General features: G+C 69.6%; 93 protein-coding genes and 1 pseudogene (1 of these 94 running past the window's edge). 46 read left to right on the top strand and 48 right to left on the bottom strand.

Features of this window, described 5'->3' with window-relative positions:
• Positions 1 to 443 precede the first annotated feature (443 nt).
• A complete protein-coding gene (locus tag ACIRA5_RS03405) occupies positions 444 to 2006 on the top strand; it encodes a sigma-70 family RNA polymerase sigma factor (RefSeq protein ID WP_403686694.1) in 1563 nt (520 codons plus the stop codon).
• 1114 nt (positions 2007 to 3120) lie between these two features.
• On the opposite strand, the gene ACIRA5_RS03410 is transcribed toward ACIRA5_RS03405, so the two are convergent.
• The 5 genes from ACIRA5_RS03410 to ACIRA5_RS03430 form a co-directional block, all read right to left on the bottom strand.
• A complete protein-coding gene (locus ACIRA5_RS03410; protein WP_403686695.1) occupies positions 3121 to 3942 on the bottom strand; it encodes a sugar phosphate isomerase/epimerase family protein in 822 nt (273 codons plus the stop codon).
• Between the two features lie 118 nt (positions 3943 to 4060).
• A complete protein-coding gene (locus ACIRA5_RS03415; RefSeq protein ID WP_403686696.1) occupies positions 4061 to 4840 on the bottom strand; it encodes an SDR family NAD(P)-dependent oxidoreductase in 780 nt (259 codons plus the stop codon).
• Positions 4837 to 5850 (bottom strand): sugar phosphate isomerase/epimerase family protein, encoded by a 1014-nt coding sequence (locus tag ACIRA5_RS03420; RefSeq protein ID WP_403686699.1) that lies wholly within the window; start codon positions 5848 to 5850, stop codon positions 4837 to 4839. Before ACIRA5_RS03420 ends, ACIRA5_RS03415 begins: the two co-directional genes overlap by 4 nt.
• A gap of 11 nt (positions 5851 to 5861) precedes the next feature.
• Entirely contained in the window at positions 5862 to 6014 is a 153-nt protein-coding gene (locus ACIRA5_RS03425) for a hypothetical protein (RefSeq protein WP_403686700.1), read from the bottom strand.
• Between the two features lie 55 nt (positions 6015 to 6069).
• On the bottom strand, positions 6070 to 7251 hold the full coding sequence (locus ACIRA5_RS03430; RefSeq protein WP_403686702.1) for a Gfo/Idh/MocA family protein: 1182 nt from the start codon (positions 7249 to 7251) through the stop codon (positions 6070 to 6072).
• Positions 7252 to 7468: 217 nt separating this feature from the next.
• Between ACIRA5_RS03430 and ACIRA5_RS03435 the strand changes: the two genes are divergently transcribed.
• The 4 genes from ACIRA5_RS03435 (at position 7469) to ACIRA5_RS03450 (ending at position 12045) form a co-directional block, all read left to right on the top strand.
• Positions 7469 to 8506, top strand: a complete 1038-nt coding sequence (locus tag ACIRA5_RS03435; RefSeq protein ID WP_403686705.1) for a LacI family DNA-binding transcriptional regulator — start codon at positions 7469 to 7471, stop codon at positions 8504 to 8506.
• A gap of 498 nt (positions 8507 to 9004) precedes the next feature.
• A complete protein-coding gene (locus tag ACIRA5_RS03440) occupies positions 9005 to 10096 on the top strand; it encodes a sugar ABC transporter substrate-binding protein (RefSeq protein ID WP_403686707.1) in 1092 nt (363 codons plus the stop codon).
• Positions 10097 to 10189: 93 nt separating this feature from the next.
• Positions 10190 to 11251, top strand: coding sequence for an ABC transporter permease (locus ACIRA5_RS03445; protein WP_403686709.1), 1062 nt, complete (start codon positions 10190 to 10192; stop codon positions 11249 to 11251).
• Positions 11252 to 11253: 2 nt separating this feature from the next.
• Entirely contained in the window at positions 11254 to 12045 is a 792-nt protein-coding gene (locus tag ACIRA5_RS03450) for an ATP-binding cassette domain-containing protein (RefSeq protein WP_403686712.1), read from the top strand.
• 656 nt (positions 12046 to 12701) lie between these two features.
• On the opposite strand, the gene ACIRA5_RS03455 is transcribed toward ACIRA5_RS03450, so the two are convergent.
• The 9 genes from ACIRA5_RS03455 to ACIRA5_RS03495 form a co-directional block, all read right to left on the bottom strand.
• Positions 12702 to 13718, bottom strand: a complete 1017-nt coding sequence (locus ACIRA5_RS03455) for a Gfo/Idh/MocA family protein (RefSeq protein ID WP_403686714.1) — start codon at positions 13716 to 13718, stop codon at positions 12702 to 12704.
• A 61-nt stretch (positions 13719 to 13779) separates the two neighbouring features.
• Complete coding sequence (locus ACIRA5_RS03460) at positions 13780 to 15210, bottom strand: sugar porter family MFS transporter (protein ID WP_403686716.1); 1431 nt, start codon at positions 15208 to 15210, stop codon at positions 13780 to 13782.
• Positions 15211 to 15332: 122 nt separating this feature from the next.
• Complete coding sequence (locus ACIRA5_RS03465; RefSeq protein ID WP_403686718.1) at positions 15333 to 16823, bottom strand: CoA-acylating methylmalonate-semialdehyde dehydrogenase; 1491 nt, start codon at positions 16821 to 16823, stop codon at positions 15333 to 15335.
• Between the two features lie 13 nt (positions 16824 to 16836).
• Positions 16837 to 18720, bottom strand: a complete 1884-nt coding sequence (iolD, locus tag ACIRA5_RS03470) for a 3D-(3,5/4)-trihydroxycyclohexane-1,2-dione acylhydrolase (decyclizing) (protein ID WP_403686719.1) — start codon at positions 18718 to 18720, stop codon at positions 16837 to 16839.
• Positions 18720 to 19616, bottom strand: coding sequence for a 5-deoxy-glucuronate isomerase (iolB, locus tag ACIRA5_RS03475; protein WP_403686720.1), 897 nt, complete (start codon positions 19614 to 19616; stop codon positions 18720 to 18722). The genes iolD and iolB overlap by 1 nt, the downstream gene beginning before the upstream one ends.
• Positions 19613 to 20485, bottom strand: a complete 873-nt coding sequence (locus ACIRA5_RS03480; protein WP_403686723.1) for an aldolase — start codon at positions 20483 to 20485, stop codon at positions 19613 to 19615. The genes iolB and ACIRA5_RS03480 overlap by 4 nt, the downstream gene beginning before the upstream one ends.
• Before the next feature lie 4 nt (positions 20486 to 20489).
• Positions 20490 to 21458 carry a 5-dehydro-2-deoxygluconokinase gene (gene iolC, locus ACIRA5_RS03485; RefSeq protein WP_403686724.1) on the bottom strand — a complete coding sequence of 323 codons (969 nt, stop codon included), beginning with the start codon at positions 21456 to 21458 and terminating at the stop codon, positions 20490 to 20492.
• Positions 21459 to 21927: 469 nt separating this feature from the next.
• Positions 21928 to 22734 (bottom strand): IclR family transcriptional regulator, encoded by an 807-nt coding sequence (locus ACIRA5_RS03490; RefSeq protein WP_403686725.1) that lies wholly within the window; start codon positions 22732 to 22734, stop codon positions 21928 to 21930.
• Between the two features lie 5 nt (positions 22735 to 22739).
• Complete coding sequence (locus ACIRA5_RS03495; protein WP_403686727.1) at positions 22740 to 23561, bottom strand: fumarylacetoacetate hydrolase family protein; 822 nt, start codon at positions 23559 to 23561, stop codon at positions 22740 to 22742.
• Between the two features lie 103 nt (positions 23562 to 23664).
• Between ACIRA5_RS03495 and ACIRA5_RS03500 the strand changes: the two genes are divergently transcribed.
• From ACIRA5_RS03500 to ACIRA5_RS03545, 10 genes are all read left to right on the top strand, one after another.
• Positions 23665 to 24429 carry a ribonuclease activity regulator RraA gene (locus ACIRA5_RS03500; protein ID WP_403686729.1) on the top strand — a complete coding sequence of 255 codons (765 nt, stop codon included), beginning with the start codon at positions 23665 to 23667 and terminating at the stop codon, positions 24427 to 24429.
• On the top strand, positions 24426 to 24947 hold the full coding sequence (locus ACIRA5_RS03505; RefSeq protein WP_403686731.1) for a nuclear transport factor 2 family protein: 522 nt from the start codon (positions 24426 to 24428) through the stop codon (positions 24945 to 24947). Before ACIRA5_RS03500 ends, ACIRA5_RS03505 begins: the two co-directional genes overlap by 4 nt.
• On the top strand, positions 24944 to 25516 hold the full coding sequence (locus tag ACIRA5_RS03510) for a hypothetical protein (RefSeq protein ID WP_403686732.1): 573 nt from the start codon (positions 24944 to 24946) through the stop codon (positions 25514 to 25516). The genes ACIRA5_RS03505 and ACIRA5_RS03510 overlap by 4 nt, the downstream gene beginning before the upstream one ends.
• Complete coding sequence (locus ACIRA5_RS03515; RefSeq protein ID WP_403686733.1) at positions 25509 to 26420, top strand: SDR family NAD(P)-dependent oxidoreductase; 912 nt, start codon at positions 25509 to 25511, stop codon at positions 26418 to 26420. Before ACIRA5_RS03510 ends, ACIRA5_RS03515 begins: the two co-directional genes overlap by 8 nt.
• Positions 26410 to 27189: an HpcH/HpaI aldolase/citrate lyase family protein gene (locus ACIRA5_RS03520; protein WP_403686735.1), complete on the top strand. Its 780-nt coding sequence runs from the start codon at positions 26410 to 26412 to the stop codon at positions 27187 to 27189. The genes ACIRA5_RS03515 and ACIRA5_RS03520 overlap by 11 nt, the downstream gene beginning before the upstream one ends.
• Positions 27176 to 28114, top strand: a complete 939-nt coding sequence (locus ACIRA5_RS03525; protein ID WP_403686737.1) for an alpha/beta hydrolase — start codon at positions 27176 to 27178, stop codon at positions 28112 to 28114. Before ACIRA5_RS03520 ends, ACIRA5_RS03525 begins: the two co-directional genes overlap by 14 nt.
• 116 nt (positions 28115 to 28230) lie before the next feature.
• Positions 28231 to 29658, top strand: coding sequence for a sugar porter family MFS transporter (locus ACIRA5_RS03530; protein WP_403686739.1), 1428 nt, complete (start codon positions 28231 to 28233; stop codon positions 29656 to 29658).
• Positions 29655 to 30866 (top strand): mandelate racemase/muconate lactonizing enzyme family protein, encoded by a 1212-nt coding sequence (locus tag ACIRA5_RS03535; protein WP_403686742.1) that lies wholly within the window; start codon positions 29655 to 29657, stop codon positions 30864 to 30866. The genes ACIRA5_RS03530 and ACIRA5_RS03535 overlap by 4 nt, the downstream gene beginning before the upstream one ends.
• 178 nt (positions 30867 to 31044) lie before the next feature.
• The gene (gene icmF / locus ACIRA5_RS03540) at positions 31045 to 34275 is read left to right on the top strand and encodes a fused isobutyryl-CoA mutase/GTPase IcmF (RefSeq protein ID WP_403686744.1); all 3231 of its coding nucleotides are present in this window, start codon (positions 31045 to 31047) and stop codon (positions 34273 to 34275) included.
• A gap of 46 nt (positions 34276 to 34321) precedes the next feature.
• Positions 34322 to 35182 carry a 3-hydroxybutyryl-CoA dehydrogenase gene (locus ACIRA5_RS03545; RefSeq protein WP_403686745.1) on the top strand — a complete coding sequence of 287 codons (861 nt, stop codon included), beginning with the start codon at positions 34322 to 34324 and terminating at the stop codon, positions 35180 to 35182.
• A gap of 78 nt (positions 35183 to 35260) precedes the next feature.
• Here ACIRA5_RS03545 and ACIRA5_RS03550 read toward each other — a convergent pair whose 3' ends face one another.
• Together ACIRA5_RS03550 and ACIRA5_RS03555 are read right to left on the bottom strand one after the other, a co-directional pair.
• Positions 35261 to 35608, bottom strand: a complete 348-nt coding sequence (locus tag ACIRA5_RS03550; RefSeq protein ID WP_403686746.1) for a hypothetical protein — start codon at positions 35606 to 35608, stop codon at positions 35261 to 35263.
• Positions 35524 to 37794, bottom strand: a complete 2271-nt coding sequence (locus ACIRA5_RS03555) for a S8 family serine peptidase (RefSeq protein WP_403687236.1) — start codon at positions 37792 to 37794, stop codon at positions 35524 to 35526. Before ACIRA5_RS03555 ends, ACIRA5_RS03550 begins: the two co-directional genes overlap by 85 nt.
• Positions 37795 to 38194: 400 nt before the next feature.
• Between ACIRA5_RS03555 and ACIRA5_RS03560 the strand changes: the two genes are divergently transcribed.
• Positions 38195 to 38695: a hypothetical protein gene (locus tag ACIRA5_RS03560; protein ID WP_403686748.1), complete on the top strand. Its 501-nt coding sequence runs from the start codon at positions 38195 to 38197 to the stop codon at positions 38693 to 38695.
• Between the two features lie 221 nt (positions 38696 to 38916).
• Here ACIRA5_RS03560 and ACIRA5_RS03565 read toward each other — a convergent pair whose 3' ends face one another.
• Positions 38917 to 39378 (bottom strand): MarR family winged helix-turn-helix transcriptional regulator, encoded by a 462-nt coding sequence (locus tag ACIRA5_RS03565; RefSeq protein WP_403686751.1) that lies wholly within the window; start codon positions 39376 to 39378, stop codon positions 38917 to 38919.
• A 122-nt stretch (positions 39379 to 39500) separates the two neighbouring features.
• Here ACIRA5_RS03565 and ACIRA5_RS03570 point away from each other — a divergent pair, with 122 nt between their 5' ends.
• Positions 39501 to 40985 carry an MFS transporter gene (locus ACIRA5_RS03570; RefSeq protein WP_403686754.1) on the top strand — a complete coding sequence of 495 codons (1485 nt, stop codon included), beginning with the start codon at positions 39501 to 39503 and terminating at the stop codon, positions 40983 to 40985.
• Positions 40986 to 41462: 477 nt separating this feature from the next.
• Here ACIRA5_RS03570 and ACIRA5_RS03575 read toward each other — a convergent pair whose 3' ends face one another.
• From ACIRA5_RS03575 to ACIRA5_RS03590, 4 genes are all read right to left on the bottom strand, one after another.
• Positions 41463 to 42257, bottom strand: coding sequence for a dioxygenase (locus tag ACIRA5_RS03575; RefSeq protein ID WP_403686756.1), 795 nt, complete (start codon positions 42255 to 42257; stop codon positions 41463 to 41465).
• A gap of 106 nt (positions 42258 to 42363) precedes the next feature.
• Complete coding sequence (locus ACIRA5_RS03580; protein WP_403686759.1) at positions 42364 to 42558, bottom strand: hypothetical protein; 195 nt, start codon at positions 42556 to 42558, stop codon at positions 42364 to 42366.
• A 182-nt stretch (positions 42559 to 42740) separates the two neighbouring features.
• A complete protein-coding gene (locus ACIRA5_RS03585; RefSeq protein ID WP_403686761.1) occupies positions 42741 to 43814 on the bottom strand; it encodes a LacI family DNA-binding transcriptional regulator in 1074 nt (357 codons plus the stop codon).
• Between the two features lie 163 nt (positions 43815 to 43977).
• Positions 43978 to 44991 (bottom strand): hydroxyacid dehydrogenase, encoded by a 1014-nt coding sequence (locus ACIRA5_RS03590; protein ID WP_403686764.1) that lies wholly within the window; start codon positions 44989 to 44991, stop codon positions 43978 to 43980.
• 355 nt (positions 44992 to 45346) lie between these two features.
• On the opposite strand from ACIRA5_RS03590, the gene ACIRA5_RS03595 reads away from it, so the two are divergent.
• The 6 genes from ACIRA5_RS03595 to ACIRA5_RS03620 all read left to right on the top strand — a co-directional run bounded on the left by ACIRA5_RS03595 (position 45347) and on the right by ACIRA5_RS03620 (position 52111).
• Positions 45347 to 46672 (top strand): ABC transporter substrate-binding protein, encoded by a 1326-nt coding sequence (locus ACIRA5_RS03595; protein WP_403686766.1) that lies wholly within the window; start codon positions 45347 to 45349, stop codon positions 46670 to 46672.
• Positions 46673 to 46704: 32 nt separating this feature from the next.
• A complete protein-coding gene (locus ACIRA5_RS03600; protein WP_403686768.1) occupies positions 46705 to 47655 on the top strand; it encodes a carbohydrate ABC transporter permease in 951 nt (316 codons plus the stop codon).
• Entirely contained in the window at positions 47652 to 48515 is an 864-nt protein-coding gene (locus ACIRA5_RS03605) for a carbohydrate ABC transporter permease (RefSeq protein WP_403686770.1), read from the top strand. The genes ACIRA5_RS03600 and ACIRA5_RS03605 overlap by 4 nt, the downstream gene beginning before the upstream one ends.
• Positions 48516 to 48525: 10 nt before the next feature.
• Positions 48526 to 49332: an alpha/beta fold hydrolase gene (locus ACIRA5_RS03610; RefSeq protein WP_403686772.1), complete on the top strand. Its 807-nt coding sequence runs from the start codon at positions 48526 to 48528 to the stop codon at positions 49330 to 49332.
• A complete protein-coding gene (locus tag ACIRA5_RS03615; protein ID WP_403686774.1) occupies positions 49329 to 50930 on the top strand; it encodes a beta-xylosidase in 1602 nt (533 codons plus the stop codon). Before ACIRA5_RS03610 ends, ACIRA5_RS03615 begins: the two co-directional genes overlap by 4 nt.
• 161 nt (positions 50931 to 51091) lie before the next feature.
• Positions 51092 to 52111: a LacI family DNA-binding transcriptional regulator gene (locus tag ACIRA5_RS03620; protein ID WP_403687238.1), complete on the top strand. Its 1020-nt coding sequence runs from the start codon at positions 51092 to 51094 to the stop codon at positions 52109 to 52111.
• A gap of 49 nt (positions 52112 to 52160) precedes the next feature.
• Here the strand turns inward: ACIRA5_RS03620 and ACIRA5_RS03625 are convergent, their stop codons facing one another.
• Positions 52161 to 53387, bottom strand: coding sequence for a hypothetical protein (locus ACIRA5_RS03625; RefSeq protein ID WP_403686776.1), 1227 nt, complete (start codon positions 53385 to 53387; stop codon positions 52161 to 52163).
• 369 nt (positions 53388 to 53756) lie between these two features.
• Here ACIRA5_RS03625 and ACIRA5_RS03630 point away from each other — a divergent pair, with 369 nt between their 5' ends.
• From ACIRA5_RS03630 to ACIRA5_RS03640, 3 genes are all read left to right on the top strand, one after another.
• Entirely contained in the window at positions 53757 to 56078 is a 2322-nt protein-coding gene (locus ACIRA5_RS03630; protein WP_403686778.1) for a glycosyl hydrolase family 95 catalytic domain-containing protein, read from the top strand.
• A gap of 186 nt (positions 56079 to 56264) precedes the next feature.
• On the top strand, positions 56265 to 59288 hold the full coding sequence (locus ACIRA5_RS03635; RefSeq protein WP_403686781.1) for a glycosyl hydrolase family 95 catalytic domain-containing protein: 3024 nt from the start codon (positions 56265 to 56267) through the stop codon (positions 59286 to 59288).
• A gap of 48 nt (positions 59289 to 59336) precedes the next feature.
• Positions 59337 to 62234, top strand: a complete 2898-nt coding sequence (locus ACIRA5_RS03640; protein ID WP_403686784.1) for a malectin domain-containing carbohydrate-binding protein — start codon at positions 59337 to 59339, stop codon at positions 62232 to 62234.
• 137 nt (positions 62235 to 62371) lie between these two features.
• Here ACIRA5_RS03640 and ACIRA5_RS03645 read toward each other — a convergent pair whose 3' ends face one another.
• Positions 62372 to 62773 carry a winged helix-turn-helix transcriptional regulator gene (locus ACIRA5_RS03645; protein WP_403686786.1) on the bottom strand — a complete coding sequence of 134 codons (402 nt, stop codon included), beginning with the start codon at positions 62771 to 62773 and terminating at the stop codon, positions 62372 to 62374.
• Between the two features lie 151 nt (positions 62774 to 62924).
• Between ACIRA5_RS03645 and ACIRA5_RS03650 the strand changes: the two genes are divergently transcribed.
• On the top strand, positions 62925 to 63491 hold the full coding sequence (locus ACIRA5_RS03650) for a YceI family protein (protein ID WP_403686788.1): 567 nt from the start codon (positions 62925 to 62927) through the stop codon (positions 63489 to 63491).
• Positions 63492 to 64119: 628 nt separating this feature from the next.
• Here ACIRA5_RS03650 and ACIRA5_RS03655 read toward each other — a convergent pair.
• The 4 genes from ACIRA5_RS03655 to ACIRA5_RS03670 form a co-directional block, all read right to left on the bottom strand.
• Positions 64120 to 65031 (bottom strand): hypothetical protein, encoded by a 912-nt coding sequence (locus ACIRA5_RS03655; RefSeq protein WP_403686790.1) that lies wholly within the window; start codon positions 65029 to 65031, stop codon positions 64120 to 64122.
• 82 nt (positions 65032 to 65113) lie between these two features.
• Positions 65114 to 65761: an FMN-dependent NADH-azoreductase gene (locus ACIRA5_RS03660; protein WP_403686793.1), complete on the bottom strand. Its 648-nt coding sequence runs from the start codon at positions 65759 to 65761 to the stop codon at positions 65114 to 65116.
• Between the two features lie 107 nt (positions 65762 to 65868).
• A complete protein-coding gene (locus ACIRA5_RS03665; RefSeq protein ID WP_403686794.1) occupies positions 65869 to 66606 on the bottom strand; it encodes a DsbA family oxidoreductase in 738 nt (245 codons plus the stop codon).
• Positions 66607 to 66752: 146 nt separating this feature from the next.
• Positions 66753 to 67424, bottom strand: coding sequence for an SDR family NAD(P)-dependent oxidoreductase (locus tag ACIRA5_RS03670; RefSeq protein ID WP_403686795.1), 672 nt, complete (start codon positions 67422 to 67424; stop codon positions 66753 to 66755).
• A 173-nt stretch (positions 67425 to 67597) separates the two neighbouring features.
• On the opposite strand from ACIRA5_RS03670, the gene ACIRA5_RS03675 reads away from it, so the two are divergent.
• Entirely contained in the window at positions 67598 to 68074 is a 477-nt protein-coding gene (locus tag ACIRA5_RS03675) for a MarR family winged helix-turn-helix transcriptional regulator (RefSeq protein WP_403686797.1), read from the top strand.
• A gap of 164 nt (positions 68075 to 68238) precedes the next feature.
• Here the strand turns inward: ACIRA5_RS03675 and ACIRA5_RS03680 are convergent, their stop codons facing one another.
• The 5 genes from ACIRA5_RS03680 to ACIRA5_RS03700 all read right to left on the bottom strand — a co-directional run bounded on the left by ACIRA5_RS03680 (position 68239) and on the right by ACIRA5_RS03700 (position 73665).
• The gene (locus tag ACIRA5_RS03680; protein WP_403686800.1) at positions 68239 to 68997 is read right to left on the bottom strand and encodes an SDR family NAD(P)-dependent oxidoreductase; all 759 of its coding nucleotides are present in this window, start codon (positions 68995 to 68997) and stop codon (positions 68239 to 68241) included.
• An 86-nt stretch (positions 68998 to 69083) separates the two neighbouring features.
• Positions 69084 to 70550, bottom strand: a complete 1467-nt coding sequence (locus ACIRA5_RS03685; RefSeq protein ID WP_403686803.1) for an aldehyde dehydrogenase — start codon at positions 70548 to 70550, stop codon at positions 69084 to 69086.
• Between the two features lie 8 nt (positions 70551 to 70558).
• Entirely contained in the window at positions 70559 to 71710 is a 1152-nt protein-coding gene (locus tag ACIRA5_RS03690; protein ID WP_403686806.1) for an acyl-CoA dehydrogenase family protein, read from the bottom strand.
• 12 nt (positions 71711 to 71722) lie between these two features.
• Complete coding sequence (locus ACIRA5_RS03695; RefSeq protein WP_403686808.1) at positions 71723 to 72907, bottom strand: CaiB/BaiF CoA transferase family protein; 1185 nt, start codon at positions 72905 to 72907, stop codon at positions 71723 to 71725.
• Positions 72904 to 73665, bottom strand: a complete 762-nt coding sequence (locus ACIRA5_RS03700; RefSeq protein ID WP_403686810.1) for an enoyl-CoA hydratase/isomerase family protein — start codon at positions 73663 to 73665, stop codon at positions 72904 to 72906. Before ACIRA5_RS03700 ends, ACIRA5_RS03695 begins: the two co-directional genes overlap by 4 nt.
• Before the next feature lie 287 nt (positions 73666 to 73952).
• On the opposite strand from ACIRA5_RS03700, the gene ACIRA5_RS03705 reads away from it, so the two are divergent.
• The 4 genes from ACIRA5_RS03705 (at position 73953) to ACIRA5_RS03720 (ending at position 78376) form a co-directional block, all read left to right on the top strand.
• Positions 73953 to 74825, top strand: a complete 873-nt coding sequence (locus tag ACIRA5_RS03705) for an alpha/beta fold hydrolase (RefSeq protein ID WP_403686813.1) — start codon at positions 73953 to 73955, stop codon at positions 74823 to 74825.
• A gap of 5 nt (positions 74826 to 74830) precedes the next feature.
• The gene (gene hpaH / locus ACIRA5_RS03710) at positions 74831 to 75643 is read left to right on the top strand and encodes a 2-oxo-hept-4-ene-1,7-dioate hydratase (protein WP_403686815.1); all 813 of its coding nucleotides are present in this window, start codon (positions 74831 to 74833) and stop codon (positions 75641 to 75643) included.
• Positions 75640 to 76371: an aldolase/citrate lyase family protein gene (locus ACIRA5_RS03715; protein WP_403686817.1), complete on the top strand. Its 732-nt coding sequence runs from the start codon at positions 75640 to 75642 to the stop codon at positions 76369 to 76371. Before hpaH ends, ACIRA5_RS03715 begins: the two co-directional genes overlap by 4 nt.
• Positions 76372 to 76822: 451 nt before the next feature.
• Complete coding sequence (locus ACIRA5_RS03720) at positions 76823 to 78376, top strand: class I adenylate-forming enzyme family protein (RefSeq protein WP_403686820.1); 1554 nt, start codon at positions 76823 to 76825, stop codon at positions 78374 to 78376.
• A 75-nt stretch (positions 78377 to 78451) separates the two neighbouring features.
• On the opposite strand, the gene ACIRA5_RS03725 is transcribed toward ACIRA5_RS03720, so the two are convergent.
• The gene (locus ACIRA5_RS03725; protein WP_403686822.1) at positions 78452 to 79477 is read right to left on the bottom strand and encodes a DUF2889 domain-containing protein; all 1026 of its coding nucleotides are present in this window, start codon (positions 79475 to 79477) and stop codon (positions 78452 to 78454) included.
• 426 nt (positions 79478 to 79903) lie between these two features.
• On the opposite strand from ACIRA5_RS03725, the gene ACIRA5_RS03730 reads away from it, so the two are divergent.
• From ACIRA5_RS03730 to ACIRA5_RS03750, 5 genes are all read left to right on the top strand, one after another.
• A complete protein-coding gene (locus ACIRA5_RS03730; protein WP_403686825.1) occupies positions 79904 to 80341 on the top strand; it encodes a MaoC family dehydratase N-terminal domain-containing protein in 438 nt (145 codons plus the stop codon).
• A complete protein-coding gene (locus ACIRA5_RS03735) occupies positions 80338 to 80757 on the top strand; it encodes a MaoC/PaaZ C-terminal domain-containing protein (protein WP_403686828.1) in 420 nt (139 codons plus the stop codon). Before ACIRA5_RS03730 ends, ACIRA5_RS03735 begins: the two co-directional genes overlap by 4 nt.
• A gap of 251 nt (positions 80758 to 81008) precedes the next feature.
• Positions 81009 to 81626, top strand: a complete 618-nt coding sequence (locus ACIRA5_RS03740; RefSeq protein WP_403686830.1) for a DoxX family protein — start codon at positions 81009 to 81011, stop codon at positions 81624 to 81626.
• Positions 81623 to 82822 carry an enoyl-CoA hydratase/isomerase family protein gene (locus tag ACIRA5_RS03745; protein ID WP_403686833.1) on the top strand — a complete coding sequence of 400 codons (1200 nt, stop codon included), beginning with the start codon at positions 81623 to 81625 and terminating at the stop codon, positions 82820 to 82822. Before ACIRA5_RS03740 ends, ACIRA5_RS03745 begins: the two co-directional genes overlap by 4 nt.
• Before the next feature lie 11 nt (positions 82823 to 82833).
• Positions 82834 to 84279, top strand: a complete 1446-nt coding sequence (locus ACIRA5_RS03750) for an amidohydrolase family protein (RefSeq protein ID WP_403686836.1) — start codon at positions 82834 to 82836, stop codon at positions 84277 to 84279.
• Between the two features lie 909 nt (positions 84280 to 85188).
• On the opposite strand, the gene ACIRA5_RS03755 is transcribed toward ACIRA5_RS03750, so the two are convergent.
• The 3 genes from ACIRA5_RS03755 to ACIRA5_RS03765 form a co-directional block, all read right to left on the bottom strand.
• Entirely contained in the window at positions 85189 to 86712 is a 1524-nt protein-coding gene (locus ACIRA5_RS03755) for a class I adenylate-forming enzyme family protein (RefSeq protein ID WP_403686838.1), read from the bottom strand.
• Between the two features lie 134 nt (positions 86713 to 86846).
• Positions 86847 to 87617, bottom strand: a complete 771-nt coding sequence (locus ACIRA5_RS03760; RefSeq protein WP_403686841.1) for an SDR family NAD(P)-dependent oxidoreductase — start codon at positions 87615 to 87617, stop codon at positions 86847 to 86849.
• A 743-nt stretch (positions 87618 to 88360) separates the two neighbouring features.
• Complete coding sequence (locus tag ACIRA5_RS03765; RefSeq protein ID WP_403686843.1) at positions 88361 to 88675, bottom strand: hypothetical protein; 315 nt, start codon at positions 88673 to 88675, stop codon at positions 88361 to 88363.
• 291 nt (positions 88676 to 88966) lie between these two features.
• On the opposite strand from ACIRA5_RS03765, the gene ACIRA5_RS03770 reads away from it, so the two are divergent.
• Positions 88967 to 90325 (top strand): CoA transferase, encoded by a 1359-nt coding sequence (locus tag ACIRA5_RS03770; protein WP_403686846.1) that lies wholly within the window; start codon positions 88967 to 88969, stop codon positions 90323 to 90325.
• A 602-nt stretch (positions 90326 to 90927) separates the two neighbouring features.
• Here ACIRA5_RS03770 and ACIRA5_RS03775 read toward each other — a convergent pair.
• From ACIRA5_RS03775 to ACIRA5_RS03790, 4 genes are all read right to left on the bottom strand, one after another.
• Entirely contained in the window at positions 90928 to 91677 is a 750-nt protein-coding gene (locus tag ACIRA5_RS03775; RefSeq protein ID WP_403686848.1) for an enoyl-CoA hydratase-related protein, read from the bottom strand.
• Positions 91678 to 91746: 69 nt separating this feature from the next.
• Positions 91747 to 92670: an SDR family NAD(P)-dependent oxidoreductase gene (locus ACIRA5_RS03780; protein ID WP_403686850.1), complete on the bottom strand. Its 924-nt coding sequence runs from the start codon at positions 92668 to 92670 to the stop codon at positions 91747 to 91749.
• A 152-nt stretch (positions 92671 to 92822) separates the two neighbouring features.
• Entirely contained in the window at positions 92823 to 93632 is an 810-nt protein-coding gene (locus tag ACIRA5_RS03785) for an enoyl-CoA hydratase/isomerase family protein (RefSeq protein ID WP_403686853.1), read from the bottom strand.
• Between the two features lie 38 nt (positions 93633 to 93670).
• Complete coding sequence (locus ACIRA5_RS03790) at positions 93671 to 94864, bottom strand: thiolase family protein (RefSeq protein ID WP_403686856.1); 1194 nt, start codon at positions 94862 to 94864, stop codon at positions 93671 to 93673.
• A 465-nt stretch (positions 94865 to 95329) separates the two neighbouring features.
• Here ACIRA5_RS03790 and ACIRA5_RS03795 point away from each other — a divergent pair, with 465 nt between their 5' ends.
• On the top strand, positions 95330 to 96655 hold the full coding sequence (locus tag ACIRA5_RS03795; RefSeq protein ID WP_403686858.1) for a TetR/AcrR family transcriptional regulator: 1326 nt from the start codon (positions 95330 to 95332) through the stop codon (positions 96653 to 96655).
• An 83-nt stretch (positions 96656 to 96738) separates the two neighbouring features.
• On the opposite strand, the gene ACIRA5_RS03800 is transcribed toward ACIRA5_RS03795, so the two are convergent.
• From ACIRA5_RS03800 to ACIRA5_RS03825, 6 genes are all read right to left on the bottom strand, one after another.
• Positions 96739 to 98880 (bottom strand): acyl-CoA dehydrogenase, encoded by a 2142-nt coding sequence (locus ACIRA5_RS03800; protein ID WP_403686860.1) that lies wholly within the window; start codon positions 98878 to 98880, stop codon positions 96739 to 96741.
• Positions 98881 to 99060: 180 nt separating this feature from the next.
• Entirely contained in the window at positions 99061 to 99507 is a 447-nt protein-coding gene (locus ACIRA5_RS03805) for a Zn-ribbon domain-containing OB-fold protein (protein ID WP_403686863.1), read from the bottom strand.
• The gene (locus ACIRA5_RS03810; RefSeq protein ID WP_403686864.1) at positions 99504 to 100760 is read right to left on the bottom strand and encodes a thiolase C-terminal domain-containing protein; all 1257 of its coding nucleotides are present in this window, start codon (positions 100758 to 100760) and stop codon (positions 99504 to 99506) included. Before ACIRA5_RS03810 ends, ACIRA5_RS03805 begins: the two co-directional genes overlap by 4 nt.
• 153 nt (positions 100761 to 100913) lie before the next feature.
• A complete protein-coding gene (locus tag ACIRA5_RS03815) occupies positions 100914 to 101120 on the bottom strand; it encodes a hypothetical protein (protein ID WP_403686866.1) in 207 nt (68 codons plus the stop codon).
• 6 nt (positions 101121 to 101126) lie between these two features.
• Positions 101127 to 102269 carry an amidohydrolase family protein gene (locus ACIRA5_RS03820; protein ID WP_403686869.1) on the bottom strand — a complete coding sequence of 381 codons (1143 nt, stop codon included), beginning with the start codon at positions 102267 to 102269 and terminating at the stop codon, positions 101127 to 101129.
• Positions 102270 to 102307: 38 nt separating this feature from the next.
• Positions 102308 to 104782 carry a CaiB/BaiF CoA transferase family protein gene (locus ACIRA5_RS03825; protein ID WP_403686871.1) on the bottom strand — a complete coding sequence of 825 codons (2475 nt, stop codon included), beginning with the start codon at positions 104780 to 104782 and terminating at the stop codon, positions 102308 to 102310.
• Between the two features lie 199 nt (positions 104783 to 104981).
• Between ACIRA5_RS03825 and ACIRA5_RS03830 the strand changes: the two genes are divergently transcribed.
• From ACIRA5_RS03830 to ACIRA5_RS03860, 7 genes and pseudogenes are all read left to right on the top strand, one after another.
• Positions 104982 to 105653, top strand: coding sequence for a TetR/AcrR family transcriptional regulator (locus ACIRA5_RS03830; RefSeq protein ID WP_403686874.1), 672 nt, complete (start codon positions 104982 to 104984; stop codon positions 105651 to 105653).
• A 707-nt stretch (positions 105654 to 106360) separates the two neighbouring features.
• Positions 106361 to 107980 carry an MFS transporter gene (locus ACIRA5_RS03835; RefSeq protein WP_403686877.1) on the top strand — a complete coding sequence of 540 codons (1620 nt, stop codon included), beginning with the start codon at positions 106361 to 106363 and terminating at the stop codon, positions 107978 to 107980.
• 122 nt (positions 107981 to 108102) lie between these two features.
• A complete protein-coding gene (locus ACIRA5_RS03840; RefSeq protein ID WP_403686879.1) occupies positions 108103 to 108645 on the top strand; it encodes a MarR family winged helix-turn-helix transcriptional regulator in 543 nt (180 codons plus the stop codon).
• A 30-nt stretch (positions 108646 to 108675) separates the two neighbouring features.
• Entirely contained in the window at positions 108676 to 109977 is a 1302-nt protein-coding gene (locus ACIRA5_RS03845) for an acyl-CoA dehydrogenase family protein (RefSeq protein ID WP_403686882.1), read from the top strand.
• Entirely contained in the window at positions 109974 to 110723 is a 750-nt protein-coding gene (locus ACIRA5_RS03850) for an SDR family NAD(P)-dependent oxidoreductase (RefSeq protein WP_403686884.1), read from the top strand. The genes ACIRA5_RS03845 and ACIRA5_RS03850 overlap by 4 nt, the downstream gene beginning before the upstream one ends.
• Entirely contained in the window at positions 110723 to 111742 is a 1020-nt protein-coding gene (locus tag ACIRA5_RS03855; protein ID WP_403686886.1) for a phosphotransferase family protein, read from the top strand. Before ACIRA5_RS03850 ends, ACIRA5_RS03855 begins: the two co-directional genes overlap by 1 nt.
• Before the next feature lie 251 nt (positions 111743 to 111993).
• Positions 111994 to 112565, top strand: a pseudogene (locus tag ACIRA5_RS03860) (transposase); the annotation flags it as partial.
• Positions 112566 to 112778: 213 nt separating this feature from the next.
• Here the strand turns inward: ACIRA5_RS03860 and ACIRA5_RS03865 are convergent.
• Both ACIRA5_RS03865 and ACIRA5_RS03870 read right to left on the bottom strand, forming a co-directional pair.
• Complete coding sequence (locus ACIRA5_RS03865; RefSeq protein ID WP_403686888.1) at positions 112779 to 113915, bottom strand: M24 family metallopeptidase; 1137 nt, start codon at positions 113913 to 113915, stop codon at positions 112779 to 112781.
• Positions 113916 to 114009: 94 nt separating this feature from the next.
• Positions 114010 to 115343 carry the 3' portion of an NtaA/DmoA family FMN-dependent monooxygenase gene (locus ACIRA5_RS03870; protein WP_403686891.1) on the bottom strand. The gene runs 10 nt beyond the window's last position, so only the last 1334 of its 1344 coding nucleotides appear in the window; its start codon lies off the right edge, out of view; it ends in the stop codon at positions 114010 to 114012.

Below are 115343 nucleotides of genomic sequence, written 5' to 3' on the forward strand. Positions count from 1 at the left end.
GGTTTGTTCCCCACCCGGGTGCCAACCCCTTTGGCGCCGTGTCCAAACTACGGCTGTTCGACCCGCGGCCCTACTGAAAGCGGGGGGGGGGGGGGGGGGCCCCCCCCCCCCCCCCGGGGCCCCCCCCCCTTCCCGGTACCCCCGGGACACACCCGGCAGGACAAACGTCGCTCCGAAGAGCGAGGACGAGGAGAGTGGCTCAGTCACGACGGCGGGACCGGCGGTCAGGCGGCCGCCGTGGCTGACTGACACTGGTTGGCTCCTGGCATCCATCGGATCGGGTCGTACAGGCAGGAGACGTGCGGGCAGATCGCGGACAGCCAAACCGCGCAACGAACTGCAACTGCCCTCTGCCCCTGCGAGCCGCCGGTCTCACTACTGGCACACTGACGACCCTCTACATCTACCTACATCCACATGTCGAAGGGTCAAAGGTGGGGCGGGTGCGCTCGCAGGACGTGCAGACACAGCCGGACATCGCCGTTGTCGTGGCTGCGCAGGCCGGAGACCGGCAGGCATCGGAACAGCTGATTCGGGACTGGCTGCCGCTGGTCTACAACATCGTCGGCCGGGCACTGGACGGGCACAGCGACGTCGACGACGTGGTCCAGGAGACGATGCTGCGAGTCCTGGATGGACTGCCCGGACTGGAACAACCGGATCGGTTCCGGTCCTGGCTGGTCGCCATCACCGTGCGACAGATCCGCGACCGGTGGCGCGGCGGACGGGCTCAGGCGATCACGGCGTCTCTGGATGAAGGCGCCCATGAGGCGGATCCGCAGGCCGACTTCGCCGATCTCGCTGTTCTCCGCCTGCAACTGTCGGGACAGCGACGTGAAGCGACGGAAGCGACCCGCTGGCTGGAGGACGAGGAACGCGAGGTGCTCGCGCTCTGGTGGATGGAGGCCGCCGGTGAACTGACCCGCGGCGAACTCGCGGCAGCCTGCGAGCTCACCCCGCAGCACGCCGCGGTACGCGTTCAGCGAGTCAAGGAACGGCTGGAGACAGCACGCGCCATCGTGCGCGCGATGACCGTCGCACCCCGCTGCACGGCACTGACCGCCGCGCTCACCTCCTGGGACGGACGGCCCTCCGCCCTGTGGCGCAAGCGGCTGGCACGCCATGTCCGCGAGTGCCCACAGTGTCTGTTCAACGCGTCCGACCTGGTACCGGCGGAGGCGCTGCTGGGCGGCTTCGCGCTGGTGCCCGTGCCGATCGGCCTGGTCGGGCTGGTGCTGGGCGGGGTTTCGGCCCTGGGCTCGACCGGGGGAACGACGGGTGCGGGCGCACACGCTGCGGGCGACGCGCGGCGGCTGGCTCGACTGCTCGGCAAACTGACTGCCAAGCCGGTGGCCGCGGCGACCGCCGGTACCGTTGTGCTCGCGGCTGCCGGTGTGGCCTGGTACGCGGTTACACCGGCACACGAGTCGGCTCGACGCCCCGCCGCCGCGGCCGGGCTGTCGCCCACCACGGCCCCGGCTCCAGGAATATCCGCTTCGCCGACCCTGTTGGTGTCCCCTTCGGTGACTCCAACCGCCTCGCCGCTCCGGACAACTGCGGCTGCCACGCGGCTTTCTGGGCCGCATGCCCTGCGGTCGGTCGACGAACCCGGCGACTATGTGAGCCAGTCGGGCCGCCTGGGCGTACTGGACGGGGTCGGTGCGGCCGGCTCCGAGGTTGACCGACGGGCCGCCACGTTCACGTTCGTTCCCGGCCTCGCCGACCCCGACTGCTACTCGCTCAGGGACGCTGCGGGCAGATATCTGCGGCACTACTTCTTCCGGCTCCGGCTGGACGCCAACGACGGATCCGCCGTCTTCCAGAAGGACGCCACCTTCTGCGTCCGCTCCGGCGCCGCCGACGGTTCGGTCTCCCTGGAGTCGTACAACTTCCCTGGCCGCTACCTCCGTCACCGGGCCGATCGCCAACTCTGGCTCGACCCCTCCGAGAACACGGCCGCGTATCGATCCAGCCGTTCCTTCGTCGTGGCCGCGCCGTGGGTCTGACGGGCACGCCGGGCAGCGGGGCCGTGGCCAACGGCCGACGCGCAATGACGCAGACGGGGCGAGCAGACCCGGTCCACGTTCCCCCTGTGGAACGCCAGACAGGTCGGTTCTCGCGCGTCCTTGCGACCTTGGTCGGCCCCGATCCCGCCCCGACGCCGTCGTGATCGACCGGCACGCCCACGACGTCGCCGTGGGGAAGGTGTAGGGGCAACGCGACCGCGGGTTGTCCAGCGCCGGACGCCACGCGCCGTCGGCCGACTGCTACCGCAAGGCAGTCCGCTCGCCTTCATCGCGTACGGTGACGGGCTGCGGCACCGACTGATCGATCCCGCCTGTCCTCTGACCCGTGCCACTCGCCGCGCCGGACTTCTCCTGTACGACCGTGGGGTGCTGTTGGTAGGTCCCACTCAACAGCCCGATGACCGTCTTTTTGGAGAAGGCCCGCATTATCGGCGCGGCACGGTCGAGGTCGCTTGCTGTGTTCGTCAGGGGCGATCGTGCCGCCGGTCAGGACAACAACGGACTACGTGGCGGAGTCGTCGCCACTGAGAACCAGGGCCGGTCGATGGGGCCGGTCCCGCCGCGGTCGGAGCCATCCAGGCGCCGTACGCGCGGAACGGCGTCTCGTCGTCGCAGCGCCGGGCCAGCACCAGGACGGCCGCCGGGAAGTCGATCACCAGCCCGTGCCGTGAGGTCTCGGCCAGGACGACGTTGCGGGAGACGTCCCGGTGGCCGCCATGAGAGCGGCGGCCAGTGTTTCCGCGGTCGCGTCCCGCGTGGTGGTGCGGGCGATCACGTGCTTCGTCGTCCGGCGCCCGGCTCGTGACGGTCCTTTCGCCGCCGCGGCACACGAAACGGCTCGGTGGGGCGCCAGGAGTGCCCCAGTCCGTCGAAGTGCCCGGCGTGGTCTGTGAGTTCCGGCCCGTGGATCGGCCGCACCACCCGGCGGGACGCCATCGTTTCCGCGAGTCGGCCGGTATACGCGCCGCTCCTGGAGGGCATGTGCGCCGACGGCTGTGTTGGTCCGCACAGACTCACGGCCTTACGGACTTGCTGTCTTGGGGTGGCCGAGCCCACCCGACCGGAGCCGCTGTGACGTGCCGGGGCGGCAGCGTCACTTCCAGGTGGCCAGGTATTCGTCGACCTTCTCCCGCATGAACAGGGAGGACTCCTTCGCTTGCTCCTCCCAGGCGAAGACGCAGGCGGTGAGGGTGCCGTCGAAGCCGTGTGCGCCCAGCTCGCGGAAGAGTTCGGCGAAGTCGACCTCGCCCTCACCGATGTTCAGGTGCTGGTGGATGCGAGCCGTGGTGCCGGGCGGGTTGAGGATGTAGCGGTTGCCGGAGGACGCGGTGTGGTCGAAGCAGTCCGCCAGGTGGACGTGGGTGAGCAGATCGCCGGCGTGCTCGATGATGCCGGGGGCGTCGTCGCCGATGTGGAAGGTGTGCGGGGCGCAGTACAGGAAGCTGATGTTGGGGTGGTTGATGATGAAGTCGTCCGGGTGCGGTTCGAGGGCGAGGTGGATGCCCTCGCGTTCGAACACCGGCAGCAGTTCGTCCATCGACTTCCAGAACTGGGCCTCGCTGCGGTCGGCGTCCTCCGGTCGGCCGTTGAACTCGGAGATCATGCTGGTGACTCCGAGGTCCGCGGTGATCTGGATGGCGCGCTTCCAGTACCGTACGGCGGCCTGGCGGGCGTCCTCGTCCGGGCCGGACCAGCGGAACAGCGGCAGGACGGAGGAGATGCCGACCCCGGCCGTCTCCAGGGCCTTGCGGAACTTCGCGACGGTGCCGTCGTCGACGCGCGGGTGGCGGAAGAACGGGATGAAGTCCTCGCGCGGCGAGAGCTCGATCCACTCGTAGCCCAGCTCGGCCACCACCGCAGGTAGTTCGAGCAGGGGAACGTTGCGGATCATGTACGGGTCGAGGGCGATCTTCATGATGGGTGCTCCTTGTTTTCATCGGCTCCGGCGGCGTGAGGGCCGTCGGAGCCGATCCCCTGTCCCCGGGGGGCTTGTGGGTCGGTGGGCGTGCTGGAGAGGTGGTCGATCGAGTTGCTCAGACTGGACGAGGCGTACCGCTGGAGGCGCTGGTGCCGCCGTCGACGGGGATCACGGTTCCGGTGATGTATCCGGCGTCGGGGCTTGCGAGGAAGAGCACGGTACGTGCGATGTCCTCGGGCTGGGCGACCCGGCCGAGCGCGACGCGATCGAGGAGCCGTTCGAAGAACACGGGGTCGTCGAGGCGCTCCTGGGTGAGCCGGGACGCAGTGAAGGCGGGCGCGACGGCGTTCACCCGTACTCCGTCGGGGCCGAGGTCCAGGGCGAGGCTCTGCACGAATGCGTTGACCGCTGCCTTGGTGGCGTTGTAGGCGAACTGGCCCCAATCGCCTCGCAGACCGGCGATGGAGGAGATGGCCACGAAGTTGCCGCGGGTGGTGCGCAGCAGCGGGACGGCCAGGCGGGCGAGACGGATGACCGCGTCGAGGTTCGCCGACCGCAGGCGCTCCCAGGCGGCGTCGTCGAAAGTGTCGATGTGGCTGGGCTCGCTCGTGCCGGCGTTGGCGACGACGACGTCGAGGCGGCCGAAGCGTTCGACGATCGCGGTCACCGCGGCCTCCATCGCGGCGGCATCCGTCACGTCGGCGCCGAGCACCTGCACGCGCTCAGTGTCAAAGCCGGCCACGGCCTCGTGCAGCGGCTCCGGACGGCGGCCGAGGACCGCGACGCTCGCTCCCTGTTCGAGGAACGCGCGTGCGGTCGCCCGGCCGATGCCGGTGCCGGCTCCGGTGACGAGGACGACCTGGCCCCGGTAGGGGTAGCTGGCCCAGGCGATCATGACCGCAGCGACGCGTGCAGCGCCGCGTCGGCCGCCTTCAGTACTTCGGCGGCCACGGCGACGCCCTCGACGGGACCGAGTTCGGTGTCCTCGTGCTCGATGTTGACCAGCATGTCCGGGTCGACCTCGTGGAGGGCGCGCAGGAACTCGGTCCAGTAGGCGACGTCGTGGCCCTTGCCGAGGGCGACGAAGTCCCACGCGGACTCCTTGGGCCATTCGTTGGCCCACTCGTCGCCGCCGAGGTTGGTGCGCGGCTCGTCGGGCGTGAGGCGCCGGAAGCTGTTGTCGAGGACGCCGTTGAGGGCGGCGTGCTCGGGGTTGATACGGACGTCCTTGGCGGCGGCGTGGAAGACGAGCTCGCCGAGGTGGCGGACGACCGCGACGGGGTCCATCTGCTGCCAGAACAGGTGTGAGGCGTCCAGTTCGACGCCCACGTGGGTCGCGCCGGTGAGGCCGATGAGCTTGTGTACGTCGGCGGAGTTGAACACGAGGTTCTGCGGGTGCAGTTCCAGGGCGACCTTGACGTCGTGGTCACGGGCGAGCCGGTCGGTCTCGCGCCAGAAGTCCGCGACGATCTTCCACTGGTGGTCCAGTACGTCCAGGGCCGCGGAGTTCCAGGCGTTGACGATCCAGTTGGGGCGGGAGGCGCCCTGCTCACCTCCGGGCAGGCCGGACATGGTCACGACGCGGTGCTGTCCGAGCCGTTCGGCGAGGCGGATGGAGCGGCGGACGTCTTCGGCGTGCTGCTCGCCGATGGCGGGGTTCGGGTGCAGCGGGTTGCCGTTGGCGTTCAGGCCGGCGATGGAGACGCCGGTGCCCTCGAAGAGGCCGAGGAAGTCGTCCCGGGCGGTGTTGCTGACGAGGATGTCGTCGAAGGTCGGCACATGCAGGGGCGGCAGGAAACCACCGGTGTTGATCTCGATGCCCGTCAGGCCCAGATCGGCGATGACTTTGATCGCTTCCGGCAGTGGCCGGTCGTGCAGGATCGCGTTGTAGAGTCCCAGCTTCATCTTGGGTTTCCTCAGTCCTTCTCGATGGTGAGGGTGGTGCCGCCGTCGAGGGCGGAGTGGGCGGCGCCATGGGGCAGGAGCACGTCGGGCAGCTCGCGCGGCACGGCGAGGGCCTCGGTCCGGGGCTTGTCGTGAAGGACGGCCGTGGAGGCACCGAGCTTCATGGGTGGTCGTTCCTTCTGCGGGAGAAACTGTGCGGGGAGTGGGATCCGGGTCGGGTCACCGGACGGTGACGGCCTTGCCACCGGCGTCGGCGGAGGCGACGATCGCGTCGATGACGCGCAGGTTGTGCAGTCCGTCGGCGAGGGTGGGGCAGGGCGGCAGCCGGTCCAGGCCCGCGATCTGCTCCAGGAAGGCCCGGGCCTGCCAGACGAAGAACTCGTGCTGGCCGTGGCCGACGCTGGGGAAGTCCATGGGCAGGCCGCCGGCGATGTAGGGGTGGCCGGGACCGACCACCACGCGCCGGTAGCCGTCCACAGGGTCTGCGGCCGCCGAGTCGGCGATGGTGAACTCCGCGGGACGCGACAGTTCGAAGGTCGCTGCGCCGCCCTTCGTGAACACCTCGAAGCCAAGGGAGTTGGCCAGCCCGCGGGCGATGCGCGAGACGGAGAAGGTCCCGACGGCGCCGGAGGCGAAGGCGGCGGTGAAGGTGGCGATGTCGTCGTTCTCGACGGGCTCGAGCTCCTGGCTCACCTGTACGTCGGCCGAGTGCCCCACCGCGGTGCCCAGCGGCACGGGCCGCTCGTGCACCTGGGTGGACAGGACGGCCCCCTGGACGCTCTGCACAGGACCGCAGAAGTACTCGCCGAGATCGATGAGGTGGCTGCCGATGTCGGACAGCGCCCCCGAGCCGGGACGTCCGCGGTAGCGCCAGCTGATGGGGGCGTCCGGGTTGTGCCCGTAGTCGCACCAGTAGTGCCCGTTGAAGTGCTGGACCGGCCCGAGCGAGCCGTCCTCCACCTGCTGCCGGATGGCGTTGACGGCGGGGGAGCGGCGGAAGGTGAACCCGGTCGCGGCCACCAGGCCGGTGCCTTCGGCAGCCTGCACCATGGCCTGCGCGTCGGTCACGCTCGGCGCGAGGGGCTTCTCGCACAGTACGTGCTTGTCGGCCGCCAGCAGGGCCTCGACGATCTCGCGGTGCAGGTGGTTGGCGACCACGACGCTGACCGCGTCGATGTCGTCTGCCTCGGCGATCGCCCGCCAGTCGGTCTCGGCCCGATTGAAGCCGTAGCGGCGGGCGGCGTCCAGGGCGAACGGTTCGTGCGCGTCCGCCACGGCGACCAGGTGCACGTCGGGCAGGCCGGGACCGTACAGGGTCGCGGCCTGCCGGTAGCCGTTGAGGTGCGCTCGGCCGGCCATGCCGGCCCCGATGACCGCCACCCCGATCGGCCTTGTGCTCATGGTGCTTCCTCTCCGGCGTACGGGGCGCCGTGACTAGGGGGCGTGGGACGGACCGGTCACCGCTCCCGGCCGGGAACGGGCCAACCGAGCGCTCGCGGACCCGGCCCTGGCCGGGTTGGCCAGTTGCGACGTCGATTAAAGCGCTTTAAGTGCTGGTACTATCGGCGGCGTCACGGACAGATGTCAAGGGTGTTGCCGGAAAACCACGGGAGGTCGTGTGGACGAGCTCGGCTCCGTTGCCCCCACGGGCGGCAACGGCTCCACTCCGCGTCCCCGGCTGGAGGACGTCGCCGCGCGCGTCGGCCTGTCCACCGCGTCGGTGTCGCTGGTTCTGCGCGGCGTGCCCGGTCCCAGTGAGCGCACCCGGCAGCGGGTTCTGAAGGCGGCCGCCGATCTCGGCTACCGCCCTGACCGTACGGCCAGTGCCCTGGCCAGCAGGCGCAGCCGGCTGCTCGGCGTCATGATCGACGTCCACAGCGCCTTCCAGGCCGAGCTGGTCGAGCACCTGCACACCGCCGCCGAGGAGGTCGGCTACGACCTCGTCCTGAGCACCCAGACCCGGACCCGCGACGAGAACACGGCCGTCGAGACGCTCCTGGCCTTCCGCTGTGAGGCCTTGATCCTCATCGGCCCGGTGGCCCCCGCTTCCGTCCTCGCCGACCTCGACCGCAAGGCGCCCGTCATCTCGCTGGGACGCCGGATCACCGGGGCCGACCTCGATGTCGTCCGCAGCGCCGACGACGACGGGGTCGGCCAGATCGTCGACCATCTGGCGGGTCTCGGCCATCGCGCGATCGCCTATGTCGACGGCGGCAAGGGGGTCATCGCGACCGACCGCCGCCGCGGCTACCGGGGCGCCATGCGCCGCCACGGTCTCGACGAGCAGATCAGGATCCTGCACGGGGATCTCACCGAGGAGGCCGGTGAGAAGGCAGGCCGGCACCTCCTCGACGGCGGCGACCTGCCGACCGCCGTAGTGGCGTTCAACGACCGGAGTGCGATCGGCCTGCTCACCGCTCTGCGGGGAGCCGGGGTAGATGTCCCCGGCACCGTCTCCGTCGTCGGCTACGACGACGACACCCTGTCCCGGCTGAGCTGCTTCAACCTCACCACTGTCAGCCAGAACGCCGAGGAACAGGCCCGCCAGGCCGTGGCCGCCGTCGTCGAACGCCTGGACCAGGGCCGCACGGCGCCTCGCGAGATCGTCCTCGCTCCCTCACTGGTCGTACGGGGAACGACGGCTCAGCCGCGCTGATCCGGTGGGGCCGCTCCGTGCGGAGCGGTCGTCGTGTCCCCCGCGAGCTATGACGCGCGGCCGCTCGGTCGGCAAATGAATGGCTCATGCACCTTTTTGTGGGCGGATCGCAGCGCGGCATGCATTTGTGAGCGGACTCTTGACACCTTCCCGAAACGCAAGCATGCTCTGGCCACTGCTTAAAGCGATTTAAAAGATCGCGGAACTTACTTACCGCTGAATTCGGCGTTGCTGTGATCGGTGCCGGGACACCCCCGCAACCAGCCGTTCCGGTGATCGCCGACGCCGACATACCCGCCCGGGGGAAAGCCGGTGCCACCGACGCGCTGCACTGGACCCAGCACCCCGCGCAGTTCTTCGCCGCGAATCCACAACCGCCCGCGAAAGCGCAGGCGCCACCCGATTCACGCGCCCTCCACCGTTGCACCACTTCCCCCGAGACATGCCTGGCCCCGCTCATGCCCCCGCCCGGCATCACACGAAGGAGCACCCCAGCACATGGAACGTACGCAGACCCGGCGGCCGTCCGGTCGTCGTCTCGCCAGAAGAGGCCTGACTGTGGCGAGCCTGCTCGCCATGGTGGCCACCGCGCTGACCGGGTGTGCCAGCGGCAAGGCCGGCGGCGACGCTGCGGGCCAGGCGACGGCGACGGCCGGGAGCGGATCGACGTCCGGCACGAAGAGCAACGGCAAGAACTCCATCTACATCATCGGCGGCAAGTCCGACGACCCGTTCTTCTCCGCGGTCAAGCGCGGCGTCGAGGACGCGGAGAAGCTGGTCAAGGCCGGTGGCGGCAAGGTCACCTACCTCGGCCCGGCGAACTACGACAACCTCGGCCCGGACGTCGCCAAGCTGACGCTGACCGCCATATCGCAGAACCCGTCGGCGATCCTGGTGCCGGACTGGGTGCCCGAGAACCAGGACTCCGCGATCAAGCAGGCCATCGCCAAGGGCATCCCGGTGTTCATCTACAACTCGGGTGGCTTCGACGCGGCCAAGCGGGTCGGCGCCATGAAGTACATCGGGTCGGACGACTACGAGGCGGGCAAGGCCGGCGGCGCCAAGTTCGCCGAAGAGGGCGCCAAGAACATCCTCTGCATCAACACGGTGCCCGGCTCCGCCAACCAGGAGGCCCGCTGCAAGGGCATCAAGGACGGTGCCACGAGCAAGGGTTCCTCCTCCAAGCAGCTCCCGCTGCCCTCCTCCAACTTCGGCAACCCGTCCGCCGTCACGCAGGCGATCAAGGCAGCGCTGCTGAAGGACAGCAGCATCGACGCCGTGGTGACGGTCGACACCGGGGACGCCGACAGCGCCGCCGCCGCGATCAAGCAGGCGGGCGTCGGAAGCAAGGTCAAGCTCGGCACCTTCGACCTCTCGCAGACCCAACTCGACCGGATCAAGGCCGGCAACCAGCTGTTCGCCATCGACCAACAGCCGTATCTGCAGGGCTTCTACGTCGTCTCCATCGCCAACCAGTACCTGTCCTACGGCGTGCTCCCGCCGCAGAACCCCATCCTGACCGGCCCCCTCCTGGTCACCAAGGACAACGTCGACGCGGCGATCGCCGGCACCAAGGCCGGCGTCCGCTGACCCACCCATGGGTGCCGGGCCCCGTCCGGGCCCGGCGCCCCTCCCCAGCCCGACTCGCACCACATCCGGAATCACGAAGGTGACACCACTCCGATGACAACCTCACTTCCCCACACGACGGCCGAGAAAGAGACCGCCGTCGCCCCACCGAAGCAGTCCGAGAGCCCACTGGGGCAACTGTGGCACCGCCCCGAGGCCGGCGCGCTCATCGGAACCATCAGCGTCTTCGTCTTCTTCGCGATTTTCGGCGGGGAGAAGTTCCTCGCCGCCGGGGGCGCGGCGAGCTGGCTGAACATCGCCGCCGAACTCGGCATCATCGCCATCCCCGTCGGGCTGCTGATGATCGCCGGAGAGCTGGATGTGTCCGTGGGTTCGGTGCTGGCCGGCAGCTCGATGACGCTGGCCATCGTCTCCGGGCACTGGGGTGCCCCGATGATCGTCGGTATCCTGTGCGCGCTCGGCCTCGGCGTGCTGACCGGCCTGCTCAACGGGATCATCGTCACGCGAACCAACGTCCCGTCCCTGGTCGTCACGCTGGCCACGCTGTCCGGCATGGCCGGTCTGACCCTGGGCCTGTCCCGTGTCACGACCGGCACCACGAGCGTTGCCATCAGCCCCGACCCGCTGTCCAAGGCGCTGTTCGGGAAGCTGATCGCCGGTCAGTTCGAGGTCGCGATCTTCTGGTGGCTGGGCATCGCGGTCGTGGTCACGGTGGTGTTGCAGATGATGAAGTACGGCAACTGGATCTTCGCCATCGGCGGGGACAAGGAGAGCGCCCGCGCCACCGGCATCCCCGTCAACCGCGTGAAGATCGCCCTGTATGTGGCCAGCGGATTCGGCGCCGCCCTGGTCGGCGTGATCCAGACCATCCTCTACAACGGCGCCCAGGTCGCCAACGGCCAGTCCTTCGTCTTCAACTCCATCATCGCCGTGGTCATCGGCGGCGTCCTGCTCACCGGCGGCTACGGCTCCGTCTTCGGCGTCGTCCTGGGCACGTTGACGTTCGCCATCGTCAACCAGGGCATCTACTACACCGGTTGGAACTCCGACTGGGCCAGCCTGATCCTCGGCATCCTCATCCTCACGGCGGTCCTCATGAACAACACCTTCCGCCGGCTCGCCCTGTCCTACAAGCCCCGAGCGAAGAAGGCCTGACCATGACCACACCCCTTCTCCGCCTGACCGGTGTCAGTAAGTCGTTCCTCGGCACCAACGCGCTGCAGGACATCTCCCTTGAGGTGGACGCCGGAAAGGTGCTCTGCCTGCTCGGTGACAACGGCGCCGGCAAGTCCACCCTCATCAAGATCATGTCCGGTTTCCACAAGCCGACCACCGGCACCATCGAGATCAACGGCGAACCGGTGGACTTCGAGAGCCCCCGCGACGCCAGTGACCAGGGCATCGCCACCGTGCACCAGTTCGGCGGCACCTTCCCGCTGATGGGCGTCGGGCGCTGCTTCTTCGTCGGCGCCGAACCCACCAAGGGCTGGGGCCCGTTCAAGCTGTTCGACAAGAAAGTGGCCGGTGATATCGCGGTCCGCGAGATGCAGTCCCTCGGCATCACCCGCGTCACCGACGGCGACCGCCTCGTCGGCAGCCTCTCCGGCGGCGAACGCCAGGCCCTCGCCATCGCGCGGGCCGTCTACTTCGGTGCCAACGTCCTCATCCTCGACGAACCCACCGCGGCCCTCGGCGTCAAGGAGGCCGCCCACGTCCTGCGGATCATCATGCAGGCCCGTGCCAAGGGCGTCGCGGTCATCCTCGTCACCCACAACGTCCGCCACGCCATGATGGTCGGCGACCACTTCGCCGTCCTCATCCGCGGCCAGAAGGCCGACGACTTCCGCAAGGGCGAGCGTACCCGGGAAGAGATCACCGACCTCATGGCCGGCGGCGAAGCCATGGCCGACCTTGAGGCCGAGCTGGCACAGTTGCAGGCCGACGCCTGACCGGCGCCGCGACCTTACGTCGGAGAGCCGCCCAGGGCTGGGAGCCCTGGGCGGCTCAGTCGTGCGGAAAACCGTGTGTGCGGCACGTACGACGGTCCGGCAGCGGGGCCGGCTCGTGGCTGGAGGGACCGGACGGCAGGGCATGACCGCGGGTTTCGCAGGGCCGTTCCGCCCGTCGGCTCGGCGCCTCTGGTGCGCATCCCGGCGATCTGAACGACGAGTCGGCGGACGTGCGGCACGCGCGATGAGGTTCGGCACCGCGTGCGTGGCGTGGTGCTGCGAGCGGCCGGGCCCGCATGCGCCACCGGACCGCGAGGCGCGAGGAGGGCATCACCGAGCAGTTCCGGCTCCGCCCGAGAGCGGGAGCCCAGGTGGACGAGGATGACCCGGGCCCCGCCAACGATTTCACGACCAGGTCGGCCCCCGACCCGAGAAGCCGAAGAACGACGCACCGCCCGGCGAGCCGTACGTCCGGCGGGAGGTGTGCTGAGGCACTCCTGGGGTGGGTCCGCATCGAGCAGGCACCCGACAGGCAACCCGCCGCGAGCCGAGCATCGAGCATCGAGCCGGTTCTCGCCCGACGCCAAAACGGAATGCGCCGGCCGTCCCCTTCCGGAAGGAGACGGCCGGCGGTGTTCGTTCCTGTCAGGCGACCGTCACGCGGTGCCTCCGTAGAACGCGGGCCGGGGCTTCATGTCCGTGGTGACGATGCGGCCCGACCGGCGTGCCTCGACGGTGGCGTTGGAGATGACGGTCGCGGCGTATCCGTCCCAGGCGGACGGGCCCGTGGCCGCGTTGCCGGTGGCGATGCCCGTGATCCACTCGCGGAACTCGGTGTCGAAGGCGTCCACGAAGCGGCCCACCCAGTCCGTGAGCACCTCCGTACTGTGCTGCCCCGCCGTGCGCACGCCGACCGCGGCGGGGTCGGGCAGTCGTACGAGGCCCTCCTCGCCGACGGTCTCGCACTGGATGTCGTAGCCGTACTGACAGTTGACGAAGACCTCGAGATCGATGCGGATGCCCTTCGCGGTCTCGAACAGCATGATCTGCGGGTCCTTCAGATGGGCGAACCGCTTGCTCGTGGAGCGCGGCAGGACCACCTGGGCGGAGACTATCTCGTCGTCCAGCAGCCAGCGCAGCACGTCGATCTCGTGGACCGCCGAGTCGAGTGCGGCCATGTCGGTGTGGTACGACTCGGGCACGGTCGGGTTGCGGTGGGCGCAGTGCACGATCAGCGGTTCGCCGATCCGGCCGGAGTCGATGACCTGCTTCATCTGCCGGTATCCGGCGTCGTAGCGGCGCATGAAGCCGACCTGGACCAGGCGTCGGCCGTGGGCCCGTTCGGCGTCGACGATGCGCAGACAGTCCTCCGCGGTCGTCGCGAGGGGCTTCTCGCAGAACACCGGTTTCCCGGCCGCCACGGCATTCAGGACATGTTCGGCGTGGGTGGGTCCCCAGGAGGTGACCAGCACCGCGTCCACCACGTCCGCCGCGATCAGCTCGGCCCCGTCCGCGAACACCCGGGCGCCGACCCGGGCCGCCGCCTCCCCGGCGCGCGCGGCGTCGATGTCGGTCACCGCGGTCACCTGGGCGCCGGTCACGGTCTCGGTGAGCCGGCGAATGTGCTCCTGACCGATCCAGCCGGCCCCGATCACTCCTACGCGCACTGTCATGGTCGTTCCCAATCCTTGAGTCGGCGCCCCCGGCCCCGGCGGGACGGCGGGCAGGGGGTGTTCAGGAGAAGCGGGCCTTGAGCGCGTGCTCCAGGTCCTCGAGGGTGCGTCCGCGCGTCTCGGGCACGTACCGCTTCACGAAGGCGACCGCGAGGAGGCCCACGGCGACGAACAGGAAGAACGTGTTGGACACGCCGACCGCGTCGACCAGGACGGGGAAGACGAGGCCGATGGTGAAGTTGGTGATCCACAGGGCGAAGGCCGCGATGCCCAGGCCGAAGCCGCGCATCTTCAGCGGGAAGATCTCGGACAGCATCAGCCAGGTCACGGGGGAGATCGCGCCCTGCTGGAAGGCGAGGAAGGTGATGGTCATGGCCAGGACCGCGAAGGCGCGGCCGTCACCGGCGGGCAGGACGAGGGAGAAGACACCGATCAGCAACTGGGCTGCGATGGTGCCGAGTTGACCGATCATGAGCATCGGCCGGCGGTCGACGCGGCCGAGCAGCCAGATGCCGACGAAGGTAGCCAGCACCGAGATCACACCGTTGGCGATGTTCGCGGTGAGCGCGCTGTCGGCGGCGAAGCCGGCGTCCGTGAGGATCTGGGTGCCGTAGTACATGATCGTGTTCACGCCAGTGATCTGCATGACGATCGCGATGCCGATGCCCACCAGGACCAGCTTGCGCACCCACGGCACACGCAGGTCGTCCCAACCGCCGAGCTTGGCCTTCTCGTCCTCGACGGCCATCGCGGAGACATCGCTGAGTTCCGCCTCGGCCCGCGCTTGCGAGCGAACCTGCTTCAGGACGGCCAGCGCCTCCGCGTACCGGCCCTGGGAGGCGAGCCAGCGCGGGCTTTCCGGCATGACCAGCATGCCGAACCACAGCGCGACCGCGGGCAGCGTCGCGACGACCAGCATCCAGCGCCAGATGCCCCCCGACTCGCCGCCGCCCCTGGCGATGACCGCGTTGAAGGTGAACGCGGCCAGCTGACCGCTCACGATCATCAGCTCGTTGCGGGTGACCAGTCGGCCGCGGCGCTCGGCCGGTGAGATCTCCGCCAGGTACACCGGCACGGTCACCGAGGCACCACCGACCGCGAGGCCGAGCACGAAGCGTGCCACGACCATCAGTTCGGTGTTCGGGGCCAGGGTGCAGCCGAGCGCTCCGAAGAAGAACACCACAGCGACGAGCAGGATGTTGCGCCGCCGGCCGCGCGCGTCGGACAGCCGGCCCCCGAAGAGCGAGCCGAACGCCGCACCGAGCAGCAGCGAACTGGTCACCATGCCCTCGGTGAAGGGGGTCAGTCCCAGGTCGTCGGTCATGTACGGCAGGGCGCCGTTGATGACGCCGGTGTCGTAGCCGAAGAGGAGTCCGCCGAAAGTGGCGATGACGGTGATGATACGCAGACGCCCTTGGACGGGCAGCGGAGCATCGTCGATGAGGGGGAGTGGCCTTCGGGCCTGGGTCACGTCGTCGTCCTTGACGTCCATGGCCGCCTCCTGTCGCTTGTGGTTCGGGGAGAGGTTCCGTCCGGGCCGCAGCAGAGCAGGTGCTCGGACCTGCATACGGCGATGGGGGCGGGGGCTTTTTGGTGCGGGGCGGTCGTCTGCCGTCAGCTGGAGGTGGGGAAGTTGAAGCCGGCGGTGACCTGCTGCTTGGGCTGGGGCCAGCGGGTGGTGACGACCTTGGGGCGGGTGTAGAAGCGGACGCCCTCGGGGCCGTGGATGGGGTGGTCGCCGATGAGGGAGTCCTTCCAGCCGCCGAAGGAGTAGTAGGACATCGGGACCGGGACGGGGACGTTGATGCCGATCATGCCGACCTTGATGCGGCGCTGGAAGCGGCGGGCGGCCTCGCCGGAGGCGGTGAACAGGGCGGTGCCGTTGCCGTAGGGGTTGGCGTTGATCAGGTCGATGGCCTGGTCGAGGGACTCGGCGCGGACGATCGCGAGGACCGGGCCGAAGAGCTCTTCCTTGTAGGCGTCCATCTCGGTGGTGACGTGGTCGAGGAGGGAGGGGCCGGTGAAGAAGCCGTCCTCGTGGCCCTCGATCTTCAGGCCACGGCCGTCGACGACGACGGTCGCGCCCTGGGTGTGGGCGGTGGTGACGGCGTTCTCGACGCGTTCCTGCGCGGCCTTGGTGACCAGGGGGCCCATCTCGATGCCGGGCTGGTCGCCGGGGCCGACCTTCACCTCGTTCGCCTTGCGCTCCAGGATCCCCAACAGGGCGTCGGCCGCGTCACCGACGGCGACGGCCACGGAGACGGCCATGCAGCGCTCGCCTGCGGAGCCGTAGGCGCCGGCGGTGATGTGGTTGGCGGCGAACTCCAGGTCCGCGTCCGGGAGGACGACGGCGTGGTTCTTGGCGCCGCCGAGGGCCTGGACGCGCTTGCCGTGCGCGGTGGCCTGCTCGTGCACGTACTTCGCGATCGGGGTCGAGCCGACGAAGGAGACGGCCTCGATGCCCGGGTGGGTGAGGATCGCGTCGACCGCGTCCTTGCCGCCGTGCACGACGTTGAACACGCCGTCCGGCAGGCCGGCCTTCTTGTACAGGCCGGCGACGAAGTTGGCGGCGGAGGGGTCGCGCTCGGACGGCTTGAGGATGAACGTGTTGCCGGTGGCGATCGCGACCGGGTGCATCCACAGCGGCACCATCGCCGGGAAGTTGAACGGGGTGATGCCCGCGACGACGCCGAGGGGCTGGCGGAAGTTGTGGACGTCCACGCCGCGCGAGACCTGGTCGGAGAAGCTGCCCTTGAGGACGTCGCCGAGGCCGCAGACGTACTCGACGACCTCGCGGCCGCGGGTGATCTCGCCGCGGGCGTCGTCGACGGTCTTGCCGTGCTCGGCGGAGATGATCCGGCCCAGCTCCTCCTCGTGCTCCAGGAGGAGCTGGCGGAAGTTGAACATGACCTGGACGCGCTGGGAGAGGGAGGAGTCCTGCCACGTCTCGAACGCGGTGGCGGCGGCCTGGACCGCGGCGTCCACCTCGGGGGCGGCGCCGAGGACGAGGCGGGCCTGTTCGGCGCCGGTGGCGGGGTTGAAGACGGGGGCGGTGGTCTCGGAGGTGACCTCGGCGCCGTTGATCCAGTGCGGGATGGTGTTCACGGGGTGGGTGTCCTTAGAGGTAGTGCCGCTGGGCGCGCTTGTGGGTGGCGTAGGTGTCGTGGGCGGCCTGGGTGGTGTCGAGGGCCGCGACCTCGCTGACGGGGACGTCCCACCATGCGTGGCCGGGCGGGTTGGGGCCGTAGAGGTCGGTTTCGACGTGCACGACGGTGGTGCGGGTGGCCGTCTTCGCCTTCTCCATCGCCGAGCGGAACTCCTCGACGGAGGTGGCGTGCAGGACGTCCGCGCCGAGGGAGGAGGCGTTGGCGGCGAGGTCGACGGGCAGCACGTCGCCGTCGAGCTGGCCGGAGTCGCCGTTGCGGTAGCGGTACCTGGTGCCGAACCGCTGCGAGCCGAGGGACTCGGAGAGCGCGCCGATGGAGGCGAAGCCGTGGTTCTGCACCAGGACGATGATGACCTTCAGGCCCTCGGAGACCATGGTGACGATCTCCTGAGCCATCATCAGATACGAACCGTCGCCGACCAGGACGACGACATCGCGGGAGGGGTCGGCCATCTTCGTGCCGACACCGGCGGCGACCTCGTAGCCCATGCAGGAGTAGGCGTACTCGACGTGGTAGGCCTTGGGGTCCCTCGCCCGCCACAGCTGCTGGAGGTCACCGGGCATGGATCCGGCCGCGTTGATGACCACCGCGCGGTCGTCCAGGACGTCGTTGAGCGCGCCGAGGATCTGGGTCTGGGCGGGCAGGTCACCCCTGTTGCGGTCCGGGGCGAAGCACTCCTCCTCGATCTCCCTTGTACGGGAGATCAGTTCGCGGGTACGGCGGCGGTAGGACTGCTCGACCTCCCAGTCCGTCAGCGCTCCGGCGAGGGCTTGGATGCCGAGGCGGGCGTCGGCGACCAGGGGTTCGGCGGAGTGTTTGACGGCGTCCAGGCGGGCCACGTTGAGGTTGACGAAGGTGACGTCCGGGTTGGCGAAGACGGTGTGGCTGGCGGTGGTGAAGTCGGAATACCGGGTGCCGATACCGAGCACGACATCGGCTTCCTTCGCCAGCTCGTTCGCGGCATACGAGCCCGTCGAGCCGATGCCGCCGACCGCGTAGGGGTGGTCCCAGGGGACGGCGCCCTTGCCGGCGTGGGTGTCGGCGACGGGGATGCCGGTGGCCTCGGCGAACGCCCGCAGGGCGGTCTCCGCGCCGGAGTAGACGGCGCCGCCGCCCGCGACGATCAGCGGCTTGCGCGCGGCGCGCAGCAGGCGCGCGGCCCGCTCGACGGCGGCTGTCTCCGGCACCGGGCGGCCCACGTGCCAGACCCGGCGCCGGAAGAAGGAGAGGGGCCAGTCGTGGGCTTCGGCCTGGACGTCCTGTGGCAGGGCGAGGGTGACGGCGCCGGTCTCAACCGGGTCGGTGAGTACCCGCATGGCGGCGAGCGCGGCCGGGATGAGCTGTTCGGGGCGGGTGATGCGGTCGAAGTACTTGGATACGGCGCGGAAGGCGTCGTTGACGGTGACGTCACCGCCACGGGTGTCCTCCAGCTGCTGCAGCACCGGGTCGGCGGCGCGGGTGGCGAACATGTCCGACGGGAGCAGCAGGACAGGGAGCCGGTTCGTGGTCGCCAGCGCCGCACCCGTGATCATGTTGGTCGAGCCTGGCCCCGTGGAGGCCGTGCAGGCGAAGGCGGCCAGCCGGTCGCGCATCTTGGCGTAGGCGACCGAGGCGTGCACCATGCCCTGTTCGTTGCGGGCCAGGTAGTAGGGCAGGTCGGCCTCGCCGGTGGTGGCGGCCTGCAGCAGGGCCTGGCCGATGCCGGCGACGTTGCCGTGGCCGAAGATGCCCCACACACCGGGGATCAGGCGCTGCTCCTGGCCGTCGCGCTCGCTGTACTGGCCGGCCAGGAAGCGGACGAGGGCCTGAGCGGTGGTGAGCCGGATCGTTTCCATTACTCGCTCTCCGCGGCGCCGAACGGCAGCCGGTCATCGATGTCCTGCGCGTCCCAGGTGCCGCGCACCCAGCCGTGGGCGGGGTCGTCGCAGATCAGCCAGGCGCGGTCCTGTCCGGGACCGGCCATGACGTTGAGGTAGTAGAGGTCGTGGCCGGGTGCGGCGATCGAGGGGCCGTGCCAGCCGTGCGGGATCAGGACGGTGTCGCCGGAGCGGACCTCGGCCAGCACGTCGATGGGGCGCTCGGCAGTCCCGTACACCCGCTGGTAGCCGAAGCCGTTCTCGCCGCCGGAGACCTCGAAGTAGTAGATCTCCTCCAGCTCCGACTCGACCGGGTCGCCCGCGTCGTCCGTGCGGGCCTCGTCGTGTTTGTGCGGCGGGTAGGAGGACCAGTTCCCTCCGGGCGTGAGGACCTCGCACACCAGCAACTGCTCGGCGTCGAAGGCGCCGGGCAGGCAGTAGTTGTTGACCTGCCGGGAGCAGGCTCCTGCCCCGCGGAGTTCGACGGGGACGTCCTCCTTGCGCCCGTACCGGGCGGGGAGGCCACCTCGCTCGGTACGGGCGGAGGGCAGCGCGAACCTTCCGCCGGATGCGCTGCTGATCAGGGCCTCCGACGCGCGGGGGAGGTACGCGAAGTCGGTGGCCGAGGCGAACACGTCTGTCCGGCCTTCGAGTTCGAGGGCCTTGCCGTCCGTGGTGACGGTGCAGGAGCCCGTCAGCGGCAGGACCAGGAGCTCGGAGTCCTCGGTGGACAGGGTGTGCGCCTCACCCGGCCTCAGGGTCAGGATCCTGAGGCCGGAGTATCCCCAGCCGGCCGACTCGGGCGTGACCAGGAGGTCGTAGGGGCCGTCGGCCGAACTACCCTTGGGCAGGTGGTACTTGCTGGTGTCGCTCACAGCAGGCTCACCGCCTTGTCCACCGCGCCGGCCACGTCGCCGCCCGCGGGGTAGAGCAGGGAACGACCCACGACCAGGCCCTGTGCGGTGGGTTGCTTGAGCGCCTTGCCCCAGGCCGCGAAGGCCGCGGCGGCATCTTTGACCTCGCCGCCCAGCAGCAGCGCGGGCAGGGTGGAGGAGGCCAGGACACGCTCCATGTCATTGACGACGGGCAGTTTCAGCCAGGTGTAACTGGTGCGGCGGCCCAGCCCCGAGGCGATGGTGACCGACTTGATCACGGCGTCGGTGGACAGGTCGTTCCGGATCTTCCCGTCCTGCCACAGCGACAGGAACGGCTCGACCATGGCGATGAGTTGACGGTCGTTCAGCTCGTCGACGGCGCGGGCGGTGTTCTCCAGGGCGGCCGGGGTGGCCGGGTCGTCGAGGGCGATGCGGGTGAGCATCTTGCCGCCGTCGAAGCCCATCGCGGCGATGGTCTCGGCGTCGTAGCCGGTGAATCGGTCGTCGATCTCGAACACCGAACCCGCCAGTCCGGCCCGGTTCATGGAGCCGAAGACGGACTTGCCGTCCAGCACGCCGAGGAGGAGCAGGTCCTCCAGGATGTCCGCCGTGCCCAGGACGCCGGTCACGCCGGGCCGTTCCAGCGCGACACACAGCCGGTCCAGGAGTTCGAAGCGGTCGGCCATGGCGTTGGGGTCGCCGCCGACGCCATTGGCGCCGCGTGCGGGATGGTCGGCGGCGATGATCATCGCTTTGCCGTGCTCGCCGAGCAGCGAGGTGGCCTGCACGCGGCGTGCGGCGGCTGCGGCGACGGCGCCGGGGTCGTTGACCCGGGCGTCGACGATCCGGTTCACGTTGTCGGACAGCACGTCGTCACGCCTTTCGTTCGGTGGAGGCGAGGGATGCCTCGCGGAGTTTCGCGGTCACTTCGGCCTCGGTCGGCATGGCCTCGGAGCAGGCCAGCCGGCCCGCGACGATCGCGCCGGCGGCATTGGCGAAGGACACGGTGCGACGGGTGTCCCAGCCGGACAGCAGCCCGTGGCACAGGGCCCCGCCGAAGGCATCGCCGGCACCCAGTCCGTTGACCACGTCCACCGGCACCGGCGGGATCTCGACGGCCGAACCGTCCCGGTCCATCGCGAGCACGCCCTTCGGGCCCTGCTTCACCACGGCCAACTCCACGCCCGCGGCGAGCAGCGCCTTCGCGGCGGCGTACGGCTCGCGCTCACCGGTCGCGACCTCGCACTCGTCGAGGTTGCCGACCGCGACCGTCGTGTGTCGTAGCGCCTCGGCGTAGTACGCACGCGCCTGGGCCGGGTCGGCCCAGAACATCGGCCGCCAGTCCAGATCGAAGACCGTCGCCCCGGCCTTGGCCCGGTGCGCCAGGGCGCCGAGGGTGGCCGAGCGGCTCGGTTCCTCGCTCAGGCCGGTCCCGGTGATCCAGAAGACCGCCGCGTCCCGTACCGCGCCCAGATCCAGCTCATCCGCCCGGAGGTCCAGGTCGGGAGCCTTCGGCAGCCGGTAGAAGTACAGCGGGAAGTCGTCCGGCGGAAAGATCTCGCAGAACGTCACCGGCGTCGGCACGACGTCCGACGTCCCCACGAAGCGGCTGTCGACGCCGTAGCCCTCCAGGGCCGTGCGGATGAACTCGCCGAACGGGTCCCGGCCGGTCTTGGTGATCACGGCCGACGAGCGGCCGTACCGGGCCGCGGCCACCGCCACGTTGGTCGGGCTGCCGCCCAGGTACTTGCCGAACGAGGTGACCTCGGCCAGCCCCACGCCCGTCTGGAGCGGATACACGTCCACTCCCACACGCCCCATGGTCAGCACTTCGAACGACATCACACTGGTTTCCCTTCGCTCCGGAGACCCCGGATGGAGGCGGCGGTGCAGGCAGCGATTGATTTAGAGCGCTTTAAAAGAGCGCTCTAAGGCGAGTACGATGCCGTCAGGCAAATGTCATGTCAATAGGTTGTTGCTACGGGGTTTCCGCAACTTGGTGCTCCAGGCCCTGCCGAGGCGGCCGGTGCGGGTGCTGGACAGCCTGCGGCGCGACTGGTCACGGGAGGACGGTCACCGGTGGACACATCGAGCAGGCGGCGGGTGGGAAGCCGGACGACGGCCCGGGGCGGCGCAGCGGCTCTTGCACGGCGATGAACAAGGGCCTGGAGGAGGTGCTCGCCTCAAATCGACGAAGACGGCTGCGCCATGTGTCGCAGGGCCCCGGGTTCGGCGTCGCGTGCGACCGGGAGGTCGCGAGCGTCCCCCGCCGTCTGCCGGGAAAGCCTCGTCGAGGGATGCCCGCCTCTCGTCACTCTTCGGGTGGGAGATACCCGAGCCGAGCGGAGACGGTGCCTGCGGCCTTGCGGACCAGGGGGCCGACCGCGTCCAACTCGGGGTCCATTCGTTCGGCTACGCCGGCCACGCTGAACGCGGCGATGGGCTGTCCGGTGTGATCGCGGATGGCTGCGCCCGCGCACGAGCTGGAGATGTTGAACTCCCGGCGGTCCTCTGACCAGCCGCGCTCGCGAGTCGTCTCGAGCACATGGCGCAGGCCTGGAAGGTCGGCCGCGGTCACGGGCGACTCATGGGAAGCGGCCAGCTCGTCCAGAACCCGTTCGCACTGATCGGACGGCAGCGCGGCGAGATAGGCGCGCCCCACCGATGTGCAGTGCAGGGGCCGGGTCACACCGAGTTCGGCGGAGACACCCACCGGATGTGGCCCCTTCATGCGGTTGACGAACACCATCGTCAGTCCATTGGGCACCGCCAGGCTGACGGTCTCCTGGGTCGCGGTCAGGAGCTCTCGCAGGACGGGATCGGCGGCGTCGCGCAAGCTGGTGGAGCTGGTGGCGGCCGCGGCGAGTTGAGCCGCCGCGGGCCCCAGGCGAACCTCGCCACCGTGTGTCTCCTGAACCAGCCAGTCCTGTTGCTGCAGACGCTCGACAAGCCGGTAGGTGGTCGACTTGCTCAGCCCGAGAGCCTCGGCGATATCGGCGACTCGGGCGCTGCGGCGCCGTGCAAGGTGCATCAGGATCGCGAGCCCGCGGTCGAGCGCACCCGCTCGGGGATCCAGTGCGGCGGCTCGCCCTGGTGGAACGGACGGCTCGATGGACATGGCCCTCATTTTGTCACACCGCTCGGCCCGACAACGGGGTTGCGCTGGCGGCCGAGGGGCCCGACCTCGACCTCTACGACATCGCCCGGAGTCAGCGCGACGGGAGGGTCCTGGAAGTCCCCGCAGCCGGCCGGGGTTCCGGTCAGGATGACGTCGCCCGGTCCGAGAGTGAAGTAGCGCGAGCAGTAGCTGATGAGCTCGGCGACCCCGAAGACCATCGACGCGGTTGTGCCGTCCTGGACGAGCCTGCCGTTGTGCCACGTGCGAATGGGGACCCGCTGCGGGTCGGCGATCTCGTCGGCGGTGCAGATCCACGGTCCGAGCGGGCAGAACGTGTCCAGTCCCTTGCCCCGTACCCACTGGCCGTCCGTCGCCTGGACGTCGCGCGCGGAAATGTCGTTGGCCGCGAGATAGCCGAAGACGTGGTCCAGTGCTTCGTCGGGACCGACGTCGCGGGTCGTGCTGCCGATCACCACACCGAGTTCGCCCTCCCAGTCGGCCCGGGTCGTCACGGCGGGGTCGACGACGATCGGGTCGAAGGGCCCGGTGGCGCTCGATGAGAGCTTGGGGAACAGGTAGGGCTTGTCCGGCAGATCCCAGCCCATCTCCGCGACCGTGTCCCGGAAGTTGAGCCCGATCCCGATGATCGTCGGCGGACGGAACGGCGCGAGGACGGCCCCCGGTGTGAACGGGGCCTCGTCGCCTGCCGTGCAGCAGGAGCCCTCGACCAGTTCGAGCAGATCGCGGTCCACAGCGCGCCAGATCCCGTCGCCGCCGTCCATCACCGTCGTCGGACCGTCCTCGGTGCGAACCCGTGCCAGCCTCATCCCGACCTCCATATTCCTAGTCAGTGAGAACTTATATCATCTAGTGGGAATTCATGTTACCTCCGTGTTAGCGTCATGAGCCCCGGCAAGAAGGAGCGACCTTGTGAAGGCACCTTCGGCGGTCGTCGAGCCTCTGGACGACGACGTTTTCGAGAACCTGGCTCGTGCGAGCATCGCGACGCTGGCGACGCAGCTCTACCGGCGGGGGATCCGCCAGCCGGTGCTCGTCGGGCTCACCCCGGTGGGGGACGGCTTCGACGGCTTCGTCGGCGAGGCGTTCACGATGCGGTTCATCCCGTCGCGCGAGGACGTCGATCCCCTCGACGATCCGTACCGAACGGGCAACACGCTGCAGTGGGAGGCTGTCGAGAACGTGGGTCCGCGGCAGGTCCTGGTCGTGGACAGCCGTAGCGACGTCAGTGCCGCCTCCGCCGGCGACATGCTCGTCACCCGGGCGATGAAGCGGGGCGCGGCGGCGTTCGTGACCGACGGTGCGCTGCGCGACGGACACGAGATCGGGCAGCTGGGATTCCCCGCCTACTCGAGGGCCATCACCGCGACCACACGGCCGGCTTCGTTCCACGTCGCCGACCTACAGGTCCCCATCGGGTGCGCCGGCGTGGCCGTATACCCCGGCGATGTCCTCGTGGGCGACCGCAACGGCATCATCGTCGTCCCGCGGGCTCTGGCGCCGGAGATCGCCGGACCCGCCGCGGAGCAGGAGGAGCTCGAGGCGTATCTGCACACCCGTGTCCGGGCCGGGGAATCCTTGTGGGGCGTCTACCCGCCGAGCGCGGAGACCGTCGCGGAGTACGACGCGTGGAAGGCGGCCCGGGGCGCCGCCGACCGTGAGGAGGTGGCGTCATGACCCGGTTCGCCGATCTCGGTCCCGCCGAGCAGCGGGCTCGGATGGAGCGCACCATCCGCACCTACTTCGACGGCTGCAACGCCGCCGACGTGGAGTTGATGGCCGCGCAGTTCACCGCTGACGCCGTCCATTATTTCCCCCCTGGCCTGGACGGTCCCTGGGCCGGCAACCGGACGATCGCCGAGAACTGGCGTCAGTTGGTCCTGACGATCGGCTCGGCCTGGTCGATCGAACGGCTGATAGCCGAGCCCGAGACGCTGCAGGCCGTCATCGAGTGGACCCACTGGAAGACGCGGGCGGGCGGCTGCCTGCGGGGCGACGAGTGGTACGTCTTCGACCCGGAGACCGGGCTGATCCGCGAGATCAGGGCGTTCTACGCCGCCGCGTCGGACGGCCGACCGGAGGTCACGTTGCAGGGCTACGACTACTCGGCCAGCGCCTATCACCTGGCACCGCCGGTCGATCGGCCGCATCCCGACGCCCAGTACCGCGCTCCGGCCGGCGAGGTCTCGGCATGAGCGCGGTGGTGAGCGCCGATCCACGAAGCGGCGCGGTGGTCGAAGCCGTCGCGGAAGAGACTTCGTCGGCCGAGGTCGCGCGGCTCGTCGCGCAGGCCGCCCCGGCTCTCGACGGGCTGGGCCGCTCCGGCCGGGCGGTGCTGTTGCGCGCTGTGGCCGAGGAACTCGAGTCCCGGCGCGCACGCATCGTCGAACTCGGGGTGCGGGAGACCGCCCTCCCTGCGCCGCGCATCGAGGGCGAGCTGACTCGGACCGGCTACCAGGCGCGGCTGTTCGCCGGCCTCCCGACGGGGGTGCTCGTGTCGTGGGCCCAGCACCACGGCGGACCGTGGCCGGCCACGAACACCCTGCACACATCCGTCGGCACGACGGCGATCCGCCGCTTCCTGCGGCCGGTGACCTGGCAGGACGTGCCCGAGGCGGTTCTGCCGGAGGAACTGAGCGACGGCCCGGTGGAGGTGCCGCGACGGGTCGACGGGCGACTGGTACTGCCTGGCCCGGCAGCCGGAGCCGACCCGCCGAACACGGCGGGCCGACGACATCAAGTGAGGAGGGACCGCCGTGGCTGACGGTCCGCACAACGAGGCACCCGGCGGCGCGTCGGGCAGCGGAGAGCGGAACGCGGGGTACGGGCTGATGCGCGACCGGGTCGCACTGGTGACCGGCAGCGGCCGTAACCTCGGGCGGGCGATCGCGATCCGTCTCGCGAAGGAAGGCGCGGCCGTAGTGGTCAACGACGTCCGGTCCGCCGATGCCGAACGCACCCTCAAGGACATCGAAGTGGCGGGTGGACGGGCGATCAAAACCGTCGCGGACATGTCCGATCCGGCAGCCGTCGAAGCGGTGTTCGCGCAGGCGGAGCGAGAGTTCGGGACGGTCGACGCCTTGGTGAACAACGCCTACGCCCGCGGACCGGCGACCGCATGGGGCCCCTTTCTCTCCCTCGACGTCGAGGGCTGGTCGGGCTTCACCCGGACCAACCTCGACCTGCTCTTCCTCGCCACCCACCGCGCGGCGACGGCCATGGCCGCCGCCGGACACGGCGGCACGATCCTCAACATCAGCTCCCACGGCGCCGCTCGGGCGCACCGCAACCAGATCGCCTACGACTCGGTGAAGGGTGCGATCGAGTCGTTCACCCGGGCGACGGCGGTGGATCTCGCGCCCTGGGGGATCCGGGTCAACGCGCTGCGCCCAGGATCCGTCGACGTCACCGAGGGCACCGAGGGATCAGACACCGTCGATCCCGGGCTGGCCCGGCTCAAAGCAACGCAGATCCCGCTGGGCCGGACAGGACGACCGGAGGACGTCGCGGCCAACGTCGTAGCCCTGTCCTGTGAGCTGACGGCGTACGTCACCGGGCAGATCTACAACGTCGACGGTGGGATGGCCGTCCAGGCCCGCGCCCCCCAGGTCGAGATCGACACGGTCTGGACCCCCGAGAACATCGAAGGGTACGGCCATGATGACTGAGCAGAGGGTGCCGCTCAAGAAGCGACTGGAACTAGGCGAGAGCCCGGTCGGAATGCTGGTGCGGATGCCGGCCGAGCCTCTGATCGAGTACGCCGCGGTCGCGGGGTTCGACTTCGTCCTGCTCGACTGTGAGCACGGCCCGTCCGATCTGCTCGCCCTCCAGCAGCACATCACCCTGGCGACCGCGCGGGGCATGGCGAGTCTCGTCCGGATCGGTCGGAGCGGGACCGACGACGTGCTGCGTGTCCTGGAGAGCGAGGCCGAGGGCGTGCTCGCACCGCACATCGAGGACGCCGCCGAGGCCGCGGCGATCGTCCGGGCCGCACATTTTCCCCCTCTCGGAGGGCGGGGCTTCGCGCAGTACGGACAGGCGGGGCGGTTCGGCACCGTGCCGGCGGCCGCACAGATCCGCCGGGCTCGCGAGAACACCCTGGTGGCCGTCATGATCGAGACCGGGAAAGGAGTGGCGGACGCCGACGCCATCCTGGCCGTACCCGGCGTCGACGCCGTGATGGCCGGACCCGCGGATCTCTCGGTGTCGATGGGCCTGACCGGCGGAGTCGACGAGCCCGCCGTGCGCGACGCGGTCGCCAGGATCAACACCGTCGCCGCCGGGGCGGGCCGGCACGTCCTGACCGTCGTGGGCGATGAGGAGCGGGCCCGGGCGGCGCGGCCCGGCCTGATCGTCTACAACGTCACCAAGGTCCTCGTCGACAGGTTCCGGCAGCTCGCCGACGGTGCTCGGGACAGCAGCGATGGCGACACTTGATCCGGCGGCGGCGCGGCTGGCGCCCTTCCTGACGAACTGTCAGCCCGACCTGGGCGGGACGGTCGCCGACGCCGCCGAGGCACGCGTGATGATGGCCGGGGCGAGCCTCCCGCGCAGTACCGCCCCACAGGTGCACAGCGTGTGTGACCGTGAGGTCCCGGGACCTGGCGACGGCCCTCTGCGCCTGCGGATCTATCACCCGGCGAGCATCGCGGCGCCGCTCCCCGCAGTGGTGTATCTGCACGGCGGCGGCTGGGTGTTCGGCGATCTCGACTCGCACGACGGCGTGGCCCGGAACCTGTGTGAGGGAGCCGGATGCGTCGTGGTGTCCGTGGACTACCGATTGGCACCCGAGCACCCGTTCCCCGCCGCATTCGACGACGCCCGCACAGCCCTCGCCTGGGTGGCGGCGCACCCCGCCGAGATCGGCGTGGACCCCGCCCGCCTGGCTCTCGTGGGAGACAGCGCCGGCGCCAACATCGCGGCGGGCCTGGTGCTCGCCGGCGGTGCACCGGCGGTGGCCCTGCAAGTGCTCCTGTACCCGGTGACGGCGCACGACCCCGGCACCGAGTCCTTTCGCGACCCGACAGCGCATGTGAACCTCACACCGGCCCATCTGCGTTGGTACTGGGATCAGTACGTGCCTGATCCCGCGCAGCGGGACGACCCGCGGGTGTCGCCCCTGCGCGGCCGACCGACCGCGGCGCTGCCACCCGCACTGGTGGTGACCGCGGAGTGCGACCCACTGCGCGACGAGGGCCGCGCCTACGCCGACGCCCTCACCGCGGCCGGAGTGCCCACCAGGCACTGGGAGGCCGCGGGAACCTTTCACGGGTTCTTCCGCTACCCGGATCACCTGCCGGTGGCCGCCGAACTGATCGCTCGCACGAACGCGCTGATCGCGGACGCCCTCGACGCCGGCTGACCGGCCGGGGCCGTCTCCCGCGCATGCCTGTCGGAAGCCTTAGCCGGAACAAAACCCAATGAATCAGGAATATTTCGATTCATTGGGAAACTCTGACAACCAATGGAGGTTCCTCGATGACGACGACGTCACGAGCCGGTTCCGCGCCCGGGGCACGGATCCCGTCCACCCGCTACATCTACGCCTTCGGTGCCCTCGGGGGCTTCCTGTTCGGATTCGAGACCGGGGTGCTGGCCGGCGCCCTCCCGTTCATTCGTGACGACTACCCGTCGATCACCGCGACGGAGGTCGGCCTGATCGTCGCGGCACTGGCAGTCGGCGCGATCTTCGGTGCCGCAGCGTCCGGGCGGCTCTCGGACCGGATCGGCCGTCGCCGGGTGCTCCTGGTCCTCGGCGTCGTGTTCATCGCCGGATCGCTGGCCAGCGCGATCTCCGCGGGCACGTCGACCCTGATCCTCAGCAGGCTCGTGCTCGGCGTGGGCGTGGGCGGCGCCTCCGCGCTCGTTCCCGTATACCTTGCCGAGATGGCCCCCGCCCACGCGCGCGGCAGGCTCGGCGGGCTCAACCAGCTGATGCTCGTGACCGGAATCCTGGCCGGGTACCTGGTGAACCTCGTACTGGATCCGACCGGCAACTGGCGTGCGATGCTGGCAACCGGTGCGGTGCCCGCCCTCGCGCTCGTGCTGGGCACGATCCGCCTGCCCGAAAGCCCACGCTGGCTTGTCACCCATGGTCGCGAGGACGAAGCCCGCACTCTGCTGACGGCCACTCACGGCGCCGGTGCATGGGCTGAGTTGGACCAGATTCGTGCGATCGCGGCGGAGCCGACGGAGCGAGGCGCGCTGCGCAGCCGATGGGTGCGCCCTGCGCTCGTCGTGGGCATCGGTCTCGCGATCCTCACCCAGCTGAACGGAACCAACGCGATCTCCTACTACGCACCCACGATCCTTGAGAACGTCGGCTTCGGCTCCGGGGTCGCAATCCTCACCACGGTTGGTCTCGGCGTCGTCAAAGTCGTCTTCGTGGCCCTCGGCCTGCTGCTGATCGACCGGGTCGGCCGTAAGTTCCTGCTCGTCCTGGGGAACGTCGTGATGGGGCTCAGCCTGCTCGGCCTGGCCCTCGCGGCACGGGCCGAACACCCCAGCGGCATCCTGCTGGTGCTGTTCATGGCCCTGTTCCTGGCCGGCAACGAGGTCGGCTGGGGCCCGACCTTCTGGGTGCTGATGGGCGAGATCTTCCCGTTGCGGATACGCGGCGCCGCGATGGGCGTCGCGAGCATGGCGGTGTGGATCGCCACAGCGGGTGTCGCGTTCGCCTTCCCGGTCATGCTCGACGGAATCGGCCTCTCGGCGTCGATGTTCATCTTCGCCGCGCTGAACGCGTGCGCAGTCGTCTTCGGGATGCGATACGTCACCGAGACGAAGGGCCAGACACTCGAAGAGATCGAGCGGAACCTACAGGGGCACGGGCAGGGGAAGGGCTCGGCCCCTGCCGAACAGGAGCCCCTGATGACCAAGACGTCCGGTACGGAGGTTCAGGCATGACGGTCCCGACGGCACGAGGCGGTCGTCCCACAGTGGCCCGGATCGAGACGTTCGCGCTCGAACACCCGCTGCCCAAGGGCGGATACGGTGCGTCGAAGGTCGTGATGCAGGCCCGCGTGTGCACCGCGGTGAAGGTGACGACCTCGGATGGAGTGGTCGGCTGGGGCGAGTCGTTCGGGCCGCCCCGCCATGTCGCACCGTTCCTGGCCACATTCGCCGAGCAGCTCATCGGCACCCCGGTCGACGCGCGGGAGGGCTTCCTGCTCAGGTCGTTGGAGACGAACTATGTCCTCGGCCAGGGAGGCACGCATGTCGCGGCGCTGTCCGGACTGGACATCGCGCTGTGGGACGCGCAGGCCCGCACCTACGGCGTTCCGCTGTCTCACCTTCTCGGCGGCGCGGTGCGGGACACGGTCCAGGCCTATGCCTCGACCGGCTACGTCACACCGCACCGCGACCTCGGCGAGTTCCGTGAGCAGCTGCAGCGAGCCGTCGACGAGGGATTCACCGCCGCAAAGATCAAGGTCGGTACGTCCCCGCAGGAGGATCGCGCCCGCACGGAGATCGCCCGCGAGACGCTCGGCGCCGACGGCACGCTCATGGTCGACTACAACGGCAGCGGTACCCCGGACACTGTCAGCCGCTCCCTGCGTGCCCTGCTCGACCTCGACCCCTACTGGGTCGAGGAGCCGCTTCCGCCGGTCGACCACACCGGCTGGGGAGTGATACGCGACTGCGGTGTGCCCATCGCCGCGGGCGAGGCACTCGCCACCCGCTACGCCTTCCGGGACCCGATCGCCGAGCGCCGATACGACATCGTGCAGCCCGACCTCACCAAATGCGGCGGCTACACCGAAGCACTGGCGGTCGTCGCCAACGCCGTGGCCTGGAACGTCCGCATCTCCCCGCACTGTTGGGGCACGGGCATCGCCGAGGCAGCGGTCCTTCAGCTCTTGGCTCACCTCCCTGACCAGCCGTACGGCTCCACCGGCGGCACACCGCAGTTCCTGGAATTCGACCGAGGCCCCAACCCTCTCCGTGAGGCGGTCCTGGTCGACCCGATCCGTGCCAGGGGCGGTCGCGTGGATATCCCCGACGCCCCGGGCCTCGGCGTCGCCATCGCGGAAGACGTGATCCGGGATATCGCCCTGCCCGGCTGTTCGATCGACACCGCCTCGACGCATGGGCCACATCGAGGCCTCCGCTGAAGCCGGCACCCGCGGCGAGTCGGCGCGGCCGGTCGACCGGAGCGTCGGCCCCCCCCGTGCCGCTGCGTGATCTCCCCCTCTGTGCTGTTACTCACGGAGGTGCCGCCTCACGGAAATTACTAGGACGTCCTAGTATTTCTTGAGTCAGCGTTCCCTTGCCCCGTCCGGGAAGGCCTCCATGAGTGATCTGCACCGCCCCGCGCACCCCGTCCGTCTGGTCACCGCTTCGGCGCTGTTCGACGGGCACGACGCGTCCATCAACATCATGCGGCGGATCTTCCAGTCGCAAGGCGCCGAGGTGATCCACCTCGGGCACAACCGGTCGGTACGAGAGGTCGTGGACGCGGCGCTGGAGGAGGACGCGCACGGGGTGGCGGTCTCGTCGTACCAGGGCGGGCACGTGGAGTACTTCGAGTACCTGGTCGACTCGCTGCGCTCGCAGGGAGCGGACCACATACGCGTGGTGGGCGGCGGGGGCGGTGTGATCGTGCCCGAGGAGATCGCCAGGCTGCGCGCGAACGGGGTGACGATCTTCTCCCCGGAGGACGGGCAGCGGATGGGCCTGGCCGGCATGGTCAACTCGGTGGTGCGTGACTGCGACTTCGACCTCTGGGACGGCAAGCCGGCGGACGCCGACGCCGTCCTCGCGGGCGACCGGTTCGCGGTCGCCCGTGCCATCACCGGCGCGGAGCTGGGCAAACTGCCACCGGAGTTCCTGGCCCGGTTGCGTGCTGCGGCGGTGGCACGGGCCATGCCGGTGCTCGGCATCACTGGTACCGGCGGCTCGGGGAAGTCGTCGCTCACCGACGAGTTGGTGCGTCGGTTCCGGGTCGACCAGCAGGACAAGCTGCGGATCGCGGTGATCGCGGTGGACCCGACCCGTCGCCGTGGTGGCGGTGCGCTGCTCGGTGACCGGATCCGGATGAACTCCCTGGACGGGAACCGGGTGTTCTTCCGGAGCCTGGCCACCCGCGGCAGCCGCGAGCTGCCCGAGCACCTGTCCGACGTGATCGACGTGGTCAAGGCGGCCGGCTTCGACCTGGTGATCGTAGAGACGCCCGGCATCGGCCAGGGCGACGCGGCGATCGTGCCGTTCGTCGACACCTCGCTGTACGTGATGACGCCGGAGTTCGGCGCCGCCTCGCAGCTGGAGAAGATCGACATGCTCGACTTCGCCGACGTCGTGGCGATCAACAAGTTCGAACGGCGCGGCGCCAAGGACGCCCTGCGCGACGTCGGCCGCCAACTGGTCCGCAACCGGGAGGCGTTCGGGACGCCGCCCGAGGACATGCCGGTGTACGGCACCTCGGCGGCCACCTTCAACGACGACGGAGTCACCGCGCTCTACCAGCACCTGGCGACCGGCCTGGCCGAGCGGGGGCTGCCGCTGTCCGAGGGCTCGCTGCCGCCGGTCGATGTACGTCACTCCTCAGGCATCCGGCAGGTGGTCCCCGCCGACCGGGTGCGCTACCTGGCCGAGATCACCGACACCGTCCGCGCCTACCATGCGCAGACCGGTCGACTGGCCGAGGCGGCCCGGCGGGCGCAGCGCCTGGAGACGGTCGAGAACGAACTCCTGGACGCGGGCTCCGGCGCGGAGAACGTGCGGTCGCTGCTGGAGGACGCCCGCAGGCAAGTCCCGCACGACGTCGGTGACCAGATCGCGCAGTGGCCCGCCGTCGTCGCCTCCTACTCCGGAGACGAACAGGTCGTGAAGATCCGGGACCGGGAGATACGCACCCGACTGACCCGTGAATCCCTCTCCGGCAACCGCATACCCCGCGTCGCCCTGCCCCGTTTCACCGACCACGGGGAGCTGGTGCGGTTCTGGCGGCGGGAGAACCTGCCCGGCCACTTCCCCTTCACGGCCGGGGTGTTCCCCTTCAAACGCGACGGCGAGGACCCTGCCCGGATGTTCGCCGGCGAGGGCGACCCGTTTCGCACCAACCGCCGCTTCAAGCTGCTCTCCGAAGGACAGCCCGCCACCCGTCTCTCCACCGCCTTCGACTCGGTCACCCTCTACGGCCGCGACCCCGACGAACGCCCCGACATCTACGGCAAGGTCGGCACCTCCGGGGTCTCGATCGCCACCCTCGACGACATGAAGGCCCTCTACGACGGCTTCGACCTCGTCGCGCCCACCACCTCGGTGTCCATGACCATCAACGGTCCCGCGCCGACCATCCTGGCGTTCTTCCTCAACACCGCCGTCGACCAGCAGATCGACAGGTTCCGCGCCACCGAGGGCCGCGACCCCTCGTCCGAGGAGACGAAAGGGCTGCGGGCGCACACGCTGGCGAACGTGCGTGGCACGGTACAGGCGGACATCCTCAAGGAGGACCAGGGCCAGAACACCTGCCTGTTCTCCACGGAGTTCTCGCTGCGGATGATGGCGGACATCCAGGAGTGGTTCATCGAGAACAAGGTCCGCAACTTCTACTCGGTGTCCATCTCCGGCTACCACATCGCCGAAGCCGGCGCGAACCCCGTCAGCCAGCTCGCCTTCACCCTGGCCAACGGCTTCACCTATGTGGAGGCCTACCTCGCCCGGGGCATGCGCATCGACGACTTCGCGCCCAACCTGTCGTTCTTCTTCTCCAACGGCATGGACCCCGAGTACTCCGTCCTGGGCCGGGTCGCCCGCCGGATCTGGGCCGTCGCGATGAAGGAGAAGTACGGCGCGGGCGAGCGCAGCCAGAAGCTGAAGTACCACGTCCAGACCTCCGGACGCTCCCTGCACGCCCAGGAGATGGACTTCAACGATATCCGCACCACACTGCAGGCGCTCATCGCGATCTACGACAACTGCAACAGCCTGCACACCAATGCCTACGACGAAGCCGTCACCACCCCCACCGAGGACTCCGTCCGCCGAGCCCTGGCCATTCAGCTGATCATCAACCGGGAATGGGGCCTGGCCATGAACGAGAACCCACTCCAGGGCTCGTTCGTCATCGACGAACTCACCGACCTGGTCGAGGAGGCCGTTCTGCAGGAGTTCGAGCGGATCAGTGAACGCGGCGGAGTGCTCGGCGCCATGGAGACCGGCTACCAACGCGGCCGCATCCAGGACGAGTCGATGCTCTACGAGCAGCGCAAGCACGACGGCACCCTGCCCATCATCGGCGTCAACACCTTCCGCAACCCCCACGCCGACACCGCCGAACCCGCCGTCATCGAACTCGCCCGCGCCACCGAGCAGGAGAAGCACTCCCAGCTGGAGCGCGTCCGGGACTACCAGGTCTCGCACGGCGACCAGGCACACGCGGCACTCGGCGCGCTCAAAGAGGCGGCGGTGGACGGCCGCAACGTCTTCGCCGTCCTGATGGAGGCCGCCCGGATCTGCTCCCTTCAGCAGATCACCGACGCCTTTTTCGAGGTCGGCGGCCAGTACCGCCGCAATGTCTGACCCGGCTCACCCATCAACCGTGGCACCTCAACGGATAGGACCTCAGATGGACCCCATCACCCGTCTCGGCGTGGTCGGCTGCGGCCTCATGGGCTCCGGCATCGCCGAAGTCGCCGCCCGCCACGGCCTCGACGTCCGTGTCGCCGAGGCCACCCCCGACGCCGTCGCCGCGGGCCGCCGCCGTGTCACTGCCTCCCTCGACCGGGGCGTACGGCGCGGCAAACTCGACGAGGAGCAGCGGGACCAGGCCCTCGCCGGTCTCTCCTTCACGCACGACCTCGGTGACATGGCCGACCGTCAGTTCGTCATCGAGGCCGTCGCCGAGAACCGCGACATCAAGACCGACGTCCTCCGAGCCCTCGACAAGGCCGTGGCAGATCCCACGGCGGTCCTGGCCACCAACACCTCCTCCATCCCCGTCGTCGACCTCGCCGTCACCACCGAACGGCCCGCGCAGGTCATCGGCATGCACTTCTTCAACCCCGTGCCCGTACAGCAACTCGTCGAGCTCATCCCCGCCCTGACGACCAGTCGGGAGACCGTCAGGCGCACCCGCGACTTCGCCGGGCAGTTGGGCAAACAGGCCATCCAGGCACCCGACCGCTCCGGCTTCGTGGTCAACGCCCTGCTCGTGCCCTTCCTGCTCAGTGCCGTACGCATGGTGGAGTCCGGCGCCGCCCGCCCCGACGACATCGACCAGGGCATGGAACTCGGCTGCGCCCACCCGATGGGCCCGCTCCGTCTGCTCGACCTCATCGGGCTCGACACCGCTCAGGCGGTCGCCGAGTCGATGTACGAGGAGTTCAAGGAGCCTCTGTACGCGCCGCCCGCGCTCCTGCGCCGCATGGTCGCCGCCGGCCACCTCGGCCGCAAGAGCGGCCGCGGCTTCTACCGCTACGACGCTTGAACACGACAAGCCCCGCCGACCGTCGGCCGGTGGGGCTTGCCGCCAGCGGGGTGGGTCACTTGACGGTGCGGTAGGCATTCACCTGGTCTGGATGAGGGAGTCGCCGAGGTTGTCGACGAGGGTGGTCCTGAGGCTGACGGTGCCGGGCCAGGACGGGTGGGTGAGCGTCAGGTACCGCTTGCCGCCCGCGTCCGTGTGCACGGCCGTGTTCTTCCAGGTGTGGCCGCCGTCGTAAGACACCTTCACGGTGAGGGACTTGACGGCGCCCTTCTTCGCCGCCGGGCCCTGGAAGCCGATCGGGACGGTGAAGCGGATGCCCGCCTTCGCGGTGCTGGTCAGGCTCAGCTTCGGGGTGAAGCGGACCACGGAGAGCGGCAGTTGCGCGAGTTCGGGGTCGGGGACGTTGTCCTGTGTGAAGGTCCACACCGCCGAGACATGGTTGCCGACGGAGAAGTCCTTCGCGGGCCGGGTGGTGTCGATGCTGAGCCGGTAGGTGGCCCGGTGGCTGAGCATTCCCTGCTGCGGTTCCCCGGCGTCGCACGGGTCGCGGCGCAGGTCGGTGAGCGTGGTGTTCCCCGAGGTGAGCCGCATGTGCGTGGTCGCGTCGGTGGTGTTCTCGTGACCCGCGCCGTCGGCGAGCATCGGGACGCAGAGGATGTAGAGGGCGTCGCTGCGGGCCGCGCCGACGTCACCCGGCTGGGCGGCGGTGGCCGTGACGGGGCCGAAGACACCGGTGCCGTACGTGTCCCGGTAGCTGCGGCCGGGTTCGAAGCGGCGGGCGGAGAGGGGGGCAGGTTGGCCACGACCGGGTGCGCGTCGTCGGTGAGGAACGCGCCCAGCCTCCAGCGCAGGCCGCCCTCCGTGCTCACGTAGTGCGTGACGGATCCGTTCGGCACCTTGCGCTCGGCGCCGGAGTCGGCGCCCGTCAGCAGTCCGGGCCAGCCGGGCATGGCCCAGGCCGAGTTCGGCACCGCCGTGACGGCCTTGGCGTTGGAGCCGATGGGTGTGACGACCTTGGCCAGGCCGCGGCTGGTGAAGGTGCGGGTCAGGCCGGTGAAGAAGGACCCGTGGCGGGTGGCCACCAGGTCGTACAGGGGGCCGGTGGAGCCACGCTGCCAGGTACCGCAGACCTGTGCGACGAAGTCCGTCGCGGGGACGGAGGGGCCGACCTGGGCGAGGTAGACGGGCGTGCGGCTGCTCCCGCTCAGATTGGTGACCAGGGTGCCGTAGTAGTCGTAGGCGGGCTTGGCTCCGTGCGCGCCGTAGACGACCTGTCCCTCGGTGAGCTTGGCGCGCGCGTCCGGTGCGGTGATCCTGACCGGCTTTCCGTTGCGGGCGTCGAGGCTCAGGGTGGTGTTCTTGTCCATCATGACGCCGGGCGCCACCAGTTGTGTCGCCTCGTCCATGGTGTCCGTGGACCGGGTGAGCGCGGCGTCGACCAGATAACGGCCCCTGGGTACGCAGAGGGTGACCGTGCTGCTGCCGGACCCGAAGTCGAGGAAGTTGCGCTGCCGGCCGTCGTCAAGGCCGACGACGTCGGCGAGGTACGGCGCGGCGGGCTTGCCGTCGCGGCCGATGCACTTGAGCTTCAGGTCGTAGGACTCCACCTCACGGACGACCCCGAAGGAGGTACGGACGCTCTCACCGCCGGCCCCGCTCGCCGTGACGATGCCGGCGAACGCTCCGTCGACGGTGCCGGCCCGGGTGTCCGCGGTGACCGTGACGGCCGAGGTGCCGCCCGCCGGGAGTGTCAGCCGGGTGGCCGAGAGGGTGAACATGCCCGCGGCGGCCGGCTCGGCGTTGGGGCCGGTCGCGGTGGCGGACAGGTCGAGGGTGACCTCCTTGGTACCGGTGTTGCGGTAGGTGAGGGTGCGGGTCATCGCCTTGTCGTCGGTGTGCGGCCAGCGCTGCGGGCCGAAGTCGAGCGACGGCTCGTCGGCGACGACCGTCTGCCCGATGGCGCGGGCCACGTCGACGCGTCCCGTGCCCTGCTCGTACGGCGAGTTCGTGCCCTTCATCGGCACGGTGGAAGCCATCAGCGCGGCCTTGATCCGCTGCCCCGACCAGTCCGGGTGCTCCTGCGCGAGGATGGCCGCCGAGCCGGTGACGTGCGGGGTCGCCATGGACGTACCGCTCATGCGCACGTATCCGGGAGTGGAGACCGGGTCGCCGTCGGTGCCGTGGACGGCCTTGGCGGAGATGATGTCCACACCGGGGGCGGAGATGTCCGGCTTCAGCTCGCCGTCCGCGTTCGGGCCGCGGCTGGAGAAGCCGGCGAGCCGGTCCTGGCCGTCCGCGGCGGCCACGGTGAGCGCGGCGGCGGCCGTGCCCGGCGAGTTGAGGGTGTCGGTGTCCGGGCCGTCGTTGCCGGCGGCGATGACGAACAGGGCTCCCGTGGAGGCCGACAGGTCGTTGACGGCCTTCTCCACCGGGTCGACCCCGTCGGCGCCGGCCTGGCCGAGGCTCATGTTGACCACCTTGGCGCCCTGCCCGGTGGCCCACTGCATCGCGGAGATCAGCCACGACTCCTGTGCGCCGCCGGTGCTGAACACCCTGCCGATCAGCAGCTTCGCCCCGGGTGCGACTCCCTTGTAGCGGCCGTACCGCGCGATCTGCGGCCGATCGGGCGGGAACTGACCGGGACGTGATTGTCCACAGGTGACGGCGAGGGTCGCTGGACAACTCCGCGGCCCGTGAGGATCGGTCCGTGGCCGTCCGGCCCCTCGAAATCCCCGTCGCTTAGGGCTCTCTCGTCATGCGCAAACACCACCTCGTCCCCACCCTGCTCCTGCTCGGCTCCCTGGCTCTGACGTCCGGCTGCTCCTCCGGGGCGTCGTCGGCCGGATCCGCTGGGACGGGTTCCACCGGCACCCACGCCGCCTCGTCCCCGGCTGCCGCCACCCGGGGTGTGACCCGGCGAGGATCAAGGGCCTGGACATCGTCAGCGACAGCAGTGAGCGCACCTCCTGTCCCTACACCATCAGCTATCCGGCGGTTCCCGGCGCGGAGGCGATGACGGCCGCGATGAAGAGGGACGCCGACGGGCAACTGGCGAATTTCCGCACGACGACGTGCGAAGACGGTTCCGAGGCGCCGGACGGACAGGAGCTGAACATCAGCCACACGTTCCTGGTCGCCTCGGGGGACGTGCTGGGCGTGCGGCTCTCGACGCAGGCCTCCACCGGGGTCGGGGACGGGCTGTCGACCAAGACGTACTGGTACGACGGCAGGGACCGGGTGTACCGGATCGCCCCCGAGATCGTCGCCGACGGCTCCCAGGACGCCTTCGTCGCCGCCCTGGAGACAGAGCTGAAGGGGCGGGAGGGCGTGGACGCCGCTTTTCTCGACTCGGCCTTCGGGGGACCCGGCCGACCGAGCCACCGTACTGAACGACATGGCCTTCACCGCCGACGGCGGCCTGCGGGTCACCTTCGACCGGGACCAGGTGGGCGTCCTCGCAGCCGGCAACTACGCCGTGGCCTTCTCGCAAGCGACGGTGGTCTCCCGAACTGACGGTTTCCGACGCACCGCCGAGGTGGTCCCCTTCTTGACCGAGCCGGTGTCATTGATGATCGGCACGCCGTCCGGGCCGAGTTGTTCGGTGATGTCTGCGCGTACGTCGTCCCGGACTTCATCCGCCGGCCGACGGACGCACTCCAGCAGGATCACGCCGGCCCGCAAACCCCGCCGACCACCAGCCGTTCTTCTTCTGTACCTGCCCGCGCAGCACTACGTCACACGAGTTCGTGCCTGGGCCATGGGCGGTCCTCCACCCGCTCGATGCTCAGGTTGAACCGGGCCAGCAGGCGCGCCAGCTCAGCGGTCGCCTCTTCCGGCCAGTCCGCGAGGATCTGCGCCAGGCTGTCGAGGGTCCAGGCGCGGTGGGCCCGAACTCTCTTCAGGCCTTGGTTGGTGATGCGCAGTTTGCGCGCCAGGCCTCCCTCCGGGTCGGGGATGCGCTTGACCAGTCCGTTCCGCAGCATGGCCGCGGTCTGCCGGTTGACGGTGGAGACCTCGAGGCCAAGGGCCGCGGCGAGTTGGCCGATGGACATCGGCCCCTCTGCCTCGATCCGGCAGAGCATGATGTACGCGCTGCGGTCGAGTCTCTCCGGGGCGAGCACGCGCAGCGCGGCCGCCGCCTGATGACGTCCCAGCACCATCAGTTCACGCTCGATTCCAGCAAGTCCGTCTGGCATCTGTCCCTCGTCCTCCTTCGCGGCCTTGAAAGCAGCGGGATTTACGTCCAGGTCACATGTTCATGGTACACATATTGTGTGTCTTACACATATCTCTCCACATCCCCTGACCAGGAGCTTCGATGAGCAGTATCACCGCCACAGAGGGTCGAGCACCTCGCAGCGGCGCCATCATCGGGGTCCTCGCGAGCGCCGGCATCGTCGTCTCGGTCATGCAGACCCTGATCGTGCCGCTGATCTCCGAACTCCCGACCCTGCTCCACGCGAGTGCCTCCAACGCCTCCTGGGCGGTGACCGCGACGCTGCTGGCCGGCGCCGTGGCCACCCCGGTGATGGGGCGACTCGGCGACATGTACGGCAAACGCCGCATGCTGATGCTGAACCTCTTCCTGCTGATCGCCGGCTCGCTAGTCAGCGCCCTGAGCAGCTCGCTCACGCCGATGATCGTCGGCCGCGCCCTCCAGGGGTGCGCCATGGCGGTCATCCCGCTGGGCATCAGTGTCATGCGGGACGAACTGCCGCCCGAGCGGCTGGGCTCGGCGATGGCGCTGATGAGTTCCTCGATCGGTATCGGCGGTGCTCTGGGCCTCCCGCTCTCCGCGCTGATCGCGCAGCACGCCAACTGGCACGTGCTCTTCTGGGCCTCCGCCGGCCTCGGCGCCGTCGTGGCGCTGCTCGTCCGGATGCTGGTACCTGAGTCGCCGGTCCGCTCCGGCGGCCACTTCGACGCGGTGGGCGCCCTGGGCCTGACCGCCGGGCTGCTGAGCCTGCTGATCGCGATCTCCAAGGGCGGCGACTGGGGCTGGGTCAGTGGCACCACCCTGGGCCTGTTCGCCGCGGCGGTCGTGGTGCTCGTGGCCTGGGGCTGGTGGGAGCTGCGCACCACGGACCCGCTGGTGGACCTGCGCACCACTGCCCGGCGTCAGGTGCTCCTCACCAACATCTCGTCGGTCGTGATCGGCTTCGCCATGTACGGGATGAACCTGCTCGTCCCCCAGCTGCTGGAGCTGCCCAAGGCCACCGGCTTCGGTCTCGGTCAGTCGCTGGTCGCCGCCGGCATGATCATCGCCCCCGCGGGACTCGTGATGATGGCCGTGTCGCCGATGTCCGCGCGGCTGTCCGCCAGTAGCGGTCCCAAGGTGTCCCTGCTGACCGGCGCGCTGGTCATCGCCGTGGGGTACGGTCTCGGGCTGGGCCTGATGAGCCACGTGTGGGGCCTGCTGCTGATGGCCTGCGTGATCGGCGCCGGCATCGCCTTCTCCTACGCGGCCATGCCGGCCTTGATCATGTCCGCGGTCCCGACCTCCGAGACGGCCGCCGCCAACGGCCTCAACACCCTGATGCGCAGCATCGGTTCCTCCAGCTCGGCTGCCGTGATCGGCGTGATCCTGGCCCACCAGACCACCTCGTTCGGCCAGGCCGTCATCCCCTCGGAGCACGGCTTCCGCATCGGGTTCGTCCTCTGCGGCGTGGTGGCCCTTCTGGCCGCCGCACTCACCCTGGCGATCCCCGGCCGCAAGAAGGCCAAGCGCCCCGAAGCCGCGCAGCACGCCGTGGTCCGCACCGAGGACTCCTCTCTCGAAGCAAGCGGCACCACGGCGGTGTGATCTCCGTCGGTCCGACGCCCCCGCGCGGTTGTGTGGGCGGGACGAGCCTCTCGCCCCGCCCAAGCAGGCTGACTTCCACCCCTGCGGACGGCCGCGTCATCCCGTCCGAGGGCGGCCCGAGTTCCCGCCCGATGCGGTGAGCACGGGGCTGGATCGGGCTCCTGCCCCGACACCGAGGTCGTGTCCCGCTTCGTGGTGCAAGCGACCTTGCTCGACGCGGTCCGGTAAGCCGCGCGTCGGCCACCCCGTGGGACACGGCTCCCGGGTCGCGCAGCGGCTGACCTGCCGTCAGTACAATGCGCGGCCCCCGAGCTGCGCCGATGCGGCGATGACCTGCGGATTCCGGCGCCTTGATCGGCTGCACCACCTGGCGGGACGTCACCGACACCGACCGCCGACGCCGGCGGACCGCGCCCCCTGTGCGACCGGTGGACGGAACCACGTAGGTCGCGGAAGACCGCTGAGGTCTTGTCCGGATCAACCGAACTGCACCGAGCGCATGGAGTTTCCGTACCAGAAACCCTCGTGCGGGAAGGTCACGGAGGGCAATGTGTCCAGGGCCGAGCCGAGTCCGACAAAGAGCGGGACGAAGTGCTCCGCGCTGGGCACCGCGATACGGGCGCCGGGCGCCCGGGTCCGGTAGTCCAGCAGGGCGTCGACATCGCGGCGCTCCAGCGTGTCGGCGAGCCAGGCGTCGAACTCCGCGAGGGCCGGGTGGGGAGGGGCGTCGGGATTCGACGGATCGACGGTGGCGAAGCTGTGGGTGAGCAGTCCCGTGGAGAACACCAGGACCCCCTCGGAGCGCAAGGGTGCCAGGCTCCGTCCCAGCTCCAGCAGGGTGCGCGGGTCCAGTCCGGGCATGGACAGCTGCAGTACGGGAATGTCCGCGGCCGGGTACATCAGCAGCAGCGGGATGAACGCCCCGTGGTCCAGGCCGCGGGTCGGCTCCGCTGCCAGTGGGCCGGAGCCCTTCACCAGTTCTTCGATCCGTTTCGCGAGTGCGGGGGCGCCCGGAACGGGATAGCTCAGCTCGAAGTACTTTTGGGGCAGTCCGCCGAAGTCGTAGTAGAGCGGTACCGGAGTGCTCGTCGCACCGTATGCGAGCGGCGTCCGTTCCCAGTGTGCGGAGATCACCAGGATCGCCTTGGGACGGGGCAACGCGCGCCCCCACTCGGCCAGTTGCGCGGACCAGTAGGGATGGTCCACCAAAGGTGGCGCCCCTTGGGCCGCGAAGACGGTCGGCAGCGGCTCCCCGGGCATCTCCGGTTGCATGGTGGTGCCTCCTCTGGACGGCAATATGAGGGAACCCTCAAGTTTCTTGCAGGGTAATGCGGAACGTGCCTCGGGGTCGGCGGTGACCGGGTACCGCTCACCGTGCCTACCTCGGCCGTCGGCTCCGCAGGCGCCACGCCCAGCCGATGAGGGCCACGCCGATGAGGACCACGACCGCTCCGAGCGCTGAGTACTGGCTGTGCCCGCTCATCGCCGAACCGCTCATCGCTCCGCTGCCCTGCGCGATCCACGTACTGCCCAAGACGATCAGGACGAGGCCGATCACTCCACGGATCCACATGCTGTGCTCCACTCTGCTGGTGGTGGCCGACCTCTTGGATCGCTCGTTCGCCCGCGATCTGCGCAGGTCTTGGTCGAGTGACATTTCAACAAGATTTCTGGTGATCGGACCGTGAGTTCGCATTCCTTCCCCTGACGGCCCCACCGTTGTCGCGCACGGCTCGCATGGACGGCGGCGGGCGGTCAGGCGCGCCACGAGCCGACCGGCCCGGCCGACTCGCGCACCACCACATGAGTGCCCATGCGGAGGCGCTGTACGGGGTTCCCCGCACGGTTCAGCGCCAGCCGGATCGCGGTGCGGCCCAGCTCCTCGTGCGGGACATGAACCGTGGTGAGTTCCGGACACAGATCCAGCGCGAGCGGGATGTCGTCGTAGCCGACCACCGAGACGTCCTCCGGTACCCGCACGCCGGCTTTCCGCAGCGCCTTGAGCGCGCCGGCCGCGATCATGTCGGTGACCGCGAAGATGGCGGTGAAGTCGGCCTTGCTCGCCAGCAGTTCCCGAGTCGCCTCGTACCCGAACTCGCGGGTGAACACACCGGGGACCAGCAGTGCGGGGTCGCAGGGCAGCCCGCGGCTCGCCAGCGCGCGCCGGTAACCGACGCCCCGTTCGGCGGTGGTGGTGGCTTTCGCGTCGAAGCCCAGCATTGCGATGCGTTCGTGGCCGAGCGAGAGCAGATAGTTGGTCATGGCGAAGGCGCCGCCCTCGTTGTCGTACTCCACGACCGTCTCGGGCACGTCGGGCCCGAGCGAGGGGCGCCCGCAGAGCACCAGCCGGGACCCCTCCGCGTCCAGGGAGCGGGCGAGCTTCGCCATACGCTGGACGTACTCCGGCGTCTGTACGGCCCCGCCGACCACGACCACGGCCTCGGCCTTGCGCTCGCGCATGAGGTTGATGACCGCGAGTTCACGGGCCGGATCGTTGTGCGTGGTGCACACCAGGCACAGCCGTCCCTCGGCCGTGGCCTGCTGCTCGACGCCGTGGGCGATGTGGGCGAAGAACGGTCCGATGATGTCGTTGACGATGAACGCGACGGTGTTGCTGTTGGCCGTGCCCAGCGCGCGGGCGCTGGCGTTGACGACGTAGTCCAGTTCGCGCAGCGCGCGCTGTACCCGAATGCGGGTGGCGGCCGCGACGGGATAGGTGCCGCCGAGGACCCGGGAGACCGTCGCGGTGGACACGCCCGCCCTGGCCGCGACTTCCTTGATCCTGGCGGGTTTACCCTCTCTCGTGAGGTCCGAGGCACGCTTCGGCATCGATGGGTTCTCCAGATCGTCGTCGTTCGGCGCTCTCAGTATCGCCGTTCGGCGGGTGGCACGGACCGTGGGCCGAAGGGTGGTCGGGCCGCCCGGCGCCGGCCTTCCGCCGGCGAACGGCCGACCGTCCCCGCGCCGGCCTGTCGGCGGTCGACAGGTTCGTTCAGGCGGCCTGCGCGAGGCCGGCCCGGTGCACCTGGTACAGCGGAGGCAGACCGCCGGCGATGCGCTCCAGCTCCTCCACGACGGTGCGGCCCATGCGCTCCAGTTCGTTGCCGACCGAGCCCGCGATGTGCGGGGTCAGGAAGACGTTGGGGAGGTGGTGGAGCGGGGAGTCGGCGGGCAGGGGTTCGGGGTCGGTGACGTCGAGTACGGCGCTGATCCGTCCGGCCGCCAGCTCCTCGACCAGCGCGACCTGGTCGATCAGCCGCCCGCGCGATGTGTTGATGAGGACGCCGCCGTCCGGGATCAGGGCCAGCCGGGCACGGTCGAGCATGTGGTGGGTCTCGGCGTTGTCGGGGGCGTGCACGCTGACGATGTCGCTACCTCGCAGCAGGTCGTCGAGCGGGACCGGGCGCGCGCCGAGGCGGGCTGCCTCGGCGTCGTCCACGTACGGATCGTGGAGTGCGACCTCCAGGTCGAAGGGGCGAAGCAGTTCCAGTACCCGGCGCCCCACCCGGGAAGCGCCGATGATCCCGACGCGGCGACCGTTGTTCCCCAGACCCGCCAGCTCCGCGGTGCTCGGGTAGCGGGGGTCGACGCGATAGCGCTCGCGCAGCGTGAAGGCTCCCGTGCCGGCCAGCAGGATCGCCGAGAGCGTGTACTCGGCGACGGGCAGCGCGTTGGCGGCGACGGCGTTGCACACCACCAGCCCGCGTTCCCAGCACGCCTCGGTGAGCATGCCGCGGACACTGCCCGCGGCATGCAGCACGGTGTGCAGCCGGGGCGCGGCGGCCAGTACGTCCTCGCTCAGCGGGGGACAGCCCCAGCCGGTCACCAGGATCTCGGCCTCCGCCAGCCGGGCCGCCACCGCCGGATCGTCGAGGCCGGGGGAGACCAACGAGGCATCGATACGGGCCAGTTGGCCGAGCCGCTCCAGGAGCGGGGGCGGAAACAGGCCCGGGAAGTGTTCTGGGGCCATGGCGAACAGGGCCACCGGCAGGTGCGCGTGAGACATGGCTCTCCTGGGGTTCGGTCGAGGAGGCAGGAGGTGCGATCCGCCGGGTCGTGTGGTGCGGATCGATGGATGACAGTAACCGGATACTAGACCGCGCGCCAGATCCCGACGCCCCAGCGGGACGGCCGGTACGGAGTCTCCCCGAACGGGGCGGCGGGCCCTCAAGTAGGAGAAAAGCGCTGGTGAGTCCAGTCTTCGGCAATTCGGGGGAAAGATCGCCGAAACAAAGTGCGGCCGTACCTCTTGTCGGATATCCGAAGAGCGCCTTACCTTCCACAGCAACCGGTTACTACCGCCCGTCACCCGTTGTGCCGGGCTCTGCACTGTCACATCCCAGCGTGGGGGACCCATGAGCATGTCCCGAAAAAGAGCTTTCGTAGGAGGGGCGGTAGCCGCCGCCCTGCTGCTGGCCGGCTGTTCCGGCGGCGGTGACGGCGGCTCCGGTGATTCGGCGGCCTCCCCGGCCACGAAGGGCAAGGTGAAGCTGGAGTTCTGGAGCTGGACCGAAGGCATCGAAGGCCAGGTGAAGGTCTGGAACAAGGAACACCCCGAGACCCAGGTCTCGTTCGTCAACGCGGCTGGGGACACCGTCTACCAGAAGCTGCGGGCCGCGGTGAAGGCGGGCACGGCGCCCTGCATCTCGAAGATGGACGGCATGAACCTGGCGAGCTTCGCCTCGGACGGCCTGCTCACCGACATCACCAAGATCGCGGCCCCGTACAAGAGCAAGTACACGGCCGCCGCCTGGAACGCGGTCAGTCCCGGGGGCACCACCTTCGGCATCCCGACCGGGTCCTCCCCGCTGTTCACCGCCTACCGGGCCGACCTGTTCAAGAAGTACGGCCTCCAGGCACCGCGGACCTGGGACGACCTCATCGCGGCCGGCAAGAAGGTCCAACGGGAGAACAAGAAGATCAAGATCTTCAACATGGCGGGCGAGGACCCCAGCACCCTGGTGGACCTGTCCTGGCAGGCCGGAGCGCAGTGGTACAAGGCGGCCGGCGACCACTGGGTGATCGACTTCACCTCGCCCGAGTCTCTCAAGGCGGGAGACGTCGTCCAGCAACTGGTCGACAACAACCTCGCCTCCGGCGCCTCGTACGCCGACCCCGGCGTCTTCAAGACGTGGGACAACGGCGGCACGATCCTGATGACCACCTCCACCTGGCAGTTGCCGATCTACGACACCAACTTCCCCAAGTCCAAGGGCAAGTGGCAGCTCGCCGACGCCCCGCTGTTCGACGCGTCCACGCCCCGGACCTCCAGCAACTTCGACACCACCGCTGTGCTCAAGGGCTGCAAGTACCCCGACCGGGCGGCGCAGTTCGCGGCCTGGCTGTCCAGCAGCAAGGAGTCGCTGACCGCGCTCACCGACCCCAAGTCGAAGTCCGGGCTGTTCCCCGCGGTTCCGGACGTCACTCCGTACGTGGACAAGATCATCCCCACCGACATGTTCAACGGTGAGTCCGACAGCGCGAAGGTGATCACCACGGCGGCCTCCCGGGTCGGCGACCAGTGGCAGTACGGACCCGACTACGCGGCCATGTACGCCGAGATGCAGAAACAGTGGGGTCAGGTCATGAAGAAGCAGCTCAAGGTCAAGGACATGCTGGCCTCCCTGCAGTCATGGACCGTCAAGGACCTCAACGACAAGGGTGTCAAAGCCGTCGCCGCCGGCTGATCCCGGCACAGGAAACGGATCCGGAGACGTACATGTCCACCTTGACGCGGCCACCGGCCGCGACCGCCTCCCCGGTCCGGCGGACCTCCCCCCGCCGGGCCGGGCGGCGCGGAGCCTACAAAGGGCTGCTGTTCACGCTGCCCTTCCTCGTCGGCTTCGTCGCCACCTATGTCATCCCGATCGGCTACGCGTTCAGCCAGAGCGTGCAGGAGAAGAAGAGCAGCGGTCTCGGCTTCGGCCCGACCAGAACCGTCTACGCCGGCTTCTCCAACTTCGCGTCGATCCTCACCGACGGCTCCTTCTGGATCAGCGTGCTGCGCTCCCTGGCCTTCGGCGCGCTGCAGATCCCGGTGATGCTCGGGATCTCCCTGCTGCTCGCCCTGCTGCTCGACGGGGTCGCGGCGCGCGCCGTGCGCTTCTTCCGGGCGGGACTGCTCATCCCGTACGTCATCCCCGGCGTCGTCTCCACGCTGATCTGGCTCTTCCTCTACAGCCCGACCGGCTCCCCGATCCATGACGTCCTGGGCCGCGCCGGGGCCGACTTCGACTTCTTCGGCGGCGTCAACACCTACCTCTCCCTGGCGAATCTGCTCACCTGGCAGGGGATCGGCTTCAACATGATCCTGATCTCCGCAGCGCTCCAGGCGCTGCCCCGCGAGCTGTACGAGGCGGCGCGCATCGACGGAGCCCGGGAGTGGCGGATCGCCTGGTCCATCAAGGTCCCCAACATCACCGGGATCCTGATCCTGACGGGCATGTTCTCGCTCATCGCCCGGCTTCAGCTGTTCGGCGAGCCGCTGATCATGCGGCAGATCGCGCCGGAGTCCATCAACACCGACTTCACGCCGATGATGGAGATCTACTTCAAGGCCTTCCAGTCCGGCAACTACCAGTACGCCGCCGCCGAGTCGCTGGTCCTGGCCGTGATCACCGGCGTCCTCGCGTTCGTCTTCTACCGTGTCACGAACAGGAGGACGGCATGAGCACCGTCTCGGCGGGCGCCTCCCGCCCCGCACGCCGGGCGGTGGTGCTGACGACCACCCTGCTGATCTTCTTCCTCCTCTACTCGCTCGGCCCGGCCTGGTTCCTGATCGTCTCCGCCACCAAGAACCAGACCGACCTCTACTCCACCTTCGGGCTGTGGTTCTCCGGCAACCATCTCGCCGACAACCTCCGCGAGATCTGGAACTACCACGACCACCTCTTCGTCCGGTGGATCGGGAACTCCATCCTCTACTCGGGGCTCGGCGCCGCCGGCTCCACGCTCATCTCCGTCGCCGCCGGATACGGCCTGGCGAAGTTCGAATTCCGCGGCCGTGGCGCCCTGTTCGGGACGATCGTCGGCGCCTCGCTGCTGCCCAGCACCCTGCTCGCCTTCCCGCTCTACCTGGTCTTCGCCGACGTCCACCTGACCAACACCATCTGGTCGGTGCTCATCCCGTACTTCGTCAACCCGTTCGGTGTCTACCTCGGCAAGGTGTACGCCGACAGCGCGGTCCCGACCGAGTTGTTGGAGGCGGCGCGCATCGACGGCGCGAGCGAGGCGCGCATCTTCCGGTCGATCTCACTGCGGCTCATGAGCACCGGGGCGATCACCATCTTCATGCTCGACTTCGTCGCCATCTGGAACAACTTCTTCCTGCCCCTGTTCATGCTCAACGGCGAACGCACCTTCCCCGTGACGCTCGGCCTGTTCGCCTGGGAGAAGCAGTCGCAGGTCGCGCGCGACATGAACACCCTCGTCCTGACCGGCTCCCTGCTGTCCATCATCCCGCTGGCTGTCTTCATGTTCGCGCTGCAGAAGTACTGGCGCAGCGGAATCCTCATGGGCAGCGTCAAGTAGAGGCCGGGCCATGACATTCATCGACCTGGGACACATCTGTCTGTTCTGCGTGACGCAGGGACCGGTCCACGCCCCCGTGCTCCTGCTGGTGCACGGCTGGGGCGGGGACGGCCGCACATGGTCGCGGCACGCGGAGGAGCTGAGCCGGGACCACCGGGTCTTGGTACCCGACCTTCGTGGCCACGGCCGGTCCGACGTACCCCGCCGGGGCAACACCCCGGCGGCCATGGCCGCGGACCTGGCCGCGCTGGTGGACCGGCTCGGGGCCGGCCCGGTGACCGCCGTGGGGCACTCGATGGGCGGCCAGGTCGTCAACCTGCTCGCCGTCCACCACTCCCGGACCGTGCGCTCGGTCGTCGTCCTGGACCCGGCGCACGGAGCACACGGCCCGGAACTCGACGAGATCCCCCGCCGCCTCGCGGACTACCAGGCGCACGGCGCCGAGGCGGCGGCCGACTTCGTGGCCGGAGCCTTCGGCCCGGAGGCACCCGCCGGGCTGCGCACGGCCCAGATCCGGACCATGCTCGGCACCCCCGGGCACGTCATCGCCCAGTCGTACGCCGGCATGTACACCGACCCCGGTGCGGTGGGCATCCGGCCGCACAGCGAGGCCTACCTGAGTCGTCGGCCGTGTCCGGCGCTCACCGTGTGGACCTCCGCCGAGGCCGCGCAGTGGGAGCGCGGCACCCTCCGGGTGCCCGGCTCACGGGTCGATCACTGGACCGGCACGGGTCACTACCTGCACGAGGAACATCCGGACCGCACGATCGCACTCATCCGGGCCTGGACCGCGTCAGACATCGGAAAGGCATCATGACCATCTCCATCACGGCCGACGGCGGCGCGCCCGGCGAGCCGCTGGTCCACTTCTGGAGCACCTGCGTCGGAGCCGGCCGTGCCGCCGAGGGGCTGCGGGCCGGCTGGCAGGAACAGCTGCAGCTCGTCGCGGACGCCGCCGGATTCGGGTACGTCAGATTCCACGGTCTGCTCCACGACGACATGTTCGTCCACCGGCGCGAGCCCGACGGCACCGACGTCCACAACTTCCAGTACGTCGACGACCTGTTCGACCGCCTGCTCGACGCCGGCGTTAGGCCCTTCGTCGAACTCGGCTTCAGCCCACCGGACATGGCCCGCGAGCAGGGCACCACCTTCTGGTGGAAGGCCAACGGCGCTCCGCCCACCGACCTGGACGGCTGGGCCGAGCTGATCCGCAGGCTCGCCGAGCACTGGATCGCCCGCTACGGCGCCGACGAAGTGCGTACCTGGTACTTCGAGGTGTGGAACGAGCCCAACCTCGGCCCCTTCTTCCGGGGTTCGAAGTCCGAGTACTTCGCCCTGTACGGGGCCACCGCCGGCGCGCTGAAGAGAGCGGACCAAGGGCTGCGCGTGGGCGGCCCCGCCACCAGCAACTTCGTACCCGACGGCCGGTTCGCGGGGGAGCACGAGGACGTCTCGCAGCACGCAATCGTCCGCGAGGCCGAGGACCTGGACGCGCTGGAGTGGCGGCCGGTCTGGTTGCAGGATTTTCTGACGTACTGTCATCAGCGCGGTCTGCCGGTCGACTTCGTCTCCTGCCACCCCTACCCGACCGACTGGGCCCTGGACGGCCACGGCGTCCACCAGCAGCACACCCGGGCCGCCGACGCCACCACCCGGGACCTGCGTACCCTGCGAGAGCTCGTGGACAACAGCCCCTACCCGGATGCCGAGATCCACCTCACCGAGTGGAACTCCAGCCCGTCCTCCCGCGACCACACGCACGACTATCCGCAGGCCGCGACCTTCGTCGTCAAGGCCAACCTGGAGTCGATCGGACTGGTCGACTCCCTCGCGTACTGGGTCTTCACGGATGTCTTCGAGGAAGCGGGCGCCGGAGACACGGCGTTCCACGGCGGCTTCGGGATGATCACCTTCCAGGGTGTGCCCAAGCCGGTCTTCCACGCGTACCGCATGCTGAACCGACTGGGCGACGAACTGCTCGCCAGGACCGACGGCGCGGTCGTCACCCGCCACAGCGCGACCGGCGGACTGGCGGCACTCGCGTACCACTATCCGCCCGAGGTCACGCAGGCACCGCCCGGCTCCTTCGGCGGCCGGGAGACCGCCGAGCGGATCCTCGCGACCGGCAGCCCCCGCCGACTGCGGGTGGAACTCGCCGGACTGCGGCCGGGAGCGTCGGTCACCATCGAGACGCTCGACGCGCGCAACGGAAACGCGCTCCCCATTTGGCAGGCCATGGGCGCCCCCGACTCGCCCTCGCGGCAACAGACCGCCCTGCTCCGGGAGGCCGGGCGATCCGTGCGCCATGTCGTCCAACAGGCCGACGAGCAGGGGAGGTTCCTGTTCGACGAGGAGGTCCGGCCGTGGAGCGTCGTCCTTGTGCACCAGCCCGTTCCCGGTCGGTCCCGCTGAGCGGAGGCGTCCTTTTGCCGTCGGTCCGGGCGAGCGGAAGCCTCTTCTCCCCGTCCCACCCCGTTGAGAGGAAACCCGGATTCCCGTCGGCCCGGGAACGTGCCGTTCCCCTTCGGTCCCGCTGAAAGGAATGCCCCCCCATGCCGAGAACAGCGTCCCAGATGCCGACACTCGCTCAGATAGCCCGATTGGCAGGGGTCTCCGTGCCCACTGCCTCCCGCGTGGCCAACGGCCGGGAGAACGTCGCCCCGGACACCCGCGTCCGGGTGGAGGAGGCCATGCGGCGCACCGGTTACGTGCCCCGGCCCCGCAACGACCTGTCCAGGACGTCTCCCCTGGTCGACGTGGTGGTGCACCGGCTCGGCAGTTCCTGGTCCGGAGAACTTCTGCGTGGGGCGGAGGAGGCGGCGGCCGAGCGGGGGCTGAGCATCGTGGTCTCCGGCCGACTCGCCGAGGGGCCGGCCGGCAGACCGATGGGCGGATGGCTGGACAGACTCCACGCCAGGGGCACCGCGGGAGTCCTGTTCAGCCTCGGCAGGCTCACGGCGACGCAGTATCTCTGGCTGGCCCGGCAGCGGGTTCCGTACGTGATGGTCGACCCCGGAGTGACGCCCCCCACGGGTGTGTCGACCGTGAGCACCACCAACGGGGCCGGAGGCCGCAGCGCGACGGAGCACCTGCTCGCCCTCGGCCATCGGCGGATCGCCGTACTGGGCGGCCGGCGCCACATGCTGTGCAGCGCTGCCCGGGTCGAGGGCTATCGAGCGGCCATGGCCGCGGCAGGCGTACAACTGCCAGGCGGCTATGTGCGTTTCGCGGATTTCGACGCGGCCTGCGCGGAGCGGCTGACGTACGAGTTGCTCGACATGCCGGAGCCGCCGACGGCCGTCTTCGCGTGTTCGGACGAGATGGCCGTGGCGGTCATCCGGGCCGCCGCCCGCCGCGGGCTGCGGGTTCCCCAGGACCTCAGCGTGGTCGGCTTCGACGACATCCCCGAGGCGGGCTGGACCATCCCCGAGCTGACCACGGTCCGGCAGCCGATCGCCGACATGGCCGCCCACGGCATGCGCACGCTCATGGACATGATGCTTGGGGAGTCCCCGGACGTCACCCACGCCGAGCTGCCCACGCGGCTGATCGTGCGCCGCAGCACGGCGGTGGCCGTGCTGGCGGCGTACTGAGGCCGTGGACGATGTGCCGGACCCCGTCTTCTCCGGGCGAGGGGGTACGTCAGCCGCGGGCCGTGGAGCGGACCACCACCTCGTGGGTCTCCGCGAGCGGGGCCGACGGCACGAAGTGGCCGAACGTGTCGTTGGCGAAGAAGCTCACGCCGTCGCAGTCCGCGCCGTACCGGCCGTAGATCTCCCGCTGGTAGTGGTACGTCCTGCGGTCGTCGAGGTGGGTGCGGTAGATGTACCAGGGGTCGACGAAGTCGACGGCGTACAGCACCTCGGGGCCGCGGCCCGGGGTGTCGCGCAGCCGTAGCCGGCTCAGCACGTTCGGCACGATCTGGGTCCGTTCGACCAGGACGGCGAAGGTGCTGCACAGCACGGCGTCGAGATGGCGGTAGTTGTCGCGGGCCATCGCCCAGCGCTCCTCCTCGACCTCGGCCGGCCAGTAGGAGTCCATCCAGTACACCAGCCGGTCGCCCATCCGCTCGCGCAGCCCGGCGAAGAACCGGGAGATGCCCGCGCGCCGCTCGGGGGTGGGCTCGGGGGCGTTGTCGGGATGCCAGAAGCCGAGGAGTCCGAACTGGTTGCCCAGGAAGATCCCGTCGAGACCGAAGTCCCGTACGAACGCGGAGGTCTGGGCGGCGACGAAGTCCCCGGTGCCGAGCCCGCTGGGAATGCCGTCGGGGAAGGCCGCGTACGGGCGGGGGTCGGCGTCCAGCACCGAGCAGACGTCGATCACCCCGGAGGCGACGGTCCCGCCGGCGTCGGCGCTGCCCGGAGCCCCCTCGGGATGCCGGTGGGTCTTCCACTCGCTGCGGCAGAACTCCGGGCCGGGCTCCAGGTACTCCAGCAGACGCAGGTCGATCCCGCGTCGCTCCGCCTCCTCGCGCAGCAACCGGTAGATGCCGGCCAGCACCTCGTACGACAGCACCTGCTCGCTGAGGATGAACGACGGCCCGGCGCAGTACGGGTTGTGGGAACGCTCGCCGCCCTCGCGGACCCGTCTCAGCCAGTCGAGGTTGTGCGCCATCGGATCGCCCTCGGCGCCGAGGTAGCAGTTGTAGCGGGCCCAGTCGAAGGTGTCCTCGACGCCTTGCGGCCCACGGTAGTTGAGCACGTGATCGCCGTTGCCCGCGCAGAAGACGACGGTCACCCGGCCCGCCGTGGACATCCAGTCGGCGTAGTGGTCGAAAAACTCCCGCACCCGGGGGAGGGGGTCCGTGAAGTCGGGAAAGATCTTGGGGGTGAGCCAGAGGCACACCTGCTGGGCGCGGGGCGAGGTCATCGAGGGAGCTCTCCATCAGGCGGCCGCTCGGATCCGGGGTGACGCCGACACGTCGGCGCGCTCGAATTCCCGGCATTCCCACGGTATTTCCACTGGTGCCGAAACGGTACACAGGGGCGGCTCGGACGCGTCAAGGCCGAGAGAAGGGAATGAAAGTTTCAATCGGCCGGGGAGAGCCGTCCCCTTCTCCCGCAGGATCGACGTAATGCGGCGAACGGAAACTTTCAGAGTTCGGCCGGATCGTGGAAGGGCCTCGCCGGTCGGTGGAATCATCCGCTGGCGCGTGCTGTGCCGAAACAAGGAAAGAGTCGGCGGATCCGAGAACCGCCGGCCGGGACGGCGCGGCTCCAAAGGCTGAGAGGGAGTCCCATGTCTCGTCATTCCATCCATGACACCGAACCCGCGGCACGGTGGGAGGACGCCTTCCTCTCCGGCAACGGCGAGTACGGGATCATGGCGTTCGGCGGGCCCGGACAGGAGCGCACCGTTTTCAACCACCACCGGTACGTGCTGCCCAACGGCACCCGCGAGCTGCGGCCCCCCGAGGTCTCCGACCGGCTTGAGGAGATACGCGACCTGATCCTGGCCGGTCGCTCCGACGAGGCCGCCCGCAGGTGGAGCCAGGGCGGCCCGCTGCTGTGGACCCAGTCGTTCCACCCCGGGCACGCCCTCGATCTGCGCGTCGCGGCCCGTGGCGCGGTCCGCGACTACCGCCGTACCACCGACTTCACCACCGGTGAGATCACCGTGCGCTGGAGCGACGACGCGGGAGACTGGCAGCGGCGCTCGTTCGTCTCCCGGGCCGATGCCGTGGTCGTGCAGGAACTGACCGGCCCCGACGCCGACCTGCGGCTGGAACTCACCGGCGACCTCCCGGGGCGCCCGCGGGAGGTCGGGTACCGCACCTGGTGGCAGGCTCCGCCCGGCGGAGCGGCCGTGCTCGGCATCCGGGGCACCTACCCCGCCGGACAGGGCGCGTACGGCTTCGAAGGCGTCACCCTCGTCCACCCGGAGGGAGTGCAACTCGTGTCTCTGGAAGACGAGTTGGTCGTGCCGCAGGCCCGGCGGACACTTCTGCTGACCAAGCTGGACCGGTACGACACACCAGGCTGGGGCACCTCGGCCCTCACGGCCGCGCTGACCGCTCTGCCCGCCGACTACGAGACCCTCCTGGCCAGGCACGCCGCCCTCCATTCGACGATGTACCACCGTGTCTCGCTCGACCTCGGGGCGGCCGAGGACGCCACTGACGCCCCTGTCGACGTACTGACCGCAGCCCAGGCCGAGTCCCGCGGAGCGCTGTACGCGCCCCTGCTGGAGCGGCTTTTCCACAGCGGGCGCCATCTGCTGATCTCCGCCGGTGGCGTCCTGCCGCCCCGGCTGACCGGACTGTGGCTCGGCGCGTGGGGGGCCGCCTGGGCGGGCGACTTCACCACCGACGCCAACCTCAATCTGGCGCTGTCCGGCGCCAACCTGGGTGCCCTGCCCGAGGTCACGGCGGCACACGCGGCCCTGGTACGCGGTCAGATCGCCGACTGGAGGGACAACGCCCGCGCCCTGTACGGGGCTCGCGGCCTGCTCGCCCCGAGCCGGACCGACGGCGAACACGGCCATCTGTTCCATCTGCACGACGAGTGGCCCTGGCCCGCCTGGCTGGCGGGCGCCGACTGGCTGCTGCATCCGCTGTACGAGCACTGGCAGGTCACCGGCGACGAGGATTTCCTGCGTACCGAACTCGCCCCCTGGCTCGCCGAGGCGGCGCTGTTCTTCGAGGACTTCCTCACCCGGAGCGACGACTCGGGCAACGTGGTCTTCGTTCCGTCGTACTCGCCGGAGAACACGCCCGCCTCGGCTGCCGGAGCAGCTGCCGTCAACGCGGTGATGGACGTCGCGGCGGGCCGACACGCCCTCGAAACGGCCGTCGAGGTGTGCTCCCTGCTGGGCGTCGAGCCCGAGGGGGTGGAGCGGTGGCGCAAGCTGCTGTCACGCATCCCGCCCTACCTGGTGGACGAGGCCGGCGCACTCGCGGAATGGGCCTGGCCCGGTCTGGGCGGCAGCCAGGACCACCGGCACATCAGTCACCTCTACCCGGTCTGGCCGCTGCGTCAGATCACCCCCGAGGACACGCCCGCCCTCGCGGACGCGGCCCGGCGGGCGCTCACGGTGCGGGGCGACGAGAACCTGTCCGCTCACGGCAGTCTCCACCGGGCGCTGGCGCACATCCGGCTGCGCGACGGTGCCGCCGCCGCGTCCGAGCTGCTCAAGATCCTCGGCAACGACATGTTCTTCCGCTCGCTGATGTCCTCCCACAACCCTGGCCTGGACATCTACAACGCCGACGCTGCCCTGGCCATCCCCGGAGTGCTGCTGGAGATGCTGGCCGACTCCGTGCCAGGCGCCCTGCGGCTGCTGCCGGCCCTGCCCGCCGAACTGGGGCGCGGCAGCGCGCGGGGGATCACCTGCCGTGGCGGAGTGACCGTCGAGGCGCTGCGCTGGGACCGGGATGCCGGAAACGGGACGGCCGCCCTGCGGTCCGCGGTCGCCCAGCAGCTCGCCGTCCACGGACCCGGATCGCGCGGAGAGCCACCCTGCCGGATCGCGTTGGCGGCAGGCCTGCGGGTAACAGTCGAATTCGCCTTCGACGGCACGGTGCGGGCGGTCCTGGACCCCGCGGCGGGTGCTTCGTCGTAGCCGCCGAGACCGGAAGACATTTCCCTTTCCGCGTCGAGGTGTGCCCGAGATCAGGCGTGCCGTTCTCCGTGGTCCACCGGGTACTGAAACTTTCACCTTCACGACGAGCTATTGCGGCGTATGGGGTTGAGGAGGATTCCTATTCAGGGCATCCCCGGCCATCCCCATGGACGAGAGGCAATTGGCATGTTCTTCGGAAACCGGCGCGCGAGATCAGGGCGCCGACTCGCAGCCGTCGGCACCGCCTGGCTGCTGGCCTCGGCGACACTCGGCGGACTGGGGCAGGCGCAGCCCGCGGCGGCGGCGGACACACCGACCACCGCCTGGCACAACGGCTCGTTCTCGGTGGACACCGAGGGTGTCGTGAGCCGTTCGGACATCGTGCTCGGCGCGCCGAACCTGGACGCGACCCAGTACATGCCGGTCGGCAACGGCAGCCTGGGCGCGGCGGTGTGGGCGGCGAGCGGTTTCACCGCGCAGCTCAACCGGGTGGACACCTTCCCCGACCGCAAGTCCCCCGGCCAGGTGGTCGTCCCCGGCCTGTCCGCTCTCACCACGGCCAACGACTACAGCGGTCACCTCGACCTGTACGACGGCACATACCGGCAGTCCGGCGGCGGAATGACGGCCACCACCTACGTACGTTCCGGCAGCGACCAGCTCGTGGTGGACGTCACCGGCGCCGACCCGGACACCGTGCAGACCGCCAAGGTCGGCCTGTGGAGCGGTCGTTCACCGCAGGCGGCGGCCTCCGACGGGATCGGCGTGCTGTCGGAGACATGGAAGGACGACACCGCGACCGGCGCCTCCGGCGACACCTTCGGTTCGCTGGCCGCCCTCACCGCCCGCGGGCGCGACGTGACCGCGAGCGTAGTGGACGACAAGACCGTGCAGGTGTCGTTCAAGCCCAAGAAGGACGGCACCTTCCGCATCGTCGTGGACACCCCGCACTGGGCCGGCGGCGACGCCCTGGCCACCGCGCGGTCCGATCTGGCGGACACCAGCGCAGGCGTCTCGAAGACCAGCGCCTGGTGGCACAAGTTCTGGACCAACACCGCCCTGATCAAGGCGACTTCGGCGGACGGCACGGCCGACTATATGGAACGGCTGCGGACGATCTACCTCTACACCGAGGCCGCGGCCATGCGTGGCTCGTACCCCGGTTCGCAGGCCGGCACCGTCGACCTGTTCGACTTCAGCAAGGACAAGATCGACTGGTACCCGGCGGGCTACTGGTTCTGGAACCTGCGCACCCAGGTCGCCTCCAACATGACCTCGGGCAACTACGCCCTCAACGAGCCGGTCTTCGCGCTCTACCGGAACAACCTGGACAACATCAAGGCGTGGACCAAGGACCACATGGGCGGTCGCGCGGGCATCTGCGTCCCGGAGACCATGCGCTTCAACGGCAACGGCTACTACGCGGGCAACGGCAACGAAGGCGCGGCCAACGCCTCCTGCGACCAGAGCCTGACCTCCTGGAACGCGGGCACCATCACCTCCGGCGCCGAGATCGGGATGTGGGTGTGGCAGCAGTACCAGCTCACCCAGGACAAGGAGTTCCTGGCCGCCAACTACCCGCTGATGTCGGAGTCCGCACGCTTCCTGCTCGCCTCCGCCACCAAGGGCGCCGACGGCAAGCTGCATGTGACGGCCAACGCCCACGAGACGCAGTGGAACGTCAAGGACCCGACCATGACGCTCGCCGCGATGAAGGCCCTCTACCCGGCCGTCACCGCCGCCGCGACCGTCCTGGGCCGGCAGAGTGCCGACGCGGACCTGCTGTCCGCCATCGACACCGCCCTGCCGCTCATCCCGGACTACCCCCGCGTCGACGCCGCCACCCAGCAGACCCTCTACGCGGACGGCGAGGGCGACGGTACCGACGTCATCGCCCCCTCGTACCAGCCCACCGCCTACCAGCACAACGTGGAGAACCTCGGCCTGGAGACCGCCTGGCCCTTCGGCCTGATCGGCGACTCCGGATCACAGACCACGCTCGCGCGGCGCACCTACACCAACCGCCCGTACGTCAACAACCCCGACTGGACCATGGACGCCGTCCAGGCCGCCCGCCTCGGGCTCTCCGGCGAGGTCGAGAAGGCCCTGATCGCGAGCACCAAGAAGTACCAGGCGTACCCCTCGGGCATGGCCAACTGGCTGGGCGGCCCGGGTGACCAGCCGTACATCGAACAGGCCGCAGCCGTCACCGCCGCCATGAACGAGGCCCTGGTCCAGTCCTACGACGGCACCGTGCGCTTCGCCCCCGCCTGGCCCGCCGACTGGGACGTCGACGGTTCCGCCCCTGTCACCGGCGGCGGCACCGCGCATGTCCAGGTCCGCGGCGGCACCGTCACCACCGCCGTCATCGAGGCCGGTACCACCGGCGACCTCAAGGTCCGCAACCCGTGGCCGGGCGAGAGCCTGTCCGTCTACGACGAGACGGGCGGCAAGACCGTCATCGGCACCTCCGACCCCACCACCTTCACCGTCAAGGCCAAGAAGAACCACGACTACGTGCTGCTGCGCACCGCCGCCCCCAGCAACGGCTTCGCCTACGCGGAGGTCACCGGCTCCGCCGCCGCCAAGGCCGCTCACCTGGGTGGTGTGTCCATCGGCCTGGACACACCTGCAAAGTACGACACGCTCGCCGACTCCTACGACAACGTCGGCGTCACCGAGGACACCGACACCGCCCCCGGCGACTTCGACGGCGGCGGCGCCAGCTACTCCAGCACCGCGTTCACCCAGGCCGGCGCCACCCCCGGCACCTCCTTCACCCACTCCGGCGTGACCTTCACGCTGCCGGCCTCCGGCGGCGGCGCCCAGGACAACGCCGTCGCCTCCGGCCAGCAGATCGGCCTGACCGGCAGCGGCAGCACCCTCGGCTTCCTGGTCTCGTCCTCGTACGGGGCCACCAGTGGCACCGGCACCGTCGTCTACACCGACGGCACCACCAAGAGCTTCACCCTCAGCACACCCGACTGGTCCACCGGCGATCCCGGCACCGCAGACGTCGCCATCGCCTCGCCGTACCAGAACCGCCAGGGCAACACCCGGTACCAGCGCACCGGTTACGTCTTCCAGGTGAACGTCGGCCTCGACGCCACCCGCACCGTCGCCAAGGTGATCCTCCCCAACGTCAGCGGCGGCGTCTCGGGAGGCACCAAGTCCCTGCACGTCTTCGCGATGGCCCTCGGCACGTCCTGACCTGTCGCACTCACCGTACGTTCCGCACGCCGTACAAGGAGCACACCCATGTCTTCAGAACCGAACCGTCGAGCCGTTCTGCGGCTCGCCACCGGTGTCGCCGTGGCGGCCACCACCGGCGGCTGGAGTCTCATCGCCGGCGCCGCGCCAGCCCTGGCACAGGACGTCCCCGCCCGCGCGAAGGGTCCACTGGACGTCCTGACCTTCGGCAACGACGCGTCGGAGACCGCCCACCGGCTCACCGGCAGCGCCAGTGAGAAGGTCACCGGCGGCCTGGGACAGAGCGCGAGACTCTTCACGCCGCTCGACACCCCGGGGGTGTGGGGCGGCTCGGCCGAGTTCACCCTCGCCTGCGATCCGAAGAAGCCCACCTACGTCACGATCAAGCTGTGGGGTTCGGACGCCGGCTGGGCGCGCGGCATGCTGATGCTCTTCGCCGAGGGCAAGCAGGTCGGCTACTACCAACTCGGCGACGTCGAACCGCTCGACATCTGCCAGGACGAGGCCCGTACCATAGGCCGCTTCTTCTACCACACCGTCCCGCTGCCACCCGCGATGACCAGGGGCAGGAAGCAGATCTCGCTGGGCATTCGCTCGATGGGCGGCATCTATGTCTACGGCGGAAAGGACAACTACTACTTCGACCTGGAGAAGAACACCCGGGGTGTCTACCGCCTCTACTCCCACACCGACCCCTTCTTCACCCTCCCCGCCGACGACGTCCAGGGCACCCGCTTCGACCCGCCCCTCAAGCGGCTGGCCCCAGGCCCGGAGGTGCTCGACCTCGCCGTACAGAAGAACAAGGACTTCATCGCCTCGCTGCTCGCCGCGAAGCCCGCCGACATCGACCTCTTCGGCCTGCTCGCGCTCGCCGAGGCGTACCGCCTCAAGGACACCCCGGCGTACGGCAACAGCGCGGCCCTCGACCAGATCGTCGCCGGACTGGACGCGCTGCGCATCGCCTTCCTCGCCGACCACGGCATAGTCGAGGAGAACGGCCCCCAACAGTGGTACGGCTTCGGCAAGTTGGGCCGGATCCTCACACTGCTCCACGACGAGCTGGCGAGCCGCCTCGCCGAGCCCCTGTCCGGCACCGACGGCACCCGCCTGGACGCGTATGTCGCCATGCTCGTCGAGAGCCGCGACTACTGGCGGCAGAACCTGCGCAAGTACACCAACCAGATGATGATGTGCGCGACCGGCATCTACCAGTGCAACCGCGCCCTGCTGACGGTCGCTCCGGACCGGGCGATCCCGGAGGCCACCGTCCGCGACTACTGCTACCAGGCGCTCGGCATGAAGCCCTGGCTCGGCCCGGAGAACGCCGACGGAACACCGACCAGGCCCGAGGGGGAGACGTACTACGTCTTCACCCACAAGGGGCAGGGCAAGGAGCTCGGTTACGTCGGCGGCTACGGTGAGATCGTCGACGGCGTCAACATCATGTGGGAGGCGGTCAACGGCCACGACGGCATCGAGGACGACGTCCTCAAGGCCAGGATGCTGAAGATCATCAAGGCTCGGTTGCCCTTCCGCTACCCCGAACTGGACAACCAGGGCAACATCTCCATGCGGTTGGAGAACGTCGTCGGCTGGCGCGACCAGCACTTCCCCGGCGACGTCACCTACGTCTCCAAGGCATCCTGGGACGGTCACGCCTTCAAGGCCGCCGCCCTCTTCCAGGACCCCCAACTGGTCAAGGTCTGCCATGAGCAGCTCGACGACAACCAGTACTGGGCGCAGTTGAAGGAAGCCCAGCTCGCCGTCGACAGCCAGCGCGCCCGGCTCAGCAACCTGCGCATCCCCGCCGACTACGCGGCCGTCATGTCCCTCACCCCCGGCAGCACCGGTCTGCCCATGCGGGCCGACCAGCCCGACTTCGTCTGGTCCGACGAACAGGACATGGTCGTCGCCCTAAAGAACGGCACCGAGATCCTGTACGCGGAGCTGTACTGGCGTGCCCGCTGGGGTATCAACAACATGGCCCGCATTCATCACATCACTCCGGGCTTCGACCATGCGGCCACCGTTTGGCAGCACACCGAGTTCGAAAAGACCGGCGACACCTATACCCAGCCCGACTACGTCAACTGGGACTACGGCGTCTACGACCCGGTCACCGACCTCCCCGCCGGCGGCTTCCCGCCCCCCGGCCCCACCCTCCACCAGGCGTACGCCGGCACCGTGTACCCGGTCGCCAAGGCACCCAAGGGCTCCTCGGCCGTCGACCCCGGCACCGAGAGCCCGTGGGCGGGCAGGGGTACCTTCTACTCCTGCTTCTTCGGCCGCTACCGCATCGACATGAACTGCCGCCCGGACCACACCAAGAAGGTCGAGGTCCCGCAGGGAGCGGGCCGGACGACCAAGAACCTGGCCAGCGGCCGCTTCTACAAACCCGGCAGCCAGTTCACGCTGGAGCCCAGGACGACGGCCGTCTGGGACCTGGAGATCGACAAGGACTACGGAGGCACCACCAACCTGCCCACGCCGGTCTCGTCCTTCCGGATCAACTCCGGCGGCGGCGACGCGGGCGACTTCGTGGCCGACACCGACGTCTTCGGCGGTACGGCCGGCGGCGGCACCACCGACACGATCGACACCAGCGCGGTCACCGACCCGGCGCCGCAGGCGGTCTACCAGACCGAGCGGTACGGCAACTTCAGCTATATCGCCCAGGGCCTGAGCGCGGGCGACACCTACACCGTCCGTCTGCACTTCGCGGAGATCTTCTGGTGGGGCGCCGGGCTGCGCACCTTCGACGTCTACGTCAACGGGGAGAAGAAGCTCGACGCCTTCGACGTGTTCGCGGCCGCGGGCGGCAAGAACAAGGCAGTGGTCAAGGAGTTGGACGTCACGCCCGGAGACAGCGGGAGCATCGTCATCCAGTTCTCCACCCTGGTGGACAACGCCAAAGTCAGCGGAGTCGAGCTGTTGAAGAAGAGCTGAGGGCGCCGGGTACGACGAACACGCGCTGGAGGCGGCGGAGCGGGCCGCGAAGGCATCCGCTGAGCCGGCATCCGGGATCTGACGGAACGGCTCTCCGGGGCTGCCGTCCGTGGCCCTTGCCGAGATGCGACGAGACGCTACTGGCGTGAAGCCTCCCGACGGGCGGCCCGGGCGTCGTACTCCAGCCTTGCGACGTCGATCGCGGCGAGGTTGCGCGTGCTCCACTCGATCAACGGTGTGGTGGCCGCGACCAGCGTCGTACCCATCGGAGTGAGCTCGTAACTGACGTGCGGCGGCATGACGTCACGGACCGTACGCGTCAGGATCCCGTCCCGCTCCAGACCGCGCAGCGTGACGGTGAGCATGCGTTGACTGATGCCGTCGATGCCGCGCTTGAGCTCGTTGAAGCGGTGAGGACCGTTGCCCAGGGCCGCCACGACGTACAGGGACCACTTATCCGCGACGATTTCGAGGATCTCCCGCGCCCGGCATCCGCCGGGCGGGGGCAGTTGCGGTCCGGGTGCGGCGGACGCGCTCATGGTTACCTCCAGAGAACCGGGTCACATCCCTGTGCCTTGCGGGACGTACTTCACGTGCTTGACCATGGTGGTCATTACAAAAGGTTAGCGACGAACTCCGAGTAACCGCCGCTGAGGCCTTGAGACACCTTTCCATTACCGAAGGGCAGTTGTGACGTCATCAGCTGAACTGCAGATTCCCGGCTATGCGGCCGGCACCTGGACCATCGACACGGTCCACTCCCACGTGGGCTTTGTGATCAAGCACATGATGGTGAGCAAGGTGCGCGGCCGGTTCACCTCGTTCAGTGGTGAGATCCGGCTGGCGGACGACCCGTTCGCGTCGTCGGTGTCGGTGTCGATCGACGCGACGTCGATCGACACCGGCAACTCGATGCGTGACGACCACATCCGCTCGGCGGACTTCTTCCACGCGGAGGAGCATCCCACCCTCACCTTCACGTCGACGGGCGTGCGGCAGGAGGACGGCGAATTCTACGTCGACGGTGACCTGACGATCCGTGGCACGACCCGGTCGGTCACGCTGACCCTGGAAGCCCCGGAGTTCGGCCCGGGACTGGAGGGCGGGAAGAAGGCGGGCTTCTCCGCGACGACGGAGATTAACCGCACCGACTTCGGCGTGAGCTACAACGGCCCGATCCCGGGCGGCGGCGTGGCTCTCGCGGACAAGGTCCAGATCGTGCTCGATGTGGAAGCGGATCTGAGCAACAAGGAGTGACCTGGACGCCGAGACGGCGGTCATGCCTAGGACTCGGCATGACCGAGGTCCTTTGACAGGCGTCGCCCGCACACGTGCGTCCCGTGCGTCGGCCAAGTGAGCATGGCCCCTGGGCGCCTGGTTCAGCTCGGCCTCACCGATGAGGAGGGTGCAGGGCGGTCGCGTCCGGTTCGCGGTGTGGCGTGCCCCTGGCGGCCGAAAGCCTGAGCCGACGCCAGGGGAAGTGTGTGGGTGACATGGCGCGGGCCCGATTTCTCGGGCCCGCGCCGACCGTCTTGTATGAGCCCTTGCGCCGCGTATGAAGACCAGGTTCAGCGGCCACCCGTCATCGGCGTGCCGACCGTGCACATCCTGCTTGCGTCGCGGGCAGTGAGTGCACGTGTCCACGGGCCCAGAGCTGTTGTGCGGTGGCTCCGGACATGCATCCTCGATGCGGCCGTGTGTGAGGACGTCGTCCCCGCCCAGGTCCAGCCCGCGCACGCGGTCGTCGATGCTGGTGCGGATGCGGGCCCGTCGGTCCGCCGTGATGTGGCGGATGTCGCCGGCGTAGATCACTGTGCTGGGGAACGGCCCGGATTCGTCGTGCGAGAGGGGCGACGCTGCGCCAGATGGCGAGAAACCGCTTCGGTCACGGTCTGCCGCTCGCCCCGGTGGCGATGACGATGTCGAACGTCGCAGCGAGGTAGAACGACTGGCCCTCCAAGCTTCGCACCGTCAACTCCTCCGGGTCCTCGTGCCGCACGGTGGGTACGGCGAGCGAGGCCCTGGAGTTCTCGCCGGGGTCGGCCGCCAGGTACGGGTCGCCCTCGAAGTACATCTGTGTCATGAACCGGCCGTTGTCGGCGATGTCCTCGTGGCTCACTTTGAAGTGGAGGTGACGGGGGCGGAAGCGCGCCTTGCCGTTGGCATCGTAGAAGTCGAGGAGGATTTGCGGCATGTCTGGGCTCATATAGGGGACGGGCTTGATGGTGCGGAACTCGAAGCGGCCGTCCTCGTCCGCGCGGAACTTGCCGCGCAGGTTCCAGTCGGGCTGGTCGTCCATGCCGAGCATGGAGTAGACACCGGTGTCGGCGCACTGCCAGGTGTCGAGTTCCGCTCCCGCGAGAGGCTTTCCGTCCAGGGAACGCACTTGCCCTCGAACGATCAGGGGCTGACCGGGCTCGTCCGGTCGCATCGGCAGCACGTACGACGCGCCGGGGCCGATCGGCTGGAGGAGTGGTACACCGGGGACGAAGAACGGGCCCTCCGGATTGGACGACGTGCCCTCCCACTCCTCGGCGGTGGTCTGGTCGGTCATCTGGTCGAGCCAGATGTCGAAGAAGCCCTCGGTCGCCTTGAGTTCCTGGAGCGCGCGGAGGGCCTCCCGGAAACGCTCGTACTCCGCGTGAGTGATGTTCTTCTCTCGGAACACCGCCCCGACCGCTTTGACGAGCGCTTCCTTGATCTCCATCACCCGGGGGTTGAGCTTGCTCTCATCGATGTGGATCGGCGCGTCCGGGTCGGCCGGGCGCAGGACTAACGGCTGTCCGTCGGTGGCCAAGACGGTCTCCTTCTCGTACGTGGGTGTTCGGCACCTGGGCGAACGGACCCTGGTCCAGGGCCCGTTCGCTGGTGTCCGCTGGTCAGACGCTGTGCAGTTCGGTGAACTTCCGCACGTGGAACCGGGCCTGCTCGTGCGCTCCGGCCAGGGAGGCCTCATGCAGCGGGATGAGGGCAGCGAGCGCGGGATTGACCGGCGCGAGGGTCAGTTCGGGGGTGATGGTGCGCAGATCGAGGCCGAGGCAATGGGGGTCGCCCAGGATGGTCTCCAGGGCGGGAACGACAAAGTCCTTGCCATGGTTGGGAGTTCCTGGACCGTAGCCTCCGCCTCGGGCCGAGACGAGGATCGCGGGCCGACCCGCGGCGGCCGGGCCCTCGGCCCCGAAGTTCAGGGTGCGGTCGACGACCATGATCTGGTCCAGCCACGCCTTGAAGACCGAGGGCATCGTGTAGTTGTACATCGGCACTGTGAACAGGTAAGCGCCGGCGCCGAGGAATTCCTCTATCAACTCGTCCTGCACCGCGATGGCCTGGGCCTGCTCCGGCGTGTGCTGGTTCCGGTCGGTGACGCGGGCGGTGATGCCGGCGGCGCTCAGGTGCGGGACCGGGCTGGCGGCCAGGTCACGGTGGACGACGGGACCGCCCCACGCGGCGCGAGCCGTGTCGGCGACCGTGCGGGAGACGGAACCGGTGCCCAGGGAGGACGAGTCGATGTGCAACAGGTAGGACATGGGGGTGCTCTTTCTTTGCGTGCTGTACGTGTTCGCGATGTCCGAGGCGACGCGAACCCGGCGGGCCGCGAGCCTTCACGGGCTGTTGGAGGGAGAGGCAACAGGGGTCAGGCATGTGTCGCGCCGGGTACGGCGCATCGGCCGTCGGCGCAGGTGATTGCGGAAACCGGGTCCGTGCCCGAGGAAGCCGAACCTCGCGGCCCCTGATGCCAGGCACTGGCGAGGGCGGCGCCGTAGGCTTCCACCGACTGTCCGCCGTGGACGGCGTACACGCCGTCGAACAGGTAGGAGGGCACGCCTCGGATGCCGAGGTCGGCCGCACGGCGTTCGTCGTCGCGGACCGCGTCGGTGTAGGCGTCGCCGTCGATGACCTGGAGGACCTCGACGGTTTCCAGACCGCATTCCACGGCGATGGCGGCCAGGGCGGACGGATCGAAGACGGAGGATTCAGCGCTGAAGTGCGCCCGGTAGAGGGCGGCCATCAGCTCGCCCTGACGTCCACGTTCCCTGGCCAACTGCAGCAACCGGTGGGCGTCCAGGGTGTTGCCGTGCAGGCGGTCGGTGCTGAAGGGCAGACCTTCCGCGGTCGCGAGGTGGGCCATCTTGCGTTCTCCGGCCTCGGCCTGCTCGCGCGTGGCGCCGTATCGGCGCGTGAACGCCTCCAGCACGGGCATGACCTCGCCCCTGGGCTGGTCGGCGTGCAACTGCAATGAACGATGGACGACGCGCACCTCATCGCGGTGCTCGAAGGCTGCCAGCGCCTGCTCGAAGCGCGCCCTGCCCACGTAGCACCAGGGACAGCCGATGTCCCCCCACACCTCGATGAGCATGGACTGCTGGGTCATGATGACGACCTCTTCCGGGTCTCTGGAGCGCCGCGGCTCACTTTTCGGAGCAGTGCCGGCCCGACCCCGTTGTCCAGCTCTCCCGAGTGAGTCGCTGGAACGACGTCCCCACACGTCGCGCCGGAGACGATGTCTCCGTCGAGGCGTCAGAGCGTGGAGTACATCCGCTCGGCCTCGTCGCGCTTCGTGTACAGGTCCCAGTACACCTCGGCGATCGTCTCCGGCTGGGTCTCCGGTCCGCCCTTGCCGATGAAGGTCGCGATGGGTACGTGCGCCACGTACACGCCCTTGTCCTTGAGTTCGGCGTTCAGGGCGAGTGCCCAGTTGCGCAGCGCGCCGCCACCGATGCCGACGTTGCCCATCTGCGGGAAGGGCACGGCGGAGGAGGCGCCGGTGGTGAACAGCAGGGTGCCGCTGCCGCGCTCGATCATGCCGGGCAGCACCTGCTGGGCCGCCGTCACTCCGCCGTGGACGTAGTACTCGATCTCCGGCTGGATGTTCTCCGGGTCCACCTCCGCCGCGCTCACGATGCTCTTTGCCGCTTCCTGCATGCCCGGAGCGGGGGAGAACTCCAGTACATCCACGGGCCCGAACCGCTCCTCGATGCGCCGGAACGCGTTGACCAGGGTCGGCCGGTCGAGGATGTCCGCGGCGAAGCCGGCCGCTTCGATGCCCTCCTCGCTGAGCTGGGTGGCGAGCTTGCCCAGTTTCTCCTCGTTGCGGGAGACCAGCGCGACCTTGAATCCCTCGCGGCCGAAGCGGCGGGCGATGGCGAGGCCGAGGCCGGGCCCGGCCCCGACGATGGCGATGGTGGACATGAGATGACTGCCTTTCGGTGGACATGTGACGCATGGGTCGGACGGCGACGGACGGCTTGAGGCCGTCGTGCCATCTCCGACTGTACAGAATGATCCGACACAAGAACATCTTGCAAGGGAACATCTTGGTTGGGAATATCTGTTGTCGGATGAATATCCACTACCATGGGGATGTGACCGCTCTCTCGAACACGCCGGACGACCAGCCCTTCGACCTGACCTGGCTGCTCAGCAGGGCATCCCAACGCATGCGGGGTGAACTCGACGCGGTCGCGCGCGAGCACGGGCTCGCGGGCTTGCGTGACTGGGTCGTGCTGACCGCGCTGACGGCGGTCGAGGGGCGTACCCAGCTTCAGCTGGGCAAGGAGCTGGGAGTGGACAAGACGACGCTCACCTCGCTCCTGGACCGGCTGGAGAGCGAAGGGCTGGTGGTGCGCCGGTTCTCTCCCAGCGACCGGCGTGCTCGGATACCCGAGGTGACCGATGCCGGGCGAGGAATCCAGGCGAAGGTCGTGCAGTCGCGTGACGAAGCGGAGGCACGGTTGCTGGCCGGCTTCTCCGAGCGTGAACGGGAGCTGCTGCGTGCGCTGCTGTCGCGCCTGGCCGATGAGACGGAGGGCGCGGCGGGCCCTTGCCTGGGAGAGCAGTAGAAGCGCGGCCATAGGATCCGAAGCCGCTGTACGCGATCGGCCCGACTGAGGGCGGGCCGATCGATGTGTTCGGCCCGCCGGGGTGAAAGCTCGGCTGATCCTCCCGCGCAGGGCCAGGCACGGACTCCGGGCATCGCCGTCGTCCGCGCCATGGTTTCTGGCTGTCAGGCCTCCAGATCGCTGAGGAGCCGCTCGAACCTGGCTCGTACGAGCTGCTCCGAGCTGTCGCCGGAGCCTGGTGCCACATGGAGCCGGTCCGCCTCGACGGCCGCCAGGGTGAGCCGGGCGACGTCCGGGACTTCCAGGGTGCCCGGCGGCAGGTCCTTGCCTTCGGCCATGCCGGTATTGACCCAGCCGGGGCTCAGGACGGTGACGTGTACGCCTGGCGCGTGCTCGGCGAGTTCCATGCTGAGGGTCTCCGACAGGCCGACGACGGCGTGCTTCGCGGCGGTGTACGGGGCGATGTACGGCACGTTGCCGATTCCCGCGTGGGACGCGGTGTTGACGATGTGGCCGTGGCCCTGCTCGACGAAGATCGGCGTGAAGGCGCACAGGCCGTTGATCACGCCCCACAGGTTGATGTCGAGGATCCGCTCCCAGTCGGCGCTGCTGACCTCCCACAGCGGCGTCAGTTGCTGGGACGACACACCCGCGTTGTTGGCGACCAGGTCGACCCGGCCGAAGGTCTTCCTGGCCTCGGCGGCCAGGGCGGAGACCTGCGCGGCGTCGCTCACGTCCGTCCGGACACCGATCACCTTGGCGTCCGTGCCGGAGAGTCGGCCGACCGCGCCGTCGAGTGCGTCCTGGCGGACGTCGGCCAGAACCACCGAAAGTCCGCGCTGTACGAACGCCTCGGCGAGGCCGAATCCGATGCCGCTGGCACCGCCGGTGACGACGGCTACCTGCCCCGCTTCGAGTTTCATGGAGCGCTTCTTCCTTGATTTTCTTCCGGTTTCTTGTTCTCGCATTCATTGATCAGCGTTTTCCAGGCGCCGACGAGGCGCTCTGCTCAGCCGAGCGTGAACGGATCGCGTGTCTCGCCGGACAGCTCGACCCAGACGGCCTTGGTCTCGGTGTAGTCGAGAATGGCGTCGGCCCCGTTTTCGCGTCCGATGCCGGACATGCCCATGCCGCCGAACGGTACCTCCGGGGCGACCGCGCGGTAAGCGTTGACCCACACGGTTCCGGCCCGCAGGCGTGCGGCCATCCGGTGCGCCCGGTGAACGTCCTTCGTCCACACCGAACCGGCCAGGCCGAACGGGGTGTCGTTGGCCAGGCGCACGGCCTCCTCCTCGTCCGAGAAGGTGGACACCGCCAGTACGGGTCCGAAGATCTCCTCGGTGATGGCCTGCGCACCCGCGGGCAGGTCGGTGAGCACGGTCGGCCGCACGAAGTAGCCGCCCAGTTCGGGAACGGCCTCCCCGCCGCAGGCGAAGGTGGCGCCCTGCTCGCGGGCCGTTCGCAGGTGCTCCAGGACCTTGGCGAACTGGCGGTCGTTCGCCAGCGGTCCCATCTCGGTCTCGTCGGACCGGGGGTCGCCGATGACGATCTGGTTCGCCCGCTCGACCACCTTGGCCACCAGCGCTTCGGCCACCGACTCGTGCACCAGCAGCCGGGAGCCGGCCAGGCAGGTCTGCCCCGCCGCAGCGAAGACCCCGGCGATCAGCCCGTTGGCGGCGGCGTCGAGGTCGGCGTCGGGGAAGACGACCTGGGCCGACTTGCCGCCGAGTTCGAGGCTGACCCGGGTGATGTGTTCGGCCGCGGCGCGCGCGACGGCCTTGCCCGTCTCGGTGCTGCCGGTGAACGCGATCCGGTCGACGCCGGGGTGAGCGGTGAGTGCCTTCCCGGTTTCCGGACCCCAGCCGGTGACGACGTTGACCACCCCGGGCGGGAAGCCCGCCTCGGCGAACAGCGCGGCCAGCGCGACGGTCGAAGCCGGGGTGTAGTCGCTGGGCTTGATCACTACGGTGCATCCGGCCGCGAGTGCGGGCGCGAGCTTCCAGGTGAGCAGCAGCAGAGGCGAGTTCCACGGGGTGATCGCCGCGACTACGCCGACCGGCTCGTGCCGTGTGTAGACCAGGTAGTTCGGCTTGCTCGTCGGGATCGTCTCGCCCTGCAGTCTGTCCACGAGCCCGGCGTAGTAGGTGTACCAGGCGGCCAGGCCGCGCGCCTGGCCGGACATCTCGCGGAGCAGCTTGCCGCCGTCGCGTACCTCCAGCTCGGCGAGCCGGTCGGCGTCACGGGTGATCACCTCGGCGAGCCTGCGTAGCAGTTCGCCGCGCCGGGCGGGAGTCGTCGAGCCCCACGGACCGGACAGCGCCGCGCGCGCGGCGGCCACGGCCAGGTCGACGTCCTCCGCGCCACCGTCGGCGACCCGGGCCCAGGGCTTGCCCGTGTAGGGGTCCTCGGTGTCGTAGGTCCGGCCCGATGCCGCGGGCACCGCTTTGCCATCGATGAAGAGGTCGAAGTGGTCCACAGTTCCTCCTAGTCCAGGCCGCCGCGCTTGACGAGCTGCGACGCGATCACGTTGCGCTGGATCTCGTTCGTGCCCTCGCCGACGATCATCAGCGGCGCGTCCCGGAAGTACCGCTCGACGTCGAACTCGGTGGAATAGCCGTAACCGCCGTGCACGCGCACCGCGTTGAGAGCGATCTCCATGGCGACCTCCGACGCAAACAGCTTGGCCATGCCGGCCTCCATGTCGCACCGTTGTCCCGCGTCGTAGCGGTGTGCCGCGTGGAGGGTCAGCTGCCGGGCGGCGGTCAGTTTGGTGGCCATGTCCGCCAGGTAGTTGCCGATCGCCTGGTGCTGCCAGATCGGCTTGCCGAAACTCTCCCGCTCCTGCGCGTAGCGCAGCGCGTCGTCGAAGGCCGCCTGCCCGACACCGAGCGCGCGGGAGGCGACCTGGATGCGGCCGATCTCCAGCCCCTTCATCATCTGGGTGAAACCCTGGCCCTCGGTGCCGCCCAGCAGCGCCGACTCCGGTGCCCGGTAGTCCGAGAAGGACAGCTCGCACGACTCGACGCCCTTGTAGCCGAGTTTGGGCAGGTCGCGGGAGACCTCAAGGCCGGGCCCGTGCTCGACGAGGAGGATCGACATGCCGCGGTGTCGCGGCGTCGCGGCCGGATCCGTCTTGCACAGCAGGGCGATCAGCTGTGAGCGCCGGGCGTTGCTGATCCAGGTCTTCGTACCGTTGACGACGTAGTCGCCGCCGTCACGGCGGGCCACCGTCCCCATCGCCTGGAGATCGGATCCACCACCGGGTTCGGTGAGCGCCATGGTCGCGCGGATCTCCCCGGTCGCCATCCGCGGCAGGTAACGGTCCTGCTGCTCGCGGGTGCCGAAGGCCAGCAGAAGCTTCGCGACCACGGTGTGTCCGCCCATCGCGCCGGCCAGGCTCATCCAGCCGCGGGCCAGTTGCTCGGTCACACCGACGTAGCACGGTGTCGACACGGGCGCCTCGCCCCAAGGCTCGGGAATCGCCAGCCCGTAGATGCCGAGCTGCTTCATCCCCTCGATCAGTTTCTCGGGATAGGTGTTCGTATGCTCCAGGTCCGCCACGACGGGGCGTACCTCGCGGTTGACGAAGTCCCGTACGGTCTCGACGACCGCCTGCTCCTCGGTGTTCAGGTCCACTCGCCCTCCAGGTCAGATGATGCGATCGGCGCGCAAGCGGTCGATCTCGATGTCGGTGCGGCCGAGCGCGCGCAGGATCGCGGCGCTGTGCTCGCCGAGCCCGGGTACCGGGTCCATCCGCGGGGACACGCCGCGGATCGAGGCCGGCGGCAGCAGGGCGCGCACGGCGCCGCCCGCCGTGTCCAGGTCCTGCCAGCGTTCCCGTCCGGCGAGCACCGGGTGGTCCAGGAACTCCGGCATGGTGCGCACGCGCGCGTTGGCGATGCCCACGGAGTCCAGCAGGTGTGCCGCGGTGTCCGTGTCCAGCGATGCGAGGCGCTCGGCGACGAGGTCGTCCAGCTCGTCCCGGTGGGCCACGCGTGCCGGGTTGCGGGCGAACCGTTCGTCGGCGGCGAGTTCCGGTTTGCCGAGCACGTCGGCGCAGAACCGCGTCCACTCCCGGTCGTTCTGCACCGCGACGACGAGCTGGTCCCCGCTCGCGGTCGCGAAGGGGCCGTACGGCGCGATGGTGGCGTGCCGCCCGCCGGTGCGGGACGGGGCGCGGCCCCCGTACTCGGTGTAGTAGGCCGGCGCGCCCATCCACTCGGCGAGCGCCTCGAACAGCGAGACCTCCACCGGGGCCGCGCGGCCGGTGCGCTCGCGTTGCAGCAGCGAGGCCAGGATCCCTGAGAACGCGTGCATCCCGGCGGCGATGTCGGCGACGGAGATCCCGGCCTTGACCATCTCCGCTTCGGTGCCGGTGACCGACATCAGCCCGGATTCGGCCTGTACCAGGAGGTCGTAGGCCTTTCGGTCGGCCCAGGGCCCGGTGGCGCCGAAGCCGGACACGTCGCACACCACGAGCCGGGGCAGCCGGTCCGCCAGCGCGTCCGCGCCCAGGCCCATTCGGGCGGTCGCGCCCGGTCCGAGGTTCTGCACGAACACATCGGCGTCGGTGAGCAGTTCATCGAGGACCGCGCGGCCCGCTTCGGACTTCAGGTCCAGTGTCAGCGATTCCTTGGAGCGGTTGAGCCAGACGAAATAGCTCGACTGCCCGTGCACCGTGTCGTCGTAGTCGCGGGCGAAGTCACCCGTGCCCGGGCGCTCCACCTTGATGACGCGCGCCCCGAAGTCGGCGAGCTGGCGGGTCGCGTACGGCGCGGCGACCGCCTGTTCCAGGCTGACGACCGTGATGCCGTCGAGCGGGCGGCCGCTCACCGCAGCCGCCGCTTGCTTCGTGCCGCGGGGAGGCCTGTCCCATGGTCGGGGTTGCCCAGATGGGTATAGGCCATGCCGTGTCGCTGCGATACCGAGGGCGGCTGGTCCAGCGACTCCCAGATGGCGCGGACCGTGCCCTGTATCGCCTCGGGCCGGCGGCTCGCGATCTCCTCGGCCAGGGCGTCGGCCGCGGACCAGAGCTCCTCCCTGGGGAAGACCTCGGTGACCAGGCCGAGGCGCAGGGCGGTCGCGGCGGTGATGCGCTCCTCGCTGCCCAGCAGTGCCCAGCGCAGGACGTCGCCGAGCGGGACGCCGCGGCGGAGCATGCCGACCGGCTCCAGCGCGGAGACCAGCCCGCTGTTGGCGTGCGGGTCGAAGAACGTCGCGTCCTCGCTGCAGATCACGATGTCCGACTCGTTGACGAAGTACATCGCCCCGCCCGCCGCCATCCCGTGCACGGCCGTGATGACGGGCTTCCACACGCGGTGCTGCTTGGGGCCGAGCAGGACTCCGGGATCCTCCTGGTTCCACAGGTTCTGGTCCGTCCACCAGGGGCCCTCGACGACGTCCACGCCCGTACAGAAGGCGCGGTCCCCGGCCGCGCGCAGTACCGCGACCCGGATCTCGTCGTCGTCGCGGACCCGCTGCCAGATCTCGGCGATCTCGCGGGTCATCCGCTCGTTGAACGAGTTGAGTTTGTCGGGGCGGTTGAGCGTGATGGTCGCGATGTGCCCGGCGACGTCGAACAGAACGGTCATGCCACCTCCTTCAGAGTGAACTGGCTGGTCGGCCGGGGGGGCGATCTTCACCATCGCCTTCGACGACGGCTCGTCGGAGAGTCCGAGGCGGGCGCCAAGGGCGTCCAGTACGCCTTCCGGGGGTTCTCTCGACGGCGACCACACCCTCGTTATAGCGTAGACCCAGTGTCAGAAACAATGGCTCGGGGGCAACGTCAGAAGACGTAGGGTCTACTAAATCCCAGCTCAGCGCGTATATCGTGACTGCCTGCTAGGTAAACATCATGCTTGATTAGGGAGGAAGTGCGATGACTGAGCCGACCGGTGAGTACCGCAGTATCTGGACCTGGCTGCGTGAACTTGAGTTCCGGCAGGGCTGGTGCGACGCGGGCGGTATCCGGACCCGATTCGCCGAGGCCGGTGATCCCGACGCTCCGGGTGTGCTGCTGCTCCACGGCACCGGTGGGCACTGGGAGACCTTCGCTCCCAACCTCGGGCCGCTCAGCGAGCACTTCCACTGCGTGGCGGTCGACATGGTCGGCAACGGCTTCTCCGACAAGCCGGACTACGACTACGAGACCGACGTGTACGTCCGGCAACTGCTCGCCGTGATGGACCACTTCGGCATGGAACGCACCTCGGTCGTCGGGATGTCGCTGGGCGCCTGGGTCGCCGCCCGGCTCGCCCTCGAAGTGCCGGAACGGGTCGAGAAGGTCGTCCTGATGTCCCCGGCCGGTCTGGTGGCGACCGCGTCGAACATGGCCCGTATCCGTGCCGAGCGCACGAAGGCCGTCAACGACCCGAACTGGGACTCGATCAAGGCGATGTTCGACCACCTCATCGCCGACGAGCGCAACCGCCTGCCCGATCTCGTCGCACTGCGCCAGGCCATCTACCAGCTGCCCGAGACCCGCGAGACCATCGACCACCTGCTGATCCTGCAGGACCCGGAGGCCCGCGAGCGCAACCTGCTCACCGAAGAGCAGTGGTCGTCCATCCAGGCGCCGACCATGGTCGTGGCCTCCGGCAAGGACTTCAGCGAGTACGGGAGTACGGCGCACCGGGTGGCCGCGCTGCTGCCCCACTCGGAGCTGCTGGAGATGAGCGAGGTCAAGCACTGGCCGCACTTCGAGGACCCCGATCTGTTCAACGCCGCCGCGCTGAAGTTCCTGCGGGGGTGACCGGGATGCTCGACGAGGAACAGATCGCCGACGCCGCCCGCCGTCTCGACGAGGCCGAGCGGACCCGCGTCCCGATCCCGCAACTCTCCCTCCAATACCCGGACATGACCATCGAGGACGCCTACGCGGTGCAGCGCGCCTGGGTGACCGAGAAGCTGGCCCGCGGGCAGGTGCTGCGGGGCCGCAAGATCGGTCTCACGTCCCAGGTCATGCAGCGGGCGGTGTCGATCACCGAGCCGGACTACGGCGCCCTGTTCGACGACATGTTCCACGACGACGGCGGGACCGTGCCGTACGGCCGCTACATCTACCCGCGGATCGAGGTGGAGCTCGCCTTCGTGCTCGGCCGCCCCCTCAAGGGGCCCGGGGTGACGGTGTTCGACGTGCTCGGCGCCACCGAGTACGTCGTGCCCGCGTTGGAGATCCTGGACGCCCGGGTCCAGATGAGCGATCCGGACACCGGCCATCTGCGCACGATCGTCGACACCATCGCGGACAACGCGGCGGACGCCGGGATCGTGCTCGGCGGCCGGGTGGTCCGGCCGATGGACGTCGACCTGCGCTGGGTCTCCGCGGTGCTGCACCGCAACGGAGTCATCGAGGAGTCCGGGGTCGCGGCCGCGGTGCTCAACCACCCCGCGAACGGGGTGGCGTGGCTGGCCAACCGTCTCGCCCCGCACGGGGTCACGCTGGAGCCGGGCCAGGTCATCCTGTCCGGGTCCTTCACCCGGCCCGTGCACGCAGAGGGCGGCGATGTCCTGCTCGCCGACTACGGCCCGCTGGGCACGGTGGGCGTTCGCTTCGAGGCCCGACCGTGACCGGCCCGCAGGTCGGCATGTGGGTGGTGACGGGCAGCGCCTACGTCACCGAGATCTGCGCCGGATCGGGTCTGGACTTCCTGGTGATCGACGCCGAGCACGCGCCGAACGACGTACCGAGCCTCGTGCCGCAGTTGCAGGCCGCCGCGGCGTACCCGATCAGGGTGCTGGTGCGCGCGCCGTCCGGTGACCCGGTGCTGATCAAACAGCTCCTCGACATCGGCGTCACGAACTTGATGGTGCCGATGGTCGAATCGGCCGCGCAGGCCCGGGACCTGGTCGCAGCGACGCGTTATCCGCCCGAGGGCGTGCGAGGGGTCGGCGGTGCGTTCGCCCGCGCGGCGCGGTGGGGACGGGTGCCGGACTATCTGGACGTCGCCGCCGAGGGACTGACCCTGACGGTGCAGATCGAGTCCCGCCGCGGGCTCGACGAGTTGACGGACATCGCCAAGGTCGACGGCGTGGACGAGGTGTTCTTCGGCCCCGCCGATCTCGCGGCCTCTCTCGGGCACCTCGGGCAGCCCGAGCACCCTGAGGTGATCGCCGCGATCGAGGAGGCCGTCGCCACGGTCACCGCGCTCGGCAAGGTCGTCGGTGTGAACGCCTTCGGCGAGTCGACGGCACGCCGTTATTTCGCGGCCGGCGCCCGGTTCGTCGCGATCGGCGCCGACGTGACCCTGCTGGCCCGCGGCAGCGAGGCTCTCGCGGCCCGGCACCACAAGCCATGAGACGAAAGGGAGCGCGAATGAATCCTGGTGCCGCTTCTGAACGTACCCAGTACCGGGGTGACACCGGGCCGGCCCACCGAGCCGGTCCTGGTTCCCGGCTACGCGGCCACGCCCGAGCAGGCCTCGGGCCGGCGAGCGCGGCACGGCTCGCGCGTGTCGACACCGTCGCTGTCGGATACCTGGTGCTCGTGGGACCGTCCGGCGGCGGGCGGGCGGCGACGGGGTCGTGGACCGGGGCGACGGGTGTGAACCTGTGTGGCTCCGGCCCCCGGTCCGGGTTGGCGTCGCCCGAGGGTGCCTCGGTGTCGTGGACCGGTGTCCGCAGGCGGCGACGGGGTGCGACCGCGGAGGTCGTCGACGCCAGTACCACGGCCGGACTCGGTCCGGGTCGCCCCGGCGGTCCGCGACATGGTCGGCGAACAGGCCGACGACCGGGCAACACGCGGCCGTCATGCTCCAACTCCGCCGCGGGGCAGCGGCCGTGACCGGCGCACCGCCTCCGCTGCGCGGCCGGTGCGGTGTCCTCGCCGAGGTGCTCGACGCGGCGGGCGCCCAGTACGGGGAGCGGGAGGCCTACGTCGAGCCGGGCCGGAGGCTCACCTTCGCCGAACTGTCCCGGGCCTCCGACAGTTTGGCGGCGGCGTTGGCCGCGCGCGGGGTCGAACGGGGCGATGTCGTCGCGCTGATGCTGCCCTCGTCGATCGACTTCGCCGTCTGCTACGCGGCCCTCGCCCGGCTCGGCGCAGTGACCACCGGACTCAACACCCGGCTCGGTCCTCAGGAGACGGCGGCGATACTCGACTGCGCCCGTCCGGTCCTGGTCATCCGTGACACCGAGGCCGGCCTTCCCGAACCGCCGCCCGGGACCGCGGTATTCACGCGGGCGGAACTGGCGGCGGCATGCGCCGGGCCCGGTCTTCGTACGCCGGTCCCGGTCCTGCCGGACGATCCTGTGGTGATCATCTGGACGAGCGGTACCACCGGTACTCCGAAGGGGGCCTGGTTCGACAGTCGCAACCTCGCCGCCGCGGCCACCGCGGCCGGGGTGATGAGCGCGCCCTACGACCGGCGCCTGGTGGCGACGCCGTTCGCGCACGCCGGATACCTCGCCAAACTCTGGGACCAGCTGGCGTGGGGGATCACCATGGTGATCCCGCCCGTGCCGTGGTCGGCCCCCGAGACGGCCCGGATCCTGCGTGCGGAACGGATCACGGTCGCCGGCGCGGTACCGACCCAGTGGGAGAAACTGCTGGAGGAACCGGACAGCGGACCGCTACCGGACCTCCGTCTCGGAATCGCCGCCACCGCTCCGGCCCCGCCCGAGCTGGTCGAGAAGACCGCAGCCCGGCTGGGAGTCCCCCTGGTCGTGCGGTACGCGATGACGGAGTCACCGACGATCTGCGGAACCGAGCCGGACGATCCGCCCCGGACGCAGTTCCGTACCGTCGGCCGTGCCCAGGAGGGGACCGAGGTGGAGGTCACCGATGAGCAGGATGTGCCGGTACCGGCGGGGACGGTGGGCCGGGTGCGGGTGCGCGGCGGCTGTGTGATGCGGGGCTACTGGCGTCAGCCGGAACTGACCGCAGAGACCCTCAGCCCGGAGGGCTGGCTGCGCACGGGCGACTTCGGCCACTTCACGGAGGAGGGCGACCTGGTGCTGTCCGGCCGGGCGGGCGATCTCTACATTCGCGGCGGGTACAACGTCCACCCCCTGGAAGTGGAGAACGTGCTCTCGTCGCACCCGGGGGTCGGCCGCGTGGCCGTGGTCGGCACGCCGGCCCCGGTCATCGGCGAGATCGGGGTGGCGTTCGTGGTGCCCGCCGATCCGTCACGGCCCCCTACCCGGGAGGCGCTGCGTGAGTGGACCCGCGACCGCCTCGCCGACTACAAGGCACCGGACCGGGTGCAGCTCGTCGGGGAGTTGCCGCTCACCGCGATGCTCAAGATCGACCGGAACGCCCTGCGCGCCCTTGCGGGGCGGTCCGCCGGCGAAACCCGGTCCTGAGGGGGTGACGTCGGTCGGCCCGCCACAGAGCGGGTCCCTTACGGCGGATGGTCGGGACGACGGCCCTTTACGCTGTCAGCCCACGGCCGGCGGAAGTCCCTGCGCGAGAGCGACCACATCGGCGAGTGAGCGGAGCTGGTCGTTGAGGTGCGTGCACGTGGAGATGCCGCGGAAGTCCGTACGGATCTGACGTCGCAGGTTCCCGATGTCCACTCCGGCGAGCCGTGTGGCGCTGGCGGCGGCGGACGGGCACTCGGTCCAGGGCAGCACATGCGGAGTCGCGGACGCCTCTCGCACCCGCCACTCGTCACAGTCCACCCACGCCGACACCTCGTACTCGTGGATGACGGTGGCCCGGCCGTCCGGGGCGACGTGGCTGTCCCGGAACAGGGAACTCACACGGAGGGAGCGCGGATCCGCCGGGTCCCGGGCGACATCCAGGAGGCGTTGGCGCCGCATCGAGTGCACACCGAGGTCATCCATCGCATGCCAGGCCAGCGAGTCGTCGGCGCTGGTGAGCGGCGTGGCCTCGGGACCGGTGACCACGGGAGCGCGGCCGGTGCGGCCGACCTCGATCATGATCGTTCCGCCGTGCCGGAACCCGGAACACTGGTTCTCCGTCAGCTGGTAGCCCGAGCGGGCGGCGCTGGCCGGGACGTCCGCCCGCCCGACGGAGTACCCGGAGACCAGGGCCGCTCCCGGTATGTCGTCGAGCAGCTGGTAGAGCAGGGTGTGCGCGTCCCGGTCCTCGGGCAGGGCGGCGTCGAGCTGCTTGCGGAAGCCACCGGCGGCCCTGGCGCCGACCAGGTCCTGCGCGGCGGGCGCGTCCGGGCGCGTCGAGATCGACGTGATCTCGCGGTTCTCCAGGAAGGCGACGCTCATGTCGAAGGACGCCTCCCCGCGAACCTCGGACGTCCCGTCCCCGTGGGTGACGAGATCGCGGCCGAGGCCATGCAGCATCAGGGGCCCTTCGAGGCCGTCAGGCCGTCGCATGTCGATGCTCGTGGTGCGGCGCACGGTGCCCGGCAGCCTCGGCGGCGGTCCCGATGCCGGGGCGTGCGGCCCGCTGCGCGGGTGCGTCTGAGTGCTGGACGGATGCACGGAGTCTCCCTGTCGTGACGCGGTCTCGTGACTCGGCGTTCGGTCCGCCGGCCACAGGGACTTGAGTCAAGGCCGCATGGCCGCAGGAGACGAACAGCCGCCCCGCCGATGCGGTGGCGGAGCTGTGAACGACGTCAATCAAGTGACGTCACTTTCAGATTCTAGTCCCTGATGCCGTGTCATCCAAGGGGGGACAGGTGCGGGTGTGGTGAGAGCATCGCTCTGTATTTCCCTTATAACAGGTGGTCTACCGGGCGATGTGGTCGGATGCGAGGTGGCATGGGAAGCCCCATCAGGGAAAGTGACATGTATGTTAGAAATAGTGCCGCGGCCGAGAAGTCCGGTGCGCACACCGATTCCGGCCTGGATCGAGGAGGACGCAACGATGCACCCCACAGACAGCGCGCCGCACATCCGGAGCCGGACATGAGCGAGCGCGTGGAGAGCGAGCCGGGACCCGAGTTCGAGGTACCGATCGAGCGCGGGAAGATCCGCGAGTACGCCGCAGCCACGCAGTCCGGCTCCCCGGCCTACCAGGAGCGGGACGCTGTCGTACCTCCCACCTTCCTGGTGACCTCCACCTTCTGGACGCCGGAAGAGGCACGCGCGTCGCACGGATTCGACCGTAAGCGGCTACTGCACGGAGAGCAGGAGTATGTCTTCCACGGTCCGCCGCCCCGGGCGGGCGATGTGCTGCGCGCCAGTTCACGCGTCGCCGACCGTTATGAGAAGCCCGGGAAGCGCGGCGGGACGATGCGGTTCGCCGTGATCGTGACCGAGTTCCGCGACGAGGCGGGAAAGCTGGTGGCCGAGCAGCGGCAGACGCTGATCGAAACGGCGAAGCGTACGGAGGAGGACCGATGACGTCCGTGGCCGGGATAGGCGTAGGCGCGGAGGGCGGCTCCCGTACGTTCGGGCCGCTGACCCGGAGCATGTTCGTGCGGTACGCCGGGGCGTCCGGCGACTTCAACCCGATCCATTACGACGAGGAGTTCGCGCAGAAGGCGGGCTACCCCTCGGTCTTCTCGCAGGGGATGCACCAGGCCGCGTTGCTGGCCACCTACGCGACGGACTGGCTGGGGCCGGAGAACGTCCGCCGCTTCCAGGTCCGCTTCCGCGAGCAGGTGTGGCCCGGGGACGTTCTGGTCTGCCGGGGTGTGGTGACCGGGGTGGCGGAGCGGGAGAACGGCGAGCTGCTGGCCACCGTGGAGCTGACGTGTTCCCACCAGGACGGCGGTGTGGCGGTCTCCGGTTCGGCGGACTTCGTGGTCGCCCCCTGAGTCGCGCCGCGGGGCGCGGGGATCGAACCGGCTTCACGACGGGCCGCCCCCGGACCGCTGGGCACCGGACATCGGCGCCGGCCGGTTCGCCGCCGGATACGCGGAGGCGGGCCTCACCGCGCACAGGGGGCGAGCGCGCGCCCTGTGACCCGCCGGGGACAGCGGTCCGGTAGCCGGTGGCCCTCCGCGGCATCCGGTGGACGCAGAACCGTACGCCACAGTTCACGTACTACCTTTATGAGGAGAGACCGATGGCGAACACCGAGGCAGGCACGGTGCGTACCACGCGGCAGGATCCGGGCAGGGACGCCGCTGCCCTCATGCTGCGCACCGCGCTGGGCCCGATGCTCTTCGCGCACGGCTGGAACAAGTTCAAAGGCCCCGGCGGGATCGGCGGCACCGAGGGCTGGTTCGAGGCACTCGGCCTGCGGCCCGCGGCCGTGCATGCCCGTCTCGCCGCCGCCACCGAGATGGCGGCGGGTGCCGCCCTGACGGTCGGTGCCGCCGGCCCGCTGCCCGCCGCGGCAGCGGTTGGCCTGATGTCGGTGGCCGCACGGACCGATCACCGGGGCAAGGGCTTCTTCGTCTTCAAGGGCGGCTGGGAGTACAGCGGTGTGGTGGCCGGCGCCTCGGTGGCGCTCGCGGCCCTCGGCCACGGTCGGTACTCCGTCGACGGGCTGTTGGGGCTGCGCCGGTCCGGGGCCCGGGGGGCGCTGGTGGCGGCAGGGCTCGGAGCCGCCGCGGCCGGACTGCTGCTGAAGGTGTGCTATCGGCCCGGTGAGGTGGAGGGCAGCGGGGAACACGACGCGGCGGCCGGAGCGGATGACAGGTCGGCGTCGGGCCCGGACGGGATCACGGAAGCGCCATGACGACCCCGCGGCCATCCGCTGCCGGCGCCCCGGGACCACCGGGGCGCGGCACGGGTCACGGCCTGGCAGGGGTGCCGCTGCTCGGTGCGGAGGAGGCCGCGGGCCGGCTGCTCTCCGGTCTGGACGACGGCACCGTCGCGTTCCCGGCACCGGCCGAGCGGCTGGCGGCGTCGGATGTGCTCACCCTGATCGATCTCGACGCCGGTGCCGTCGGCAGGCCCGAGGACGGCGCGCGTCTGGCGACGGCCCTGCGCACCTCCGAGCGCCTTCTTGTCGGCCTTGCCCGGGAACCGCTCAGCCGTGCAGGAGTGCTCGTGGCCGAGGCGCTCACCCTGACACTCAGCGGCTGTCCGCAGCCCGGGCGCGCCCATGTCATTGTCGGCGACCCTTTGGCGGACGCCGCCCGGCTGGCGGACGCGGTACAGGCGGCGCCGCTCGCGGCACTGACGCTCGCCGGCGTGCTCCGGGTCGGGGAGGCGGCCGGGCCCGGCGTCGCGCAAGCACTGGTCGCCGAGTCGCTGGCGTACTCGATGCTCCTGGCCGGGCCGGAGTTCGCCGCCTGGCGGGCGTCCCGTCCGGCGCGCGCCCAGCTGGCGCCGGGCCCCGAACCGGTTCGGCTGGAGCGCCCGCGGAGCCGTCCGGGCCTGGTGCGTATCACCCTCAACCGTCCGGAGCGACGCAACGCCGTGAGCCGGCACGTGCGGGACGCGCTCGTCGACGCCCTCGAACTGGTTGCCGCCGACCCTCTGATCCGCCGCGTCGAACTGCGCGGCGCCGGCCCCGACTTCTGCAGCGGCGGCGACCTCGACGAGTTCGGTACGGCCGACCCGGCGTCCTCGCACGCGGTGCGGCTGGCTCGCAGCCCCGCCAGGATGGTGCACCGCAGCGCCGAGCGGGTCCACGCCCACCTGCACGGCGCCTGCGTGGGCGCGGGCATCGAGGTGCCGTCGTTCGCCGGCACGGTGACAGCCGACCCGGGCGCGTGGTTCCGGCTGCCGGAGCTGGCCTTCGGCCTGATTCCGGGTGCGGGCGGCACCGTCGGGATCCCGCGCAGGATCGGCCGCTGGCGCACCGCGTGGATGGCACTCACCGGCGAACCGGTCTCCGCCGCCCGGGCGCTGGAATGGGGCCTGGTCGACCGGATCGAGCCGGTGACCCCCGGGGGCCCGGCCCGCTCGGGCGGCTCGCCGTGCTGATCCTCCGTGACGTGGAGCTCCCGGGTGGCGAGCGGGCCGATGTGGCCGTCTCGCAAACCGGGGCGGACCCGGGACCGGCGGGCGCCGACGGTCTCACGCCGGGCACTTCGGCGGGGGGTCGGATCGCCGCCGTCACGGCTGTCGGGACACTACGGGCGCGCCGTGGCGACCAGGAGGTGGACGGGCACGGCGGCGCACTGCTGCCCGGCCTCGCCGACCGGCACCTGCACCTGCTGGCCATGGCCGCCGCTCGTGCTTCGGTGAACTGCGGGCCGCCCGAGGTGAACTCACCTCGCGCGCTCTCCCATGCACTGCGCGGGATGGCACGGACCACCTCCGGAAGCTGGGTGAGGGGTGTCGGCTACCACGAGTCGGTCGCGGGAGAGCTGGACCGGGACGCGCTGGACGCGCTCGCGCCGGACGTTCCCGTGCGGCTCCAGCACGCGAGCGGCGCGCTGTGGATGCTCAGCGGTACGGCGGTTCGCCGCCTCGGCCTGGACGGCCCCGACGTGGCACTGCCCGCCGGGGCGGAGTGCGACCACGACGGGCGGTTCACCGGCCGACTGTGGCGCGAGGACATCTGGCTGCGGCAGCGGCTGGGACTCACGGCTGAGCCCGATCTGGGCGCGGTCGGGCGGCAGTTGGCGGCGTACGGCATCACCTCCGTACGGGACGCGACACCCGACCTCGACGAGGGCGCCGTACGGCTGCTGACGCGGGCCGGTGCCGAAGGGCGAGTGCCGCAGCGGATCACGCTTCTGGGCGTGCCCACGGCTGCCGTTCCGCCCGGCTGCCGGATCACGGTGGGGGCCCGCAAGCTTCTCCTGCCCGACCACGACCTGTGGGAGTGGGGGGACTTCCTGGAACGGATACGCGCGGCCCGGGAGGACTCCGGCAGGCCCGTGGCCGTGCACTGCGTGACCAGAGAGGCCCTGATCCTCACGCTGGCGGTGCTGCGGGAAGTGGGCACTGTGCCTGGGGACACCATCGAGCACGCCGCCGTAGTGCCGCCTGAACTGCGCGTCTCCCTGCGGGAGTTGGGGCTGCGGGTGATCACGCAGCCGGCGTTCGTCGCGGAGCGGGGCGACCGTTATCTTCGCGAGGTCGACCCCGACGACCTGCCCTGGCTGTACCCGTACGCCTCGCTGGTGCGGGCGGGCGTTCCCGTCGCGGCGGCCAGCGACGCGCCGTACGGAACGGCCGACCCCTGGGCGGTGCTGCGCGCGGCCCGAGACAGGTCCACAGGCTCGGGCAGAGTGCTCGGAGCGGAGGAACGCGTGGGGGTACGGCGGGCGTTGGCCGACATGCTGAGCGCGCCGCGGGTCGAGCCGGGAGCACCGGCGGACCTGTGCCTACTGCGCACCGGGCTCCGGGCCGCGATCGCCGCACCGGACGCCCGGGCCGTGCGGATGACGCTCTGCGACGGCCGTGTCGTGCATGGCGGACAGGCAGGGTGAAGGCCGGCAACCGCCCTGTGCTCCGCAGGGACGACCTGTGGACGCCGGGTCTCCGGGTCCGCCGAGGAGTGCAAGGTGTCGTCGGGCAGAAGGGAGTGCGACGAGAGCGGCCGGCCGGAGTACCGGGCGACGGAGCGGCGCACGCCGGGTGAGGCGCGCGTGTCTGCGCCGGCGGGGCGAGGGACGACACCTGGAATGCCCCTCGGAGGGGAGTCGCCTTCCGTGGGCCGTGGACGTCAGCTCGATCATGATCGCCCCGATGACGGCGTTCGGCCGTCCTCGCCCCGCCCGAACGCGACAGCGCGTTGAGACCGTTGGCCGCCGCGGTCTCGGAACGTGCCACCACGCACACGATCGGCGGGGCCGCTCCGTGGTCGGCTGCCGCACAGATGTGGATGAGGGGGTCCGCACGGTCGCCTGCGGGATCGCGGCGACACGGGATTCGGCGGACACGCGCTCAGCCGTTCTGCCGGGACAACGGCGTACGGACGCCGCAGCCGTATGCGGGGCATGTTCGCCGGGGCACCGTGCGTAGCTCCTGAGGCGTCGAGACTCCGCCGGTAGGGATGCGCGGGTCGCGTCCCGCGTCGTGGTGTTGCGGATCAAGCGGTACGCGTTCCGGTATGAGGCTCCAGGCGATCTTCACCGAGGCGGTGGTCCACGAAGCGTCCTGCTGGGGCGAGTTGAGCGCCCGGTTGCAGGGTGCCACTGCCGCCGGCCTGCGGATTCCGGCGACTTGATCGGCTGCACCACCTGGCGGACGCCACCCGGTACTGACCGGTGAGGCGGCGCGGATCGGTGCAGGGTCGTTGGTGCGCGGCGGCAGGACCCCAAAGCCTATGCGGACCGGTGCAAGGCCACAGCGGGTGACCGCCGGGCGGGACCAGGAGCCGGCGGCCCGTGCGGCGGTCAGCCGGGCTGCCCGGACGCAGTCGCCGACGTCTGCTTGATGTGAGCCACGATGTCCTTGCGGAGAATCTTGCCGGATGGCGTCACCGGCAACTCGTCGAGGTACACGACACGGTCGGGAGTGCGTGAGCCGCGCAGGCGCGCGCGGACGTACTGGCGGAGTTCCTCGACATCCAGTTCATTGTCCGGTTCGAGGACGACGGCCGCCGCCGTGGCCTCCCCCCACTGCTCGTCCGGTACCCCGACGACGACGGCGGACTGCACCAGGGGATGCTCGATCAGCACGTCCTCGATCTCCGCCGGCGCGATGTTCTCGCCGCCGCGGATGATGGTGTCGTCATTGCGGCCGATGATGTACAGGTAGCCTGCGGCGTCCTGATAAGCGACGTCTCGGGTGGGAAACCACCCCTCCTTGTCCAGCGTCGAATGGGCGCCCATGTATTCGCCGGAGACCTGCGGGCCTCGGACCCACAGTTCACCCTGCTCAGCCGTCCGGACCGGGAGACCGTCGAAGCCGCGGATCTCGACCTCGACACCCGGTACGGGGCGGCCGATGGAAGCGAGTCTCGCCTGGACCTGCGGATCGTCGCTGTGGAAGGCGTCGCGGTGGTCGTCCGGACCGAGCAGGGCGATGGTCGAACTGGTCTCGGTCAGCCCGTAGGCGTTGACGAAGCCGACGTCCGGGAATGTCCTGAGGGCCTGCTCCAAGGTGGGCCGCGGAAGCCTGGCCCCGCCGTAGGACAGTGTCCTGAGCGCGGGCAGGTCCAAGGGCACGCCGCCCGTCGACCGGATGATGCGTTCGAGCATCGTCGGCACGACCATCGCCGAGGTGACGTGTTCCTCCCGGGCGAGGGCGACCCAGCGTTCGGGAGTGAACTGAGGGAGGTACACCATCCGGCGACCCGCGTAGGTGTTCGTCAGGATCGTGCCCACCCCGGCGACGTGGTACGGAGGCACACTGATCAGGGCCGCGTCCGAGGGGGCTGCGGACCCGAACTCGCAGGTCTCCATCACATAGCTCATCAGGTGGCTGTGCCGGAGCACCACACCCTTGGGCTCCGAGGTGGTCCCGCTGGTGAAAAGAATGACGGCGGGTGACTCTTCATCGATGTCGACCGGGGGCAGCGGCTTGTCCGCGGCGGCCCGTGCCTGGCGCATGAACGCGTCGCAGGTGCGCACCGGATGGGACACCTCGCGCACGGCGTCGACATAGGCGGCGTCCACGATCACGATGGCGTCGTCGATGCGGTTGAGCAGCCGGGTGAGCTGGAGGTCGCCGAGCCGGTAGTTGAGGGGGGTGAAGGGAAGTCCGGCATAGGCCGCCCCGAAGAGGACAGCCGGGAGCTCGACTCCCGAGCCACCGAGGAAGACCACGTGCCGTGCCCCGGACCGCTGCAGTTCGGCTCCGACCAGGGCCACCAGTTCAGCGAACTGTGCGTAGTCCAGCGTGGTTCCGTCCACGGTGAACGCGGCACGGTCCGGGTGGCTGGAGGCCGCCATATCGAGAATCAGGGGTGTTCCCATGTGCTGTCCCCTATGAGCGCAGATGGAGGATGGATATCCCGCCGATGTGGGCGGAGCGCCCCCCGAGTGGTCGGGCGGCAGGATACGGGGCGGCGCCGTCGGCTCGTGGCGCCGGTCCGCGCAGCGTCTTCGTGCTACTTCGGTTGGAAGCGCAGCGCACCGTCGAGGCGGATCACTTCGCCGTTGAGGTAGTCGTTCGCCACGATGTGCTCGACCAGGGCGGCGTACTCGGCCGGATCACCCATCCGGTTCGGGAAGGGTACGGCGGCTCCCCAGCGCTCGTCGGCGTCCTTGCGGTCCATCTTGAAGGCGGGGGTGAAGAAGGTGCCCGGGGCGACGGCCATGACGCGGACCCCCAACTTGGTCAGGTCACGGGCGGCCGGCAGGGTCAGCCCGACGACCCCGGCCTTGGCCGCCGAGTAGGCGGTCTGGCCGATCTGTCCCTCGAACGCCGCGATGCTCGCGGTGTTCACGACGACACCGCGGGAGCCGTTCTCGTCGGGTTCGTTCTTTCCCATCGCCGCCGCGCCGAGGCGCAGAACGTTGAACGTGCCGTTGAGGAAGAGATTCACGTACCACTGGAACTGCTCGAACGGGGCCGGCTCGCCGTCACGGCCGACAAGGCGGGAGGCACCCGCCGTACCGCCGTGCGCGTTGACCGCGACCTTGAGTGGCGCCAGCTCCCGGGCGGCGGCTATCGCCTCGTCCACGCTGGCGCTGTCGAGGACATCGGTCCGTACGTAGACGGTCCTGTCACCCAGTTCCGCCGCCAGGGCCTTGCCCTTGTCGTCCTGGAGGTCCGCGATGACGACGGCGCAGCCCTGTCCCGCCAGGCGGCGGACGGTGGCCTCGCCCAGGCCTCCGGCACCGCCGGTGACGAGAGCTGACGCGTTGCTGATATCCATTCCGTGCGTTCCTCTCTGCGGCAGGGCGGCACTGCCCTGCTTATCCATGAATGACACATGCGTCAGAAAAATACAACCGTTGTGTATGGCGGAGTGGGGAAGGTCCCCTGGGCGTTCGTCCTGCCCGAGCACGGGAGGGCCTGCCAAATGACCCAATGATCAGGCAAGTTGTGCGCGTCTGGGCGTGTCTGGGCAGTTACCGGGTCGGCGGTCTCCGGCGCCTTGATCGTCATCGCTTTTCTGTGAATGCCGCTGTCAGATACGACCGGATGGCGCGCGAATCCCACGGTGGTGCGGGATGTCTTCGAGGGCTTGCGGGGGTCGCTCCCGGTGGGCTCGCCCGCCTGTTTCGGCGACTTCCTCTGACGGTCACGTCACCATGTCGCAGGGTCTGTGTGCCAATTTGACCACGTGTGTGGGCGAGAGCGGCCGGGTGCGGGGCGGCTCGTGCTGTCGGTGCGGCGTTGTCGCTCACACTTGAGGCGACCGTGCGGTCGGCCTCCGCTGGGGAGATCCGTTCCGTAGTCCCCGAAGGCTCGCCGAGTGAACTCCGAGAGCGCAAGACTGACAGGCGTGTCACCCCGGGACTCGGAGAACACGCGCCCGTCCTGAGCGCGTGTGATCGATACGGCGGCTACGGGTGTTGCCGTCTTCCCGTTCGGCATGGCCGCTGGAGCCGCCGTCCGCGCGAGGTCCAGGTGGACGTCCTCGCGGCGCCAGGAAAGGACGGCGCGGACCGGCCGTCAGTCCGACGACGGAAGCGCCTTGGCCGCCTTGAGCTCGAGGGGAGTGTCTCCCACGGCCAGCGACCCTTCGCCGCCCTTGGTGCACAGTACCTCCAGGTCGCCCGAGGAGTCGGCGTACCGCTTGCCGACCTGGGTTCCGGTGTCGAACGGCGCCTGCGCGGTCCCCCTCTCGGTCGGCATCTCACTGAGGGGGAGGACCGGTACGCCGCCGCACCGCAGGTCGATGGTCGTCTGCCGGGCTCGGATGATCGCGATCTCGGTCCCGCAGACGGCGGAGCGCAACCTGGTCCCCGGCTTGATCTCAGCGTTCACGTGCAACCTCTCAGGGGTGTCCGGTACGAAGTGGGGCGATCGGCTGTGCTGCCGTCTGCTCGCCCGGTCGTGGAGCGTTTTCCTCAGGATATCTGACGAGAGTGTCATTTCAAGGGCTCGCGGCCAGACCGACGAGGTGGAGCGTCGGTCGGTGGATGCGCGACGTTGGCGAGCGGGGTCGGGCGGACCGGTTAGGGCGGTGGCTGAAGGGGCGGAGGACGGCCCACGCCGGACGTGTGGTGCGGTGGCCTCCCCGCCCTCGCCGGCGGTCGTGCGCGTATCGTCCGACAGGTGGCAGCTCCAGGCCGACAGGCAGAATCCGACGACCCGCAGGCGCCGGCCGGCGACGACATCGCGACGGCGGAGACCGGCCGTCGTGACGCGGGTGACGGCGAAAACGACGCCATGGTCGAGTGGGCCCGCAGTGGCGTGGTCGCGCTCACCGGACATGCGGACGGTCCCCCTCTTGTGCCACCGGGGCGGGCCGCCGTTCGGGCCCGGGCACTCTCCGAGCGGATCGCCGAACTGACTGCCGACTCCGCTTCCCGCGTCCGCGTCGACGGCCCGGCACTCCTCGCTGAACGAGCGGCCTTCACCCACCGACAGCGCGATGGGCGCACCACCGTCGGCGGTGCGGGGCGGCTGCTGCCCACCGCCGACGGTTGGGCCGCCGTCACCTGCGCTCGCGACGACGATCCTCCGCTGCTCGGCGCGATGATCGGCAGAGAACTGACGGGCGACATCTGGGGGCCGGTTTCGGAATGGGTGGGCGCCCACAGCGGGCAGGAGCTCGCCGAACGTGCCGAACTGTTCGGTCTCGCGGCCCGGCCCGTCGTCCGCCGCCCGTCGGCGACGGCGATTCCGTCCCTGGCCGTATTTCCGCGTCCGCGCTCCATGACGGACACGCTCGTCGTCGACTTCAGCGCTTTGTGGGCGGGCCCGCTCTGTACACATCTGCTGGCATCGGCCGGAGCACGGGTGGTCAAGGTCGAGATCCCCGGCCGTCCCGACGGCGCCCGTCGCGGCGACAGCGACTTCTACCGACTCCTGCACGCGGGCCAGCAGTCCGTGTGTCTCGATCCGGAAGAGGCCGGTGGTCGGGCCGCGCTCGCCGCTCTCGTCACCGCCGCCGACATCGTGGTCGAGGCGTCAAGGCCGAGAGCTCTGGCACGTTTTGGGCTCGATGCGCGCGAGGCCGTGGACGCCGGGACCACGTGGATCTCCATCACCGCCGCGGGGCGGGAGAGCGATCAGGTCGGATTCGGCGACGACGTCGCGGCCGGTGCCGGACTGGTGGCGTACGAGGCGGACGGGTCACCGCTGTTCTGCGGTGACGCCCTGGCAGATCCACTCACCGGGCTCACCGCCGCGGTGCTCGCCCTCACCGCTCCCGAGAACGAGCGGGGCGTTCTGTACGACCTGGCGATGTCGGACGTGGTGGCGGGAGCCCTGGGGCCTGTTTTCCCAGAGGACACCGCGTTGCCACCATCGACGGTGGCACGCCGCTCGGGCTCGGGCTGGGAGGTCGAGACAGGGCGGGGCACGGTGACGGTCGCGCCTCCGCGACATCGCACCCCTGTGGGCGAGGCGCCGGCCATGGGGGAGCACACCCGCAGTGTGCTGCGCGGCATAGGGTTCCCGAGGCGCTGACCCGTTGAGGCCGGTCCGGAGCGCTCCCCGATTGCGGCGGTGTGCCAGGACAAGTCGGCCGTGGTCACGGGGGGTTCGGCGGCCGCTTCGCGCTCCGCGTGCGGTAGCTCGTCATTCCGAGCAGGTCGTTCGCCTGCCACGGCGATGCGCACCAGGGGATCGTGACGGCGGGCTCACCGCGAGGAGGGTCCCATGACGCACCGTCTCCCGTGCGGGGATGTTCAGGGAGCCGCTTGCTCCGGCGGTCATCGACGAGGCGAGTAGAGGCTGCGTCGTCGGCTCCGGCAGCCCTGGAGCCTGTCCGAAGCGCCAACGAGTTGCCGCTGTGAGCACTGGTCGAGATCGGGCCCGGCGGGGCATTGCGCGTGGCCTCAGCCAGGCGCCGCCCCGTTGAGCCGTTCGTCGCGGGGCTCGCCGTGCGTTCGCGATCCGGCCCCCGTTTGGACGCCCGATGAAGTCCGCCTTGATGGCCCCGGGCATGTGGCGAACGGCCGCCGGTGACATCGCATGCCTGGAAGCGGCGACGCCACCGGCGGGGCCGGGCACCTCACCGGACGTACGGTCCGCCCGGGAGAGATGCGGCGACGTGGAGGGGGCGGGTCTCAGCGTCCGGTCCACACGGCCGGGCGCTTCTCGACGAACGCCCGAGCCCCTTCCCGGGCATCCTCGCTCGCGAACACGGTGCGGGCTGTCCGATCGATGTCGGCCCAGTCGGTGTCGGGGACCGCCTCATACATGAGCCGCTTGGTGGCCGCTACGCCGAGGGGGCCGTTCTGCGCGATCTTCCGCGCCAGGAGCAGCGCTTCCTCCAGGACCTGCGACCCTTCGACCACACGGTTGACCAGACCCACTTCAAGGGCGCGCCGAGCGGAGACCGGGTCGCCGAGCAGGCCCAGTTCGAGAGCGAGGGAGAGGGGGATCCGCTGAGGGAGGCGAGTCCCGCCGCCGGCGGCGAAGAGCCCGCGCTTGACCTCGGGGAGGCCGACCTTCGCGTGTTCGGCGGCGACGATCAGATCGCAGGCGAGCGCCAACTCGAAACCTCCCGCGACGGCTGTCCCGTTCAGCGCCGCGATCATCGGCTTGGGATACAGCCGCTGCTGGAAAACCTCCAGGCCCGGACCCTCCACATCCGGCGCGCCGTCGGAGGAGAACTCCTTGAGGTCCATGCCCGCGCAGAACACGCGGTCTCCGGCCCCGGTCAGGACGATCACACGGATGGCGTCATTGTGCTCGGCGTCCGTAAGGGCCTGTCCCAGGCCCGAGATCACCTCTGTGTTGAGGGTGTTGGCGGCCTCGGGCCGGTTCAGGGTGATGAGCAGGACACCATCCTGCTCATCGAACTTCAGACTCATGGGTGTCACTCCTTGTATGCACCCCGGGGACGGAGGGCCCAGGGGGTTGAAGCGCTCGGGCGGACGGTGTCAGCTCGGGAGACGGAGACCGGCCGCGCGCGTACCGAAGACGTCGGTGGCCATCAGGGTGCCCAGCTTCGTGGCGTCCCAGCGCTTGCCTCCGTTGTTCACGGTCCGCGCCTCGGTCCATCCCTCCATCAGGTGGATGTGTTCGCCCATGGCGCGGATCACCTGTCCGCTGACGTGTCCGGCCTCGGGGCTCGCCAGCCAGGCGACGACCGGCGAACACAGCGACGGATCCTTGGGGTCGAACTCGTCCTCGGGGCGCTCGTCCGGTTCGAGAGGCGCCGCATGGCCGGGCAGGTTCGCCGAGATCCGGGTCGTACCACCCGGACCGATCACGTTGGTGGTGACTCCGATGCCGCCCAGTTCGATGTTGAGCGTCAGGGACAGCCCTACGATGGCGGCCTTCGCCGTCGCGTAGTTCGACTGGCCGAAGTTGCCGAGCAGGCCGGCTCCCGAGGTGGTGTTGATGATGCGGCCGTAGACGCTGCCGTCGCCGGCCTTGGCCAGTGCGCGCCAGCGCTGCGCCGCGGCGCGGCAGGTGAGCCAAGTGCCCCGGACGTGTACCCGCATCACCAGGTCGAAGTCGTCGGCCGACATGTTCCAGACCGCGCGGTCGCGGACGATGCCGGCGTTGTTCACGAGGATGTCGAGCTTTCCGAACTCCTCGTAGGCCTGTTCGACGAGGTTGGTCGCCGACGCCTCGGCGCCGACGTCCGCGAAGTTGGGGACGGCGTGGCCGCCGCGCTTCTTGATGACCTCGACGACCCGCTCGGCGTCGCGCCCGCTGCCCTCACCGCTGACCGAGGTGCCGAGGTCGTTCACGATGACGGTGGCACCGTGCTTGGCCAGTTCCAGGGCGTGGCCGCGGCCGATGCCGTGGCCGGCACCGGTGACGATGGCCACCTTTCCTTCCAGCAGGCGGGACATGAGCGTGCTCCTCGGATGAGATGGGTGTGACAGGGGAGGGGAGGACCTGCAAGTACGTGGGTGCCGACGAGGACCGGACGGTCGCGAACTCGTGGCGGGCCGTTGGCGTGCTCAGCGCGCGTCGCGCTGCTCCGGCCAGAGAGCGACGGCTGTCACCAGCCCTTGAACTGGGGGTCGCGCCGCTCCTTGAAGGCGGCGATGCCCTCCGCCGAGTCGTGGGCGTGGGACTGCAACTCCTGGGCCATGCCCTCCAGGAGGAACGACTCGTCGCGGTCGGCGTCGAGGGACCTGTTGAAGAGCTTCTTGGTCAGGGTGATGGCGCTGGTGGGCGCCGCCGCGAGCCGTCCGGCGAGTTCGTCGGTGGCCGCCGCCAGTTGGTCGGCGGGCACGACACGGTTCACCAGCCCCAGCCGGAGCGCCTCCTCGGCGGGCAGCCGGTCGCCGAGGAAGGCGAGTTCCTTGGCCTTCTGCAGGCCGATCCTGCGCGGCAGCAGATAGGCGCCGCCCGCGTCGACGACGATGCCGCGCAGGACGAACGCCTCGATGAACGTGGCCTCTTCGGCGGCGACGACCAGATCGCACGCGAACGCGAGATGCGCTCCCAGCCCGGCCGCGGGGCCCTGCACCGCGGCGATGACGGGTTTGCCGCAGTCGAGCACGGCGGCGATGAGCTGCTGGGCCCCGCCCATGATGCGGCGCATCGTGTCGCCGGTCCGGCTCTGCCCGCCCTTGCCGAGGCCGGCCACGTTCGCACCGGCGCAGAAGTGCTTCCCGGTGCTGCTGAGGACGACGACGCGCACCTCGGGGTCGGTGTCGGCCTGCTGGAATAGCTCGATGACGCGGTTCCGGTCGTCGGGGCTGATCGCGTTGGCGGCGCGCGGGTTGTTCAGCACGATGCGCAGGATGCCGCCCTCGGAAAGCCGATGGGTGATCAGCTCTTCGGCCGGGACGTGTGTGGCCATGTTCAGGTCTCTCCTGGAACTGGGGGAGCGGAGGGCATTCAGACGCCGGCGGAAGGAGCGGCCACCTCAAGAACGACCGCGGCCCCCATTCCGCCGCCCGCGCACATCGAGGCGACGGCGATGCCGCCGCCCCGGCGGCGCGTCTCGTGCACCAGGGTGGTGAGCATGCGCGCACCCGAGGCCGACACGGGATGCCCGAGACTGCATCCGCTGCCGTTGGGGTTGACGATGTCGGGGTCGATGTCGAGCTCGCGGACACAGGCGATGGGCACGGAGGCGAAGGCCTCGTTGATCTCGAACAGCGTCACGTCGCCGACCTCCAGCCCGGCGCGCCGCAGGGCCTTGGGGATCGCTCGGGCCGACGCGAGTCCGGTCTCGTAGGGGTCGACCGCGACAGCGGCCCACGACCGTACGACGGCGAGCGGGGTCAGGCCCCGCTCGGCGGCCAGGGAGTCCGAGGTCAGCGTCAGCGCGGCGGCCGCGTCGTTGATCCCGGAGGCGTTGCCCGCCGTGATGCTGAACCCGGGGATCTCAGGATGCACCGGCTTGAGAGCGGCCAGCCGCTCCATCGACGTATTGGCGCGCGGGTGTTCGTCGACCTGGAAGGTGACGCGGCTGCCGTCGGCGGCCAAGGCCTGGACCGGGACGATCTCGTCGAGGAAGCGGCCCTCCTCGATGGCGCGGACCGCCTTCTGATGCGAGTGCAGCGCCCAGGCGTCCATCTCCTCGCGGGTGATGCCCGCGATCTTCGCCAGGTTCCAGCCGACCGTGATGCTCATGTCGGCGTTGGGCGCGTCCGCGCGGTCGGGGTGGGTCGGAGGCATCCAAGGCTCCGCCCAGTCGCCCATGACCGGGTCGCGGTACTTGCTGAGCGGGGCGGTGGAACGGGATTCGACACCGCCCGCGATGATGGCCCGTTCCGCGTCGGCGCGGATCAGCGCCGCGCCCATCGACACGGTGGACAGGCTGGTGGCGCAGTGCCGGTTGAGCGCCATGCCGGGAACGGCGGTCAGTCCGTTGGTGAGGGCGGCGTGGCGGGCGACGACACCGCCGCCGTACATGCCCTCCCCGAGGATGATGTCGTCGATGTCGTCGCCGGAGAGCCCGCTGCGTTTCAGCGAGGCTTCGACGATCGTGTGGCCCAACTCCCACGCGCTGGTGTTCACCAGCGTTCCCTTGCCTGAGGTTCCGATGGCTGTCCGGCAGGCCGAGACAACAACGGCTTCGGTCATGGTCGCCTCCTCGAAGAGGGTTCGGTGCTACGGGCCGGCGGAGCCGGCCGACGGGTGAATCACGACCTGGGCGCAGCATACTCTGACACTCATGCCACCAAAAGTATGCTGCATATCGCACATCAATCGTAGGCTGTGCGAGGTTCTATCTGACACATGTGCCACCTAAGTGCGAGGGTGGGCGGTGGGCCGCATCAGCGGCACGGCCAGAGGGAGAGGCTCTTGTCGAACTCCGGGGTGGACGGCCAGGTACGGGCGTTCGACGCGGGCGCTGACCTGGGTGAGCGGTGGGTATGCTGACGCCGACAACACGTTGGACCGCTGTGCACGCTCGCCGGGGCGGGCTCCGTTTCGATCGGCGACACGTTTCTCGATGTGCGAGGAGAGGCTGCCTCCGGCCTCGGGCTGAACCGGGGCCGCCGTCCGTGCTCGTACGCAGTGCATGCCCGGACAAGCGAGGGTTCCGTGCCACCTGAAGAGATCGTGCGGCGAGCGAGTTACGGCAGGAACAGCCCCGCCGTCCGCGAACGCGGAGCCCGTACGCGGCAACAGATCCTCGACGAGACGCTGCGCCTCTTCGCGGAGAAGGGGTACTACGACACTCTTTCGGACGACATCGCCGATCGTGTCGGTATCGCGCGCGCGACCCTGTACCAGTATTTCGACGGCAAGGAAGCGATCTTCCGTGAGCTCATGGAGGAATGCGCGACGGTACTGACCCGCCTGGTACGTCGGCTCGGCGTGCTCGGGCAGACGGAGCAGGGTTTCGACAACCTGCACTGGTGGCTCGGTGAGTGGTCCTGGGTGTACGGCCGGTATGCCACCGTGTTCACACAGTGGACGCAGGTCGGGCAGGCCAGCGCGCTGTCGGAGTCTGTCGGCGGCTTCGTCGACGCCTACAGTGCCCGGATCGCCGGCCGGTTGGTCGAGTGCGGCGTCAGCGGCATCGACCCTGCGGGCACCGCCGCGATGGTCACGATCGTGGTGAACAGAGTGCAGTTCCACCGGGTCAACGGCATGCTGGATCCGCTGACCGAGGAACAGGTCGTCGACGCGCTCGCCGTGGCCTTGCAGTTGCTGCTGTTCCCCGGCACGTCGTCGGACATCCTGAACAGCATCGTCACCGATCCACTGCCCACGCTGTCCCCCACAGAGCCCGCGACGGTCGACCGATCGGTCCAGAGTGATCGTTTCGCCGCGCTGGGACCCCGCGCACGGGCCACGGCCGAGCGTCTCCTCGACGCGGCGTGTGAGGTGTTCGCCGAGCGCAGCTACCACCTGGGCACCATTGATGAGGTCGTCACCAGGGCCGGAACCGCGCGCGGCACGTTCTACAAGTACTTCAAGGACAAGCCCGACCTGCTCACCGCGGTACTGGAGCGTGCCTACCGGGAAGTGCCGGTGGCCCGGGAGGGCTGGGGGGAGGAGCCTTTCCCCGGCGCCGACCTGCGGGACAGGCTGACCGCCATGCTCGGGAGCTTTCTGCCCTGGCACCGTCGGTACGCGGGTGCGCTGAGGGTGGGTTTCGAGCGCCTCGACTCCGAGGAGTCCATCCACACGGTCGGCCTGGCCATCAGCGTCCGGGTGACCTGGGCCTTCGAGATGGTGCTGGCCGAGGTCCATCGGGACTATCCGTTCGCTCCGAGGGTCGCGGCGGTCATCATGTTCGCGATCGCGGGACGGGGGCTCGACAGCTCTCCGACGACGGTCCTGCACAGAACACGAGAAGAAGCCGAGGCACTCGACTTCGTGGTCACCTTGCTCGCGCGTGGACTGTTCGCCGCACGCTGAGTCCACGGTCCGGGCAACCCGGACCGCCCCTTTAGCGGGGCCCGTTCCCACAGGGGGGCGTCGCCTCCGTGCCAAGTGCTCCGCTACGAGGTCAACGGGTCGCGGGGAAAGCCCAGCAACTGTTCGGCGATCTGGTTGCGGCTCATCTCGGAGGTACCGCCTCCGATGGTGAGCCCGCGCGCGTAGAGCAACTCCGCGTACACGTCCCGGCGCGAGCCGGCCGCGAACGCGGTCCCCAGTGCCTCGGCGGCCGAGCGCATCACGCGTTGTGCGTGTTCGGCGGACAACAACTTGGTGATGTTGCCCTCCGCGCCGATCGTCTCTCCCGCGATCGTCCGCTCCACGTGCTGGAGTCCCAGCAGGGCCATGGCGTCGTGTTCGGCCACCAGCCGTCCGATCGTGAACACGTCGGCGCGGGCCGTCCCCTCCAACCGGGCCAGATCGTGCGCGCTGAACGTGGTGCCGCCCGTGTCCGCTCCGATACTGACCCGCTCGTTGCCGATCGTCGCGCGGACCACCTTCCAGCCGGCTCCGACCTCTCCCAGGACGTCTTCGTCCGGTACGAACACGTCGTCGAGGAAAACCTCGTTGAACAGCGCCTCGCCGGTGATGTCACGCAGTGGCCGGACGACGACACCGTCGGCCTTCAGGTCCAGCACCATGGCGGAGACCCCGGCGCGCTTGGGCGCGCTCGGGTCGGTGCGAACGGTGGCCAGGCCGCGGTTGCAGTAGGCCGCGTCGGTCGTCCACACCTTCTGGCCGGTCACCCTCCAGCCGCCTTCGACACGTCGGGCCTTGGTGCTGATGGCCGACGCGTCCGACCCCGCCCCGGGCTCGCTGAAGAGCTGGCAGAAACGGATCTCGCCCAGCAGCGTCGGCCGTACCCAGCGGTCGAGCTGCCCGGGCGTTCCGCACTGGATGATGGTTGGGACGATCCACTCGCCGATGCCGAGGTCCGGGCGTGGGATGTCGCCCAGTTCCTCCTCGATGACGAGCTGTTCGACAGGTCCGGCGCCCCGGCCGTACGGCCGCGGATAGTGCGGGAAGAGGTAGCCCTCGTCGACGAGGTGCACCCGCCGTTCCTCTTCGCTGAGCCGGCCCAGACGCTCACGCAGCTTCCATATCTCCGCGCGGTACTGGTCCGCCTCGGCTTGGTCCATCGCGACCTTCACCGGCTGCCGTCGGCCCGCGCGGGTCAGTTCCGACAGCCGACCGGCCGCCGTGGTGTCGGCCTCGAACAATGTGGACAACGCCAGCGCGCGCTTGTAGTAGAGGTGCGCGTCGTGTTCCCAGGTGAAGCCGATCCCGCCGTGCACCTGGATGTTCGTCTCGGCGCACCGCACGGCGGCCGGAAGGGCCTGGACCACGGCGACGACCGCGGAGTGGTCGGCGTGCTGGTCGTCCTGCGCGAGACGCGCCGCGCCCCAGGCGGCCGCGGCGGCTAGTTCGGCCTCCACCAGCATGTCCGCGCAGTGGTGCTTGATCGCTTGGAAGGTGGCGATCGTCCGGCCGAACTGCTCGCGCACCATCGCGTACGCGCCCGCCTGCTCGACGCAGCCCGCGGCGACGCCGGCGCCTTCGGCCGCCGCCAGGATCCGCGCGATGCGCTCGGCCAGGGGACGGGCTCCGGGCAGCACGGCGGACACGGCCGCCTCCTGGCAGTGCACCACTCCGGTCGCTCGGGTCGGGTCGACCTGACCGGGCACCTCCACCCGGACTCCGGGTGCCGTAGCGCGTACTACGGCCAGATCGTCACCCACGGGCAGCAGGAGCAGATCCGCGTCCGCGGCCCCGAGTACGGCCGGGGCGACACCGGTCAAAGCCGACCCGTCCATCCGCAGGGACCCGATCCAGGCGGTAGCCGCTGTGAGCTCGCCGGTGGCCAACTGCGGCAGCCACACCGCGCGTTGCTCGGCCTCGCCCGTCCTGTCGAGGGTGGCCGACGCGATGACCGCGGGAAGAAACGGGCCGGGTGCGATGGCCTTCGCCATCTCGTAGGCGATGACCGTGGATTCGGCGAGACCGAAACCCTCACCACCCACATCCTCGGGCAGATGCAGACCCAGCCATCCCATCTCACGGACCGACTTCCAGAAGGGCCGTTGCGTCGCCCTGTCCTCGCTGTCGATGATCTGCCTCGTCAACCGGGCGGAGTCCTGGTCCGTGAGGAACTGCCGAACGACCTCGGCAAGCGCGTGGTGGTCCTCGTTCACGACGAACGGCACCTGGGTCTCCCTAGTCGATGAGGCCGGCCTCGGTGTCAGGGGCCGACGGTGGTGGGCCGTGCGCTGCGATCGCGCGGCCCTTGGATGGGCGCCTCCCGTCACCGCAGACGGGAGCGAGGTGGACGGCGGTGCGTGGCGCGCGACGAGACGCTCCGGGTGGCGAGGCGTCCGACGCGCGGGTCACCGCACAGGTCTGTCCTCGTAAGGCACCGGCTCGAAGAGCGGGAGCTTCCAGCCATCGGTGATCTCGGAGAACACGACGGTGACCTCCATGCCGATGCGCACGTCGTCCGGGTCGACGCCGACGATGTTGCTGACCAGCCGGGCCCCCGGGGCGTCGGGCAGGTCGAGGACGGCGGGGACGATCGTGATGTCGGGCAGTCCGGGGAAACCATGGACCACGGAGAAGCTGAACACCGTGGCCCGGCCCGCGAGTTGAACCCAGTCGACGTCCGTGGACTGACACTCGGGACAGAACGGCGTGGGCGGGAGCCGGAAGGTACCGCAACCGCCGCACCTCGGGGCGACGAGCCGGTCCTCCTGTGCCGCGGTCCAGAACGGTTCGGTGCTGGGACTGGTGGTGATGTGGACCCGCTCGCCGGGCAGGGCCTGTGCGATGCCGGTCATGCTCCCGCCTTCCCGAGGATCAGGCCGCTCACGGGCAGGTGCGCCGGGCCACCGGTGACCAGGGCCAGCTCGGCGTCGGCCACCTGGTTCACCGCGGTTCCGCGCATCTGCTCCACCCCCTCCTTTATGTGGGTCATCCCCACGATGTACGCCTCGGACAGTTGCCCGCCGTGGGTGTTGACCGGAATCGAGCCGCCCTTGTAGCGGATCGCGCCGCTCTCCACGAAGGGACCGCCCTCGCCCTTGGCGCAGAAGCCGTAGTCCTCCAACTGCATGAGCACCATCGGTGTGAAGTGGTCGTACAGCAAGGCGACGTCGATGTCGGCCGGGGTCACCCCGGCCCGCTCGTACAGGTGCTTGGCGATCGGCGCGTGTCCGGAGGAGGTGAACGTCTCGGGTGGCATTCCCATCCAGGCGAAGGCGCGGCCCCATTCGCGGCTGCCGCCGTGCGCCGCGGCGACTACGGGGACCGGTTTCTGCCTGAGGTCCTTCGCACGGTCGGCGCTGGTGGTGATCACCGCGACGGCGCCGTCGGTCTCCAGGCAGAAGTCGTAGAGACACAGCGGATCGGCGATCATCCGCGCGTTGAAGTAGTCGTCGAGCGTCAACGGATCACGTTTGATCGCGGTGGTCCGGTTGCTCGCGTTCTCGCGCTGGGACAGGGCGATCGCGGCGAACGCCTCCCGACGCGTCCCGTAGTCGTACATGTGCCGGCGGGTGAGCACCGACATCAGGTGTCCTGGACCGGACAGGCCGGACGGCTGGATGAAGGAGACCAACGGGTCCGGTGGGACGGACGCGTACACCTCTCCCAATCGCCGTTTCGGCGCCTGCTGAAGTGCCATCACGGTCACCACGACTTTCGCGTCCCCCGCGACGATCGCGGCCCGGGCGAGCCCGATCGAGCCTGCCGAACCGCCGCCGCCCGAGGTCAGCGCCGCGGAGAACGTCACTTCGGGAATGCCGAGGGTCTCCATGAAGACCGCGGTGTCCATCGTCTCCCCGTACCCGGCGTTCGCCGCCGAGTAGTAGGCGAATCCGTCGATGTCCTTGACCGAGAGCCCGGCGTCCTCGCAGGCCGCGAGGATCGCTGCCCCGGCCATTTCGGTGATCGTTCGCGGCCAGGACGCGCCCCGCCTGTAGTAGGGCGTGGCGCCCACACCGACGATGGCCACGTCGCGCGTGCCCCGCTCGACCACCTGGAACCTCGGTGGCCGGCCGGTCGGCACGGGTCGCTGCCCCTGTTCCGTCAATTTCGTCTCCTTGTCAGGCGGCCCGTGGTCCGGTGGTGGCCGACGAGCCTTCGTCCGGTGGCGTCCGCGGGGTGGTGCCCCCAGCCCTTGGGGCACCACCCCGCGGACGGATCCCGAACTCGGTGGATCAGTGATGCGTCGCGTGAGGGGCGGTCAGACCGAGCGGGTGTGCTGTCGCGCGAGGTCGAGGCCCTTCCAGCGGTCGGGGGCGATGACCTCCCATCGCTCGCAGGAGCAGGCACAGAGGTACGTGCCGTCCTCCAGGGGGATCACCGACTGCGCCACGCACTCGCCCTTTTTCTCAGCGACTTCGTGCAGGAACTCGCTGGGAGAGTCGTACATGATGTTGTCGTCACTCATCGCGGATCACACCGAGGCCGACGCGGGCATCGCGGGGACGCCGGGGAACAGTTCGGTGAACGTGCCGACGGTGATGCGTTCCCTGACCTTCGGGTCGACGTCGTCGAAGAGACCGTGCAGTGTCTCCTGCGTGTGCCCGTAGGTGCCTTCCATGTGGGGGTAGTCGCTGCCCCACATCACGTTGTTGTAGCCCATCCCGGTCATCGCGGCGACCGCGGACTCGTCGTGCTGGAACGACGCGTACACCTGCGAGTAGATGATCTCCTTCGGGGATCGCTTCAGCTTGGGCCGTACCGCCATCGCGTGCTGTCGGTAACCTTCCTCCATCCGGTCGGCCACGAAGGGAACCCAGGTCGCGCCGCCCTCGGAGACGAGGACCTTGAGGTCGGCGTGCCGGTCCAGCGCACCCGAGGCGACCATCTTCATGACCGCGCGCTGTCCGCCGAAGGTGGTCTCGGTGTAGTTGAGCACCGCCCCGCCAGGCCCCCGGTAGACCGCGCCCATCGACCCGCCGGTGGAAAGATCCACCGGATCGGTGCCGATGTGGAAGGCCAGCACCATGTTGGCGCGCTCCACCGCGGTCCAGAAGGGCTCCCAGTCGTCCTGGTTGTAGTCCTTCTGGAGCGGGTGCGGGGTGACCGGCATGAACACCGCCCGGTAGCCCATCTCCGCGCAGCGCTCCAACTCCGTGACGGCGTCGTTGATGTCCAGTGTCGAGACCTGCGCGGTGCTGATCAGACGGGGTGAGACCTTGTCGATCGTCTCGTACGCCCAGTCGTTGGACACCCGGAGTGCCTCGCGCAGCACCTCAGGCGTACGGAACGAACTGCTCCACATTCCCAGGGACGGGAAGACCAGCTCGGCCCAGATGCCCTCCTGGTCCAGGTCGGGCAGACGCTTGGAGATGTCCGCCGCGCCCGGCGCCCGGTTCGACGCCTCGAAGAACTCCTTCGACTTACCGGTCGGCAGCTTGCGGCGGAAGGACATGCCGTCGATGTGGACGGTCTCCCACAGGCCGTCGGGGTCCTTCTCCGACCGCGGGACGAGTTCGGCCAGCCGCGCGGGCAGGTTCTTCCGCCACAGGTCCTCGGGCTCCAGGAAGTGCGAGTCGCCCGAGTTGGCCCAGATCTTCTTGCTCGTGTCGCTCATGTGGAACGCTCTCCATTTACTTGCGGACCGGGCATCCGTCAGCCGATGACCCGGCGTTGGCGCAGATCGGCGATCCGCGCCTCGTCGTAACCGATCTCGTGCAGAACGGCGTCGGTGTGCTCACCGCACAGGCATCCGCCGTCGGCCTTCGTGGCCGACCGCGAGAAGCGGGTGGCCGGGGCGAGTCGGCGATGCTCGTCGAAGACGGGACTCACCGCGGTTGTGCTGTAGCCCGCGGCGAACCACTCGTCGCTCATCAGGGTCAGCTCCGGCGCGTGCTCGGCGGCCGCGACGCAGCCGACTCCGGCCGCGGTCATCTCGGCCTCCCACGCGTCCTTCGCCCGTGTCGCGAACACCGCCGCGAGCACCTCGGCGAGGGCGTCGTCGTGGTCGGCCCGCCCCTGCGCCGACGCGAAGCGATGGTCGGCGTCGAGATCGACATGGGGCTTGAGGGCCGCGGTCAGTTCCGCCCACTCGTGCGCGGCAGGCGCGGCGAGGAAGATCCACCCGTCCGCCGCGCGGTAGAGCCGGTACAGGGCGCCGAAGCCGTGGCCCTCGGCGTCGACGGAGGGTGAGTCCGGCCGGCCGGCGTAGTCGGTGTTCCAGTCGGTGAGGATGTGCGTCGTCGACCCGATCATCGTCGCCGTCAGGCCGTCGAGCCGAACTCCTCGGCGCCTGGCCAGCAGCCCGAGGAGCATCCCCGACGCGACGGCCTGCGCGGACACCCCGTCGGCCTGGAGGCTGGCGGTCGTCCCGGCCGTCAGCAGCTGGACCCCCGCCTTCTTGACCTCGTCCAGCGGCCGCACTCCGTCGGCCGCGGCCTGGACGTCCGTCTTCACCACGCCCCCGGCAGCGGCGATCGACGGGGCGTATGCCGGCCTGGAGCCGTACGGCCCGTCCGTTCCGTACCCCGGGGCATTGAGATAGACGAGGTCCGGGTTGACGGCCTTCAGCGCGGCCTCGTCCACGCCGAGCCGCTCGGCGACCCCGCTCCGGAAGCTCTGCAGGACCACGTCACTGCGCCGGGCGAGCTCGTGGACGATCCGTAGGCCGTCCTCCGTGGTGATGTCGGCGGCCACGCTCTCCTTGCCCTGCGTCACCTTGCACCCGGTCGCCTCCGGGAACGGGTTGAGCCGGCGGATGTTGTCGCCCTCAAGGCTCTCGACCTTGATCACCCGCGCACCCAGGTCGCCCAGCAGCGTGGCGCCGTACGGCGCCGCGAACATCAGGCTGAGTTCGAGCACCGTGACACCCGCCAGCGGCAGCCCGCCGGGTGCTTGCTCCGCGGGCGCCGGGGACCGCTGTGTGGACCGGGCCAGGGCGCGGGCCTGGACCCCGTGTTCGTCGGCACGGGGCGCGGGGCGAGGAGGTGTCAGTGGGCCGGCGTCGGTGTGGAGCAGGGTCGACACCTGCCGTACGCGCCCGAGCTCCGGGTCCTCGACAGTCACCACGCGCCCGTCGTGGACGACCTGCGGATGGTCCAGCGGCTCGCTCCCGCCGCGGTACGGCTCGGCGCTGATGTTGGGGTTGGTCGCGAAGACCTCCTCCCATTCGGCGAGGGTTCGCTCGGACACCCGCGTGAGCATCAGTTCCCAGAACTCCTCCAGGAGCTCGGGGGCGATCTCGGGGAAGTCCCGGAATCGCGGCTCGGCCATCACCTGCGCGAGGCCCAGTTCGGTCAGGAACGCCGCGAACAGCCGGGGGTGCGTCTGCGCGAACTGCAGCCAGCGCCCGTCCTTGGTCAGCCCGACCAGCAGCGGGAAGACCAGTTGCCCCAGCGGGCGGCCGTCCTCGTCGAAAGTGTCCACCTGCACGAACGCGTCCGGCCAGCGCTGGGACACCATCTCCGTGAACCACATCCATGTGTCCAGGGTGGCGACACCGCGCACGAGGTCGGCCTCGACGTGCTGCCCCTGGCCGCTCTGCTCACGGTCCAGCAGCGCCGCGAGGATCCCGTGCAGCGCGGTGTGCGCGGCACTCCATGACGCGTACGGCACGGCGACGAACCCCGGCCCGGGGCGACGGGTGGTCAGTCGCTTGGCGTGGTAATAGCCCACCTTCGCCATCACGAGGCCCTCGTAGCCCTTCAGGTCCCGCCACGGACCTGTCGAACCCCATCCCGTGATCGCTGTGCTCACCAGCCGGGGATTGACCTCGGCGAGGCGCTCTGCGGTCAGTCCCAGCCGCTCGCTGTTCGCCGGTGCCATGGTCGTGACCAGCACGTCGCTGCCGGCCAGCAACCCGTCCAGCGTCTCCCGGTCGGTGGCGTCGTCGAGGTCCAGTACGACGCTGCGCTTGCCTCGTGCCAGGGCCGGCCATCCGGCCAGCTTCCGCAGCGGCGATCCGCCCGGCGGCTCCACCATGAGCACGTCCGCGCCCGCGTCGGCGAGGAACTGCGTGGCGAACGCGCCGGGCAGCGTCGTGGAGAGATCGACTGCCGTGATCCCGCTCAGCGGCAGGGTGCTGTCGTGACCGGCCGTGGGTTCGGCGTTGCCGTGGACACCTTTGTTCACGCTGCACCTCATTTTGAAAACGCCATTTGCAATGCTGATGACAGACTGAACCCGCTCTGGAAAGGTGTCAAGGGATCGTGTCGCACCAGGTAGCGGCACCCGATGAACCGGCGGCCGGTGCTCGGGTACGATTCCAAGGGCATCGCGCTCGACATTGTCCGAACGCCGCCGACGGTCCCGCAGGAGGCGAAGGCATCTCATGCCGCCGCAACCACACAACACGACGGACTCCGACAGTGTGTCGAAGCCCGCGACGCCCCGCCGGTTGGGCCGCCCGCTCCATCACGCGCCCGAGGACGAGCGCTCGATGCTGATCGGGGCCGCGTATCGCGTCCTGGCCAACCGCCAGTCCGGCTCGATTCCGGTCGGCGAGATCTGCGCCCAGGCAGGGCTGTCCACCCGGTCGTTCTACCGGCACTACAAGTCGAAGGATGAGCTGCTCCTGGCCATGTTCGAGGCCGAGGGCCGGCGTGTGGAGATCGAACTCGCCGAGGTGGTGGATCTCGCGACGGGTCCACTCGTGGCCCTGGCGGACTGGCTCCGGTTCTGCCTCTCGCTGTCGTTCGATCCGCGACGGCGCAGGCGCGCCCTGGTCATGCAGTCCGCCGAGGTCACCCGGGCCTCCGGCTACGCCGCTGTCTTCGAGCAGATGCAGGAGCGGCACCGGACTCCGCTCGTCCGGATACTTGAGGCCGGTGTGGCGGACGGCTCCTTCCGGCATGCCCGCCCGGCGAGCGACGCCGTCATGATCCAGGACGTGGTGAGTTGCGTCATCACCCGCCGCTGGAACGGGGTCGAGGAGGCCGACGCCGATGTTGCCCTCGCCTCTGTCGTCGACTTCGTGTCGCGGCTGATCGGCGTACGGGACTGACCGGGTAGGCAGGCTCCACCCGGGAATCCCGGCTCACCGGACCGCCCGAGGCGGGCTCCTCCAAGCCTTGCGCCACTGCTTACTGACGTTCAGTCAGATCCTGGTCCGAGCCTGGTCGACCGTCCGCGCCGCGACCCTCGGCGCTCGCCCCACGACCGCGGGTGACGGGGCTCTTGGCCTGCCGTCACCGGACATTCCTCGTATCGAGTCATAGATGCCGCTGTCATTTCGTTATTCAGCGCGATGTGACCGACCTCTTCCCTTGCCCCTGCCGAGCTGTTAGAAATCTCCCTGCCGAGGATGGCGGTTACCTCCTCCGGGGAGGGTGCCCAGGTGATCGGTCTGCGTTCGGGCAGGCCGGCGCCCGTCGCCGCCCAGCCTCTGAATCGCCCTTCACCCTGACGGTGCAGCGTCACGGTGAGGGCCGAGCAGCACGCGGCGGGTGCGCCGTCGATTCCTTCGCCGGCAGAGCACCTTCCTCCCCAACCGGTGACGCTCGTTGGGAATCCCCATCTGATGCTCACCTACGGCACAGCCCTGCTCGCCTGAATTCCCCATCGGTCAACTTGTAGAGACGCCACGGGCGCCTATCGGTTGAACGCTCAACAAGGTTGGAGAATCGGGCAGCCTCAGGGAATTTCGCGATGCCCATCGGGCCCCCGCGCCCCCTCCCGGGCGATCGGATCCGCACACTCGCAAGGAGTGCCATGGCTACCACCGACGTTTCACCAGCCGCGCCCATCAAGGACGACAGTGCCCGGCTCAACGACGCGCCACCCTGGCGCCTCTATCTGATGATGGCCGTGATCGTGCTGTACTGCGAGATCGCCGCCCTGCAGTACTCGATGGTGGCGGCGGCGGTGCGCCAGATAGCCCCGACGTTCCCCAGTACGGGCGCCGGCATCAGCTGGATGCTCATCATCTTCGGCATCGTCGGCGGTGTCGTCACACCGATCCTCGGCAAGCTGTCCGACCTGGTCGGCAAGCGGCTGGTCATGCTGGGGACCGGCGTATTCTTCCTCATCGGCTCGTTCATCTGCGCGCTCACCTCGAACTGGCCCCTGTTCCTGGTGGGCCGCGGGCTCCAGGCCGTCTCCATCGCCGCCCCGGCGGTGGCCTACGGCCTCATCCGCGACCTGTTCCCACGCAAGTACGTGCCGATCGCGGTGGGCATGATCGCCACCGGCTTCGGCCTGTCGGCGCTGGCGGCGCCGCTGCTCGGGGGCTGGATGCTGGACAGCTACAGCTGGCGCTCGATCTTCTGGTTCCTGATCATCTACACGGCGGTCCTGACGCCCGCGCTGTTCTTCCTCGTCCCCGAGACCCGTATCCGCGCCAACCAGTCCCTGGACATCACCGGCGCGGTTCTGCTCGGCGCCGGTGTCGGCTCCGCCCTGCTGTACCTGAGCCAGGGTCAGGCCTGGGGCTGGGGGCGGTTCACCTCGTACGGATACCTGATCCTCGGCATCGTCCTGCTCGTCGCCTTTGTCCTCGTCGAGCGCCGGGCCCGTGAGCCGATCATGGACATGAAGCTGCTGTTCAACCCGAAGTTGTCGCTGACCCTGCTCTGCGGCGGCCTCCTGGCCATCGTCATCGGCACCCAGGGCTACGTCGTCGCCTACCTGCTCCAATCGCCCACCAAGGCCCAGCTCGGCGCCCAGTTCATCGACGGGGCGATCAAGCAGGGACTGCCGGCCGACGTGGCGTCGAAGGCGACCGTCGTCTTCAACACGCCGAGCAGCGGCTTCGGGCTGAGCCTGTTCGACTACGCGACCCACGCGGCCATCTTCTCCGGCGGCATGAGCATGCTCGCCGGTATCGGCTTCGCGGCGGCCACCCGCAAGATCGGCGCGCGCATCCCGGCAATCCTGGCCTGCGTCCTCATGGGCCTGGCCTGCCTGCTGTACGGGCTGTTCAACGCCCAGTGGTACGAGTTCGCACTGGTCGGCATGGTCTTCGGCATCGGTTTCGGATGCTACTACGCGTCTCTGCCGAACATGATCGTGGATGCGGTCCCGGCCGACCAGCAGGGCATCAGCTCCGGCATGTTCGGCGTGATCAACTCCATCGGCGTCTCGATCGGCGCCGCGATCACCGCGGCCATCCTGTCCGGGAATGTCCTCACGGCCGAGCTGCACGTCCCCGGTATGCCCCTGTCGCAGACCGCACCGCACGGCCCGACGGTCCTCAGTACCCAGCTCTACACGTTGCACGGGTACGCGGTCAGCCTGTGGGTCTCGGCGGGGGCCTGCGTGATCGCACTGGCCGTGGCGATCTACATGAAGCATGGCCGCACGCCCACCACCGGTGGCGAGATCTCGCACTGACCATCTGAGGGGCGACGCCGAGTACCACTGCGCGAAGGTCGCGCAGTGGTACTCGGCATGCCGCTTTCGCCCCTGAAGCGCTGAACGCCCATGCGCACAAGGGGAATTGGTGGGTGAGCGCCATGGTCGACGCCGAGAAGCAGATCCCCCTCCGCGCGAGAATTAGTGACAACATGTTGTCGCTATGGAAATATGTTGTCATGCTTACCCGTGACCAACACCCCTTGTCGGCGATCGTCGATGAGATTCTGCGTACCCGTGGCCGGCTCCTCAGTGCTACGGCCGAGTTCGGAGCGGAGGAGGGGCTGACCGGCGCACAGGGCCTCGTGCTCACCGTCGTCGCCCAGTCCGCGAAGTCGTCGACGGTTCCGCAGATCGGCCGCAGCCTCGGGTACACCCGGCAGGCCGTGCAGCGGACCGCCGACTCCCTGGTCGAGTCGGGGCTGATCGAGTTCGTCGACAACCCCGATCACAAGAGAGCCCGTCTCCTCGTGCTCACCGAACGCGGCGTGTCCGTGCATGCCGCGGTCGAACGCCGCGGCCGAGCCTGGCAAGCCCGCATCGCCGAGGGAATCGATCCGGCCGCGCTCGCCTCGGCTGCCGAGACCCTGCGTGAGCTGCGTACCCGCCTCGAAGCGGACGACTCAGGCTCCGCCTTGTCCTGAACGGACTCGCCCAATTTCCGGAGGCCATTCATGTGGGACTTCTCCACTGACCCCGAGTTCCAGCTGAAGCTGGACTGGATGCAGCGCTTCGTGCGCGAGGAGGTGGAGCCTCTCGAACTCCTCTTCCCAGCGAGCGGCGCCCCGTACGACACCGGTAACCAGGCCGCCCGCGCGATCCTGCACCCGTTGCGGCAGCAGGTACGCGAACACGGGCTCTGGGCCTGTCACCTCGGCCCCGAACTCGGCGGCCAGGGTTACGGTCAGCTCAGGCTGGCCCTGATGAACGAGATCATCGGCCGTTCCCATTGGGCACCCACCGTGTTCGGCACTGCCGCCCCCGACACTGGTAACGCCGAGATCCTCGCCATGTTCGGCACCGAGGAGCAGAAACACCGCTATCTCCAGCCGCTGCTCGACGGTGACATCATCTCCTCCTTCTCCATGACGGAACCTCAGGCGGGCGCCGATCCCAAGGAGTTCACCTGCCGGGCCTGGCGTGAGGGGGACGAGTGGGTGATCGACGGAGAGAAGTGGTTCACCTCCAACGCCCGCTACGCCTCGTTCCTGATCGTCATGGCGGTGACCGACCCCGAGGTCCGCCCGCACGAGCGGATGTCCATGTTCGTCGTCCCGGTGGAAACGCCGGGCATCGAGATACGGCGCAACGTGCCGACGATGGCCGAGCGTGAGGAACTCGACGAGGGGACCCATGCCTACATCCGCTACAACCGGGTGCGGGTCCCGGCCGACGCTCTCCTCGGCGGGCGCGGCGAGGGCTTCAAGGTGGCGCAGGCCCGCCTCGGCGGAGGCCGGGTACACCACGCGATGCGCACGGTCGGCCGATGCGACCGGGCACTGGAGATGATGCTGGAGCGCGCCGTGTCCCGCCGTACCCAGGGCGAGCGACTGGCCGACAAGCAGGCAGTACAGACCATGATCGCGGACTCGTACATCGAGTTGCAGCAGTACCGGTTGCTCGTGCTGAACACGGCCTGGGTCATCGACAACCGGCCGCACGGCTCCGCCCGCACCCTGATCGCCATGTGCAAGGTCGCGATGGCGAAGGTCTACCACGACATTGTCCAGCGGGCGGTGCATCTGCACGGCTCGCTCGGCACCACGCACGAACTCCCGTTGGCCGAGATGTGGATGGACGTGCCCTTGCTCGCGCTCGCCGACGGTCCGACCGAGGTACACCGCGCCACCGTGGCCAAGCAACTGCTGCGCGAGGCCGAGCCCGCGCCGGGACTGTTCCCGAGCGAGCATGTGCTCGCCAGGCGCGAGGCCGCCCGGGAACGCTACGCGGACATCGTGAAGGAGTACGGACAGTGAGTATCGGGCAACTCTTCGACCTGACGGGCAAGGTGGCCCTGGTCACCGGCGGCAGCCGGGGCCTCGGCCGGCAGATCGTGCTGGCCTTCGCGCAGGCGGGCGCCGATGTGGTGATCACCAGCCGCAAGGCCGACAACTGCCGTGAGGTGGCCGCCGAGGTCGAGGCGCTGGGCCGCCGAGCGCTCGCCCACCCCTGTCACATCGGGCACTGGGACGAGATAGACGGCCTCGTCGAGGCCGCCTACGGTCACTTCGGCACGGTCGACATCCTGGTCAACAACGCCGGAATGTCACCGCTGGCGCCCTCCTCGGACGAGACCAGCGAGGAACTGTTCGACAAGGTCGTCGCCGTCAACTTCAAAGGCCCGTTCCGCCTCGGCGCGCTCGTCGCGCGGCGGATGGCCGACAGCGGGGGCGGATGCATCATCAACGTCTCCTCCACGGGTGCGCTGATGCCCCAGCCGATGTACGGCCCGTACGCCGGTGCCAAGGCCGCGCTCAACACGCTCACGCAGGTGCTGGCCCTGGAGTACGCGCCCACCGTACGGGTCAACACCTTGTCGGCCGGCCCCTTCCTGACCGACATCGCCCGCAATTGGCCGGAAGAGATACGAGCGACCACGCGCAGCGCCGTCGGCCGCCCGGGAAGCCCGGAGGAGATCGTCACCAGCGCGCTTTACCTGGCCAGCCCGGCCTCCAGCTACACCAACGGCGCACTGCTCCGCGTGGACGGAGGACTGTACTGATGGAGGCGCCGGACATCATGGACGAACTCCGGGAACGGACCGCGAGAGCCGCGCGGACCTGGCGGCCCGGTGCCGAGGTGGTCGGGATCCGGCCGCTGACCGGAGGCACGTCCAGCCTGACCTTCACCGCCGAGATGCGTGGCGTGCCGGAACAGCACCGCACGCTGGTGCTCAAGGTCGCACCCCCGGGACTGCCTCCGGTGCGCAACCGCGATGTGCTCCGTCAGGCCAGAGTGATGCGCGCGCTGGCCGGGTCCCCGGGCGTGGTCGTGCCGCCGGTGCTGTTCGAGGACGCGGGGGACGGCGTCGACGTGCCGCCTTTCCTGGCCATGGGCTTCGTGCCCGGGGAGTGCGCCGAACCGGTGCTGGCCGACACCCGGGACCCGGCCGGCTTCGTGGAGGTACGTGCCCGAGCCCTGGACGCGGCGGCGGTGCTCGCCGCTCTGCACCGGGTGGACCCGGCCGGAGCGGGGTTGGGGGACGAGCCCGTGGTCGCCCCGGAGGACGAGATCGACCGCTGGAGCCGGGCCTTCGCCACCGTGCCCGAGGACCTCCAGGGCGACTACCTCGGCTGCGCCCGGGCCCTGCGGGACACGGTGCCCCTCGCACTGCCGCCGGTCGTCAACCACGGCGACTACCGCCTCGGCAACACCTTGTGCGCGGACGGCCGGGTGGCCTCGGTGATCGACTGGGAGATCTGGTCGGTCGGTGACCCGAGGGTGGACGTCGCCTGGCTGACGTTCTTCACAGACGAGGCCCGACACCCGGCCGCACCCTCGGATCAACCCTCTGGCATGCCCGGTGCCCGCGAACTCCTCGACGCCTACGCGGCGGCGGGCGGCCCGGAACTGCCGGACCTGACATGGTTCGACGCGCTCACCCGTTTCAAGGAGGCCGGTGCCACGGCACTGCTGATCAAACGCGCGCGGAGAACGGGGGTCGTTCTTCCGGGCCTGGCTCGCATGGCTCCGGCCCTGCCGGGTCTGCTTGAGCAGGCCCGCGGACTGGTCGGCGCCTGAGCGCCGGAGCACTCCCGTGCTCCGTAGAGATCGAAAAGAGGGGGACAGCGGAGATCGCGCTGCCCCCCTTGAGCCCGGTCACCACAGCAGACCCCGGGAAACTTCTGACGACCCGATACCCGGCCAACTCCACATCACAGACCGGTAGTTCATGTTGGCCAGGGACTGGGCTCGGAGAACGCCAGCGTGTTACTGGCCTCGGGCTCTCACGTGCCCAGCAGAGTCGTAGGTCTTCGGGCTTCGTGATGTAGCTGATCCGCATCGGGTCCAGTCCCCTTACCCGCGTTGAGGGCAGCGGTCATGGAGAGTGGTCACGCAGCCCGGGGCCGTGCTCCTGGCGGAGACGGCACGTAAGACGGGTCTGGATTCCGCCCAAAACGGCGGCTCTGGCCCCGTGGCGCAAGCCGCGGGCGGTGCCGCTCCCGGCAGGATCCTGCTGGATGTGGCGCTCGCGGTCCGCTGGGCGGAGACTGCCTGGCCGACGTCGGCATGCTGTGGGCCGAGTCAGCCGTGTTCGGTCCGGTGGCCTCGGACCTGCGGTCTCGCAGCTGACCGACACGCGACAGGCTCGCAGCGGACGGGCGACGCGCCTCGAACGCGATCCGCAGGACCCGGCCCCAAGTACGCCAGCATGTAGGGAAGTTGGCAGGGCAGACGGCGCCGGATGCGACCGACTCGGTGACCGTCGACCTGGGCGATGTCTTGATGTTCGCGTATTCCGGCCGAGGAAGACGCGGCTGTCTCCTGGAAGAAGGCCTTCGGCCACAGCCCATTGCCCGGCTTGGCCGACCAGGGCATGGGCGGGTCCGGTGAGCCGGTGGCCGGGCCGCCCGCGCGGCCGGCCTGCACAACCTGAACTGCCCAGAGGCTTCTCGCCGGCGTCCGGCTCGAACACGCCCTCGTGGATCCTGGTCTCGCCGGCCTCGGCCGCCTATGCGACGCTGCGCATGCCGGGAGCCCGTGCCTGAGCGGTCGTCAGCATCCGCCGTCGCCGCTCGTCAAGACGCGGGAACAACACCTTGTTCTCCGCGAGCCCTCAAACTTCGAGGAATTCCACGGGGCTGCTGTTCAGGCGCTGCGGTCCATCGTCTGTGATGAGGTAGGTGTCGCCGCGCATGAAAAGGCTGGCGGCGTTGGATCGAATCATGGGATGGAACACGAGGACCATTCCCGGTTCGAATTCGAGCACGTTCTTGAGCCCCAGGCGCGGTTCGGTGAGTTCGAGGCCGAGGAGGTGCCCGATGTCCGTGTTGAGCGGCTCGAATCCTTCGGCGGCGATGACGTCGAGCATGGCCTGGGCGGAACGGGCGGAGTCCGAGCCAGGCCTGACCTCGGCGAGCCCCGCCTGCCGGGCGCGCTCCGTGACGTCGAACAGCCGCTGCATCTCGGGGCTGACCGGCCCGATGGACACGGGCACGGTGAGCTGGCTGAAGTAGCCGTGGACGCGCGGGGTGAGTTCGAGAGTGAAGGTGTCGCCCGGCTGAAGAATCCGCTCTTCCTCGACGTAGCCGTTCACACCGCTCTGGTTGTGATCGAAGATCAGGTTCAGTGACCCCTGGTACGTGGCTCGCGCGGGATCGGCGCCCAGTTCTATGGCCAGGCGGTGAACATCCCCGACGGCCTTGCCGACGGAGCGGCCGGGCTGGATCAGCTCGTCGGCACGAGCGAAGATCTCGTCGGCGATGGCGACGCTGCGATGAACGAAGTCCAACTCTTCGTCGCTCTTGCCGAAGCGTGACGCGAGGAGTTCGGCATCCCAGGAGACGACCCCGACGTGCGGCAGTGCCGCGGTGAGTGCCTGTGACAGTGCCCCGTCGGACGGACCGTTCACCGCGACCCGTGTCACACCGTGGGCCTTGAGCCAGTCGACCGCGCTGTCCGGCAGGGGAGCGGCGCTCATGTCCTCGTAGAGGATCTCGGACGGGGTGTCGGGCAGCCACTGCTCGGCCGGCCGGGGCAGGGTGAGCGCGAAAGGGCCGCGCAGGATGAGGCGGACATCCCCGTCACGGGTCAGGAGGAAGACCACGTTGGCCCCGCGGTACTGGTAGCCCGTGGCGTGGATGAGTTCGGCGGTCCCCGATCCACCCGTCACGATGACGGCGTCGAGGTCGGCGGTGGCGAGCATGTCCCGGAGCTTGGACCACCGGCGGGTGAGTTCTGTTGGCGAAATCATGAGAATTCCTTGACTGAGTGGCGGATGGGGAAACGCACGCAAGGGGCTCATCGCCCCGCCGGGAAAAACGGCGGAAGCGGCACTACTGATGTGATCAGCGCGAGGCGCGATTGCCGAGGCCCATCCGCTCACGGAAAGTCTGCGGAGTGTTCGACATTTCCGGGAAGACCCCGCGCTTACGCAGCTCGGGGATGACATACCTGCCGAATTCCTCGAAGCTGCCGGGGGTGTCCGTCTGACCGATGGAGAACCCGTCACACGCGTAGCCGTGGAACCACTCGCACATCTGATCGGCGACCTGCCCAGGATCGCCGACGAACTTGATCCCGGGCCCCGCCGCCGTCATCCGGCCGAGATCCCGGACGGTCGCGTCCGGACCGTACTGGTCGCGCAGCCTGTTCAGTACGCTCCCGAGGACCGAATGCGACCCGCTGACGCCTTCGGCCAGATCCGCGGGCAGGGGCTCGTCCATCGGGTACGCCGAGAAGTCCACCCCGGACAGCTCGGCGAGCAGGATCAACGCCTCTTCCGGGTCCCCCAGAGTATCCAGATAGGCCTTCTTCTCAAGGGCGATGGATTCGGTGGCTCCCACCACGACCGTCACACCCGGAAGGATCTTCGCCGGCGGCGCGGTGCGGCCCACGGCCTTGAAGACGTCGTGCTGCGCCGCGTACGCCTGCTGACCCTTTTCGAGGTTCGGCGCGGCAACGAAGATGAGGTCCGCCCAGCGCGCTGCGAACTGCCTGCCCCGGGCCGACTGACCGGCCTGCAGGAGCACCGGCCAGCCCTGTGGCGGCTGGGGCATGGTCAGCGGGCCCTTCGACGAGAAGTGCTTGCCCTCATGGTCGAGCGTGTGCACCTTGTCCGGATCCGCATAGACTCCGGCCTCACGGTCGATCTTGAGGGCGTCGCGCTCCCACGTCTCCCAGAGTCCCGTGGTGACATCGAGGAACTCGTCGGCGCGGTCGTACCGGCTGTCGTGGTCAACGAAGTCGACGCCGAAGTTCGCGGCCTCGTCGGCGTTGAGCGACGTCACGATGTTCCAGATGGCGCGCCCTTTGGACAAATGGTCCAGCGTCCCGAACGCACGTGCGACATGGTACGGATTGTGATAAGTTGTCGAGTACGTTGCCCCGAGACCGATCCTCGTCGTGTGAGAAGCGATCAGGCCGAGAATGGCGACAAGGTCCAACTTGATGGGGCGAGTGCCTTTTTCCACCGTCGCGCGAACCGAGCGCCCATAAACTGCGGGCATCGCCAGGCGGTCATCGAAGAACACCATGTCGAACCCGGTACGCTCAAGCGATCGAGCAAGGTTGATGTAGTACTCGGGCTCGGTGATTTTCAGGTCATTGCCGGCGTGTGTCCATGCCCCATGCTGCCCCTTGCTGACGGAGGCCTGGGCGAACGCAGACAGGACCATTGTGT

This window comes from Streptomyces sp. NPDC096311 (assembly GCF_044763085.1).
Classification (GTDB): Bacteria; Actinomycetota; Actinomycetes; order Streptomycetales; family Streptomycetaceae; genus Streptomyces.

Bases quoted from the DNA above. Each gene is read 5' to 3' on its own strand.
- ACIRA5_RS03625 (WP_403686776.1), bottom strand. From the start codon at position 53,387: ATGACCTCGCCCCGCGCCCAGCAGGTGTGCCTCTGGCTCACCCCCAAG.
- ACIRA5_RS03570 (WP_403686754.1), top strand. From the start codon at position 39,501: ATGAGCAGTATCACCGCCACAGAGGGTCGAGCACCTCGCAGCGGCGCC.
- iolC (WP_403686724.1), bottom strand. From the start codon at position 21,458: ATGTCGTTCGAAGTGCTGACCATGGGGCGTGTGGGAGTGGACGTGTAT.
- ACIRA5_RS03425 (WP_403686700.1), bottom strand. From the start codon at position 6,014: ATGAAGCTCGGTGCCTCCACGGCCGTCCTTCACGACAAGCCCCGGACC.
- ACIRA5_RS03820 (WP_403686869.1), bottom strand. From the start codon at position 102,269: ATGAGCGACACGAGCAAGAAGATCTGGGCCAACTCGGGCGACTCGCAC.
- ACIRA5_RS03565 (WP_403686751.1), bottom strand. From the start codon at position 39,378: ATGCCAGACGGACTTGCTGGAATCGAGCGTGAACTGATGGTGCTGGGA.
- ACIRA5_RS03440 (WP_403686707.1), top strand. From the start codon at position 9,005: ATGGAACGTACGCAGACCCGGCGGCCGTCCGGTCGTCGTCTCGCCAGA.
- ACIRA5_RS03835 (WP_403686877.1), top strand. From the start codon at position 106,361: ATGGCTACCACCGACGTTTCACCAGCCGCGCCCATCAAGGACGACAGT.
- ACIRA5_RS03420 (WP_403686699.1), bottom strand. From the start codon at position 5,850: ATGAAGCTGGGACTCTACAACGCGATCCTGCACGACCGGCCACTGCCG.
- ACIRA5_RS03430 (WP_403686702.1), bottom strand. From the start codon at position 7,251: ATGAGCACAAGGCCGATCGGGGTGGCGGTCATCGGGGCCGGCATGGCC.
- ACIRA5_RS03455 (WP_403686714.1), bottom strand. From the start codon at position 13,718: ATGACAGTGCGCGTAGGAGTGATCGGGGCCGGCTGGATCGGTCAGGAG.
- ACIRA5_RS03495 (WP_403686727.1), bottom strand. From the start codon at position 23,561: ATGAGGCTGGCACGGGTTCGCACCGAGGACGGTCCGACGACGGTGATG.
- ACIRA5_RS03815 (WP_403686866.1), bottom strand. From the start codon at position 101,120: ATGAGTGACGACAACATCATGTACGACTCTCCCAGCGAGTTCCTGCAC.
- ACIRA5_RS03660 (WP_403686793.1), bottom strand. From the start codon at position 65,761: ATGTCCTACCTGTTGCACATCGACTCGTCCTCCCTGGGCACCGGTTCC.
- ACIRA5_RS03785 (WP_403686853.1), bottom strand. From the start codon at position 93,632: ATGGCCACACACGTCCCGGCCGAAGAGCTGATCACCCATCGGCTTTCC.
- ACIRA5_RS03730 (WP_403686825.1), top strand. From the start codon at position 79,904: ATGAGCGAGCGCGTGGAGAGCGAGCCGGGACCCGAGTTCGAGGTACCG.
- ACIRA5_RS03845 (WP_403686882.1), top strand. From the start codon at position 108,676: ATGTGGGACTTCTCCACTGACCCCGAGTTCCAGCTGAAGCTGGACTGG.
- ACIRA5_RS03700 (WP_403686810.1), bottom strand. From the start codon at position 73,665: ATGACCGTTCTGTTCGACGTCGCCGGGCACATCGCGACCATCACGCTC.
- ACIRA5_RS03560 (WP_403686748.1), top strand. From the start codon at position 38,195: ATGACGGCCGCGATGAAGAGGGACGCCGACGGGCAACTGGCGAATTTC.
- ACIRA5_RS03745 (WP_403686833.1), top strand. From the start codon at position 81,623: ATGACGACCCCGCGGCCATCCGCTGCCGGCGCCCCGGGACCACCGGGG.
- ACIRA5_RS03735 (WP_403686828.1), top strand. From the start codon at position 80,338: ATGACGTCCGTGGCCGGGATAGGCGTAGGCGCGGAGGGCGGCTCCCGT.
- ACIRA5_RS03605 (WP_403686770.1), top strand. From the start codon at position 47,652: ATGAGCACCGTCTCGGCGGGCGCCTCCCGCCCCGCACGCCGGGCGGTG.
- ACIRA5_RS03610 (WP_403686772.1), top strand. From the start codon at position 48,526: ATGACATTCATCGACCTGGGACACATCTGTCTGTTCTGCGTGACGCAG.
- ACIRA5_RS03805 (WP_403686863.1), bottom strand. From the start codon at position 99,507: ATGACCGGCATCGCACAGGCCCTGCCCGGCGAGCGGGTCCACATCACC.
- ACIRA5_RS03720 (WP_403686820.1), top strand. From the start codon at position 76,823: ATGCTCCAACTCCGCCGCGGGGCAGCGGCCGTGACCGGCGCACCGCCT.
- ACIRA5_RS03680 (WP_403686800.1), bottom strand. From the start codon at position 68,997: ATGAAACTCGAAGCGGGGCAGGTAGCCGTCGTCACCGGCGGTGCCAGC.
- ACIRA5_RS03780 (WP_403686850.1), bottom strand. From the start codon at position 92,670: ATGTCCCGCCTGCTGGAAGGAAAGGTGGCCATCGTCACCGGTGCCGGC.
- ACIRA5_RS03505 (WP_403686731.1), top strand. From the start codon at position 24,426: ATGACCCGGTTCGCCGATCTCGGTCCCGCCGAGCAGCGGGCTCGGATG.
- ACIRA5_RS03615 (WP_403686774.1), top strand. From the start codon at position 49,329: ATGACCATCTCCATCACGGCCGACGGCGGCGCGCCCGGCGAGCCGCTG.
- ACIRA5_RS03575 (WP_403686756.1), bottom strand. From the start codon at position 42,257: ATGCAACCGGAGATGCCCGGGGAGCCGCTGCCGACCGTCTTCGCGGCC.
- ACIRA5_RS03410 (WP_403686695.1), bottom strand. From the start codon at position 3,942: ATGAAGATCGCCCTCGACCCGTACATGATCCGCAACGTTCCCCTGCTC.
- ACIRA5_RS03840 (WP_403686879.1), top strand. From the start codon at position 108,103: ATGGTCGACGCCGAGAAGCAGATCCCCCTCCGCGCGAGAATTAGTGAC.
- ACIRA5_RS03865 (WP_403686888.1), bottom strand. From the start codon at position 113,915: ATGATTTCGCCAACAGAACTCACCCGCCGGTGGTCCAAGCTCCGGGAC.
- icmF (WP_403686744.1), top strand. From the start codon at position 31,045: ATGAGTGATCTGCACCGCCCCGCGCACCCCGTCCGTCTGGTCACCGCT.
- ACIRA5_RS03460 (WP_403686716.1), bottom strand. From the start codon at position 15,210: ATGGACGTCAAGGACGACGACGTGACCCAGGCCCGAAGGCCACTCCCC.
- ACIRA5_RS03580 (WP_403686759.1), bottom strand. From the start codon at position 42,558: ATGTGGATCCGTGGAGTGATCGGCCTCGTCCTGATCGTCTTGGGCAGT.
- ACIRA5_RS03490 (WP_403686725.1), bottom strand. From the start codon at position 22,734: ATGTCCATCGAGCCGTCCGTTCCACCAGGGCGAGCCGCCGCACTGGAT.
- ACIRA5_RS03590 (WP_403686764.1), bottom strand. From the start codon at position 44,991: ATGTCTCACGCGCACCTGCCGGTGGCCCTGTTCGCCATGGCCCCAGAA.
- ACIRA5_RS03830 (WP_403686874.1), top strand. From the start codon at position 104,982: ATGCCGCCGCAACCACACAACACGACGGACTCCGACAGTGTGTCGAAG.
- ACIRA5_RS03790 (WP_403686856.1), bottom strand. From the start codon at position 94,864: ATGACCGAAGCCGTTGTTGTCTCGGCCTGCCGGACAGCCATCGGAACC.
- ACIRA5_RS03600 (WP_403686768.1), top strand. From the start codon at position 46,705: ATGTCCACCTTGACGCGGCCACCGGCCGCGACCGCCTCCCCGGTCCGG.
- ACIRA5_RS03640 (WP_403686784.1), top strand. From the start codon at position 59,337: ATGTCTTCAGAACCGAACCGTCGAGCCGTTCTGCGGCTCGCCACCGGT.
- ACIRA5_RS03535 (WP_403686742.1), top strand. From the start codon at position 29,655: ATGACGGTCCCGACGGCACGAGGCGGTCGTCCCACAGTGGCCCGGATC.
- ACIRA5_RS03855 (WP_403686886.1), top strand. From the start codon at position 110,723: ATGGAGGCGCCGGACATCATGGACGAACTCCGGGAACGGACCGCGAGA.
- ACIRA5_RS03510 (WP_403686732.1), top strand. From the start codon at position 24,944: ATGAGCGCGGTGGTGAGCGCCGATCCACGAAGCGGCGCGGTGGTCGAA.
- ACIRA5_RS03670 (WP_403686795.1), bottom strand. From the start codon at position 67,424: ATGTCCACCATCGCCATCGTCGGGGCCGGGCCCGGCCTCGGCCTCGCC.
- ACIRA5_RS03525 (WP_403686737.1), top strand. From the start codon at position 27,176: ATGGCGACACTTGATCCGGCGGCGGCGCGGCTGGCGCCCTTCCTGACG.
- hpaH (WP_403686815.1), top strand. From the start codon at position 74,831: ATGCTCGACGAGGAACAGATCGCCGACGCCGCCCGCCGTCTCGACGAG.
- ACIRA5_RS03740 (WP_403686830.1), top strand. From the start codon at position 81,009: ATGGCGAACACCGAGGCAGGCACGGTGCGTACCACGCGGCAGGATCCG.
- ACIRA5_RS03755 (WP_403686838.1), bottom strand. From the start codon at position 86,712: ATGGGAACACCCCTGATTCTCGATATGGCGGCCTCCAGCCACCCGGAC.
- ACIRA5_RS03630 (WP_403686778.1), top strand. From the start codon at position 53,757: ATGTCTCGTCATTCCATCCATGACACCGAACCCGCGGCACGGTGGGAG.
- ACIRA5_RS03595 (WP_403686766.1), top strand. From the start codon at position 45,347: ATGTCCCGAAAAAGAGCTTTCGTAGGAGGGGCGGTAGCCGCCGCCCTG.
- ACIRA5_RS03520 (WP_403686735.1), top strand. From the start codon at position 26,410: ATGATGACTGAGCAGAGGGTGCCGCTCAAGAAGCGACTGGAACTAGGC.
- ACIRA5_RS03705 (WP_403686813.1), top strand. From the start codon at position 73,953: ATGACTGAGCCGACCGGTGAGTACCGCAGTATCTGGACCTGGCTGCGT.
- ACIRA5_RS03545 (WP_403686745.1), top strand. From the start codon at position 34,322: ATGGACCCCATCACCCGTCTCGGCGTGGTCGGCTGCGGCCTCATGGGC.
- ACIRA5_RS03760 (WP_403686841.1), bottom strand. From the start codon at position 87,617: ATGGATATCAGCAACGCGTCAGCTCTCGTCACCGGCGGTGCCGGAGGC.
- ACIRA5_RS03415 (WP_403686696.1), bottom strand. From the start codon at position 4,840: ATGATCGCCTGGGCCAGCTACCCCTACCGGGGCCAGGTCGTCCTCGTC.
- ACIRA5_RS03620 (WP_403687238.1), top strand. From the start codon at position 51,092: ATGCCGACACTCGCTCAGATAGCCCGATTGGCAGGGGTCTCCGTGCCC.
- ACIRA5_RS03530 (WP_403686739.1), top strand. From the start codon at position 28,231: ATGACGACGACGTCACGAGCCGGTTCCGCGCCCGGGGCACGGATCCCG.
- ACIRA5_RS03665 (WP_403686794.1), bottom strand. From the start codon at position 66,606: ATGACCCAGCAGTCCATGCTCATCGAGGTGTGGGGGGACATCGGCTGT.
- ACIRA5_RS03450 (WP_403686712.1), top strand. From the start codon at position 11,254: ATGACCACACCCCTTCTCCGCCTGACCGGTGTCAGTAAGTCGTTCCTC.
- ACIRA5_RS03585 (WP_403686761.1), bottom strand. From the start codon at position 43,814: ATGCCGAAGCGTGCCTCGGACCTCACGAGAGAGGGTAAACCCGCCAGG.
- ACIRA5_RS03635 (WP_403686781.1), top strand. From the start codon at position 56,265: ATGTTCTTCGGAAACCGGCGCGCGAGATCAGGGCGCCGACTCGCAGCC.
- ACIRA5_RS03775 (WP_403686848.1), bottom strand. From the start codon at position 91,677: ATGAGTCTGAAGTTCGATGAGCAGGATGGTGTCCTGCTCATCACCCTG.
- ACIRA5_RS03645 (WP_403686786.1), bottom strand. From the start codon at position 62,773: ATGAGCGCGTCCGCCGCACCCGGACCGCAACTGCCCCCGCCCGGCGGA.
- ACIRA5_RS03445 (WP_403686709.1), top strand. From the start codon at position 10,190: ATGACAACCTCACTTCCCCACACGACGGCCGAGAAAGAGACCGCCGTC.
- iolD (WP_403686719.1), bottom strand. From the start codon at position 18,720: ATGGAAACGATCCGGCTCACCACCGCTCAGGCCCTCGTCCGCTTCCTG.